The organism is Lentibacillus sp. (genome assembly GCF_035301675.1).
Classification (GTDB): Bacteria; Bacillota; Bacilli; order Bacillales; family Amphibacillaceae; genus Lentibacillus.
In genome coordinates, this window is record NZ_DATGTT010000013.1 from 1 (window position 1) to 103,157 (window position 103,157).

The window sequence follows — 103,157 nt, forward strand, 5'->3', positions numbered from 1 at the left end:
CAAAACATCAGCCCGAAAATCAAAACATCAGCCCGAAAATCAAAACATCAGCCCGAAAATCAAAACATCAGCCCGAAAATCAAAACATCAGCCCGAAAATCAAAACATCAGCCCGAAAACCAAAACATCAGCCCGAAAACCAAAACATCAGCCCCGCTCCGGTTGCCTTATAACAGTAAAGGCTTTTACCACCAAATCAAAGGTGATCATCCAAGTAATTTAATTTTAATATTACATGTATAATTCTCCCAGTAATTGTGATATACTTTGTTCGATGAGATTCGACAATGAGGGGGATGGCTGTATGCTGCAAACAAACAATAACGCGCAAGGAAAAAAGGAGAATATTATCCCCTATATTCCCGATGGTGATTTTTATTTTTCGAAAGGTGCCGAAGCGTTTGATAAACATAAATATGATATTGCCATAAAATGGCTGCGCAAGGCAATTGAGGCGGCCCCGGAAAATCCGTTGTACCAATGTCAGATGTCGATTGTTTATACTGAGATTGGTGCTTATCATGCTGCAAATCAATTGCTGCATGAAGTGCTGCAGTATACAGCCGGTCAATACACCGACTGTTATTATTTGCTTGCAAACAATTATGCGCACTTGGGTTTGCTGAATGACGCTAAAAAATATGCTGAAATATATCTGGATAAGCAGAAAAATGGTGATTTCTGCGAAGATGCAGAACATTTACTGAATTTAATGCATAGTGATAAAGAAGATGGTGCTGAGTGGGAATTTGAGGAAGAAGACGAACTGATCGTCTATCAGGAAGCGGCATTCCGTCATTTGCAATGCAAGGAATGGGGGAATGCGATCAAGCTGCTTGAAGAAATGATGGCATTATTTCCGGAACATAAAGCGATTAAGCACGATTATACATATGCCTTATTTTTTTCCGGGTCTACTGAAGAAGCAATCAGTATGGAGCTGGATTTGTTGGAAGAGCAGCCTGATACTTTGCCTTTACGCAGTCACATTAACCTGGCAATGTTTTATCATGAAACAGGATGGATAAAGGAATATAAAAGGTACATCAAGGCATTACTAAATGTATACCCGATTCATGAACAACAGAAATTGCGTATAGCTGTGACACTGGCGGCGACAGGTGATTATGAGCAGGCGTATGGCCGGTTTTGCAACCTTGCCAAACAACAGGTGAAAAATCACTTAGCCTATTATAAATGGTACAGCATTGCGGCTTATAAACTTGGCAGACCTTCCAAAGCTCTTGCATTGTGGGAAGAAGGATGCAAAAACCATCCGTCTCTTGCAAATGAAGAAGGGCCCTGGAAAGTGAAGCGACGGCAGTCTAAAGAACTCTGAGCATAAAGTTAGACTATTTCAGGGACATTTATTACGATAAACATGGTTTGAAGATAATAGTGAGGAAAGGGCTGATTACATGGCCGAAGAACGTATGTATGATGTTATTATTGCTGGTGCAGGCCCTGCTGGCATGACTGCGGCGGTCTATGCATCCCGCGCAAATCTTGATACTTTGATGATTGAACGTGGTATTCCGGGCGGTCAGGTAGCCAATACTGAAGATGTAGAAAACTATCCTGGTTATGAATACATTTCAGGTCCGGATTTATCCAATAAAATGTTTGAACATGCAAAAAAGTTTGGCGCTGAATATGCCTATGGTGACATTCAGAGTGTAGAGGATCATGGCGACTATAAAACAGTATTTGCCGGAAAAAAACAATATAATACACGTGTGCTGATTATCACCACCGGTGCCCAGTACAAGAAACTTGGCGTACCAGGTGAAGAAGAGCTGGGCGGACGAGGCGTTTCGTATTGCGCCGTATGTGATGGTGCTTTCTTTAAAGAGAAAAACCTTATTGTTGTCGGCGGCGGGGACTCTGCCGTTGAAGAAGGCATGTATCTGACACGTTTTGCCGATAAAGTCACGATTGTTCATCGCCGTGATAAACTGCGTGCACAGAAAATACTGCAGGATCGCGCTTTTGATAATGATAAAGTTGATTTTATCTGGAATACTGAAGCGAGAACCATCAATGGTCCCGATGGCAAAGTGAGCGCAGTTTCGTTATATAACAATAAAACAGGCGAGGAGTACGAATACCCGATTGATGGTGTGTTTATCTATATCGGCATGCTGCCACTGAACGAACCATTCAAATCACTTGGTATAACAAACGATGAAGGCTATATTCCAACAAACGAAAATATGGAAACGTCAATTCCGGGCATTTTTGCAGCGGGAGATATTCGTGAAAAATCATTGCGACAAATTGTGACAGCGACTGGAGATGGCAGTATTGCTGCTGAAACAGCTCAAAAATATATTGAGGATCTTCATGAGGAAATGAAAGCGGCGAACTCCTGAGACGAATCATGTAAAATTCTGCTTCAAAAAAGTCATTACTTCTTAAATCTGCTGTAACATGCATGAAACATTTATGGGGTATAATATAATTAACTAATTGACCCCCTTTTAATAATAAATTAGTTTTTTGCAGGTGATCTATTCACCTGCATTTTTTTTGGCTTTGGAAAGAATTTCTGGACGATGCTTGTCCATTAATGTCGAACAACCGTCAATCTGAATGGTTGTTGGCAGTATTGCATTCAGTGTATAATAGAAGCAGAGTGATTGTTTTTTAAAAGGTTGTTCAAAAATACGGTAAAATGGCACTTCATATTTCTTCGTTAGCCCTTTTTATCCTCCTTTTTGAACACGCCCTTTAAGGGAATGCTGTTTCAGATAAGATTATTGCCATCAACCCGCAGATGACATATATTTCTGCAGTAAATCAGTTTCGGCTGCATTTATACTCCATAAAACAGCCAAAGAGAAAGAAGTGAAGCATGAATGCAGCGCGTAACCAATTGCATATTATTAAATGAAGATAAAGTATTATTGCTGAAAAAGCCGCGCCGGGGCTGGTACGCAATGCCCGGCGGCAAGATGGAACAAGGAGAAACGATTAAAGAGTCTGCGGTGCGTGAATATCGGGAAGAAACAGAGTTGGAACTGATTGATCCGGCGCTGGGCGGTGTTTTTACATTCCTGATTTACAACGGGAAAACAATCGTGCAGGAATGGATGATGTTCACATTCTTCTGCCGTTCATTTACCGGAACATTAGCCAGTTACTGCCGGGAAGGCGAACTGGAATGGGTCACATATGATGCTATAAACGCTTTGCCAATGGCAGAGGGAGACAGGAAAATTTTCGAGCACGTACTGGCTTCCGATAGAACGCTATACGGATCATTTTCATATACCGAAGACTATGATCTGATTAATTATCGTCTGGACCCATCAAGTCCCTGAAGAGGAGAAATGTATCGTGCCAAACAATGAACAGGAAACAAAACTGGTAATTATTACCGGAATGTCAGGGGCAGGCAAAACAGGCGCCGTTCAAAGTTTTGAAGATCTTGGCTATTACTGTGTCGATAACTTGCCGCCTGCATTACTGCCAAAATTTTTGGAGCTTATGAAGGATTCACACAACAATATTAAAAATGTGGCGCTGGTAATGGATTTACGCGGAAGGGAATTCTTTGATTCGTTATTTGAAGCGCTGGATCTATTAGGCGAGGAAGACTGGCTTAATGAACACATCCTCTTCCTTGATGCCAAAGATGAAGCATTGGTTACAAGGTATAAAGAAACAAGGCGTACACATCCGTTGGCTGCGGAAGGGCTCCCGCTGAACGGCATTCGTCAGGAGCGAAAAATCCTTGATGAACTAAGAGGAAGAGCGCAGCGGATTATTGATACGACTAATTTGAAGCCGAGGGAATTAAGAGAAAAAATCCTGAAAGCTTATACGGAAGATCAGCAGGATATCTTTTCAGTCCAAATGGTGTCGTTCGGATATAAATACGGCATCCCAATAGATGCCGATCTGCTGTTTGATGTCCGTTTTTTGCCGAATCCACATTATGTATCGCATATGCAGCCGCTGACCGGCCTTAATTCAGAAGTCTCGTCATATGTTTTCAAATGGTCTGACACACAAAAGTTTAATGAAAAAGTACTTGACTTATTGCAGTTCATGCTGCCTCAATATAAAAAAGAAGGCAAATCACAGCTGGTTATAGGAATTGGATGTACCGGCGGCCAGCACCGATCGGTAGCTATTGCTGAATATTTCGCAAAACAGCTTTCAACGCAATATATTACACATGTCAGCCATCGCGATATTGATAAAAGAAAGGGTCATTAATATGGACAGCAGGAAACAACCGAGCGTTGTAGTCATTGGCGGGGGTACCGGTATGCCTGTGCTCTTACGGGGACTGAAAGATTTGCCGATTGACCTGACCGCACTGGTGACAGTAGCAGATGACGGCGGCAGCACAGGCCGACTGAGAAATGAAATGGCGATTCCGGCGCCGGGGGATATACGAAATGTGATTGCAGCCCTGTCGGATGCCGAGCCGATGCTGCTGGAATTATTCCAACACCGGTTTACAATGGGCAACGGTCTGTCCGGTCATTCAATGGGAAACCTGCTACTTGCTGCTATGACATCGGTTACCGGAACCTTTTTTACCGGTATACAGGAAATTTCCCGTGTACTGAACGTCAAAGGCGAAATTTATCCCATATCGAATGACAGCATGTCCCTGCATGCGGAGATGGAAGACGGCACAATTGTGTCAGGTGAATCCAATATTCCGCTTGCAAACAAAAGAATCGAAAAAGTTTATTTAAGCCCGCAGCCGGTACAGCCGCTTCCGGATGCCGTTAATGCGATTAAAAATGCAGATTTGGTTGTGGTTGCACCCGGGAGTCTATATACAAGTATATTGCCTAATATGATTATCCCTCAAATTGATGTGGCTTTAAGCAATACAAACGCCAACGTGGTCTATGTCTGTAATGTGATGACTCAAGCCGGGGAGACAACGGGGTATACCGCTGCAGATCACGTGCAGGCAATCCGCAGCCACATCGGCGGAAATTGTATTGATTCGGTTGTCGTACATAACGAACCAATCAGTAAACACGTCCGACAGGTATATGCAGAAGAAAAAGCGGCACCGGTTATTTACGATACAGAGCGATTACTTGAAATGGGTCTGCAGATTATCGAAGGTGATATCATCGATTCATCACAAACGACATTGCGTCATGATACCAAAAAAATAGCGAAACTGCTCTATTCGCTGATCGATCAAGCGGTATAGACTGCATCTGACGGCTGGACAGGGAGGTGTTAGAAGTGTCATTTGCATCGGAAATAAAAAAAGAATTGACAGGTATTGAATTGGATTCTTGCTGTAATTATGCTGAATTGGCAGCGCTGATCCGGATGAATGGTGTTGTCAGTGTGTCCGGAAATAAATATACGCTGGATGTCCAGACGGAAAACGCCGCAATCGCCCGCCGTATATACACATTAATTAAATCACAGTATGATTTTTCAATTGAATTGCTTGTCAGGAAGAAAATGAAACTGAAAAAAAATAATGTGTACATTGTCCGGATAAAAGAGGATGTACAGGATTTACTTGCTGATTTAGGTATAGTCCGGAATACGAGTACCTTCATAAAAACGATACCCGAGCAATATTACGCTAAAGATTGCTGTAAACGGTCGTATTTAAGAGGTGCTTTTCTGGCAGGCGGTTCAATCAACAATCCTGAGACATCATCATATCATTTGGAGATTTTCAATTCATATCAGCCACACAATGATTCCTTGTGTGAACTGCTGAACGAATTTGATCTCAGGGCGAGAAACCTGGAACGTAAAACAGGATATATCACCTACTTGAAGGAGGCCGAAAAAATAACCGATTTTCTAAGTATTATTGGGGCGCATAATGCTGTCTTCAAGTTTGAGGATGTCAGGATTGTCCGGGATATGCGCAATTCAGTCAACCGGCTTGTCAATTGTGAAACAGCCAACTTGAACAAAACGATTGGTGCTGCATTTCGCCAGATTGAAAACATCAAACTGATTGAAGAAACGGTCGGTTTGGAGGCATTGCCCGAAAAATTGCGTGAAGTTGCCGCATTGCGTGTACAGCATCAGGATATCTCGCTGAAAGAATTGGGTGAGCTGGTTTCGGGCGGAAAAATTTCCAAGTCCGGTATAAATCATCGATTGAAAAAGATAGACGAGTTCGCCGAAAAACTGCATGAAGACGGATTAATCCCGCAAAGTGAATAATCATTCATTTTTTTCCTTTTGTATGATATACTATTCATATTAAAATGACAATTGCATTATAGTACGTGTTCAAAAAGGACGATAGCAAGGACCGAGAAGTTCGAAGTGGAGAAACAGGCCAACGAAGAAATTCGATGTGCTATTTTTACCGGACTTTTTGAACAACCTCTTATAGCTGTTTTCGCAAAAATCGCTGCTTTTACCGTTATGAAACAGCATTTTTCAGCAAAACAGCGTCCAATAGCAGCAGACATCTAAAACCTGCTGCTGTTTTCACAAATATTTTGAAAACGGTTTCAGTAAAGGCTGATACGGGAGGATGAGATTTTTGGTTGAGAAATCGGTAGAAGTTAAGCTTGAGACGGGATTACAGTCACGGCCGGCAGCACAGTTTGTTCAGGAAGCAAACCGTTATTCGGCGCATTTGTTTCTTGAGAAAGACGGAAAGCGGGTGAATGCCAAAAGTATTATGGGTTTGATGAGTCTGGCCGTTTTACCTGGTGAGACAATCAAAATGATTGCAGACGGTGAAGATGAGGAAATAGCCCTTAATGATTTAATCGAATTTGTTTCGAAATAGAAGTTCTATCAGAGGGATAGCTCTTGTTTACCGTAAACACTTATATTGCAATGTCTGGATATGATTTCTTCAGAATATCAATTTATCCAAAGCTATTAAAAAGGCTGCACCATATTCGATGCAGCCTTTTGTGTGTAATTAATATTTACTTCTTGTCTGAATTTCTTTCCAGAATCTTGTCAATCAGACCGTATTCTACTGATTTTTCCGCTGACATGAAGTTGTCACGATCAGTGTCCCGTTCCACAACTTCCATTGGTTGACCAGTACGCTCGGAAAGGATTCGGTTCATTTTTTCGCGCATTTCAATAATGCGGCGTGCATGAATTTCAATATCCGATGCCTGACCTTGTGTGCCGCCCAATGGCTGGTGAATCATAACCTCACTGTTTGGCAGGGCATAGCGTTTGCCTTTTTCACCGGCTGCCAGCAGAAATGCACCCATTGAAGCTGCCATGCCGGTGCAGATAGTTGAAACGTCTGATTTAATGAACTGCATTGTGTCATAAATAGCCATTCCGGCTGTAATACTGCCGCCCGGCGAGTTAATATACAATGAAATATCCTTGTCCGGATCTTCCGCTTCCAGGAAAAGCAGTTGTGCAACAATTGAGTTGGCTACGTTATCGTCGACTCCACTTCCAAGCATAATAATTCTGTCTTTCAGTAAGCGTGAATAAATATCATATGCGCGTTCTCCACGATTAGTCTGTTCAATGACTGTCGGTATTAAATTCATGTATTGTTCCTCCTTCTTTCAGTTCGAATTCTTCCACTTAGTGGATATCTTTATCATAACTAATAGGTCAAAAAAGGTCAAACAAAAATCATTGCATAATAATGAAAAACCCTTTAAACATCGTTCCCTCCAGACGGAAAAATAAACCTTGTGCTACAAAAGTTTATACTTATTTTTGGGACGCCCCTGTTTACCATATTGTGAGATGATCTCAACTTCTCCTTTACCTTCCAAATAGTTTAAGTAGCGGTGAACAGTCTGATATGATATCGGCAGTTCTTCTTGTAATTCCTGAATTGATGATGGTTCAGACTGTCTTAATAAGGAGTCTTTAATTGACCTTAGAGTTGAATAGCTGATTCCTTTTTCAACAAATACATCCTCATTATTTCCGGTTAATTTAGCAATCTTTAAGTTTATCCGAATCCTTGAAATCAAATCCGGTGCCTTGATCGGTTTTAGAGCAAAGTCATTAGCTCCAGCCCGCAGAAAGACGTCGGCAATTTCCTGCCGTCCATCTACCGTCAAAATGATAATTGGTGCCCGGTTGTTTCGCTTTCGAAGTTCTTTTGTTGTTTTAAGCCCATCCCAATCAGGCATGTGGTAGTCAAGTAAAATTAGATCCGGGATGACGCTTTCACTTTGTTCAACCGCAGCTTTTCCCGTAGATATTTCGATGCTGTTCCATCCGGCATAATCACATATCTCCTTCAACGTGAAACGGATATCCTCATTATCATCAACGATTAATATGGTGATACTCATTCGTTCTTTCACCTGCTTCCTGTATTGGTAGCGTAATATTCATTTGTGTATATTTGCCAGGAACACTGTTTACAGTTATATTTCCCTGGTGATTTTCGATGACGCGTTTAACAAACGAAAGACCGATACCGGATGAATCCTTTGTACTGAAGCCAGGCTGCCAAATATCCTTTAGATGCTCCGTCTTTATCCCCGGACCGTTATCCTCGACGCAAAACAAAATCCCCTCATCTATCTTTTTGACATTGATATGGATAAATCCTTTTTTTTCGGCAAATGAACTGATGGCATTTTCTAAAATATTTGATATGGCACGTGAAAAACGGATCTTATTAACATGAATAGGCGGCAGATTTTCGTCAATATCGATTTTCAATTTTATAAGCTGATTATCAATGTTAAGATGGCTCGTTACATATTCGATTAATTCTTTGACTGTCAGTTCTTGTTTATTATTTTCATAAAGTATTTCGGAAATCATATCATTTATCTTTTTAAGTGAATTGTCCACTCGTGCAAAATAAGTTCGTAGTGTTCCGTTTTCAGATTGCAATTTCATACCAATTAAAGATACAAGGCCTTCAACGGTAACAAGGGGAGTTTTCAGGTCATGTACCAGCATACTGATTTCTTCGTAAACTTTTGATTCCGTAAGTGCCGTCCGGGTTTCTTTCAACTCTTGCTCCTGTAAATGATATTTCTTCAAGGTATCGAGTTGTCTGTTCAGAAGATGGATCAAAATTGTAAAAATAATGGCGATCGTAAGAAAAACAATAAAGAATATGGATGAAATCGTATTCAATAGACTATTTCCGGTTAAAAACTGATCCGCCATTTTAATGCTCGCAGCCAGATCATTTGTCCCAAAGCCAAATGCCGTAAACGCCGGGATTAGATACAGCCATTGAATCGCCAGCAAAACTAAAAATAATATGATGGAGAAGATAATGTAATAATGCTTTTGTTTGGGGATGTATAATTGAAGCAAAATAATAATCCCAGCTGCAAAAAAGTGTCCGGTGTATGAAAAATGTTCCTGATAGAACAAATTGTAGAATAACAAAAATGAAAAAAGAATTGTTAGAAGACTAATTGAAAACATCACCGAGTCCGTTTGTTTTGTAAGTGTATTTGCTAAAATCGCCGAGCCGAAATAAATGAAGAAAAATGTTAAAAGGTATTTGGCAATATATACAAATGTTGTAATTAAGAGCAAACCACTATCGCTCTGAATTATACTGTTATAAATATTGTCGTTAATGAAAATAGACCAGTTATCATAAAGAATCGGCAGCAGAAATCCATAGACTGCCAATAAAAAGCCAATACATCCAAATATCAGATATTCTCTTACGTTGACCATTGAATCAGCCTTTCTCACCGGAATACAGAATTAAAGGGGGTTTGCAGGTCTTCTAATTTGCTCACAAGTGTTACCGGGATGGAGTGTTTACGGATTAAGCTGACATAGTCTGCTTCGTTTTTCATATTATGTAATCCAATAAAGTAATCGGCAGATGGGGCGATTTGTTCAAACAGCTTCCAAGTTCGTGTGTTGTTTCGATACCTGCCGGAGATATTCACCAAAATGATAGGCAACTCGGTCGCCTGAGCCTCGGCAATTAATTCTGTCATTCTGCTCAATTCTTCCGGAAAAGAACGTCCGGTTTGTGATAAACCATTGGTGCTGAATCCGAGCATAATGACAACACTGTTATAGTCATAAAGATCTGTACCGAGGGCTCTTGGCCGGTAGTCTGCTTCAAGGTTAAGATTCTCGGCTATACTTAGCAGAACACTGCTTTCGGCAGCCTGTCCGGCTGATGTAATCAATACCTTCTCATCCGCAATCGGAGCAGGGAGATTTGGATACATGTTGATGTACGTAGACTGTGATGTTCCAAGTGATTTAACTGAAAATAGAATAGCAATGGAAAAACAAATTATGACGGGAATAAATTTTTTGATCATCTGAATCTCTCCAATATAAAAAAGGCAAAGCATCTGCTTTACCTATTATATACTTTATTCACAATTTTTCAATTACTCCTTCATTTTAGGATCCAAAGCATCACGCAAGCCATCACCAAAGAGGTTGAATCCAATAACAACAAAAAATATAGCTAAACCCGGAAAGGTTATAACCCATGGCGCGTTTTGCAATGCCGCACGCCCATCACTTAACATGGCTCCCCATTCTGGAGTAGGAGGTTGTGCTCCGAGTCCAAGAAAGCTCAGTCCGGCAGCGTCCAATATAGCGGTGCCGACACTGAGTGTCGCCTGAACGATAATAGGAGCGGTGCAGTTAGGCAGCACATGTTGCATGAGCGTTCTTCCGTGCTTGGCACCGATAGCCCTTGCAGCTTCGATATACTCTGTTTCTTTTACAGATAAAACAGCTGAACGGATGATCCGCGCGAACTGAGGAATGCCGATGATTCCAACCGCTATCATTGCGTTTCTTAGACTCGGACCAAGTACGGCAACTAATGCAATAGCCAGCAAGATACTGGGGAATGCTAATAGAATATCGATAAAACGCATGATAATCTGATCAACCCATCTTCCAAAATAACCGGCAACCGCCCCTAATAAAACACCAATTATCATGGAAATTCCAACTGCAATGACGCCAATTTGAATAGATATCCGCGTACCATAAATTATTCTGCTGAAAATATCACGGCCAAGGGCGTCTGTCCCCAGCCAATGTTCTGAAGATGGTTTCTGGTATTGATTAAGAATTGATTGTTCTGTAGGACTATGTGTTGCAATTAAAGGAGCGAATATAGCAGTAACGATCAGAATGAAAATAATACAAAATCCGATTAACGATGTTTTGCTTTTTAATAAGTGAAGCAGTGATTCCACCCACAAATTTCTTGGTTTGGCGGTTTTGGCATCTTTTGTTTCCGATAAATCCGGATTTGTTATAGGATTTGGCTGAAGTGACAAAGGTGAACATCCTTTCGTTTGATAATAGGAACTATTAATTTTTCGAACTACTCATAACGAATTCTGGGATCGAAGTATTTATATAGAAGGTCAGTTATCAAATTAACGAAAACAAATATAATGGCTATAACAAGTATCGTGCTTTGAACTACCGGATAATCACGACCGAGAACCGATAAATAAACGTACCGTCCTACTCCGGGCCAGGAGAATATCGATTCTGTCAATACAGCCCCTCCAAGCAAAAAGCCAAATTGAAGTCCAATAACCGTCAAAACGGGAAGAAAGGCATTCTTTAATGCATGCCGGAAAATGATGATCCGTTTTTTTAACCCTTTTGCATCAGCAGTTTGGATATAATCCTGATGCATCACTTCAAGCATGCTTGAACGCGTCATACGAGCAATGATTGCCATCGGGATAGTTCCAAGTGCTATACCCGGCATTAGCAAGTGAAAGAATGAATCTTTAAATGCAGCCCAATTCCACGTTAAAATACTGTCAAGCAAATAAAAATTTGTTATCGTTTCGAGCTCTATACTTGATGATAATCTGCCGGATGGCGGCAACAGCTGGAGCTGAACAGAAAAAAGCAAAATCATCATGAGTCCAAGCCAAAAAATCGGCATCGAAACACCGAATAAAGCTCCTGTCATACTGATATTATCAAACCAGGAATATTGCTTGACCGCTGCAATGACCCCGGCAGTTATTCCCACAGCTATCGCTAAAATCATGGCAAAAATCGTCAGCTCAATCGTTGCAGGTAATTTTTGTAATAATTCGTACGCAATCGATTCGTTTGATTGGATCGATTCTCCTAAATCACCTTGAACTATTTTTCCGATGAAATTTCCATATTGAACAATGTAAGGGTCATTCAATCCCAATTCTTCACGCAACAGTTCAAGCTGGGTTTCGGTTGCTTTGGTTCCAAGCATACTTTTAGCTGGATCTCCCGGGATTAAATGTATCAGGGAAAAAGTTAAAATTGAGACGCCAATGAGCACAGGGATGGTCAATAGTATTCTCTTAAAAATATATTTTAGCATTTTGGAATTCCTCCATTAATCTGGAATTAACTCCAGAAGCCAGGATTGGCAATCTGGAGTATTTATTCCAGTTGGAAAATTAAGATTTTTATTATTGGAATGTCTGTTATTTTTTGAGATCCAACAAATTAAATGGTTCAGTACCAGTCGGATGTGGTACATAATCTTTTACGTTTTTGCTCGCAGCGATTGGCGGTGTTGTATGGGCAATTGGAAACCAAGGTGCATCCTCGTGAATAATTTCTTGTGCTTCCATATAATATTCAATACGTTTTTCCTGGTCCATTTCCGTTTGGGCCGCTTTTAATAAGTCGTGAACTTCATCACTCTTATACATGGCAACGTTGCCTGCTGAAGCATTCGCGTTATCTTTATCCAGCAGGACATAAAGGAAATTGTCCGGGTCACCATTGTCACCGGTCCACCCAAGAAATTTCATGTCGTAGCTTGTATCTTCACCGGACGTATGAGTGTCCCAGTCGTTAACAACAACCTCGACGTTGATATTTACTTCTTTTAACATTTCCTGTATAGCTTGAGCAGTTATTTTTGGTTGCGGCATATAAGGTCTCGGATTGGCAAATGTGTGCAGGTTGATATCAAAACCATCTGCATACCCCGCTTCTGCGAGTAGTTTTTTAGCTTCTTCCACATCATATCCATAATCTTCAATATTATCGTTATACCCCCATAAAGATGGAGGAAGTGGATTTTTAGCCGGTTTTCCGATTCCATCATACAGACTCATTAGCTCCTCTTTGTCAATAGCTAAATTAATAGCCTGACGGACCAGCTTTTCGGACATTGGCCCTTCTTTACTAGTATTAAAAGCCATATAACTGACGTTCATAGATGGTCTACGGATGACCTGAAGATTTTCATCATCTTCCGCAGTTTGAATATCCTGTGGATTCAAACCTTTCATCAGGTCAATTGACCCAGCCTGCAGTTCAAGAAATCTTGCTCCATTATCAGGGATTGTCCGGAAAATCACTTCGTCTATTTTAGCAACTTCTCCAAAATAGTCTTCGTTTTTAGAAAGTGTAATTTTGTCATCCGGAATCCATTCTTCAAATACAAACGGTCCGGTGCCAACGGGGTTTTTAAAAAAATCTTCACCGTGTTTTTCGATAGCCTCAGGACTTGCAATTCCGAATGGCGGCATCGCTAATGTCTGCAGGAATGGGGCGTTCGGTTCTGATAATGTGAACTGAACCTCGTAGTCACCAGTTGCTTCTACATTTTCGATAATACCTCCCATATCTTCATCAGTAGACCCAAACATGTATGCATAGTAAGAAAAATCACCAGAGGTAGTCCAGCGCTCAAAATTATAAACGACATCCTCTGCATTGAAATCAGTACCATCATGGAACTTAACATCATCCCTTAGTGTAAATGTCCAAACTAAACCATCATCACTGACATTCCATTCGGTTGCCAGTGCCGGTTTCACTTCAGTACTATCCGTTTTGTATCTGACTAAAGGATCGAAAATTTGATTGGTGACATAGATGGACTCACCATCAGTAACTTTTGATGGATCAAGTTGAAGGGAATCATTACCGCGCCCGAAGACAAGGGTCTTTTTACCGTCTTGTGCTTCGGCTTCATCCGAACCCTCATCACCGGATGAATCTTCAGATTGACTATCGCCGGTTGAACCGGTGCCTGCATCGTCTGTACAAGCGGCCATAATAAATACAACAGCAAAAAATAATGTAAACAATAACACGTAATGGCGCTTCTTCAAGTCAAGTCCCCCTTTGTAAATTTGTAGTTTTGGAATCACTCTTAAGTATTTGCTTTATCCAACCACCTCCTTAGCGAAATGACATGCTGCCATTTGGCCGCTTGCTGATACCTGTCTTAATGCAGGTTTTTCGGTACGGCATATCTCCTCAGCTAGCGGACATCTCGTATGGAATTTACAGCCTTGTGGTGGATTCGCTGGTGAAGGCAGATCACCTTGTAAGATAATACGCTGTTTTTCGTGGTGCGGATCTGCTTCAGGCACCGCTGATAAAAGTGCTTGTGTATATGGGTGTTTCGCATCCTGATAGACGTCATGAACATCGCCGATTTCAACAAGTTCTCCCAGGTACATCACTGCTACACGATCACTGATGTGATGGACAACACTTAAGTCATGGGCGATAAAAATATATGTAAGGTCAAATTCCTGCTGCAATTCTTCCATCAAATTAATGACTTGTGCCTGAATGGAAACATCCAATGCAGAAACAGGTTCGTCACAAATGACCAGTTCGGGATCCAATGCGAGTGCTCTTGCAATACCGATCCGCTGCCGCTGTCCGCCGCTGAATTCATGCGGGTAGCGATGTTTATGATAGCTTTGCAGTCCTACAACGTCCAGGAGCCTTTCCAACCTTTTGCCTCTTTCTTCTTTGAGAACATTAAATATTTTCATCGGTTCCATAATTGTCTGTTCAATTGTTTTTCGCGGATTTAGCGATGCGTATGGGTCCTGGAAAATAATTTGCATTTCTTTTCTGAGCTTTCGCATCTCTTCTCCCCGAAAATGTGTGATATCTTTACCTTTGAATAGAATCTCCCCATCAGAAGCTTCCAGCAATTTTAATATGACCCTTCCTGCAGTTGATTTCCCGCAGCCGCTTTCACCAACCAATCCAAGTGTTTCGCCTTTTTTAACTGAAAAAGAAATACCATCGACTGCTTTTAACACAGGCTTTTCTTTTGAGAACAGCTGGTTATTTTTTAATGGAAAATGTTTTTTTATATTGTTTACTTCTAATAAAGTACTCATGTTTCCACCGCCTTTGTTGGGTAGTTTTCATAAAGCAGGCAGCGGACTTGGTGGTTTTCGCCAACCTTCAGCAATTCAGGATCGTTTGTTAAACATGATTCCATCACATGTTTGCATCTCGGAGCAAAGCTGCATCCATCAGGCAGATCACGTAAATCCGGCGGTACTCCGTCGATAGCCTCCAATTTTTGTTTGTTAGACGTTATTTTCGGTATTGAATTCATGAGACCTTGCGTATATGGATGTTTTCCATTATCAAATAGATTATTGGCATCTGAGAATTCAGCTGGTTTCCCAGCATACATCACCATAACGCGGTCGCATACTTCGGCAACTACGCCTAAGTCGTGCGTTATCATGATAATAGCCATATCAAGTTCCCGCTGCATGCGCTTCAATAACTCAAGAATTTGTGCCTGTATGGTTACATCGAGTGCAGTTGTCGGTTCATCCGCGATCAGAAGTGATGGATTACAGGATAGCGCCATTGCAATCATGACACGCTGACGCATTCCGCCGCTGAATTCATGCGGAAAGCTTTTCAGTCGTTTTTGCGGTTCCGGAATGCCGACTAAATCAAGCAATTCGAGGGTGCGTTCTTTTGCCTCTTTTTTAGATGTATTCTCATGTGCCAGGATGGTTTCCATCATTTGTTTTTCAATCGTGAAGACAGGGTTTAATGATGTCATCGGATCCTGGAATATCATACCTATTTCTTTGCCGCGGATCTTTCGCATCTGTTTTGGTGATTTATGGAGCAGATTTTCACCTTTGAAATGAATTTTGCCATCTGCAATCTTGCCGGGAGGGGAGGGGACCAGTCCCAAAATAGACATTGCCGTCATACTTTTGCCTGATCCCGATTCGCCTACAATACCAAGCGTTTCCCCCGGACTTATTTCAAAATCCACACCGTCCACTGCTTTGACGGTTCCGGACTTTGTGAAAAAATGCGTATGTAAATCGCTGACTTCAAGGAGTGAATCAGCTTTTTTCATGGACAGCCTCCTAAGTTATGATAAATTATTTGATTGTTTTGAATTAACATATATTATACAACCTAAATAAAGGATTTTGATGTTTTTCTCTTTTTTCTCAAAAAAATAAATATTGAAAATAAAAAGAGGGATGAAGAAAAGGCTTGTTTAAATCAAAAGATGACGTTATAATATTTATTGTGTCTGAATCAATTACCATCATATGCGCTCGTAGCTCAGTCGGATAGAGCACTGGTTTCCGGTACCAGGAGTCGGGGGTTCAAGTCCTCCCGGGCGCGTTTTACATGAAAAAGCAAGTGAGAGCAGATTTGTTCTCACTTGCTTTTTTATTTCCCCAAATGTTGGATGCCTGCCAGGAAAGAAACTGAAATCACAGTATTGTTTCACAAATTCAAGACTCCCGCTCCGGCTTTTTCTTATCAGGAAACATCAGGCTGAATACAATTCCGAAAAATGCTGCGATGAAAAAGGTGGAGAACCTTGATGTAATGATGCTGTCAAGTGGTGTGCTGATCCATAATACAGTAAAGACAAATCCGGAAATGATGGTCGCGATAACCCCGGAGCTCGAATAGCGTTTCCAGAAAAATGTCATGAGGATGGCCGGTGACAGGGTGCATCCGACACCTGCCCACGCCCAGCTGACGATTAAATAAACCAGTGATTCGGATGTCAGAGCGATGATCATACCAACAATTCCGGATATGAGAATTGTGATCCGGGACACCCGCAAGAGCTGACTATCGGTTAATCGCATGCCAAGTGCTTTATGAATAATGTCTTCACTGACGGAGCTTGTGAGAACCATTAATTGCGAATTGGCTGTTGTAATAATTGCAGCCAGGATTCCTGCGAGTAACAGTCCTGCTATCCATGGCGGCATTAAATCAAGAATCATATGCGGAAGGATCGTTTCTACATCTGAAAATGTGCCCTGACTGTACATGGCAATAGCTGCAAGGCCAATCAGAAACGCGCCGGTATAGGCCAAAATTGTCCAGACAATCGCTACGTTTCTAGCTTGTTTTGCTTCTTTCTTATCTTTCAGTGCCATGAAACGTGCGGTCAGTTGTGGCTGGCCGCCAAGATAACCGAAAAACCAGGAAAAATTATTGAAAAATAATACCCCGAGGGCAAACCCGGTCGCCCCGCCAAACCAGGAATTGAACGAATCACCGGCAGTTACCAGTGATTGGCTGATGGAAAGGTCGTTCGTGAAAACATAGATCAATGCAACAATCGGCAGAATACAAAGCGTAATCAGCATCATGATACTTTGCAGCATATCAGTCCAGACGACGGAAATGAACCCGCCAAAAAAAGCAATGCCCAGAACGACAATCGTTGCCAGTACAATGCCAACTGTCTCATTCATGTTAAATGAGGTAAAAAATAACTTGCCGGCACCTGCCAATTGTGCACCAACATAAAACATGAAGAAGCCGGCAATCAAAATACTGGCAACCCAGCGGATAAGATTGGCTTTTTCGCCGTAATTAACGGCCAGATAATCCGGCAATGTCAACACACCGTGTTTATCAGTCTCATCCATGAATTTTCTTGCCAGAAACAGCCACGCAAAAATGATACCGACGGCAATTCCGAGTGCGACCCAAATCCCGGACAACCCGGTTGTGAATACAAATCCGGTGAATCCCAAAAGCAGCCATGCCGACTCGCCTGTGGCCCGTTCTGAGAATGCAAGCGCCCACCCCGGCAATTTTTTTCCGCCAAGGAGAAATATCGAATGACTCATCCTCGTCCGGCTTGTATAAAAGCCGATTGCGATCATTACAATGAAATATAAAATAAACTCAATAATGATGATATTACTCATTTATGGCCTCCTATTTTGCTCTTTGCCCTTCATTATTCGGCTATGATAGGAAGCGGTTTTGCTATGTCGGAAAAAAATGCATGTTCATCATTCCACCCCCTTGTATGATGTTTATGAACGGGTGTCAGACAAACATGCATTGTTTTTCGAACTCTATAAAGCTATAGCCATAAGCTCAGTGCCAATAACAGACCAAATGCCCAATGATGCCATGCTGCCCATTTCATGCCACTCACTTTCTCAGCCCGTGTGGCATTTTTCCGTAAAGACCAACGCAAACGGGAAGCAAAAGGCAATGATAGCAGGACAATGATGGCTGAGGGTGGTAAAATGCCTATTGCTGCCAGAAAGAGAACAATCACATATGTCAAACACAGCAGAACAGTTAGCAAATTGATAGCCCGATTGCGTTCGAGAATCATTGCAAGTGTTGTGCGGAATGTATGATCTTTCTCAATGTCTCGTATATTGTTTGTCAGAATCATAGACGCAATTAAAAAAGCAAACGGCAAGGAGACAGCAGCAATTGTGAAGTCAAGCATATACCCTTGAACGACATAGCTTAATATCGTGACAACCGGACCAAGAAATATGAAGGCCACTGTTTCGCCCAAACCGATTGAACATAATGGCCGCGGACCGGCAGAATAGAGATAGCCGAAAATAATCCCGGCAATTCCCACAGGTATAATCCAGAGTGTGCTTTGCACCGCCAACCAGATGCCAATAGCAATTGCTGCACATATCATCATAATAGCAAGATATGGAACGGTTTGATGAGCAGGGCCCTTTGCATCAGAAACATCGACAGTCCATTTTTCCTTGTCCTGCCCATGCAGAAAATCATAATAATCATTAAACAGATTCGCAGCGGTTTGTATTAAGAGTGCTGCTGTAAGCATAGCAAGAAAAATGTCAAAACGGACTCCGCCATGTATGGAGGCCATTCCGGTGCCGGCCAGAATCGGGGTAATTGTTCCGGTCAGCGTCATCAGGCGCAGTAATTGGATCCATGTTGCCCGATAATAATAGGTTTCGTGACTATTGTTGACTGTGGACTGCAGCATAACAGTTCATCCCCTTTATTAAAATAAAACCATTAAAACAATAAGTGCCATAAAACCGGCAGCCTCGACTGATTCCAAAAGTGCTGCGTTTACGAGAGCTTTAAATAATGGTTTTTTATTACCAGTGTCAGCTTGCTCCCACAGTTCAGCATTTGATAAAACCTTAGTGAATCGTTTGAACCCGACAAACACACCCCACAACAGTGTGGATGTTCCAATCGTCAGGGCAGCAATCCAAATATTCCCGTACCGTGTTGCAATGACATCATGCCATTGGCTGATTGGGCCGAACACCGTGCCGAGCAGTATCCCTGTGGCGATGACGCCGGCGCCTGCTCCGGTCAAAAATTTGTGGGACCATTGCATCAATGCCTGCAATAATTGCCGCTGCTGAATGAAAGTCATTTTCCTGACTGCGGGGTACACCCCCCATCCTATAAACAAAATACCGCCTGCCCAAATAATTGCCAGCAAAATATGCACAACCAACATTGCCTGACGCAGTTCCCATGGCATGATTGATCACCAGCTTTGTTTAGTTGATTCCATTGTATACCTGGGGGACGTCAAGTGATGTGACAAATATCACATCATTTCAGCTGTGCTTGTTTTCTGAACGTGAGTTTTTGTCTGTTTTGTGGCAAAATGGAACCAGAGAGGATAAAGGGGGAGGGTTTAGATGCGGCCGGCAATTGTCCAGGAGCAAAAATTACAGCTTAAGATGAATCAGTCGCTTATTCAGGCGATTCAATTGCTGCAGTTTTCCGGGATGGAAATTATTGACTACATCCGGGAACTCTCCAAAGAGAACCCTTTAATCGAGGAAGTGAATTTTGACTATGAGATAAGCAGTTTTAAACAAGCCAGTCCGAGTGAAGCATCAATTGGAGAAATCAATCAGGCCGAGCTGACAATGCATGAACAGCTCAAAAGTCAGATCTATTCAATTAATGTACCGGATTGCTTACGGAAAACGGTTCTTTTCGGGATAGATTCACTGAATGAAGATGGATATTTGGATATCGATTTGGAATCCTGGGCAGCGCAGTGTGACAAAACGATTGACCAAGTTGAAGAGGCGCTGCGGTGCATTCAAATGCTGGATCCCAAAGGAATAGGCGCACGCAGCCTCCAGGAGTGTATTTTGCTGCAGATGCCTGGTGATGATGTGTTTTTGCAAGAGCTCCTAGCTGATCATTTGGACTGGGTTGCCGAAGAAAACATCTCTGAAATCAGTGATCATTTCCATCTGTCTAATGAAGCAGCAGAGACATTGATTAAACAGATCCAGTCATGCCATCCGAAGCCGGGCCAGCTTTTGTCGACGAAAAAGACAGAGTATGTTATTCCGGAAGCCTATATTTATGAGGAAGAGGGCAACTGGAAGATTTCGTTTTACAAATGGCATTCACCGACAATCGAAATCAATGAATCCTATAAAAATCTTCAAGTGGATGAAAAGCAGGCAGCCGATTTTTTGAAAGAAAAATCCAATCAGGTCAACTGGCTGAAACAAGCCATCCAATTCCGCGGGAACACACTTGAACGAGTGATCGAAAAAATTGTTGAGCACCAGCGCATGTATTTTGAACATGGTCCTTTTATGCTGCAGCCGTTAACATTAAAAGAACTGGCTTCAGAACTGGATATGCATATTTCCACAGTCAGCAGAGCGATCACAAATAAATACGTACAGACAAAACAAGGGATTATTCCGCTGAAATTCTTTCTCCAGCCAGGTATCAAGCAGAAAGATGGTCAGCAGACCGCTTCGTACGTTATCAAGCAATTAATCGCGGAACTGATTAAAAATGAAAACAAAAAAAAGCCGCTATCTGACCAGGCTATCAAAGACCGGCTGCAGAAGGAATTCGGGATTACGGCTGCACGCCGGACAGTCATGAAATACCGGGAACAGCTGGGCATTCCTTCGTCAACAAAACGAAGGGGAAAGTGAATCTTCATTCAGTGGGGCGCTTTTTCTCCACTGAATGTTCGTTGAATCGAATCGGACATTTAAGGACAGTTAACCGGCGTTTTTTGCCGGATTACTAATGAGGAGTGGAACGTATGCAGCAAATCATCCTTTACACAAAAGAAAATTGTCCTTTGTGTGATCATGCATTTGCGATGCTCGAACTATTGCAGCATGATTACTCGTTTGAAATAGAACTAAGGGATATATACACAAACGATAAGTGGCTGGAACAATACCAGCTGCAGATTCCTGTGGTCCAATTCAGGGCGGCAACGCTTAATTGTGAACAAATCAGTTATGAAGCGCTGGAACAGGCACTGCTCGAATCCGTCAACTAGCATTACCGGTTAGAGAACATTTTATTTGTATAAAAAAATAGATATGATAAAATATAATTGTAACGGAAATTCAAGCGCATATTTTTTTGCCTGCGGCGGGACACAATATTACTGATCGGGACAATTTATGTCCACCCAAGGAGTTTTTTCATGCACGAATTGATTGAGATGCAGAAAAAATTATACCCCGATTTATTGGAAGTTATGCAGGAACGGTATATGCTCCTGCAAAACATTGAGCTTTTGCAGCCGATCGGCAGGCGTGCACTGGCTGAAAATACTAATCTCACTGAACGGCATGTCCGCGGTGAAGTAGATCTTCTTTCCAGTCAAAATTTGATCAATATGTCATCAAAAGGAATGCAATTGACAAAAGAGGGAAAATTAGTCATTGATCAATTAGCAGCCTTTATACATGATGTTATGGGTATGGACGTTTTGGAAAGACAGCTGAAGGAAACATTACAACTGGATGATATTATGATTGTCCCTGGTAATAGCGATGAGCATGATGGGGTAAAACAAGAAATGGGAAAAGCCTGTGTGTCAATTTTAAAAAAGCACTTGTCTTCCGAACAGACAGTAGCTGTTACGGGTGGTACTACCATGGCTGCAGTTGCTGATATGATGAGCCCTTTTAAGGATAAGAGAGATTGCCTGTTTGTCCCGGCCAGAGGCGGCATCGGCGAAAAAGAAGAAGGACAGGCTAACACAATTGCGGCCAAGATGGCAAGGCAGGCAAGAGGCAGCTACCGGCTCTTATATGTTCCGGATCCTTTAAGTGAGACATCGTACAGAACGATGATAAAAGAACCTGCCGTGATTGAAGTGTTAAAGCTTATTCAAGGATCTTCATTCGTTCTGCATGGAATAGGCGATGCCATCACCATGGCACAGAGGCGCAAAACATCAACCGATATTATTCAGAAGCTTCGGGAAGAAAAAGCTGTCAGTGAAGCATTCGGTTACTATTTTGATGGTGATGGCAATATCGTTCACAAAGTAAGGACGATTGGCCTTCAGATGGATGACATGACAGAAAATAGTCAAACAGTGGTTACCGTGGCAGGCGGCAAATCAAAGGCAAAAGCTATTGCATCGTATTTTAAACAGGGAAAAAGCGACCTGTTGATTACCGATGAAGCTGCAGCTGAAGCGATTTTAGGGGATAAAACTTCCCTTTAAAATAGTGAAGACCAATAATCATTAGGAGGAATTATAAATGGCAATTAAAATGGGAATTAACGGTTTTGGACGCATTGGCCGCAATGTCTTTCGCCAGGCAATGAAAAATGATGATGTTGAGGTTGTTGCCGTCAATGACTTAACGGATGCAAACATGCTTGCACACTTGCTGCAGTATGATTCCGTTCACGGCACATTGGATGAAGAGGTTACGGTTAACGGCTCCAACATTGTTGTAGGCGGCAAGGAAATTAAAGTGCTCTCGGAACGTGACCCGGAAAATCTTGGCTGGGATGAGCTCGGCGTTGAAATTGTCATTGAGTCAACAGGCCGTTTCACACAGCGTGATGATGCGAAGAAACACCTCGATGGCGGTGCGAAGAAAGTGATCATTTCAGCTCCGGCCAAAGAGGAGGACCTGACAATGGTTATGGGTGTAAACGAAACGGATTATGATCCTAAGGAGCACCACGTTGTTTCCAACGCGTCGTGCACAACAAATTCGATTGCACCGCTTGCGAAAGTATTGCATGACAAATTCGGTGTTAAGCGCGGCTTGATGACAACGGTCCACTCTTATACGAATGACCAGCAGATTCTGGATTTGCCACATAAAGACTACCGCCGTGCTCGTGCAGCAGCACAAAATATCATTCCGACAACAACCGGTGCTGCTAAAGTTGTCGGCAAAGTCGTCCCTGATTTAGACGGCAAACTAAACGGTAATGCAGTCCGTGTACCGACACCGGACGGTTCATTGATCGATTTGGTTGCTGAACTGGATAAAAATGTAACCAGGGAAGAAGTGAATGATGTATTTAAAGCTGCTGCCGAAGAAGAAGGATTGAAAGGCATTGTCGGCTACACTGAAGCACCGCTTGTTTCCAGTGATATTGTCGGGACCACTTATTCGTCACTGTTTGATGCGCAATCAACCATGGTGATGGAAGATAACATGGTAAAAGTTGTATCATGGTATGATAATGAAATGGGCTATTCTGCACGGTGTGTTGATCTGGCAGCCTATATTGGTAAACAAGGATTTTAAGATGAACTTTAAGGGGGAGGGACTATATCCTCCTCCTTTTTTTCAGTGTATAATGGGGCAGAGAAATATTTTAAAATATACATACTTGCTAAGCAGGAGGTTTTGACATGAACAAAAAAACGCTGCATGATCTTGATGTAAAAGACAAAAATGTGTTTTGCCGCGTTGATTTCAATGTTCCAATGAACGATGGCATCGTTACAGACGATACACGGATCAGGGCTGCCCTCCCGACTATTGAACATCTTTCACAGAATGGGGCTACTGTCATTTTGGCAAGTCATCTCGGCCGGCCTAAAGGTGAAGTGGTTGATAATTTGCGTCTTGATCCGGTCGCGGAACGCTTGAGTGAGCTGCTCGGAAAAGAAGTGGTTAAAACTGATGCCGTTTACGGGAAAGAAGTAAATGAGGCACTCTCACAGGTCAGCGATGGCGATATCGTATTAATTGAAAATGTCCGGTTCGAACCCGGTGAAGAAAAGAATGATCCTGAATTGGTACAAGCCTTTGCGGCTATGGCTGACCTGTATGTTAACGATGCATTTGGAGCAGCACACCGGGCGCATGCATCGACAACAGGTGTTGCGGAAAAACTTCCTGCTGCAGCCGGCTTTTTAATGGAGAAGGAAATTGATGTGCTCGGCAAAGCGCTGGAAAATCCTGACCGGCCTTTCACAGCCATCATTGGCGGTGCAAAGGTCAAAGATAAAATCAATGTGATTGATCATTTGCTGGACAAAGTCGATAACCTGATTATAGGCGGCGGCCTTGCTTATACATTTGTCAAAGCGCAGGGCCATGAGATTGGCAAGTCATTGCTCGAAGAAGATAAAATTGATCTGGCAAAAGAATTCATGCAAAAAGCACAGGATAAAGGTGTTCAGTTTGTGATGCCGGAGGATGCCGTAGTAGCAGATGATTTTTCAGAATATGCCAACACGAAAATAGTTGATATCACAGAAATCCCTGCCGATTGGGAAGCCCTCGACATCGGGGTGAAAACACGCGAAAAGTATGGACAAATCGTTAAAGATTCCAGATTGGTTGTTTGGAACGGTCCTATGGGTGTATTTGAATATAACGCTTTCGCTGGCGGAACACGGTCTGTCGCGGAAAGTCTGGCCAATACAGAAGGTTACACGGTTATCGGCGGGGGTGATTCCGCTGCAGCAGTCGAAAAATTTGGTTTTGCCGATGATATGGATCACGTTTCAACCGGCGGCGGGGCATCGCTGGAATTTATGGAAGGGAAAGTTCTGCCCGGTGTGAAAGCACTTGACGATAAATAATATTGGAGAGGTGATACAATGCGTAACAAAGTGATAGCTGGAAATTGGAAAATGAATAAGGTTCTATCCGAAGCCGATCAGTTTGCTGATTCTGTGACAGGAAAGCTGCCGAAAGATGATAACGTGGAAGCGATTGTCTGTGCGCCGTTCCCATTTTTATCGTCCCTCGTGGAGAAAGCAAAAGGAAGCAGCTTAAAAATCGGCGCACAAAACATGCATTTTGAAGACAGCGGCGCGTTTACCGGGGAAGTTAGTCCGGAAATGCTGAAGGATCTGGGTATCACACACGTCGTAATTGGCCACTCTGAACGCCGTGAACACTTTGCCGAAAGCGATGAGTCGGTCAATAAAAAGGTGCACGCTGCATTCAATCATGATTTAATCCCGATTGTTTGTGTCGGGGAAACGCTCGAACAGCGTGAAGCAAACGAAACGATGAGCCACATTGAAAATCAGGTGCGGACAGGTCTGATGCGGTTGACTGATGAACAAATTGGATCGGCTATTATTGCCTATGAGCCTATTTGGGCAATCGGTACTGGCAAAACGGCCTCAAGTTCGGATGCCGATCAAGTTTGTTCACTTATCCGCAGTGTCGTTAAAAACATGACGTCAGAAAATGTAGCTGAACAGGTAATCATTCAATACGGCGGCAGTGTCAAGCCGGCAAGTATTGATGAACTTCTGGAACAGCCTGATATTGACGGAGCGCTTGTTGGTGGTGCCAGTCTCGATCCAGAATCTTTCCTGCAGCTTGTGGAGGCAGGTGCGAAATGAGTGATAATAAATTAGCAGCACTCATCATTCTGGATGGATTTGCCATCCGGGATGAAGAAATGGGCAATGCTGTCAAACAGGCGAATACCCCAAATTTTGATCGTTACTGGAATCACTTTGCCCATAATCAGTTAACAGCGTCCGGTGAAGCGGTCGGCTTGCCTGAAGGTCAAATGGGCAATTCGGAAGTGGGGCACCTCAATATTGGTGCCGGACGCATTGTCTACCAGAGCCTGACCAGAGTAAACCTGTCCATCAAGGAAGGCGATTTCTTTGAGAAAGAAGCGTTCTTAAAGTCCATTAAGCATGCCAAAGATAACGATAAGGCACTGCATATATTCGGGCTGCTGTCTGACGGCGGCGTCCACAGTCATATCAGTCATCTTTTTGCACTGCTGAAACTCGCAAAAGACAATAATCTTGAAAAAGTTTATGTGCACGCATTTCTGGATGGACGTGATGTCGGACCGCAAACTGCAAAGAAGTACATTGCACAAACCGAAGACAAAATGAAGGAATATGGCGTTGGACAGTTTGCTACGATTTCAGGACGCTATTATTCGATGGATCGTGACAAACGCTGGGAACGTGTGAAAAAAGCATACGATGCCATGGTTTATGGCGAAGGACCGTCATATCGGAATCCGTATGACATAATTGACGACTCCTATGAAAATGGCATTTATGATGAGTTTGTGATACCGTCTGTTTTGACGGACGACAACGATGAACCGGTCGGTAAAGTGGAAGATGAGGATTCCATCATCTTTTGCAATTTCCGTCCTGACCGGGCGATTCAGATTTCCCGGACATTTGCAAATGATGATTTTCAGGACTTTGACCGCGGCGAACATCCGCCGAAAAACCTCGATTTTGTCATGCTCACAGAATTCAGTGAATCAATCGACGGCTATGTAGCCTATAAGCCGGTCAATCTGGATAATACAGTCGGTGAAGTCTTATCGCAGAATGACATGAATCAGCTGCGAATTGCTGAAACGGAAAAATATCCGCACGTTACATTTTTCATGAGCGGCGGACGTGAAAATGAATTTCCGGGCGAAAAGCGTGTGCTGATTGATTCGCCAAAAGTGGCAACATATGATCTGAAACCGGAAATGAGCGTATATGAAGTGACCGGTTCGCTATTGGAAGAGCTGGATGCCAAAACGCATGATGCGATCATCCTGAATTTCGCCAACCCGGACATGGTCGGGCACTCCGGAAAACTGGACGCGACAATTCAAGCGATTGAAGCAGTTGATGAATGCTTGGGCCAAGTCGTGGATAAAATTCTGGAGCTTGGCGGAAACGCAATTATTACGGCTGATCACGGTAATTCTGACGAGGTTATTACATTGGAAGGTGACCCAATGACAGCCCACACGAAGAATCCTGTTCCGGTCATTGTCACAAAAGAGGACGCAGAACTTCGTGATGGCGGTGTTTTAGCGGATCTCTCACCGACATTATTGGACTTATTGGATGTAGACAAGCCGGACGAAATGACCGGTGAATCATTAATAAAGAATTAAAGGAGTGGTTGGATGCCATACATTACAGACGTTTATGCCCGTGAGGTACTTGATTCCCGCGGCAATCCGACAGTAGAGGTGGAAGTATTTACCGAATCAGGTGCATTTGGTGCAGCACTGGTGCCGAGTGGAGCCTCAACCGGTGAATATGAAGCCGTTGAATTACGCGACGGTGACAACAATCGTTACCTCGGAAAGGGCGTGGAAAAAGCGGTTGAAAATGTCAATGATGTCATCGCACCGGAATTAATAGGTGTTGACGCCACACGACAGAACATTATCGATCAGATTATGCTGGAACTCGATGGCACTGAAAACAAAGGGAAACTGGGAGCTAATGCGATTCTTGGCGTCTCGATGGCAGTCGCACATGCTGCATCCAGTTATTTGGAGCTGCCGTTATATAACTATCTCGGCGGCTTTAACGCCAAAAAACTTCCAGCACCCATGATGAACATTCTCAATGGCGGTGAGCATGCAGACAATAATGTGGATATTCAGGAATTCATGATTATGCCTGTCGCGGCGCCAACGTTTAAAGAGGCACTGCGTACAGGCGCGGAAATTTTCCATTCCCTGAAAAAAGTGCTCAAGTCTAAAGGCTATAATACTGGCGTCGGTGATGAAGGCGGATTTGCGCCGAATCTAGATTCCAATGAAGAAGCACTCGGAACGATTGTCGAAGCCATTGAGACTGCCGGCTATAAACCGGGCGAAGAAGTTATGCTGGCAATGGATGTTGCTTCCTCTGAATTTTATGAGGATGGCAAGTACCATCTGAAAGGGGAAGGGGTCACCCGTACGGCGTCAGAAATGGTCGACTGGTATGAAGATCTGGTCAATAAATATCCGATTATCTCAATTGAAGATGGACTTGATGAAAACGACTGGGAAGGACATAAACTGCTGACAGAGCGAATTGGCGATCGTGTTCAGCTCGTTGGTGATGATCTGTTTGTGACGAATACGGGCAAACTTTCACGCGGCATTGAAGAAGGCGTCGGCAACTCAATTCTTGTCAAAGTAAACCAGATCGGTACCTTGACTGAAACATTCGAAGCGATTGAAATGGCTAAGCAATCAGGATATACGGCTGTCATTTCACATCGTTCAGGTGAGACGGAAGATGCGACGATAGCTGATATTTCCGTTGCCGCAAATGCCGGTCAGATTAAGACAGGTGCACCATCCCGCACCGACCGTGTTGCCAAGTACAATCAGCTCTTGCGTATTGAAGATGAACTGGCAGGCATGGGCGAATATGCCGGTTTAGATGGATTTTATAATTTGAAAAAATAATGAAATGCTGACGACCAGATAGAAAGATGGCGATCCAAAAGGAGAGCCATCTTTTCTTTTTGCGATGTAGCTTTAAGCGCCAGTTGGTGCGTAGTCTGCCGCTGCGGAAATATACGCCGCTGTTATTATGTTTTAAAATCTAATATTTTTTGCCTAATTAAATTTCTTCTGTGAATATTAATTGGAGTAAAGAACAGTCGACTCCTGCGGGAAAGCGGTCAGCTTCTCGAGTCCCTTTTACCATTTGTATCAACGTGAAAAGTCTTCGAGGTGACCTCTCGAATCCCTTTTGCTGCTTGAATCATCATGAAAAGTCTTCGATCTGGTTTCTCGACTCCCTTTGGCACCTTTAACCGCTGTAAAATGTCTCCGAACCGGCTTTCCCACGATCTGAGCAGGAAGCGCTCCTTTCGAGGAGACTGAATTGTTGCCCTTAGGTGCGCGACACCCCAAACTGAAATCAAGATAGCACATACGCCGCAGTTTACATAAACTGTGAACATTTAAGGCAATAAAGCTTCACAAGAGCCTTTCAATAACCGCCATCAGCTTAAGCCCAATTATTGTGAGAATAGGTGAAAATTAAATTGGACAGTAATAAGAAATGATGATTTTTATGGGGGGGACCTATGACATACAGTGAGGATGAAACAGAGTGAATCAACATGTAAAACCACGAAAACCGGTCATTCTATTAAATATCGATTCATTGATGCCTGAACCGCTGGAAATGGCTGTACAAACCGGAAAGGCACCAGCTTTGAAATTTTTGATGGAAAATGGTACCTATATTTCCAATATGGTCAGTTCTTTCCCTACGATGTCAGTGACGATTGACAGCAGTCTTCTGACAGGCACTTATGCTGATCAGCACCAAATTCCCGGTTTAAACTGGTTCGATGATTCTAAAAATGAGATTATTAACTACGGAACGGGATTTAGGGAGACGAATAAGTCAGGGCTCAGAAAAACAGTCCATAACATGCTTTACCGCCTGAATAATGAACACTTGAGCAGTCATGTCCGAACGGTTTATGAAGAATTGGCAGACAAGGGAATTCAATCTGCTTCCATTAATTCCTTTGTTTATCGCGGCAACACACCGCAAAAGTTGCAGGTTCCCGGAGTGCTTCGTGGATTTACCCGTTTTAAAGATGGTCAGTGGACAGCGGAAGCCACATCGATTTTTTCCTTAGGTGTTTTTTCTAAACTGCGTAAGCGAAGTGTGGCAACACAAATCGCAGCCGGAAATTATAAATATACGGCTCGGGAGCTGCGTCATTTAATCAGCCGGAATAACCTCCCGGGCTTTACATTTTGCATCTTTCAGGATTTGGACTTCCGCATTCATTTTAAAGGACCGATGGATATAAAGGGAATCGCCAAAATTGACCGCCAAATCCAAAAAACGCTCAATTTGTACGCGAGTTGGGAAGAAGCGCTTATCCGGAATGTATGGATGGTTATGGGAGATAACGGTCATGCGCCGATGGGTTCCAGGTACCGTGACTTTGTGATTGATCTTCGCAAAAGACTGAAAAAATATCGCATCGCACGAATTCAGCATCCCATCCGAAAAAAAGATCAGATAGTACTCAGTGTGAACCAGCGCATGGCATATGTTTACATACTGGATGATACATTACCGCTCTCAACTGTTACCGGACAACTAATGAAAGATTCCCGGATTGATATTATAGCCTGGAAATCCGGAGACGGCATTCGGATCGAATCAGGCATGAGAGAAGGTACATTGCACTATAGTCCAGGCGGTGAATATTCAGACGTGTACCAGCAAACATGGCACATGAGAGGAAACCCTGAGCTTTTGGATGTAACGCTTTCAAGTGATAACAAAATTTCTTATGGTGATTATCCGGATGGATTAGCCCGTATTTACGGTGCATTGCACTCTCAGCCGGGACGTTTTGTCGTCGTTAATGCAAAACCCGGGTGTGAATTCAAAGCGCAATCGACACCATTTCATCTTGGCGGTGCAGCACATGGTTCATTGCACAAGCAGGAAACGCTGGTTCCCCTGGTAATTGCAGGGACCGCCATCAAACCAAAGTATTCGCGGCTAGTCGATATGAAATCTTTTCTGCTGGACCTGCTTGAACGCTAAAAATTATAAATTTCCTCGACACGAATCTTTTTGATGCTGCTGGCAAAAACAGTGTCGGAAAGGTGCCATTAAGTTGGCATAGGACAAATACATCAATGAATAGTGTTAACTGGATAACTATTCCAAATTTGGGAGAGGATTATGTGGCACAAAAGGTGCTGGTATTTGGTGATATTGGCATTGACGATACTGTGGCCCTGATTTATGGCTATTTTGATGACACGATTGATATTGTTGGTGTTGTGGCTAATTATGGAAATATACCGAGGGAGAAGGCACTGGCAAATGTTAATTATGTAAGAGAATTGTTTGATATCGATCCATCGATAGAGGTTATTTTAGGTGCGGAGAAACCGATGACTGGTGAGAATCCAATATTTTTTCCGGAAATTCATGGAGAATACGGGCTTGGACCGATTGAGCCGCCGCTTTTGAATGATGAGAGTGTTGTTGAAAATTTCTTTGAAGTTGTTGAAATTATTAAGCGGTATCGCAACCAGGAGTTGGTAATTGTAAATATCGGCAGGCTGACCTCGCTTGCCACGATGTTTATTCTGTATCCATTAGACATGGAGAATGTGCGGCACGTTTATATCATGGGCGGGGCATTCTGGGTGCCGGGGAATGCAACGGCGCTCTCGGAGGCCAATTTCTATGGTGATCCGATTGCCGCGCAGCTGGTTCTGAAGAATGCACATGATGTGACAATCATCCCGCTCAATGTTACTCAACAGGCAATTGCGACGCCACAGATGGTCGATTATATCAACAGGATGGGTCAGGCGAAGATTATAAAGCCGCTTTTGGACTATTATTATCATTATTATAAACAGCGAAATCCAAGGATACATGGCAGTCCGCTGCATGACGTTGTGACATTGATGGCAACCGTTGATAAAGATATGTTTATGTTCAGATATTTGCCGGTTGAAATTATTCAAAGTGAATACGGGGAGGAAAGAGGTCAAAGTATTGCCGATATCAGACCATATGTGGATCTCCAGGAGTCTGAAGCCAAGGATGAAAAACATCACCGCATCGCACTGGAGCTCGATTACTGGCAATTTTACAATAAATTTATGTCTATCATGACTGGGCAGGCGTTTCAGTGAATGGCATAATAGATTGAAAGAGCGTTTGTACGAGGTGATTCCAATCGATATTTTAACAGCTATCAAGGCACGCCGGTCCATTCATAATTTTAAACGTGACGAAATAGACCACGCTACATTACGGGAAATTTTCACTTACGGGTCATATGCACCGACGCATTATATGAAAGAACCATGGCAAATAAAACTGTATGAGAAGGAAGGCAAGCAGAATTTTGTTGATGCCATCATTACAAGTTATCAGCGTATTGGCATGCTGAAGGCGAGTGATGACCAAAAGACACAAAAAATGATCGTATCCATGAAGCAATTTTTATTGCAGATCCCGCATCATGCATTGATTTATTTTAGTGAGGAAGAAGATCCTGTCCGATTTGAGGAAGAATATGCAGCTGTTTGTGCATTCATTCAAAATGTCCAGCTCGCTGCATGGGAGTATGGTATCGGAATGCTCTGGACCATCACACCGTATATGCATGATAAAGGATTTGCCGAGGATATCGGATTGGATGGTGAGACCGATAAAATTGCAGCCGTCATGCAAATCGGCTATCCGGAAAAAATCCCGCGCGATAAAGGGAGAACACCGATTGAAGATAAGCTTGAGTTTATTTCGGAGTGAACATATGGATAGACAGTCAGAGGATCCGTATTGGGCGGGAGAACAGAAACATGAGCCCGAGAATAGAAAAAGCCCGGAACCTTATAAGATTCCGGGTATCAAGCCAGTTATTCGGTTTTCTCCTTGATGAACTGAACAACTTCTTCAGTAGTGCCCATCGATAAGAGCTTGTCTTTGTAAGAAGTCATTTTTTCTTTTGATAGTCCGCGTATTTGTGTGCGGGCCGGCAGAATAGATGTTGCGCTCATACTGAATTCATCAAGACCAATGCCGAGCAATGCCGGGATGGCAATCGAGTCACCGGCCATTTCACCGCACATGCCAACCCATTTATCCTCAGCGTGTGCAGCTTCGATTACCGTGCTGACAAGATTCAGAATGGCAGGATGATACGGCTGGTACAAATAAGATACGCGTTCATTCATCCGATCGGCTGCCATTGTATACTGAATCAAGTCATTTGTGCCAATGCTGAAAAAGTCGACCTCTTTAGCAAACTGTTTGGCCGTAACGGCAGTTGATGGAATTTCCACCATGATTCCAACCTCAATATCATCTGAGACGCTGGCACCTTCATCTTTCAGGTTTTGCTTTTCATCCAGAAAAATTCCTTTGGCCTGACGGAACTCTTCCAATGTCGCCACCATCGGAAACATGATTTTCAGATTTCCGTGAACACTTGCACGCAACAATGCCCTCAGCTGTGTGCGGAAGATATTTTCATTTTCCAGACAGAAGCGAATGGCCCGAAAACCTAAAAACGGGTTCAGCTCTTCCGGCAAGTCCAAATAACTTAATTCCTTATCCCCGCCGATATCAAGTGTGCGGACAACAACCGGTTTATCTCCCATTTGTTCAAGGACGGATTGATAGGCATCGTACTGCTCGTCCTCGGTTGGCAACTGGTTTTTGCCCATGTATAAAAACTCAGTGCGGTACAATCCGATGCCTTCACCGCCGTTTGCAAGAACACTTGCGACATCATCCGGTGTACCGATGTTGGCTGCGAGTTCAACCTGTTCTTTATCGGCAGTTATCGTTGGTTCGTCTTTCAGTTTAGCCCATTCTTCTTTTTGCTTTTCAAATCTCTCCTGTTTTGCTCTATAGGCAGTGAGCTCCTCGTCGGAAGGATTCACGATGACATTCCCTTCAATTCCATCAACAATGAGCATGTCACCCTGTTTAACGTTGCCGGTGATTTTTTTAGTACCGACGACAGCAGGGATTTCAAGGGATCTGGCCATAATGGCTGAATGTGAAGTTCGTCCGCCAATGTTTGTTGCAAATCCCTGAACAAACTCCCTGTTCAACTGGGCGGTGTCAGATGGGGTTAAATCATTGGCAATAACAATTACTTCTTCATCGATCAGTGCCGGGCTTGGAACGGTGACACCGAGCAGATGTGCGAGCACCCGTTTTGAGACGTCCTGGATGTCGGCCGCGCGTTCCCGCATGTATTCATTGTCCATATTTTTGAACATATCGATGAACATATTGGTTGTCTCTTCCAAAGCAGCTTCAGCCATGATATTCTCGTTTGTAATTTTATCTTTAATCGGATTAACTAGTTCCGGATCATCCAGCACGAGTAAGTGGGCAGAGAAAATTTCTGCATGTTCATCTCCCATTTCATTTCTGGTGTGCTCCCGGATTTTTTCGAGTTCTTGTTTAGCTGTTCCCAGTGCGTCCTTGAGACGTTCGACTTCTTTATTTGGATTATCAATTGATTTTTTCTCGTAGGTTAATTCCGGTGTAACCAGCTGATATGCCTTGGCAATTGCTATGCCATTTGATGCGGCAATTCCTTGAATCATAATAGTTGACCAACCCTTCGATTGAATTTTACTCCATTCTTCATTTTACACGTACATGCTTCGACAAATCAAGAATTCCTCTTTGCCAATCCAACTATCCAGTCCAATAGAAAGTGGAAAATTTCATTTCGGTTAAGCTCATTCAGTAATTCGTGCCGTCCATTATCCGCCAGCTTAGTTATAACATGATCAAGTCCTGCCTGATTGTATAAATCTGCTGTTTTCCAGATTCCTTTTGTATAGTCACCGACTGGGTCTTCAGTACCACTGATAATGAGCATTGGCAGGTCTGATCGGATGTTTCGGTTATTGTTCTGATTGTGAATGATTGACAGCCCGGTCATGAGATCTTTGAAAAATCCTGCGGTCGGAATGAAGCCGCAATAAGGATCGTCGATGTAGGATTGGATGGTCTTTTCATCACAAGTCAGCCAGTCAAAATTTGTCAATTTGTTTTTAATACGTTTGTTATAGGCAGAAAAAACAAGTTTATTCATCAATCGGGATTTTTCTTTCGCCGGTAAAACTGCAGCAATCCTCATTGCGGTTTCAGTGGTGATTCGTGAATAATAGCCTGTACCGGACAAAATCACTGCATCGATTAAATTGCTGTTTTCCTGGATATAATGCCGTGCCAGAAATGATCCCATACTATGGCCCAAAAGAAATATAGGTATGTCAGGATAGTCCTGCCTGATCTGCGTTGTCACCGCAAGCATGTCATCTGATGCTTTTTCAAATCCATCCTCATCAGCGAGATAGCCGAATAAGCCTTGTTTTTCCCCGGTTTTGCCGTGGCCGCGATGGTCATTTCCATAAACGGCGATATTGTTTTCAATCAGGAAGTTTGCAAAATGATTATATCGTCCAATATGTTCAACCATACCATGAGCGATTTGGACGATTGCTTCCGGTTTCTTTTCAGAAGCAGGTATCCATTTCTTCAGGTGAATTCCGACATTATCTGGGCGGGTTAACCACAATGTTTTTTCCATAAAGTCATCATCCATTTCTACACATGTCATTACTCTTATAATAGAATGGAATATACAAAACGTCTAAAAATAAGCAAAGGATAACTTGCGATAAAAGATAATGTTGTGCTAAAGTACATAATAGGAACAGAGCGTTTTTGACTGGGGGTGCTGGTTAACATGGAAACTGTCGTTCATATAGCATTGTTGATCGATGCCATTATTATGGTTGTTCTTATATTATTGCAATCAGGAAAAAGTGCAGGCCTGTCCGGAGCTATTTCGGGGGGAGCTGAGCAGCTTTTCGGTAAACAAAAAGCACGCGGGGCGGATTTATTTTTACACCGGGGAACAATCGTTACCGGCGTACTGTTTTTTGTTTTAGCTTTTATAAGCGGATATGTAATTCAATAATGTATGAAAGACTCTTATCGGTGTGATAAGGGTTTTTTATTTTTCAGAAGCTCAGTATTGGGGTAAGGTATACTATATGAACTTGGAATCTTAGAAGGAGATGAAACACACAATGAAAATTAAATTGCCGGAACCGTTTACGTTTGAAGCTGGCCCGCGTGCGGTATTATTATTACATGGATTCACAGGACATTCAGCAGATGTACGCATGCTGGGACGTTTTTTGGAGAAAAAAGGGTACACGAGCCATGCGCCAATTTACCGCGGCCATGGAAAAGAACCTGAGGAACTGGTAAAAGCGAGTGCTGATGAATGGTGGGAAGACGTTACAAATGCCTTCAATCATCTGAATGAACGGGGATATAATGAGATAGCGATTGCGGGGCTGTCGCTTGGCGGCGTACTGAGTCTAAAGCTTGCATACACGGAAGCGGTTAAAGGCGTCATCCCGATGTGTGCCCCAATGTTTTTTGACAATGAAGAGGAGCTGACGAAAGGCTATAAGTTTAAAGCGAAGCAATTTAAGCAGCTGGAAGGGAAAGATAACGATACGATTCAAAAGGAAGTCCAGGAACTTGTCGATAATTCACGTGATATGTTTTCCGATCTGGCCGATTTAATAACGGAGGTAAATCATAATATTGACACGATTTACACGCCGACGTTCGTTGTTCAGGCACGTCAGGATGAAATGATCAATACCGACAGTGCCACATACATTTATGAAAATGTTGAAACAGATCAGAAGGATATTAAATGGTATGAAGAGTCCGGTCACGTTATTACGATGGGTAAGGAAAAAGAACAGCTTTATGAGGATATCTACCAATTTTTGGAGTCCCTTGACTGGAGCAAATGATTATAATCAGAGAAAAACGTGAATAATAGCAGTAGAAAGAAGGTGAGAAACATGAATGAAACAATGCAGGAACGAGTACGCAATTATTTTAATGAACATAGTGAAAAGCCACTGGCAGTCCATGAGCTTGAGGAAGCATTAGAACTAGAGCAAGCTGTTGAATTTAAAGAATTGGTAAAAGCGCTGAATGAACTTGAGGAATCGGGAGAACTTGTCCGTACACGCAAAAACCGTTTCGGGCTGCCGGAAAAGATGAATCTTGTCCGGGGCCGAATTCAGATGCATGCCAAAGGATTTGCGTTTTTGATTCCGGATGATGATGCTCAGTCTGATGTGTATATCCATCATTCTGATCTCGCATCGGCTATGAATAATGATAAAGTTATGGTGCGGATCGAGAAGCAAAATGCCGATGGAAACAAACCAGAAGGAACGGTTATCCGTATTTTGGAACGAGCGACGCATCAGATTGTCGGCACGTTTGAGGACAATAAGTCATTTGGCTTTGTTGTTGCCGATGATAAGCGGATCCCGAACGATATTTTTATTCCAAAAGGCATGAATGGTGGTGCGGTGAGCGGTCACAAGGTTATTGCTCATATTACGAAATACCCGGAAGACCGCATGAGTGCTGAAGGTGAAATTGTTCATATCCTTGGACATAAAAACGACCCGGGCATTGATATCATATCCATTATTCATAAACACGGCATCAAGATAGATTTTCCCGAAGAGGTCCTAAATCAGGCAGCCAATACGCCTGATGAAATTGATCCCTCTGAAATGGAAAACCGTCGTGACTTACGCGAGAAGCAGATTGTCACGATTGACGGTGCGGATGCCAAAGATTTGGATGATGCGGTCTCCGTTAAACAATTGGAGAACGGGGATTTTCAGCTCGGCGTTTACATTGCGGACGTCAGCTACTATGTGGAGGAGAACTCTCCGATTGACGAGGAGGCGTTCGAACGTGCCACTAGTGTCTACCTGGTTGACCGGGTCATACCGATGATTCCGCATCGCTTGTCAAATGGCATCTGTTCCTTGAACCCGCAAATGGACAGGCTGACACTCGGATGCGAAATGGAGATCAATACGAAAGGCGAAGTGGTGAACCACGAAATTTTCCAGAGTGTGATCAGGACAAATGAACGCATGACGTATCATGATGTGAATAAAATCCTGACTGAACAGGATGAAGCACTCCGTGAACGATATAAGCCGCTGGTTCCAATGTTTGAAGACATGGAAAAACTGGCTAAGATATTGCGTCAGAAACGCATGGATCGCGGTGCCATTGACTTTGATTTCAAAGAAGCTGAAGTACTCGTCGATGAGACAGGCAAACCGGAAGATGTTGTTCTAAGAGAACGGTCGGTGGCCGAGCGGCTGATTGAGGAATTTATGCTGGCAGCGAACGAAACAGTTGCCGAGCATTTTCATTGGATGGATGTTCCATTCATACACCGAATTCATCAGGAACCGGATGAAAGCAAACTCCAACACTTTTTCGAATTCATCGCCGGACTTGGTTACGTCGTGAAAGGGACAGCAAATGAAATCCATCCTTCTGCCCTGCAGAAAGTGATTGAAGAAGTGAAGGGCAAACCTGAAGAAATGATTGTTTCCAAGCTGATGCTGCGTTCGATGCAGCAGGCTAAATACGATCCCGGGAGCATCGGGCACTTCGGACTGGCAACCGATTTCTATACACATTTCACATCACCAATCCGTCGTTATCCGGACTTGACGGTTCATCGTTTGATCAGAACCTATTTGATTGATAAAAAATTGGACGGAAAGACAGCCGGATACTGGAAAGAACGTATGCCGGAAATCGCCCGCCATTCTTCTGGAATGGAACGGGCGGCTGTTGATGCTGAACGGGAAACAGATGACTTGAAAAAAGCCGAGTTCATGCAGGATAAAATCGGTGAGGAGTATACAGGTGTTATCAGCTCAATTACCAATTTTGGCTTGTTTGTCGAGCTGGAAAATACGATTGAGGGACTTGTCCATGTCAGCTATCTGACTGACGATTATTATCATTACGATGACCGCCATCATGCGATGATCGGTGAACGTACAGGCAATATGTATAAGATTGGTGAAGAGGTCGATGTGCGTGTTGTTAAAGTCAATACTGATGAGCGTGTGGTAGACTTTGAGCTGGTTTCAACCAAGCAGCCAATGAAAAAAAATAAAAATAAGAAAAAGATAAAGGCGAAGAAAGCGAAAAAATAAGGCTCAGAAAACAGGGAAAAGCTAAAGTGATGCGGTTAGCCTCATCATTTTAGCTTTTTTGTTATTTAGGAAACTATAAAATTCCACGGTTTGGATAACTTTTGTTATTCTGCGGCGGGATTGCGAATTGAGAGATTTGAGGGGGTTGAGCAGCTTTCGCGCGAGGATGGTTTAAAATCGCGCAACGAGCCATGAATTTGGCGCGACGTCCACAGGAAATCGCGCAACGCGAAAAAAGTCGGTGCACCCCCTTCTATAATGTTGATTTTCGGTGGCTGCCGAAAATCGTCATACTGAAAAATTCTTCGACCTTTGATGATGTGCTATATTAATACTGACCACAATTTACTTTAATGGCCGGGGGAAGTGTCCATAAATTATTTGAAAATCATTATGTGTGAATCCAAAATATAGCAAGTAAGTCCATTGACAATTGGCATAACGGGTATTTTCTGTTAAAATAAATTTCACGGAAGCAGTAGGAGGACGCACGTATGCCAAAAGGAAATGGAAAAACAATTGCACAAAATAAAAAAGCAAGACATGATTTTTTTATAGAAGAGACGTATGAAGCCGGGCTGGTTTTACGGGGGACGGAAATTAAGTCAATTCGTGCCGGACGTATCAATTTAAAGGATTCCCACGCACGGATCGATCACCGCGGTGAAGTGCAACTTGTTAATATGCATATTGCACCATATGAGCAGGGGAACCAGTTTAATCACGATCCGACCCGCTCGCGCAAACTATTACTGCATCGGAAAGAGATTGACAAGCTTGTCGGCCAGATTCACCAGAAAGGCTATTCACTTATACCGCTTAAAGTGTATATCAAAAACGGTGTTGCCAAAGTGCTGATTGGTCTCGGAAAAGGGAAAAAGAAATATGATAAACGTGAAGACCTGAAACGGAAACAAATGAAACGGGATGCAGATCGAGCAGTTAAGGAAAGTTTGCAGTAACCACAGGGTAATTTGACTTATAATTGATCTTTGTTATAATAATAATTGTCGTAATGACAGATAAATGAATAGTGCTCGTCTATCCGAGCGTATTCTCCATCTTAATCAATGGGGACGTTACGGATTCGACAGGGATAGATTGAGCTCAGACTGCGCGTCGAGGTTACGGCTCGTAAAACGTTAATCGTCTAAATATAACTGGCGAAGAAAACAATTCACCAGCTTTAGCAGCTGCCTAAGCACTGCCTAAAGCGATCCTTCCTGCCATCGCCCGCGTGGCAGGTTCAAGGGTCTCAAATGAAGCGGGCTATTCCGTTATCCACCGTCTGAGGATGATGGCAGAACTTAATCAGACTAGCTGCCGGTAAGCCTGTTGGCAGGCTGAACGGTAAGCGAATGATAATATGTCAACTATGCGTGTAGATGTCTGAGTGGCGATATCTCTGGACGTGGGTTCGATTAGTAATTAGTCGCCTTTTGTGGTAACACAAAAGTGATAACCTGGCTTTATCGGTGAAACCTAAGCTACTTTTAAAAGTAGTATGGCGACACCGAGCGGTATGTGGAGAAATCCAACAGCCGTGTATCGACTTATAGACTGCCATTTCCGGCAGTACTAGGATGCGGAATTCTGCCATAAGGCAAATTTACATTTCGCATAACACGCCAGGGAGCCTGTTGAAAAGGAAAACAGGTTCAAGATATAGTCAGTGCCATGTCGAAAGCATGGAAGAGCACGTCCCACCGTCTCCACCAATACATATGTTGGTGGTTTTTTATTTACTATTTTTTATTAAAATCAATGTATAAACGGATGTTGCTAATGCAAGAACAGATGGCGTAAATAACCCCCCTGCTGCTCATGAAAGTATGATCAGCAGGGGGGCTTTTGTCAGGTGTCCTGGCGATCAGCCCAGTGCGACGTCCAGAATCATCATAATGGTAAACCCGAACATGACACTCATAGAGGCCAGATCTTTGTTGCCGTTTTCCTGTGAGCCTGGGATAACTTCTTCAGCTACGACGAAAATCATTGCTCCTGCTGCAAAGCTGAGTGCATATGGTAAAATCGGCTGCATAAAGATAACCGCCAACGCCCCAACGACACCAGCTATCGGTTCGACCGCTCCAGACATCTGTCCATAAAAGAAACTTTTCCTTCGCGACATTCTTTCACGCCGAAGTGGCATCGAAACGGCAAGTCCCTCGGGAAAGTTCTGAATTCCAATGCCGACTGCTAGAGCAATTGCACCACCAAGGGATGCTGCCGGTAAATCGGCGGCAATTGCTCCGAAAGCAACACCGACTGCAAGACCCTCCGGAATGTTGTGCAGCGTAATGGCTAAAACAAGCAGCGTGCTCCGTCTTTTTCTTTCCGGGTTGATTCCTTCAGCCTCTTCCATGTCTAAACCCGGATGAAGGTGCGGGAGTAATTTGTCTGCTCCCCATAAGAAAAAACCACCAAGTAAAAAGCCAATAGCAGCGGGAAGCCACACTGGTACAGGTCCTCCTTCTGCCTTTTCCAATGCTGGTGAAAGCAGTGACCAAAAACTTGCAGCAATCATAACACCACCTGCAAATCCCAGCATGCTGTCCATAAAACGCTGGTTGACCCCTTTTGTTGTAAAAACCAGCGCTGCACCCAAAGCAGTCATTCCCCACGTAAAGGTGGTAGCAATTGCAGCCTGCACGACTGGGTCAAGAGCTAAAAAGTAATCAAACATACCCGATATCTCCTTTCGTTTGATAGTCATAAGCCGTTATTGGTTAGAGTATGCTTTCACATTAATTAATTGATTGATTATACCACTTTTGTTTCATTGAGGCTTAAAAGTTTACTGAGGTAAACATTTGTTGACTATGTAAATATAATACTGCTGATTTTGCGTAATGTCAATTGTCGTGCTGATTGTCCAGTTCGTAAAAATTTAAAATTATTATTAACCCTGACAAATACACAAAACCCCGCCTGTGCTATAATTAAATGTGGCAATCTTTCTAAGCGGGTGTAAGCATGCAAAAATTCAATAGGGTCAAACCTAAGCATTTAAAAACAGACAATTCACCAAAGCATAATATCATCACAAACCGAGATGAGAATTTCAATTCTTTTTATCAGAGTTATCAGCATGTTCTGGAAGAATTGTTCTCGCATTTAAGGGAACAAAACAGTGAGTTGAGTGAATTAATCATTTTCGAAAAGGCGCGTAAACTCCTTGATCGTATGATTTTTATTTGCTTTTGTGAGGATACTGGTTTACTGCCGCATAACATGTTCCGGAGGGTTGTAGAGGGAACAATATATACGGCTGACATGAGTAGTACGAATATATGGACTCAGCTGAAAGGATTGACCCATACGATTGATCATGGAAATACTGAAATAGGTATAAATTGTTTCAACGGCGAATTGTTTAAAGAAGATACTGTTTTGGATCATTTGGTTGTACAAGATGCTATTTTCCCGTTATTTAAGAAGGTAACCTGTTATGACTTTGCGACAGATTTTGATGTCAGTTTACTTGGCTATATTTTTGAGCAATCAATTGATGATGCGGAGGCAATGAAGGCAGTCATAATGGGGGAAGATTATGATCCCCGGCAAGGAAGACGTAAAAAAGATGGCATATTTTACACCTCTCCCGATGTTATCAGATTGTTGCTTCAGGAGACCTTGCTAAAATGGATTGATGAAAGGAAAGATGAACTGGATGAATGTTTCACTGAAGATGGTACTGAGCAGCCTTTTGAATGTGATCAAAAACTGCAGAAGCATTTAGAATCGGTTAAAATTCTCGACCCGGCTGCAGGGAGTGGTGCTTTCCTGAACATGACGTATGATATGTTAATGAATGAATGGAATGAAAGCATCAAAAACTTGCCAGAAGCGGCTTCAGCAAATGCTCATCATGTAACTGCCAATCTGTTCGGTGTTGAATTGAACGAAGATAGCCTCAAGGTGGCCAAACAAACCTTATGGCTTAAATCGGCTGTTAACCGGCAAGGATGGGGGACCCCGCTTGAAAATAATTTGAAAACAGGAAATGCCATTATTAATCAGCCATTTGTTTCGGAGCAGGCATTTGATTGGCATCAGGAATTTCCGAGGGTTATGGATGACGGCGGTTTTGATGTGATTATTGGCAATCCTCCATATGTTTTTGCACGAAATGAAGGGTTCACAGAGAAGGAGAAAAATTATTTTAACAGACAATACATTCTGTCAGAGTACCAAATAAATACATATTTGTTATTCATTGAGCGCTCTTATCATTTGTTAAAAGAGGGAGGATGGCTAGGTTTTATTGTACCGAATAATCTGCTGACAATTGATTCGTGCAAAAAAATGCGCCGTTTTCTGCTGAAACATACCGGCAATTTGAAAATCATCAATATCCATAACCGCATGTTTGAAGAGGCTGACGTCGATACATGTTTGCTTATTTTCCAAAAAACCGAACCAAATACCGTTAAACTGGGCGAATTTCTTAACGGAAATCTTGAAATTGCAGCCGAAGTGGAACCGGAAGTATTACTGGATGATCAAAGCATCATCAATATTTCACTGCTGAAAAACAAACAGGTTCGCGACATCATGAATAGGATTGAAACAGGGAATCCCGTCCTAAGTTCACTCGCCACGGTGAAGTCAGGATTAGTTGCATATGAAGTCGGCAGGGGCGATCCCAAACAAACGAAAGAAATGAAAGAAAACCGGGTCTACCATAGTACTTTCCAGGTTGATGATACCTGCTGGATGTATCTCGAAGGAAGCAATGTCTGCCGTTACAAAATTGATTGGGGCGGCAGCTGGCTTCAGTATGGCCCGAACTTGGCAGCGAGACGTAACGAGGATATATTCAAGAAGCCAAGAATCCTGATAAGGCAGATTCCGTCAAAATCAAAGTATGCCATTAATGCAGTTTATACCGAAAAAGAAATGTTAAATGACCGCAATTCCAATAACATTATCGACTTCAACAAAGATCCGCTGTTTTTGCTGGGAGTGATCAATTCCAAAATCACAACGTTCTGGTTCATTCATAAATTTGATAAGTTCCAGCGAAAAACGTTCCCGCAATTTAAGGTGAAAGACCTCAAAATGTTTCCGGTTCCTGATGTATCAGAGATAGAAATGAAACAGATATCCAAAGCAGTAGCCCGTATGCTTGATCTTCAGCGTCTGAAATGTGAGGAGTTAGAACAAATCGATGAGCTGCTTCAGGAAGAACGACAGTTAAATGAACAAATTGACCGGTACGCAGCGGATGCGTTTGGTTTGAGTGGTGAAGACCTCCAGCTTATAGATACTAGTCTGGAGGAATTTCTGAATTAATATTGTTATATTAAAAAATGATTAATACCCATGGAGAGGAGTAATTATTATGGTTGCATATCCAAATGTAACTGAGACTAAGAAACTGATTAAAGAGATTGTTTCGATTCCGAGCCCGTCCGGCTACACAGAAAAAGTGATCCAATTTGTTGAACAGCATCTGAAAGAATTGCAGGTCGAAACAAAGTGGAACAATAAGGGTGGGCTGATTGCAACACTGCCAGGGAAGAACGAGGACGAACATCGTATGCTGACTGCCCATGTTGACACACTTGGTGCAATGGTCAAAGAAGTCAAAAGCAATGGGCGCCTTCGTCTTGATTTGATTGGGGGGTTCAAGTTCAACGCGATTGAAGGTGAATACTGTGATATACATACAGCTGAGGGACAAATTTTCACCGGTACAATTCTGATGCATCAGACATCCGTTCACGTTTACAAAGATGCTGGAGATGCAAAACGCAATCAGGAGAATATGGAAGTCCGGATTGATGCGAACGTTAATAACGCTGAGGATATCCATGAACTGGGCATTGAAGTGGGTGATTTTGTTTCGTTTGATCCGCGTGTTCAATTGACCGATAATGGCTTTATCAAATCACGTCATTTGGATGATAAGGCAAGTGTCGGTATTTTGCTGCAGCTGATAAAAAGGCTGAAAGACGAAAACAAGCAACTGCCGTATACAACCCATTTCCTTATTTCCAATAACGAAGAAATCGGCTATGGCGGCAATTCCAACATCACACCTGAAACGATTGAATATTTGGCCGTGGATATGGGAGCGATGGGGGATGGCCAGTCTACAGACGAATACACAGTGTCCATCTGCGCGAAGGATGCGAGCGGGCCGTACCATTACGGGTTGCGTCAAAACCTTACTGAACTGGCAAAATCGAACAAAATTGGCTATAAATTGGACATCTATCCGTATTACAATTCCGACGCATCGGCTGCCATCGGGGCCGGAAACGATATTGTGCATGGACTCGTCGGACCGGGAATTGATTCATCCCATGCCTATGAGCGGACACATGAAGCTTCGCTGAAAAATACGGAAGAACTGCTATATCATTACGTACTTTCCGATATGGTCAGTTATTGAAAAAGAGCGTGCAGTTTACCCGAAAACTGCACGCTCTTTTTAGCTTTTCAGCGTTAGTGAATTACCGAATGAAGCCGGGAAGCTGATAACAAAATTTTTAAAGCACGTAACCATAAATGCAGATGAAGTGAAACAGACTCCCGAATAAAATAAATACATGAAAAATTTCATGGAAGCCCAAATGCTTAAACGACAGGAATTTGGGTTTGAGCCAATAAATAAAGGCTCCAACTGTATAAAACACTCCACCAATCAGAAGCATTAGCATACCACCGCCGCCAATAATCGAAAAGAGAGCCGAGCTGAAGAAAATGATTATCCAGCCCATGGCAACATACAGTGCCGTTGACAGCCATCTGGGCGCATGGAACCAGACTAATTTAAAAATAACACCTGTCAAAGCCAAGGCGTTTATGACCGAAAACAGTATCCAGCCTGTCATACCCTCCAGACTGATCAGACATATTGGTGTATATGTCCCTGCAATCAACACAAAAATCATCGAGTGATCAACCCGCCGCAGAAATGCAACGACATGGTCTCTTGCGATCACCATATGATATGTCGCTGAAGCACTGTACAGCAGGATCATGCTGACTCCGAACATAATTACGGCTATTATCGCCAGCGCAGAATCTGCCGTTGCCGAAGCTTTGATGACCAGTGCAACGAGTCCTGCAAGCGACAAAATAGCCCCGAACAAATGTGTCAGACTGTTTATTGGTTCGCGGATAGAAAAGCCCATGTTAAACACCTTCACAATCATAAGTAGTTTTTAAAACTATATAACAATAATATGCGCATTTTATTAAGTAGTCAAGAATTTACTTCAGTAAATTTCTGCAGTATAATAAAAACGGACATTTAAGGTCAGCTAGCCGCCAATTTTAGCGGATTACTGGATAAAATAATAATCAATTGGAGTTTTGTTATGAAAAGCATGGAAAAATTAGCTGAGAGTCTTCGATTAAACAGCAATCTGTCTTTAGATGACATTCCGGATTTAAATTTGTACATGGATCAGGTCATTCAATTGTTTGAGCGTCAATTTGCTGATACAAAACGCAATGAGGATGAAAAAGTCCTGACAAAAACAATGATTAATAATTATGCCAAAGGGAAATTATTTTTTCCCGTTGAAAATAAAAAGTATACAAAGGAACACTTAATCCTTATCAGCATGATTTATCAGATGAAGGGTGCGCTGTCAATTAGTGATGTCAAAACGACATTAGACAAAATGAATGAAAAAGTGACGGATGATGATGCGTTTGATTTACAGGAGTTCTATGAGTGTTATCTTCAGATGGTTGAAAACAGCGCGGAAAAATTCAAAGTAGATCTTCAGGCCCATTATAATGAACTGACAAAAGAGATCCGAAAACTGGAAGACCGGGATGAAGACTACCTGGAGCAATTGCTGCTGATTGCATTGTTTACAAATATGAGCAATTATTACCGCAGAGCTGCTGAAAAAATGGTGGATGAAATCGGCAATAACGAGTAATAATTTTGAAAGAAGGAATGTTTGCATGAAACTAAGTATATTGGATCAGTCACCCATTTCAACTGGTAAAACATCGCGGAATGCATTAAATGCGTCGGTTGACCTTGCCAGGCTTGGTGATGAGCTTGGATATACGCGGTATTGGATTGCAGAGCACCATGATTTTTCCGGTCTTGCTTGCCCTAATCCCGATGTGATGCTCGGCATTATCGGGGCGCAGACAGAGCAGATCCGGATTGGTGCCGGTGCTGTTCTTTTGCCGCACTATAAGCCTTACAGAGTGGCTGAAACCTATAATCTTCTGGCAACTTTATATCCCGGAAGGATTGATTTGGGAATTGGGCGGGCCCCTGGAGGGTCGGCAGAAGCATCGATGGCACTTTCAGGTAATTTTTTGGAAAATGTCCGGCACATGCCTGAAAAACTTGATGAATTATTACAGTTTTTGCTCCATGATTTTGCGAAAAATGATATGTATGCCAAAATCAGGCCGACCCCTGTTCCTGAGATATTACCACAGCCATGGATGCTTGGGACAAGTGAGAAGAGTGCGATTGTTGCCGCTGAAAGAGGGCTGCCGTATACTTTCGGCCATTTTATGACTGATCAGGATGGACCATCAATCATCAGCACGTATACTGAAAAATTTGCCCGACAGCACCCGGGTAAAACACCTGAGAAAATGGCGGCTGTATCGGTTATCTGTGCGGAAACAACTGATGAAGCCCGGGATCTTGCCTTAAGCGGCCATCTGTGGAGCATCCAGCGTGATAAAGGCGTAGGTGATGGCAAGGTGCCAACAGTCTCGGAGGCAAAAAATTATGCTTATACGGATAAAGAAAAAGAAAGACTGCAGAAAATGATGCACAAACAGGTTGTCGGCAATCCACAAGAGGTAACACAGCAACTCGAGCAACTGCAGGCGTTATACGGTGTGGACGAATGGATGATCGTCACGATTACACATAGTTACGAAGCACGAAAAAAATCATATGAATTGATTGCAAAGGCAATGTTGGAAAGCGGCTGTTGATATTTAAACTGTATAAACATATTTTTGAGGGTATCCCGTTTATTTGCAGGGATGCCCTTTTTCTATACGTCTTAAGGCTTAGAAGAAAATATGGCGCAGGATCATTACCATGAAGCGGCTTATCCGATATGATAAATGTAAGAAAGGAGGTGGGGTAAGTGAAGAAATTTCTATTGTTTGCCGGAGGTTTACTGGCGTTTTTCATTTTGCTGGTGAATCTGGGGCCGATGATTCTTCTGGGACTGAGTATATGGCTTCTGTATCTCATTTTCAAACAGTTTCTCAAAAGTGATTCCACAGCTGGGAAAATTGGCTGGGTAATAGCTGGCTTGATTGTGGTAGGCATCGGGTTATCCAATATTTATGCAGTTATCGGTGTTGCAGCAGCATATGTACTGTACCTAATTTATACAAACTGGAAAAATGTTGATGAACCGGTTGGACCGAAGGTGAAAGATAATGACCCATTTCAAAATTTTGAACGGCAGTGGGCAGAAATCAATCGATAATATCAAAAGGAGCGATATATGATGTCGAACATATGGACACGAATTAAAGATTCTGTTTCAGCAGATCTCCACAATATGCTGGATCAAAAAGAACAGAATAATCCGATTGCATCACTTAATCAATATTTGCGTCAGAGCGAACAGGAAAAAGAAAAGGTACGAAAGCTTGTCGAGCGTCAATACAAACTAAGAGATGAGTTTACCCGGGAATATCACAAGGCGCAGGATATGGCCGACAAGCGGCTGAAACAGGCAGGTGTCGCAGAAAAAGCCGGCGAAGAAGAGATGCACGCATTTGCCGTAAAAGAACATGATGAGTATAAAGCACGTGCGGACAGGATGAAGGCTTCCCGTGAAGAAGCTGTTCAGCAGCTGGAAACCCTGGAACAAAAATATGAAGAAATGAAACACAAGTTGAAAGATATGCATCTGCGCCGGATGGAATTAATGGGACGTGAGAACGTGGCCCATGCCAATCAACAAATGAGTCAAGTTATTGAAGACACGTCGGATAAACTCTTTTCCCGTTTTGAGGAATTGGAGCAGTACATTGAAGGGCTGGAGTACAAAGTAAACAGCTCCTATTACCGAAGCACATTCGACAGTAAAATTGCCAAACTTGAAAAAGAAATGCAGGAACAGGCAAATTAATTACTCGGTACTGTAACCTGTGAAAACATGATATACTTGAACAGGCGCAGTCGTTCTGCGTCTATTCTATACTCATTCAGTGGGACGCTTTTCCCCACTGAATGTTAGTTGAACTGGAAAGGAGATCACTTCATGTTTCAGCGCTTATCAACAGATACACTTAACTGGATATTGATTGTTGGAGTGATTCTCTTTGTTATAGAAATCGCCTTTTTCCATGGCGGAATGATTGTCTCGGCACTGTTATCAGCGGCTTTTGTATATGTCGGCTGGAAAAAATTCACCCAGCTATGGGGTAAAATATTATTCTGGCTGGGGGTTGTCGGGCTTATATTTGCCATACTGAATATGCTGGCTGTCCGCTTTTTAATTTTGGTGGCGATTGTATTATTCCTCATCAATTATTCAAAGTCCAAACAAGAAGCAGAACATATACAGCCTGAACTCACCCGCGATGTTGTCAACGTTGATCCGGTTATCCAGCTGAAGCCGCTTTTCGATCATAAAATATTTGGCGATCAGCAAACCTCGGATACGTCCTATCAGTGGCGGGATATTAATATTCATGGTGCGTTTGGCGACCGGATAATTGATCTGAGCAATACCGTCCTTCCAAATGATACGTCGGTTATCTCAGTCCGGCACATGGTTGGTAATATCGTCATTTACGTTCCATATGAAGTTGAAATAAGCGTTCATCACAGCTCGGTTTTTGGGCGCGCCCATATCTTGGGAGAGTATCATTGGAAACTGATGAATCAGTCGCTTTTATATCAGACAGAGAATTATGATACAACGTTGCCCCGGGTGAAAATTGTTACGTCTTTGCTTTCCGGTGATATCGAGGTGAAGCGAATATGAGCCCAATTTTGCGTCACGTATTCACTGCGATATTATTCAGCTTGCTAATAATATTTGTGATGCTTGGTATAACGTTTGCCGCATTTCCGCTCGATGACTGGGCGCTCTTGCTGGAAAAAACTATTTACGATGTACCCTTTTTCGTATTGGTTCTTAGCATACCGGCTGTTGCCGGCGCAATCATCGGCATAACGACCGGATTGTATTGGCGGCAGCGGCTCCAGAGCGTTTCAAGACATTTGGATGAAATTGCAAAAGGGCAGAAATTGTCTGCTGATGATGAACCTTATAAAGAACTGGAAAAGATCCGGCATCATATGGAGCAAATACAGGAGAAAATACGTATACAGACTGAGAATGCGCAACGGTTAGCGACCGAAAGAGCAAAAGACCGGGAAAAGAGTCTGCAAGAAATAGTTGTCCGGGAAAGGAATCGTCTGGCAAGGGAACTGCATGATTCTGTCAGTCAGCAGCTATTTGCCGCGTCCATGATGATGTCGGCCATAAACGAGTCCAATCCTCCTGAAGATCCATCCATCAATAAGCAGCTGCAGATGGTTGAAAAAATGATTCATCAGTCTCAACTTGAAATGCGGGCATTGCTGCTTCATTTAAGACCAGTCGCTTTAAAAGGAAAATCACTGCAAGAAGGTACCAAAGAGCTGTTGGCAGAGCTTACACAGAAAGTCCCGATGGAAATTGATTCGAAGTTGGAAGAATTTGCGATTGATAAGGGTGTTGAAGATCAATTATTCAGGATAGTACAGGAATCTGTTTCAAATACATTCCGCCACGCCAAGGCATCATCCCTGAATGTGATGCTGATCAATCGGGATGAAACGATTATATTGCGCATCATTGATGACGGTGTTGGATTTGATACCGAGAATGTAAGAACCAGCTCATACGGACTGCAAAATATGCGTGAGCGGGCTTCCGAAATTGGCGGTACGTTTAAAGTCGTCAGCCTTCCAAACGAAGGTACACAAACGGAAGTGAAAGTACCTGCATTGAGAAAAGAGGGTGAAAATTTTGATTAGCGTATTGTTTGCCGATGATCATGAGATGGTCCGAATTGGCGTATCAGCTTATTTATCTGCTCAACCCGATATCAATGTGACTGCTGAGGCTGATGATGGGGGAGAAGCTGTGCGGCTTGCCCTGGAGTTAAGACCTGATATTATTTTGATGGACCTGGTTATGAAAGACATGGACGGGATTGAGGCGACAAAGCAGATTATTGAACAGTGGCCTGAAGCAAAAATTATCGTTGTGACAAGTTTCCTTGATGATGAAAAGGTTTATCCTGCCCTGGAAGCAGGTGCGGTAAGCTATATGCTAAAAACATCTAAGGCGGGCGAAATCGCAAAAGCGATCAGAAAAACATATGAAGGCCAATCGATTCTTGAACCGGAAGTAACCGGCAAGATTATGAACCGTATGCGGGAAAAGCCCGATGATAATCTGCACGATCAGTTAACCGACAGGGAAATGGAGATACTGCTGCTTGTTGCGCAGGGGAAAGCAAACCAGGAAATAGCAGATGAGCTATTCATCGCATTAAAAACAGTTAAAGTCCATATCAGCAATATATTGGGGAAACTTGAAGTGCAGGACCGGACACAGGCTGTTATCTATGCATTTAAACATGATTTAGTATAGTATCTCGTGTAAAAATGGCTGAGACATATTTAAAAGTCCAACTCTAAAGACGATCAATACAATGCATGAGCGGAAATATATGAAGTATCCAGCGGGAGCAAAGGCATAGGTGAGATCCCGGGTGGCTCACCAGCCGCCCGCGAAAAGCACAGTATATTTCCGGAGTGGGTTAAATCCATCAACCGTAATTTCTAGTTAGTTCGGATTATTCTTTGATTCAATATTTTTGTCCCAGCCTCTTTCAAAATACTTTTCCACCAGGTTATAAATGGATAGAAGTTCATATAAGACTTTCAGTTCCGGCGGTAAGGCGGCTGGATGCTGTTTTTTCGCAGTTGTAATGACTTCTGTGTCATCCCAGAATATTTCAGTCAATCGGTTAAACTGTTCACGGTGTTTATTGCGATCATATGCATCAGGGCGTTTGAGCGATTGTGCCAGTGCTGTTACAGCATTCATGATATCCGTCCGTTCTTCCGGAGGCCATTCGGCCGTATCAAATAATGTATAGACCAGATTCTCAATATGATAGTTGATTAATCGTAATTGGACAAGCTGTTTTTGATCTTGCCTAAATTGTGTTTGTTCACTTCCGACAAGCGGATGGTATTTGGACTCTTCCTCTTGAAACCGAATCAGCTGCTCTGTCTGGCGGATCATTTTATCCAGCCGTTCTGTCAGCTCTTGTTCAACGACAATGATTTGATGCTGGTCATCGAGAATATCTTGAAAGACTCTTTCGACGGCAATCCCGGACCGGAATGCTATCGTCTCCAATCTTTTGGTAATCTCTTTTGTGTACTCCGGCGGCAACATGAACATATTGACCACGGTTGATACCACCAGTCCTGTAGTAGTTGTTCCAAGCCGAATGAAAAATGACATGAGTACATTCGTATGAATTACTTCGACCATCGCAACAGAGGTTAACGTTGCCACGAGAAGCCCCGCATGCAGTTTTAACCGGAAGCATGTTGCAATCGTAAAGACAGCTGCCAATGTGTAGGTGAGCGGTGAGTTACCAAATAATGATATGAAAAGGACTGCGTATGCTGATCCAATAGCTGAAGCCGGAAACCGTATGATTCCTTTTTTGATGGAATCCGACACCGTTGGCTCAATGGTTACGATAGCAGTAATGACGGCAAAAACAGGCGGCCACTCCAATAGAATACAAATCCATGCTGTAATAAATATGGCAATGCCAGTTTTGACGACACGGCTTCCTGCCAATCGAAAATACTTCATCAATTTCATCTCCAAATCACTTTTCTCTCAGGTTCCTATTTTTCCAATAAAACCGTTTAATTGCAACTTTTTTTAAAAAAGTAAAAAAAGGGGTTGCATTTTTAAACTTAAGCCAATAAACTGTATTATAACAAATAAATAATAACCAAAACTGTTATATAAAAGAAAGGGAGGGAGACATAATGAGGGTTCCAACTTGTCCGGAATGTGGTGAACAGATCGATAAGCATAGCTATACCTTGGAATGTGATTATTGTTTGTCTAAAAGTGAGGAGTAAATTTTTTTACCGATGTTGTTATATAACAAAATAATATAATTTTAATTGTTTTATAACAACATCCCTGTTAATTAACGAAAGTGAGTCAGCAGTGTCAAGTGATAGAGGTTTGAACACAATATATAAAGGGAGAGACAGTTGATGGATCAAAATACACGAATCGAAAAAATCAGGAATGAATGGGAAAATGATTTGCGGTGGGTTGGAGTTGAACGCCCATATACGGCAGAGGACGTTGACCGGCTTAAAGGGTCAATTGATATTGAACATACACTTGCCAAAAAGGGTGCAAAAAAATTATGGGACCTGGTTAATAACAAAGATTACGTGAACGCGTTGGGAGCTTTGACAGGCAATCAAGCGGTGCAACAGGTGAAAGCCGGCTTGCAGGCAATCTATTTGAGTGGCTGGCAGGTCGCGGCTGATGCGAATCTGGCCGGTCAGATGTATCCCGATCAAAGCCTGTATCCGGCCAACAGTGTTCCGAATGTAGTTAAGCGGATTAACCAGTCATTGCAGCGCGCCGATCAAATTCATCACGCGGAAGGAGACGATTCCGTAGACTGGTTTGCTCCGATTGTTGCGGATGCTGAGGCCGGATTTGGTGGTCAGTTGAACGTATTTGAATTAATGAAGGCCATGATCGAATCCGGCGCATCAGCAGTACATTTTGAGGATCAGCTGTCTTCGGAAAAGAAATGCGGTCACCTTGGCGGTAAAGTGTTGCTGCCGACACAGACGGCGGTGCGGAATTTGATTTCAGCACGGCTTGCTGCTGATGTTATGGGGACAGCAACACTCATCATCGCCCGGACTGATGCAAATGCCGCTGATATGATCACAAGTGATCTGGATCCATATGATGAGCCATTTATAACAGAAGAACGTACGACAGAAGGGTTTTTCCGCACGAAAGCAGGTATTGATCAGGCGATTGCCCGCGGTCTTGCATATGCGCCATATGCGGATATGATCTGGTGTGAGACATCTGAACCGAACTTGCAGGAGGCACAGAAATTTGCGGATGCCATTCATGAAAAATACCCGAATAAGCTGCTTGCTTACAATTGTTCGCCATCATTTAACTGGAAACACAAACTGTCAGATAAGGAAATTGCCAATTTTCAACATGAGCTGGGCAATATGGGATATAAATTCCAGTTTGTAACATTGGCCGGTTTCCACGCCCTGAACCACAGTATGTTTGATCTGGCGAGAAAATATAAAGAATCGGGCATGGCAGCTTATTCGGAATTGCAGCAGGCGGAATTCGCCAATGAAACATTCGGTTACAGTGCCACGCGCCATCAGCGGGAAGTCGGAACAGGTTATTTTGATGAGGTTGCACAGGTGATTTCAGGAGGAACATCGTCAACCGGGGCTCTAAAGGGGTCAACAGAAGCAGAGCAATTTGTCAGATAAAAGTATAATATGAATCTATTAGAGATCCATCTTTTTACAAAAGGTGGGTCTTTTCGTTTATAAAAATACCTTTGTAACATAATTGTAATAAATAAATTGGTTGCCTTGAAACATAGCGTCTGCAGTTGGCGGTGTTAAGCGAGGGTTAAAAGGGGTTTGGTAATGGCGAATTCTGTAATCCATTTATTTTCTACATAAAAACCCTGTCGTATAGACGTTTATTACGTCTGATTTTGTTTGAAATACAATTGTAATCTCTCTATAACATGCATGTTATTTTTTACTGATATAATTCAAATTACCTAATACTATTATATACATAATAGAAAAATATTTTACCGCAAGGGCGCACTTCTTTGAATGATTACATAAATGACTGTTTGCGGTTGTGAAAGCAGGGGGAATAGAAATTGAAACAAGCAATTGGAACAGTAGTCACTGCTGGTGCGGTGTTGTTTGGCAGTGTGTTTTTGGGTGATTCTGTGCATGCCGAAACATTAAAGGATGTGAAGGAAGAGCGTTCGAACGTCCAGGATAATTTGTCAGAAGCAGAGTCTAAAATTGCAGACGTTATGATAGAATTGGAAGATTTAAATGAAAAAATAAAATCAGTCAATGAAGCTTTGGATAAAAATGAACAAAAAATGGAAAATACCAAACATAAAATAACAACAACCGAAGAAGAAGTGGAAGAAATAGAAGATAAAGTCGCGAAAATTGAGGGAAAAATAGAAGAACGGAAAGGGATTTTGAAAGAGCGGATTGTATCGCTGCAAAAAAATGGCGGAGACATCAGCTATCTGGAAGTTGTTTTCGGCTCCAAAAGTTTTGGCGATATGATCAGCCGAGTTTCTGCAGTGTCCAAGATTGCTGAATCTGACGAAAAACTGATGGAGCAGCAGGAAGAAGACAAAGCTGAATTGCAGGAGAAAAAAGATGCTAAACAGGAAAAACTGTCCGGTCTTCAGGACATGAAGGTAGAATTGGAAGGCATGAAGCAGACAATCACTGCACAAAAAGAGCAAAATGAAAAAGATAAGAAAAAGTTGAGAAAGAAAGAAAAGAATTTGAAAGAAATGAAGGCTGGACTGGAAGACAAAGACAGCAGTCTTGCTTCCATTGAACAGGAGATTAAACAACGCAACCGCAACAACGATTCCAACGATTCAGGATCCGATAATTCCGGCAGCGGTTCGAATGCAGTTGCATCCAGTTCATCATCCGGATCATCTGAGTCATCCGAATCACCTTCATCTTCATCGTCCTCTTCAGATGATGGCGATGTGAAACAGCTGAGCAAATCAACAAGTTCCGGAAGCGGAAGCTATAACTCCGCCATTCAGGCAGGTCATACACAGACTGGAACACCATATGTGACAGCCGGTAAAGGCCCTGGTGGTTTTGATTGCTCCGGATTTGTATCATGGTCATTTGGACAGGCCGGTGTTTCAATCCCTTCCAGTACAGCAGCGCTGCAGAGCGTTGGGTCACAGGTTTCATATAGCAGCGCACAGCCTGGAGACCTTGTATTCTTTAACACATACAAGACAAATGGTCATGTTGGAATTTATCTTGGCAACGGAAAATTCCTCGGAGCCCAAAACAGTACCGGGGTTGCAGTCGCTGATATGACAAGTGGTTACTGGAAAGACAAATTCGCTGGACACGTCCGCCGTGTTCAATAACACAAGTTCTTAAAGATCTGCCTTTTCAGGCGGGTCTTTTTTTAGGTGAAAATATCATATTTCTTCCCAAAAGTAGTAAAAAAGACCTGAATTGCAAATGATGGTACTAATATAGTTAGAAAAGCGCCGGCAAAAAATGTATAATTATGACTATAACTTTGCAATACGGGTTATACCAAAGGAAATTCAAAATATTCACCGGTGATGAGTTGTTTAAAGTGGATTAGAGGATGTCTTATTTGTTAAACCATTCATGATCACTTTCATCACCTGTGAAAAGAAAGGAATTGTTATGGAGAAACATACATATAAAAACCCGGTATTTTTTGTATCAGCTATCATTGTTACATTATTAGTTCTTGCAGGGGCAATTTATACCGACGCATTTAAAAATGTAGCCAATACCTTGTTCAATTTTACCACCTTTAATTTCGGTTGGTTTTACCTGATGGCAGTATTCATTTTTGTACTGTTTCTGGTGGTGCTGTCGATCACAAAATACGGAAAACTGCGGCTTGGACCAAAGGGGTCACGGCCTGAATACCCGTTCTTCACATGGATAGGCATGCTGTTTTCAGCAGGATTTGGCGCCGGCTTGGTATTTTGGGGTGTGGCAGAACCGATGAGCCACTTTTTTGAGACACCTTTTTCAGATGTTGAGGCCCAGACAGAAGAAGGGGCCCGGGTTGCAATGGGCTATGCCTTCTTTCATTGGGGTGTAAGTCAATGGTCTGTTTTTGCTGTTGTGGGTTTGATCATTGCTTTTCTGCAGTTCAAAAAAGAAAAGAAAGGTCTGATTTCAACAGCAATAGCACCTGTTGTCGGGAGAAACAAGGCTTTAGGCGGAACGATTGACACTCTTGCTGTCATTGCAACTGTCATGGGAGTTGCAACATCACTGGGTCTGGGAATTTCCCAAATGAACGGCGGTTTAAAAAGTGTTTTCGGTCTGCCGAATTCCATTTGGATTCAAATGGCTATTGCAGGTGTCATGCTGTTGACCTACCTGCTTTCCTCAAGCACAGGTCTGAACAGAGGAATTAAATGGCTGAGTAATTTGAATCTGGGCTTATGTCTGCTTTTACTCGCGTTTGTCTTTCTGGCGGGTCCGACCGTATTCATTCTGGATACGTTCGTGTTGGGTTTAGGCGACTATTTAACCAATTTTGTGCACTATAGTTTGCGTTTGACACCTTATTCGGGTGAGACATGGGTTACTGAGTGGACGGTATTCTATTGGGCCTGGTCAACTGCCTGGTCACCTTTTGTTGGTGCCTTCGTTGCCCGTGTATCAAGAGGGAGAACGATTCGCGAATTCGTATTTGGTGTGCTGGTAGTCCCGCCAGCCATTGCTTGCTTGTGGATTGCTGCATTTGGCGGAACGGCTATTTACAGTGACCTTTTCAATGGAACACAAATTGCTGAAGCAGTAAATGCGGATATGACGGTTGCACTCTTCCAGTCATTCGGCGGTTTGCCGATGCCCAACATTTTATCTCTGTTGGCTATTTTCCTGATTTTCACGTTTTTGGTAACATCAGCGGACTCGGCTACTTATATATTGGGAAGTATGACATCCAAAGGCAGCTTGAATCCAGCATTAATAGTGAAAATCATTTGGGGCGTCCTTATTACAGCTATTGCTGTGGTTCTGTTGTTTGCAGGCGGTTTAAATGCATTGCAGACCGCATCACTTACATCTGCACTGCCATTTACCGTTATTTTACTGCTGATTGTTGTGGCGTTTATCAGAATGGTTAAAAAAGAAACAGTGCCGAAAAACGATGAATGATAACGAGTAACTTTAATCAGTGGGGGCATCATTATTCCCCGCTGATTTTTAGTTTTGCCCTGTGAATGATCTGGTGATGAAAAAAGTCGTCAGACCAATCATTCCTACCATCAATCCGGAATAAATAAGTGTCGTTTCCTGAATAATAAGCCAGCCAAATAAAACAACGACACTGTCAATGATTAATATGATGATGCCCACGTTGAGCGAAATGACTTTGGCAAGTATTAATGCCAGCAGGTCGATACCCCCGGCGCTGGCTTTTGTCAGCAGCATCATGCCTATTCCGGCTCCAAGCAAAAAACCGCCGGTGATAGAACTTATCAAAATTGGAGGGGTATGCAAAGCAGACAATGAGTGAAAATAATCAATGAAAAATGACGAAACCAATGCACCATGCACGCCGTTGTAAAAATAGGAGCGAAATTGGAACCAGGCATATATGTACAGAGGCAGGCTGACAAGAATAATCGTCAACCCCGGTTTCAGACCGAGAGTGTATTTGGCGATCAGACCCAAGCCGATGATGCCGCCGTCAACCAGATGATTTGGTATGATAAAATAATTGACACCAATGGCAATGAAAATACTCCCGATCAGGACGGCTGCTATTTTTTTCAGCAAACATATCACACACCATTTAACTTGTCCTGAAAATTAAACTTATAGAGGATGTTTAAAAAGTCCGGTAACAATGACACATTGAAATTTTCGCTGGCTTGATTCTCCGATGCTCGAAACTGTGCTGCCTCGAATTTCCCGGTCCTTGTTATCCTCCTTTTTGAACACGTACTTATACTACGATATGTGCGGCTTGTTTAATTTATCCATAGGAATGTTTTGGAAAGGGGAAAATTGCTTGTGATTATTGCAATTATCATTTTACTGTTTGTTTCATTTTTCTTTTCAGGGAGTGAAACGGCATTAACTGCGACCAATAAGATGAAACTTCAGGCAAAGGCCGACACTGATGATAAAAAGGCACAAAAACTACTGGATTTAATTTCGAGGCCAAGTGAGTTTATCACAACTATTTTAATTGGAAATAATATCGCAAATATACTGCTTCCCACACTTGTAACAGCTCTTGCGATACAATACGGTTTTAATGTCGGACTTGCATCTGCCATTTTAACCGTTATCATCATTATCTTTTCTGAAGTTATTCCGAAATCGGTAGCAGCTGCGTTTCCCAATCGGATTTCAATGAGTATTTCGCCGGTCATCCGTTTTTTCGTTGTCGTATTCAAGCCGGTAACAATCGTGCTTAACTGGCTGACAGAAGCTATCACCAGTGCACTTGCGAAGGGGCAGCCAACTGCTGATGTCTCAGTTTCCAAGGCTGAACTTCGCAGTATGGTGGAAATAGCTGACTCAGAAGGAACATTCAACGAGGCGGAATCCAATCGCATTAAAGGGGTTCTTGATTTTTACAATCTTGATGTCAAAGATGCCCTGAAAACACCGCGGGTTGATATAACAGCGCTGCCATCTACTGCTTCGTTTGAAGAGGTTCGAAATATTGCCATTCAAAACCCATTCACACGCTATCCGGTCTATGATGGGGACATAGATGATATTGTTGCAGTTTTCCATTCGAAATACTTAATCTCCTGGTCGATAAAGCCTGAAAGACCATTAGAAGAATTCAGTTATTCAGATCCATTGATTGTGTTTGCATTCCAGTCGATTGAATGGGTATTCCGGAAAATGACGAAAGAAAAGAAACATATGGCGATTGTGCTTGATGAGTATGGCGGAACTGAAGGCATTCTGACACATGAAGACGCTATTGAGGCAATGATTGGACTGGAAATAGAAGATGAAATGGATCTTGAAAATGAAACAATCGTTGAAAAACTGACAGAAAATGAAATCATCTGTGACGGAAAAATTACACTGCACAGACTTAATTCACTTTTTGATACAGACATTCCAGAGGAGGAGGATGTTCTCGCTGGGTATTTGTTTAAAGAGTTTAACGCATTTCCTGAAGAAGGGGAAGTTATCGAGCGGAATCAACTGACGATAAAAGTGCTGGAAGTCGAAGGAAGAATGATCAGGAAGGTTCAGATCAATAAATGATACCGGGGATATTTCGGGTGGTACCGGTGCCATGAAAATTGACTGTAACAGAAGGGTTCGTATATACTGTTATCTAATAAAAGGTTTTCTAGGGTTCCGCAGCAGATGCTGGTCTGGTCCGAGAGAAAACGCACGGAATGTGTACACGGCGGGAAAAAAGCCCGGGAGGATATCTGAGTGCCGGATATCTTCCCGGGCTTTTCGCTTTAATTGCAAACCGGGATTTTGAGGTGATGAACATGAATAAGAGCTGGAATATTTTATTTTTAGCCGGGTTGTTTGAAATCGGCTGGGTCGTTGGACTGAAACATGCGAATAGTGTCTTGACATGGATCCTGACGGGGATTGCCATTTATCTAAGTATGCATCTACTGGTACTTGCTTCCCAAAAGCTTCCGGTCGGAACAGCATATGCCGTCTTTGCCGGAATAGGCGCGACAGGAACGGTTATTCTTGAAATAGCGGTGTTTGGTGAGCCATTCCGATTAATAAAAATTATCCTCATTTTAATACTGCTGGGCGGAGTGATCGGGCTGAAACTGGTAACAGATGAAGAGGCAGGTGAGCGGGGATCATGAGCTGGTTATATTTATTTATAGCAGGATTCGGGGAAGTATTGGGTGTCTTAGGGATCAATAAAGTGAATCAAGGGAAAAGTCTTTTCGCTTTTACATGGCTGATTGGCGGCTTTTTATTCAGCTTTGTATTTTTAACGCTGGCCATGGAAGAGCTGCCCATGGGAACGGCATATGCCATATGGACCGGGATAGGCACAGCCGGGAGTGCGATAGCCGGTATGATTTTTTATAACGAGTCAACAGATTGGCGCCGAATCATATTCATCAGTATGATTATCGCAGCAGCTGTTGGTCTGAAGCTGATCACCTGAGATGTTTAGCATACTGGATATACGGATAAAGATTATTAGGAAATCGTAATAATAATTAAGGGAGTGCCGATATCCAATGGATTTACGTCAACAGATTAAACAGCTGGAAAACATTAAAAAAGAACAAGATAATAAAGTGCTGACAATGTATCTGAACACAGACCCTTCTGATCCTGAGCAGCAGGCGGGTGAGTGGAAAATACATTTGAAAAATGGCCTGAGGAATTTTGAAAGTTATTTAGAAGAAGATAATAACAAAGAAGAACTGAAAAACTTTCAGCTTGTTAAACAAAAGGTCGAAAAATTTGTCCACGGCAATGAACAGCATTTTCGCAAAGGTATTATCTTATTTGCTTCCGCTGATGAGGAAGTATGGTTTGCAGACCGCTTCCAAATGCCTGTGAAAACTGAGTTTTTCTGGGAAGAAGAACCAGTACTCGGACAATTGAAAGAACTGCTTGAAACATATCCAAAGTCAGGTATTATCCTTGTGCAGAAAAATGAAGTCAAATTGATTGAAGCCCACTTGAATGAAATTTTGGACACTGAGTACTATGAGCTTGATATTAATACCGAAAAATGGCGTCAGTTTTCCGGACCGCACCAGGCACAAGCGTCAATGGGTTCTGGTGGCAAAAGTCTGCAGCAGGATAAGTTTAATGCCCGCTACGAGGCGAATAAACAGCGCTGGTATAAAAATATTGCCCCTAAACTGGAAAAGAAAGCCAAAGACCAGGGATGGGAGAATATTTATGTCATTGGTGAACCGGATGACGCTTCCGAGCTTGAAAATGAATTAAACAAACCGGTTACGGAACTGGTACAGAAAAACCTGCTGGATCATGAAGAGTCAAAAGTGCTGGAAGAAATTTTCGGCTGATCATAAATAGGAGAAGCCTTCCGCTAATTCTAAATAGTTCACTTTCGATGGAGAAAATGGTATTCTAAATATTTATGTTAAAATTTTCTTGTTGCAATTTAAAAAAGAGCGATTTGTAATCAATGCAGTTTATCAATATATAGATATTAGGCTTACATGGGAAATAGAGCCATTAGAACAGAACTCGTTCTAATGGCTGTTTATCTTATCTAAATCCTGTATTCTCCCGCCTCTATATTGACATGGTGCCGATAGCTAATTACGATGAAGAGATCTTGTCCTTGAATTGATTAAGCTTTTCGGTTGTTTCATCAATCAGCTGTTTCACCTTATTATTATCCGGTTTTTCTTTCTGTGCTTCGCTGATGAGTGGATATAGGCTCTTTTCAATATTTTCATAAGCACCAGGATTTCGTTCTTCTACGTTTTTTTCAATGGGCTCCCAGTTTTCTGACAGGGTTTTCCCTTTACTATTAAGTTTTTCGGTATCATCGGGTGAGGATTCAGCGGTATCCTTCAATTCCTGAAGGGAAGTCAACACCTCTTCAATCCCTTTGTCCAAAGAGGATGAATTGTCTTTTTCCTTATTTTTAGAGGCTTTTTCTGACTCTTGTTTAGTTTCTTCATTTTGCTTAGTTTCCTCATTTGATGACTCGCCATCATTGCCCGATCCACAGGCAGATACCATCACAGCAGCGATTACGAACACGGACAGTAACAATAAGTTTGATTTTTTCATCTTAACACCTCCACTATTTATTAGTTTGTCCCATTTTAACAACGAATAAATCTTAAATGAAATAAATATTAATAATAGTCATAATAAGAGTTTTCGATAAGGGAATCTATGGTTATTAAATATCGCGCACGTTGCATGTATTATTCCTAATGTATTTCGTTCACCTAATGTTTTTAGGCTGAAGAGCATCACTTAGCCCATATAAAAATCGCACTATCAAAATAGCATAATATTTAAGGAATTGGTTTATCAAATCTCGATAAGCCAATTTTTTAAAATAGGGAAAGAAAACAGAAGTTTTATTCAACTTAAGGAGCGCCTATCTGGAATAAGAGGCGCCCTTTCCCTGTTATCAATATTAAGAAAGGCAGCATTAAAAAAAGGAAAGTTGAATTGTTTGTCGAACTCTTAATTAAGAAGTATTCTTACGAGGAGCTGATATCTGTATGAATAGAATTAATCTCATTACTTTAGGTGTTAGAGATATTGGAAAATCACTTAAATTCTACCGCGACATCGGTTTTGAAGCGTCGGTCACAGGAGATGAGGAAAAACCCATTATTGTGTTCTTTAAAAATGAAGGATCAAAGTTAGAGTTATTTCCAATTGAGGAATTGGCAAAGGATATCAATGAAGATAATCCTCCCGAGTTATCAAAAGGGGGGTTCTCAGGTATTACTCTCGCTTATAATGCGAAGTCTGAAACTGAGGTTGATTCTATTCTTCAATCAGTTAAAAAGGTCGGTGCCGAGGTTGTCAAGGAGCCGAAAAAATTATCATGGGGAGGGTATGGAGGATATTTCATCGACCCTGATGGTTATTATTGGGAGGTTGCTTACGGCTCAAACTGGGAATTCGATGACTCAAACATGTTGATCATTTAAGATTAGATTTGAAAAAACTATATTTATCCAATCGGTAATGGATGGCACTCGTTTAACAACGAATATCGGCCTTCAATTAAAGAGAGCCTATCCGAAATAAGAATAGACGTCCCAACTAACGGAAATAAGACCGTTTACGGAATGTCGATGTAACAAATAAAAACAGTACAAGGAGGATTAATTATGATAAATGATTCGGATTTGAAGCATCTGCGACGTTGCATTGAACTAGCAAGGGCTGCTCTGGAGAATGGTGACGAGCCATTTGGTTCAGTTCTAGTCTCAGCCAACGGAGAAGTGCTTGCGGAAGACCATAATCACGTTGCAGGTGGTGATCATACCCAACATCCGGAATTTGCTTTGGCGCGCTGGGCAGCCGGGAATATGACATCTCAAGAAAGAGGCAAGGCGACAGTATATACTTCGGGCGAACATTGCCCTATGTGCGCTGCAGCCCACGGCTGGGTTGGTTTGGGTCGAATCGTTTATGTAAGTTCGTCCGATCAGCTGGTACAATGGTTGAGTGAAATGGGGATTAATGCATCGCGATCGCGCGTTCGTAATCTCCCGATCCAAGATGTTATTCGTGATACCACAATAGACGGCCCTGTACCTGAACTCGCGGAGCAAGTTCGCCAACTTCATCGCCAGTTTTATGCGAGAAGACGTTAGGCATATCACGCTCTTGGTATATACAACTTACAAATGAGAAAGAGAATACAGTGCGGGAAAAGTAAGACCTAAAGCAGCGCCCTGGCAAGAGGGAGTGGCAGGGCATACCCCCCTCCCTGGTAAGTCTCCCAAGAAGACTAATCAAGACTGCCATAAATTAATGTTTTTAAAGAGTAAATTAGTGTGTGATCAATCTGTTAACAACGGCCAAAAACATTGCTATTTTACAAGAAAATCAGATTGATATTTTGAGATTTCTTCACGGTAAGTGGCACTACTTCCGCTAATTCGGCAGCTTTTTTTTAAGCTTCTTGACAAACCGGGCATATACCGTAAATTTCGAATTTGTGGTCTTCGATTGCATAATTGTCAAGTGCCCGATGCACCTCATCCATTGGGCAGACTTCTATTTCCTTGGTTTTTCCGCAATCCTTGCAGATAAAGTGATGGTGATGATGGTGTGAACAGCTGATGCGGAAGTGTTTTTCACCGTTTAATTCAGTCGTTTCCATGAGACCGATGTTATCAAACAAATGCAGGTTGCGGTACACCGTATCAAAACTGATTCCTTTATATGCAGGTTCCAGATGGTTAATCAAATCCTTCGCTGTCCGGTATCCGTCAGCCTCAGCAAAAAATCTTAGCATTGCTTTTCGTTTGGCCGTTGTTTTATAGCCCTGTCTTTTTATTTCCTTAATAGCTTCATTCAGTTCCATCGATTGCCCTCCTAAATGAAAATCGTTTAATCCCAATCGCCAGCAGCAGGATAATGATGGATACAACGACTATGGTGCCGCCGGGAGGGATGCTGAAATAATAGCCTGTTATTAATCCGGTGATAACAGCTAATTCACCGAATACAATTGAAAATACAATCATCTGCTTAAACCCGCGGGCAAGCCGCATACTTGCTGCTACCGGCAGAGTCATTAATGCCGACACCAGTAGAACACCGACAATGCGGATGGATGCGGCAATGACAAGTGCGGTCAGGATGATAAACAATAAATGAATCCGTTTTGCATGAATTCCTGATGCAATGGCATGCTCTTCATCGAATGATAAAGTGACCAATTCCCGGTAGAACAGACGAATCACCAGGATGATTACAACGGACACCCCTAGGATGGAATAAAAATCTGTCTCACTGACGGCGGAAACGGAGCCAAATAAATAGTTGAACAGATCCGTATTGAATCCATTAGCAAGTGCGATGAAAATAACACTCATGCCGACACCGCCCGATAGAATGATCGGTATGGCCAGCTCCTGATACGCCTTATAGACACCGCGCAATTTTTCGATCAAGATGGACCCAAGCACTGAAAAGCCCATCCCGCTGTATATCGGTGTTATCGTCAGAGCAAATTTCTTATCCATAAAAAGCCCAAACGCAATACCGGCCAGTGTCACATGTGAGAGTGCATCAGCGATCAGTGATAGGCGGCGGACCACAACGAACGTGCCAAGAAGTGGTGCGATGATTCCGATTAAAAGTCCAGTTAAAAATGTATGCCGTAAAAAATCATATTCCAAAAAATCTGCGAGCATAATCAATTCCTCCAACGTTAATGGTCATGCGCCACAATGTTGACGGGATGACCGTAAAACTGTGATAAGTCTTTATTTGTCAGTGTTTTGTATTCACCGGGATCCCCGTGAAAATGCAGTGTTTTATTCAGGCAAACGATGTCTGTCGCATGCTCTGTCATCGTCCCGGTATCATGTGTGACAAGCAGCAGTGTAATATTGTGTTCGTCGTTCAAATGGTGCAGCAGGTCGTAAAATTTACGGACATTTTCCTGGTCTACCCCAACGGTCGGCTCATCAAGAATCAAAAGTTCAGGATCACTGACAAGTGACCGTGCGATAAAGACACGCTGCTGCTGTCCGCCCGACAAATTTCCAACGTTTTCATAAGCGTAATCGCTCATGCCTACCTGATCGATTGTCTGAAGAACTTTATGTTTATGTTTTACCGTAAATAATTTTAAATAGCCAATTTTGGCGGTCAGTCCCATTGAGACAACTTCATAGACTGTAGCGGGGAACCCTTTATTAAATGAGTTGGCTTTTTGGGAAACGAACCCGATTTTGCTCCAGTCTTTAAACTTTTCGATAGGCCGGCCGAAAAGACGAATGTTTCCGTTATCAGGCTTTATCAGACCAAGGATAAGCTTTATCAGTGTTGTCTTGCCCCCGCCATTTGGGCCGAGCACACCCATGAAAACGCCCCTTGGAATTTCAAAATTGATCTCGTTCAGGACATTCTTCCGTTCGTATGCATAATTGATGTTTTTCATTGATACAACTGGCTCTTCCATTGCTCTGTCTCCTCCTACTCAGTTGCCTGGTCAAGCACTTCAAGATTGTGGTTCATTAATGATAAATAATCTTCGCCGTTCTCGATATCAGCATCTGTTAGAACGGCAAGATTATGAATGGATAAGCTTTTGGCGCCGATTTGGTTCTGTATAATTTCAGAAACGTGATCAGATGTGTTTTGTTCAAAGAGAATATAATCCATATTATATTTCCGTGCCTGATCAATGATTTTCGTCAGATCCTTCTGTGACGGTTCTTCGCTTGATGATAAGCCGCTGATGGCAATTTGTTTAATCCCATAGCGCTCTTCCCAATACCCGTAAGCAGCATGTGACACGAGGATTTTTTTGCTTTTTTTCGTCTCGAGCGTTTTCCGGAACTGTTCATCCAATGTCAGCAAGTCATCTTTCAGCGCATTGAAATTTTCGGTGTACTGTCCTGATTTTTTCGGATTTAAGTCAATAAGCCTGTCTTTAATGGTGTCGGCCATGTCGATCATCCGCACCGGATCCAGCCAAATGTGCGGATTATGGTCATGATGATGCCCCGCTTGATCATGTGTGTCATTGTCACTTGGTTCATCATGAAATAATTTTTCGTCCTCACCTAATTCGATTAAAGCGATATCCTGTGAGTCGAGAGCCTGAGCAGCGGTTTCTGCAAATCCTTCCATGCCGGCGCCAAGGTATATGAACGCATCACCTTCTGCAATGGATGTCATCTCCCTGGATGATGGTTCATACGTATGTGCATCAACGCCGGGGGGATAAACAGATTCGGTCTCAATCGATTGATTGCCGATCCGCTCAACTGCATATTGAATGGGATAAAGAGAAGTGTAAATTTTTAAATCGGTATTGCTGTTCTTCTCCGATTCAGACGGGGTACAGCCCGCTGCGAAAATTCCTGTTAATAATATGAATATAATGACTTGGTACAGTTTCATCATGTGATTCCTTTCCTAAAGAGTAAGTAAATATTATCGTAATCATTACGATTTGTAAATAGGAATGATTACGATTCATGTTAAAACGTTTATGATGAGCTTTTGAAGTTACTTGATATCTGCAAAAGAGCGGAATTATCTACAGAAGAGAGAAATTATCTGCAGAACAGCAAAATTACCTCCAGAAGAAAGGAGATATCAACATAAAAGCAAAACAGTGCCGGAAAAAGAAATCGGCGGGGCGCCGATTTCTGTTGGAGATAATTAGAATTTCTGACCGTAATACTTATCGAGGGTGAATCCGCGGCCCAGTACTTCCGAGGCACTGATAAACACAACAAATGATGTCGGTTCTTCATCCTGCATCATTCTTTTCAGCTTTACCGCTTCTTGTTGTTCAGCAACACAGAGAATCATGGTTCTGTCCTGGTTGGAATAGCCGCCGATGGTCCGGACTTTTGTCAATCCGCGGTCGATCTGCTCACTGATCAAACCATGGATTTTCTCCTCGTTTTCTGTAATGATCATGATCAGTTTAGATGCTGATGTACGCAGCTGAACGATATCAATGGTTCTGCTTGTGATATATATGCAGATGAGTGCAAATAAGGTTAGTTCCAGATTGAATACAATGATAGAAGAAGTCACAACCAGACCGTCAACAATCAACTGGGAGTATCCGCTTGATAGGCCGGTGAATTTTTTGACAACCTGCGCAATAGCTGCTGTTCCGCCGGTTGAGCCGCGTCCTTTGTATACTGTTCCAAGACCAATCCCCAGGATGATGCCGCCATAAATGGCACCCAGAACAGGGTTGGACACTGTATAAGGAAAATCAGCAGTAAGATATATTATGAATGGCACCCAAAAAGTTCCGAGCAGCGTCTTCCAACTGAAATCTTTACCCAGGGCAATCCAGCCGATAATAAAAATGGGAAGATTTATTAAAAGTTGGGTGAGGGCGGGGCTTAAGGCATATAATTCATACAAGATGGTACTGACACCTGAAATTCCGCCTGCTGCCAGTTTGGAGGGCAAAAGGAACAGATTATAGGAAAGAGCGACTAATGAAGCACCGATAATAATTTGAACATATTCTGTTATAAAATTTTTGTTCATAATCATGCAAATCCTTTCTTAAGCAAAGAATTCGGCAACCTTACTGAAAATCCAAATTCAGCTTTCCAGTTTATCAAAACCCTTATCATTTTAACGCAGTTTACCGGTTCATTAAAGCCTTTCTTTATTGATCCCGAATGCAACAAAAATAGTAACCCGCCGAAGAACGGCGGCTAACTTCCCCTAAATGCCGGATTCGGTTCAACTAATCATTCAGTGGAGAAAATCGCTCCACTGAATGAAGTTTCACTTTTCCCCGCATATAATGGTCAGTAATCCGCCGAAGAACGGCGGCTAACTTCCCTTAAATGCCCGATTCGGTTCAACTAATCATTCAATGGAGAAAATCGCTCCACTGAATGAAGTTTCACTTTATTGAAAAAATATGCTTATTTTTATTGCTAAATATCAGACTATATCTTATACTGATTAATAGATGGATAGGCGACTATCTTTTATTTTTCAGCTAAAAATGAATGAGTATTCATTCAAATGATGATAGGGGGAAAAAACATGAAGCGAACGATCAAGCGTGCCGCGGTATTGGGTTCCGGAGTAATGGGGTCCGGCATTGCTGCACACTTGGCAAACGTCGGCATCTCAACTATGATGCTGGATGTCGTACCACGTGAACTGACCAAAAATGAAGAAAAGAAAGGCTTATCGCTTGAAGATCGTGCTGTACGGAACCGTATGGCTGCCGACAGTAAAAAAGCTTTATTAAAACAAAATCCATCACCAATTACCTCGAAGAATAGTCTTGATTCAATCGAGGTCGGCAATATGGAAGATGACATTGAAAAGTTAGCAGACGTTGACTGGATCATCGAAGTTGTTGTTGAAAATCTGGAAATCAAGCAAAAAGTTTTTGCAAACGTTGACAGCTACCGAAAAGAAGGAGCCATTGTCAGTTCCAATACATCCGGGATTTCAGTGGAGGCGATGGCTGAGGGGCGTTCAGAGGATTTTCGCAAACATTTCCTCGGAACACACTTCTTCAACCCGCCGCGTTACTTGAAGTTATTGGAAGTTATCCCGACGGAGGCTACAGATCCGGAAGTACTGTCTTTCATGAAAACATTTGGCGAAGATGTGCTCGGCAAAGGCGTTGTCGAAGCAAAAGATACACCGAACTTTATTGCCAACCGGATCGGAACATATGGGTTGCTTGTAACCGTACAGGAAATGCTGAAAGGCGGTTACAGTATCGGTGAAGTCGATTCTGTCACCGGACCGATGATCGGCCGTCCGAAGAGTGCCACTTTCCGTACGCTGGACGTCGTCGGATTGGATACGTTCATTCATGTCGCCAACAACGTGCATGATCAGGTTGAAGGTGCTGAAAAAGACGTGTTCAAAGTACCGGGCTTTATGCAAAAAATGCAGGAAAAAGGCTGGCTTGGCGCAAAAAGCGGTCAAGGATTTTTCCTGAAGAAAAAAGGAAAAGATGGCAGCACCATATACGAATTGAACCCTGAAACATTTGAATATGAAGACCGCAAAAAATTGAAAACGAATGCAACTGAGATGGCGAAACAGGAGAAAGGTCCGAGCCGAAAATTGAAAGCGCTTGTTTCAGCTGAAGGCGACAAGGCTGGAGATTTGGTCTGGTCCGTGTTAAAACCTGTGCTCATTTATTCAGCTGAACTTACAGGTGAGATTGCAGATGATATTGTTTCCATTGACCAGGCGATGAAATGGGGATTCGGCTGGGAAATCGGTCCGTTTGAAACATGGGATGCCATCGGTCTGCGCACATCCGTCGAGCGCATGCAACAAGAAGGTTCGGATGTTCCCGAATGGGTACTGAACATGCTGGAATCCGGAAAAGAATCCTTCTATCAAACTGAGAATGGCAATGTGTATTATTACGATAACGGTGAATACAAACACCAGCACTTTAATCCGAAAGAAATTAATCTTAAACGATTGAAAGATGAAAAAAGGGTTATTAAAAAGAACTCCGGTGCCAGTTTAATAGATTTGGGGGACGGTGTTGCCGGACTGGAATTCCATAGCCAGGGCAATGCCATCGGTTTGGATATCATTAAAATGATTAATGATTCGATTGAAGAAGTGGATAAAAATTATGAAGGGCTGGTCATCGGAAACCAAGGCAAAAACTTCAGTGTCGGTGCTCATCTTGGCATGATGCTGATGGCGGCACAGGATGATGACTTCTTTGAGCTGGATATGGTTATTCGTCAGTTCCAGAACACAGCGATGAATATTAAATATTCGGAAAAGCCGATTGTAACCGCCCCATTCAATATGACGGTAGGCGGCGGTGCTGAACTTTCCCTGCCGGCTGCATCTATCCAGGCGTCAGCTGAAACATACATGGGTCTGGTTGAATTCGGCGTCGGACTGATTCCGGGAGGCGGCGGAACGAAAGAACTTTATCTGAAAGAGCTCCGCAATCTGCCTAAGGGTGTAGATTTCGATCTGACCAAAGTTGCAAATGATGTTTTTGAAAAAGTAGCCATGGCTAAAGTGTCCACCTCAGCTGAGGAAGCACGAGAAAATGGATTTTTGGACAACAGCGATGACATTAGCGTGAATTCGGACCACTTGCTGTATGATGCAAAAGAAAAAGTGTTGGCTCTTGCTAAAGCAGGTTATCAGCCGCCAAAACGCGAGAAAATCCCGGTTGTCGGTGACGCAGGATATGCCGCTATGCTGCTCGGGGCAAAATCACTTCAGTTCAGCGGATATGCCTCAGACCATGATGTGAAAATTGCCGAAAAATTAGCATATGTATTATCAGGCGGACGGATTAAAGAAGGAACGCTGATTGATGAACAAATGATGCTCGACATGGAACGTGAAGCATTCCTGAGTCTGATCAGTGAACCGCTGACTCAGCAGCGTATGCAGCACATGCTTTTAAAAGGAAAACCATTGCGAAACTAATTTGAAGAGGGGGAGAAAACGTGAGAGAAGCAGTAATTGTTGCAGGTGCAAGAACCCCTGTAGGTAAGGCGAATAAAGGGACACTAGCCAACACAAGGCCGGATGACCTTGCAGCATTAACGATCAAAGAAACTTTGAAACGGGCAGGAGATTACGACGGAAACATTGATGATGTAATTATTGGCTGCGCGATGCCGGAAGCCGAGCAAGGAATGAATATGGCACGCAACATCGCAGGTCTTGCCGGCCTCAGAAATGATGTGCCGGGTATCACGATTAACCGCTATTGCTCATCTGGACTGCAAAGCATCGCCTATGGAGCAGAACGTATTATGGTCGGCGCAAGTGACGCGATCATCGCGGGCGGAGCAGAGTCCATGAGCCTGATTCCGATGGGCGGCCACGTCATCAAGCCGAATACGAAACTTGTTCAGGACGCACCGGGATACTATATGCAAATGGGACACACAGCGGAAGAAGTGGCGAAACGCTTTGGCATTTCGCGTGATGAGCAGGATGAATTTGCCGTCCGCAGTCATCAGCGCGCAGCAAAAGCACTTGAGGAAGGCAAATTCAACGATGAAATTGTCCCCGTCGAAGTGACAGAACGTGTCATAGGGGAAAGGAACAAAGTTGAAGAGAAAACATCAACGTTTGAAATGGATGAAGGTGTACGTGCGGGAACAACAAAAGAAATTCTTGGCAATTTGAACCCGGCATTTTCCGCAACCGGCTCCGTGACCGCAGGCAACTCCTCGCAAATGAGTGACGGGGCAGGTACTGTTCTTGTGATGGATCGGGAAAAGGCTGACTCAGAAGGGTTAAAGCCGCTTGCTAAATTCCATTCGTTTGCTGTAGCAGGTGTTGAACCGGAAATCATGGGAGTCGGCCCTGTTGAAGCTGTACCGAAAGCCTTGAAAATTGCCGGACTGGATTTATCTGACATCGGTCTGATTGAGCTGAACGAGGCATTTGCCTCACAATCAGTCCGTGTCATCCAGGCGCTTGATTTGGACCCGGAGATTGTCAACGTTAACGGCGGAGCGATCGCACTCGGTCACCCACTTGGAATGACAGGCACAAAGCTGACACTCAGTCTTATTCATGAGATGAAACGCCGCAATGTACAATATGGTGTTGTCACCATGTGTATCGGCGGCGGTATGGGGGCAGCAGGCGTATTTGAATTACTGTAGGTTATTATGTCATCTGAGGAGCCGCTGAAGTGTGTTTAAAAGAAAAACGCTAAAGTTTGTCGCAAATTCGCTAAAGTTCACAGAAAAAATGATGAAGTTCACAATTCAGCGGCAGCAGCGGCAAGTTGGCTCAGGTGCCCAAAATTTAGCGGCCTTATCTTTATTAATTCCAACATGGAAAGGAACGATTGATATGAGTGAAACAACGGAAAAACTATTCAAAGGCGGCGGGTTTTTAACAGAAGACCTGCATGCTGAAGATGTGATTACCCCTGAGGATTTTACTGAAGAACACAAGATGATCGGTAAAACAACGGATGATTACATTGATGGTGAAGTTTTACCCAAGATTGATAACTTGGAAAATCATGAATTTGAATATTCTGTTGACCTGCTTAAAAAAGCGGGTGAACTCGGCCTGCTTGGAGCAGACATTCCGGAAGCTTATGGCGGGCTGGATCTGGATAAAATCAGTTCAGCCATCATCACTGAAAAATTTGCCCGTGCCGGGGGCTTTTCAATAACTCACGGTGGGCATGTCGGCATCGGAACGCTGCCAATCGTATTTTTTGGCAATGAGGAACAAAAAGAAAAATATTTGCCAAAATTGGCTACCGGTGAGATGATTGCCGCCTATGCGCTGACCGAGCCAAGTGCGGGGTCTGATGCCTTGAGCGGAAAAACAACAGCAACGCTCAATGAAGCAGGAACCCATTATATTTTGAACGGTGAAAAGCAATGGATTACCAACTCTGCTTTTGCGGATGTATTCGTTGTTTATGCGCAGGTCGATGGTGATAAATTCACAGCATTCATCGTTGAGTGCGACTTCCCCGGTGTTTCCACAGGACCTGAGGAAAAGAAAATGGGCATTAAGAGCTCCTCAACCCGGACACTGATTTTGGAAGATGCTGAAGTACCGGTTGAGAATCTGCTTGGTGACAAAGGCAAGGGCCATAAAATTGCTTTCAACATTCTGAACGTCGGCCGTTATAAACTTGCCATGGGCGGTGTCGGTGGTTCCAAGCGCGGAATCGAAGTGGCAACTAAATATGTTAATGAACGTAAACAGTTTAATACACCAATCTCCAGCTTTTCACTGACTCAGGAAAAACTGGCAACATTGGCAGTCAGAACATACGCCAATGAGAGTGCTGTTTATCGCACAGTAGGGTTATTTGAACAACGGATGGGATCACTGACAGACGAACAACTGAAAGACGGCAGGGAAGTGGCAAACGCTATCGCTGAATATCAAATTGAATGTTCCTTGAATAAATTCTCGGCGACAGAATGTTTGGATCACGTCGCTGATGAAGCCGTTCAACTGCATGGCGGGTATGGTTTTATGGAAGAGTATGAAGTGGCAAGAATGTACCGTGACTCACGGATCAACCGGATCTTTGAAGGAACGAATGAAATCAACCGTCTGATTGTGCCTGGCACGCTGATGAAAAAAGCAATGAAAGGTGAACTGCCACTTCTTCAGGAAGCACAAAAATTGCAGGAAGAACTCATGATGATGATGCCTGAAGAAATCGGCGATAATGCGCTGGAACAGGAAAAATATCTGCTGAAGAATGCCAAGAAAATGGTGCTGCTCGGCGCCGGCCTTGCTGCACAAAAATATCAGCAGAAGCTGGAACATGAGCAGGAAATTCTGGTTAACCTGGCTGACATGGTCAACGAGATTTACAATATGGAATCAGCCATTCTGCGTACTGAAAAAGCAATCAACAAAGATGGCGAAGATAAACACAAACAGAAGCTTCTTTACACACAAGTATATGTGCAGGAAGCCTTCAACCGAGTTGAAGCAGACGCAAAAGAATCACTGATTGCTGTTGAGGAAGGCGACAACCTGAGAATGATGCTGTCATCCCTGCGTAAGCTGACGCGTCACACGCCAACAAACGTGATTGCGAAAAAACGTGAGATTGCCGCGAAGATCATTGAAGAAGAAAAATACGTTGTCTGATTGAAAACAACGGAACACTGCCCCCGGCAGAATAGGCTGCGGGGCAGTATTTGTTTATAAAAGAAAAATCCCGAAATTCATGCGGAAATGCCCGAAGTTCACAAGAGAATACCCGAAGTTCACAATTAACCTGCCTGAAGTTCACAACTAACTTGCTCGAAGTTCACAACATTAAGGCTGAAATGTTCAAAATTATATGATATTATATCGCAAAAATAATAATTCCGGTCGCCTGCCTGCATTAAATTTGCTATAATGAATTTAATCTATTATATAGCAGGGGGGAAGAAGCATATGGCATTAACATTTTACTGGTACCCGAAATGCGGCACATGTCAAAAAGCGAAAAAGTGGCTTGATGCGCATGACATCGATTATACGAGCATACATATTGTAGAAGAACCTCCGACAAAAGAACAGCTGCTGGACTTAATTTCCAAAAGTGGCATGCCACCAAAGAAGTTTTTTAATACAAGTGGAAAAAAATACCGCGAGCAAAATATGAAAGAAAAAATTAAGGATGCAAGTACTGAGGAAATGGCGGAGTGGCTGGCTTCAGATGGCATGCTGATCAAACGGCCGATCGTTATGGATGGAGAGAAAGTGACGTTGGGATTTAAAGAAGATACATTCACTGAAACCTGGCTTTAAGGGGTTGTTCAAAAAGTCCGGTAACAATGACACATCGAATTTTTCGTTGGTTTGTTTTTCGCGGCTCATGTATTTAAACGCATACATTCCGCTCCTTGGAAAAGAAGAACACTTTTCCTGTGTGCGAGGCAGCTCAGTGAAGCTTACCTTGTGCTCAAAACTGCGCTGCCTCGAACTTCTCGGTCCTTGTTATCCTCCTTTTTGAACACACATTTTTAAAATAGACAGAAATACTAGAAAAATACACGGCTGCCTAGTATAGTTAGGGTGACAGCTACAATGATTTATGGAGGGATACTGATGAACTTACCGAAAGACTTGTTTTATACAGAAGATCATGAGTGGGTGAAAAAAGAAGACGGGAAAGTTCGGATTGGCATTACTGACTTTGCTCAGGATGAGCTTGGAGACATTGTTTTTGTCGAACTGCCTGAAGAAGGTGATGAACTTGAGGCGGATGAGCCATTCGGCAGTGTTGAGTCCGTTAAGACAGTTTCAGAATTGTACGCTCCGCTCAGCGGGAAAATTGTCGAAGTTAACGAGGAGCTTGAAGACAGCCCGGAATTCGTTAATGAATCACCATATGACAAAGCTTGGATGGTAGTTGTGGAGCCGTCAAATGAGTCTGATGTCGATCAGTTATTATCTGCTGAGCAATATGAAGAAGCCGTTAACAAAGAATAATAACAATTGATGATGAAAAAGCTGACTCACTCTTTAATGAGAAAGTCGGCTTTTTTAATAGTTAATGGATTCCAATCATATAATATCTATACCCCTATCATGATGTTTCCTTAAGGAGTGCAATATGGATGACAGAGTATGCCGAAAAAGTTATCATTGTGGAAGGGTTGACCGATAAGAAGCAAATCAAAAAGGTGATTGCTGAGGATGCAGAAATCATCTGTACAAACGGAACACTTGGCGTGGAAAAGTTTGATGAGCTTCTCGAAGACTATGACCTCGACAATCGGGATGTTTATATTTTGGTTGATGAGGACAGTCCGGGCATCAGACTTCGCAATCAGCTGTCACGTGAGCTTCCGCATGCCGAGCATATTTATGTCAGCAGTGATTATCGCGAAGTGGCGACAACACCTGAAAATATATTGGCTACTGAGCTGGCAGGGAAGCGATTCGAGGTTAATCCGATTTTTCTGATTTAGGGTGATTTTTTTGCAGCAGGTAACTGATGACGTATTGCAGCAAGAACATTATTTATTATATATTTATACACCATTTTGCGGGACTTGTGCGCTTGCAAGATCCATGGCCGAAAAAATAGAATCGGTTCATCAGCAGGATATTTTTTATGAAATGAATGCGTCACTCAATCCCGAGTTTATGCAGGATTATATGATTGAAAGTGTCCCTTGCCTGCTGATCAAGGAAGACGGGGGAATTAAGGATAAAGTATATGCGTTCAAGTCGATTGCCAACATATACAACTATTTGATGGAATACAGGCCGGAGCTGTTTGCTAAAAATTAATTTTGTTGGCATCTCGAGTAAGGCATGCTTGTTTTGAAAATCGATTAAAAATGAATACGGATTTTCTCTTATCCAGAGCGGTGGAGGGGCTGGCCCTATGAAACCGCGGCAACCTCAAATTTCAGTTATTTGAAAGGTGCTAATTCTTGCGAAGCGTATGCTTTGGCAGATAAGGGAACGTGAAGATGATGTGTGCATACGTCTTTCTGTTCTCTTACAGAAAGGCGTTTTTCTTTTTTAAAAAGATTGGTGGCGTTGTATTCTGATTTTGACAAAGCAGCATTTAAAGAATTGATAACAACCAGCGGTACTGGCAAAAGTTCGTTTGTGCGCCTTTTGAACTGGAAGAACGCACTCATTCTGGAAGGCGATGAGTCCCCATACGTGAATGTAGTAGCAGCGAAAAAAGAAAATAAGGATAACGAAGCCATCAACACATTAGTGGATGTGCTGCACTCTGATGAAATTCAAAACTTTATCAAAGAAGAGTTTAATGGCGCTGTGGTACCGGTTGAGGGCAAATCGGAGTGAAGTTTCACTTAAGGGAATCTACAGCATTTGGAAGTAAATTGCTCTATGCTTAAATGCAACATAGCTTAATCGTTTCAGTTATAATATATCTCATTTTTGCCGTCCACAGGCGTTTATATGCGAATTGTCGAGGTATTGAGGATATGATATTCTTAATACTGTAATCAAACGAAAGGATGGTTCACTATTAATAGTGGAATAAGAATGCATTATACTCCAGAAATGGAAAGAGCAATGCAGCAGTCGCACAAAATGGGCTATGTCGAATATGAAAGGAATCTGGAAAACCGAATAGCCGTTGAAAAAAGGCGACAGAATGAATATGAGAAATGTAAACACATGATAGCTGAAATTGACAGTCACATTCATACTTGATAAAAAACATCCGGCACTCATAAACAGGGTGCCGGATTTTAATGTTTTATATGTTTTGGCTTTGTGGTCGCCTGTTTTACTGAGCCAGCAATGCGCCTGCTCGTATTTCGGTACTCACGCTCATAGTTCTAAGCTCCCGCCCATGTTTACATACTCCGGAACATGTTAGTGATTTTCCGTCCATATTTCTCTTTTCGGGCACAAGCTTCCCGACCTTGAACAACCTCTTGAAAAAATTTCATAAAAAACAGCAATAATAACAGGGAATGTGATGATTGAAGTCGAATATGTATATAAACGAAGTCTTCAGGGAGGTACATATTTTGAAATTATTAAGCTACAGAATTAAAGGTAGCCCAGGATCATCAAGAATGGGCTTTATGCATGGAGAAAAAATTGTCGATCTTCAGGAAGCCTGGAAAAGATTGCAGCGTGACAACAGCGATAATGATGCGGCGGATGCCGCGAACAGGCTTTTCCCCGCTGAGCCGGCGCAATTTTACTCAGCTGGTTTGTCAGTCATCGAACAAGCAAAAGAGGTACAGACCTACGCAAGAACGAATCATATGGATGATATCTGCTTCAACCGCGACGGCGTCTATCTGTCCACACCAGTTCCGTCACCATCTAAAATCATATGTGTCGGCAAAAATTATGCGGCACATGCAGCGGAGATGGACAGTGATGTACCGGACTATCCGGTAATATTTGCCAAATTTGCAAATGCGCTGATCGGCCCCGAGGATGCGATTGAAAAGCCGGTGTTCGTTAATAAGCTTGACTATGAGGCTGAGCTGACGGCAGTCATCGGGAAAGAAGCGTCACATGTGAAACGTGAGGAAGCTCTTGATTACATTGCCGGCTATACAATCGGCAATGATATTTCGGCCCGTGACCTGCAGAAGCGGACACCACAGTGGCTGCAGGGTAAGACATTGGACCGTTCAACACCTGTCGGCCCATGGGTTGTGACAGCCGATGAGGTGGGTGATGTCGGCAATTCATCGGTTTATTCTTATGTAAATGGGGAGGAGCGACAATCAGCAACGACGGAAAAACTCATCTTTGATATTCCCCATCTAATCGAATTCATTTCGTCCCTAATCACACTTAAACCCGGTGACTTGATTATGACAGGGACACCGGATGGGGTTGGTATGGGGATGGAACCGCCCCAATTTTTAAATGATAAAGACACCATAGGGGTGGAAATTGACAAAATCGGGTGGATGGAAAATCGTGTGAGTGAAGTTAAGCCCGGGTTTAGTCGGCCTTCCTTGAACTTCTGGAATCGCTGTTGACTTATCGCCCCGAGCCTTTGTTCTTCCTGGCCAGCTTTTCCCAATCTTTTATTCCAGGTGGTTGTTCCAGCCAATTGTGTTTGATCATGATATCAGTTCCACTTTTTGCAAGGCGGGTAACTTCCAGCGAAAAGTATTAACGCCTCAGTTATGTTTTCATCCATATTAAGCATCGCTAAGCTCCAGACCAAGTATGAGTAAAATGTTTACGGGAAGGGATATAGAGGATCGAATATTCTGATATCAGGAATACGCTGGCGTATTCCCGGTATCAGAGAAGCTTAATCCTTTGTTTCTATGGTTCAAACAACAAAGGAACTCTCACCTTTGACAGAATAGATTCGCCAAAAATCAAACAAAAGGTGGAGTTCCTATGTATGATCATACCAATAATACGACCAATTTAAAAGCTATAGAACAATCGCTGTTTCAGTACCTTCAGGGCTACTTTCATGAGATCCTTTTAAAGGTTTTAGAGGATATGGATGTTTGGCTGATGGAAAGCCGGATCATCAACGTTATAAGTATGAGGAAAAACAAGCGGCTTCCATGGATACCGTATTCGGCTCGGTAAGGGTGAAGAGGCGAAAGCAGGAAAAGGGTTTCGAGACGGATTGGATGCGCCCGATGGGCTCAGCCGAATCCAACATGAACTTCTTTTCCCGGCGCCTGAAGAAAATGGGTTACAGCTGGTCTGAGAATGGTCTTGAAGCTATGACCACAGCCATTATTCACCGATTTGATGGCACGCTGGGAGAGGAGCTTGATTTAACATCATCAACTGAACATCAGGACGACAGTTCTCAGGAAGAAACGGTTTCGCTTAAACGATTACTGAAACAAAAGACAAGACAGTCTGTGGGAGCTATTATGGGCAGCATGCCTGTACTGTGGGGTAAGGAGCCAGGCAGTAATACAGCACAGGCGTTGCGTGGGTTAGCTGGGTTCCAGTCCCCATAAAAGCAGGATATGAAGCTCAGGAGCCAACAAGGCGTTGTATAGGTTTAGAAAACTGTTTCATATCATGTGTTAGAGCCAAAAATAGATTTATACGGGCCGCGGGTAAGATAACAACCGTCTTTACATCAACAACCAAAAACAAAATACAAAGGTCGAGAGAAACTTCCCGCAAAAACTTGACTCACTCCCGGACCAAAAAATAGTTTTATATATAACCGATTTATGTTATTTTAGTAATCAGTCTCGATAGAAAACGGTTACATCATAAGGAGTGAGAGAATACCTTGAGGATAATTATTTGAACAGGGTTTGTCCATTAAACACTTACAAAAATCAATAAAGTTTATGCGCTAAAACATTAAATAAAATAATAACAACAACTGGGAGAGAAAACATCATGGAAATTATTAAAGGAACACTCTTACTACTTATTGTACTGGCTTTATTTACGATTTTTAACCATAAAGCACCCAGAGGGATGGAGGCAATGGGCGCATTAGCAAGTGCAGCTATTGCCACTTTTTTAGTTGAAGCCTTTCAACGTTATGTAGGTGGGGACTTATTAAATATTGAGTTTTTAGGTGAAGTAGGAGATGCGGCCGGCGGTATGGGCGGCGTTGCTGCGGCAGCTCTTGTTGCGATTGCAATGGGTGTTTCGCCCGTGTATGCTTTAATGCTTGGTGTGTCCTGTGCCGGTTTAGGACTCATACCGGGATTTATTGCAGGTTACTTAATGTCATTTATCGTCAGGAAAATTGAAACCAAAGTGCCTGATGGCCTTGATTTAATTGTTACAATTATTGTTGCAGCCCCGCTGGCCCGTATATTGGCTGTTTGTGCTGATCCACTGGTCGATCTTACACTGCTTAATATCGGTGGAATTATTACACAAACAACCGATGCAAATCCTATCGTGATGGGGATTATTTTAGGTGGTGTGATTACTGTCGTAGCTACAGCACCTTTAAGTTCCATGGCATTGACTGCCATGCTGGGATTAACGGGCACACCTATGGCAATTGGTGCGTTAGCCGTATTTGGTTCGTCCTTTCTGAACTTTGTCTTTTTCCATCGTATGAAATTCGGAAATCGAAAAACAACCATTTCAGTTGCGATTGAACCATTATCGCAAGTCGATATTATTTCTGCTAATCCGATTCCTATTTATGTCACCAATTTTCTTGGCGGTGCAACATCAGGCATTTTTATTGCATTGTCAGGAATGGTGAATGGAGCAACAGGGACGGCCACGCCAATTGCCGGATTTGCAGTCATGTATGGGTTTAATGATCCTGTCACGGTAACGATTGTTGCATGTCTATGTGCAGGCTTTAGTATTTTATGGGGATTCATTGGATCGTATATTTTTAAAAACTATAACATTCGCCAGGTTGATGAGCTCACCGAAATAAGTAAGGAAGCAACAACAGCTTAAGCAAACAATAGGCGAAAGTTAAGTTATTTTCTTCAGGGGAGGAGTTTTTACATGTTTCGATCAGTTGCGGAATTAGTGGAAACGGCAGAAAATGAAAATATCTTAATCTCAGAAGTCATGATACGACAGGAGATGGATATCAAAGAAAAAACAAGAGAAGAAATTTATGCAGATATGGAAAATAATTTAGATACAATGGAAAAAGCGGTGGAGGACAGTCTTGAAGGTGTCCAGTCTGTTACAGGGTTAACCGGCGGGGATGCTGTTCTTGTTCAAGAATATATGAAAGAGAAGACGCCGCTTTCAGGCAATTTGCTAATGGATGCGGTCAGTAAAGCAATGGGGACAAATGAAGTCAATGCTGCGATGGGCACAATTTGCGCAACCCCGACAGCAGGAAGCGCTGGTTGCGTGCCAGGTACATTGTTTGCTGTTAAGAATCAGTTGAATCCGACACGTGATCAGATGATCCGTTATTTATTTACAGCGGGGGCATTCGGATTTGTTGTGGCGAACAATTCATTTATTTCCGGTGCAGCAGGCGGCTGTCAGGCGGAAGTAGGCTCTGCTGGGGCCATGGCATCTGCAGCTATTGTGGAAATGGCAGGAGGGACGCCGCAGCAATCAGCAGAAGCTTTTGCAATGACACTGAAAAACATGCTTGGACTCGTGTGTGATCCAGTTGCAGGGCTTGTCGAAGTTCCATGTGTCAAACGTAATGCCGGCGGGTCTTCACTTGCAATTGTTTCAGCGGACATGGCATTAGCCGGCGTAACAAGCACCATCCCGTGTGACGAGGTGATCGGCGCTATGTACAGAATTGGCAAACAGATGCCATCAAGTCTGCGTGAGACAGGTGAGGGCGGACTTGCGGATACACCGACCGGCCGTCTGCTGAAAGATAAAATATTCGGTTCATCGACTGCGTCAGGCGAATGGGTCAGTCAAAAAGCTGACTGACGAAGAGAAGCAGTGTCGTTATTGATTAAAATAAAATAGTATATTTAAATGGATGCAATTCCGAATTTTGGTTTGCATCCTTTATTTTTTATGAAAAAAGTGTTGCATTAATATAAATTATAATGCATAATAATACATAACATTTTATACATTATCAGCGAAGCGTTTTACGTAGAGGGAGGTACAGTATGCCTAAACTACAGCATATCCGGAAGGTTCTGGTGATTGGATCAGGTCCCATCACCATCGGCCAGGCAGCTGAATTCGATTATTCCGGAACACAGGCTTGCCTGGCGCTGAAAGAAGAAGGCGTTGAAGTCGTTCTTGTTAATAATAACCCGGCAACAATAATGACAGACTACACAATGGCCGAACATGTATATTTGGAACCTTTGACGACGGATTCGCTTACCGCGATTATCCAAAAAGAACAGCCGGATGGAATATTGCCGACACTCGGCGGACAGACAGGTTTGAATCTGGCAGTGACATTATATGAAGCAGGTGTATTGGAGCAATATAAAGTGGAATTGCTCGGTACCTCTTTAGAAGCTATCCGAAAAGGCGAAGATCGCGATATCTTTAAATCGACCATGAAAACAATTGAAGAACCTGTTCCCGAAAGTTTATCGGTTCGTTCAGTTGATGACGCAGTCCGTTTTGCACAGACAGCCGGTTTTCCGATTATTATCAGACCGGCTTATACATTGGGCGGTGCCGGTGGGGGAATCGTCGAAACAAAACACGAGCTTAAGTCGGTTGTTCAGCATGGTCTCGATTTGAGTCCTGTTGGGCAGGTGCTTGTCGAGCAAAGCATTAAAGGCTGGAAAGAAATTGAGTTTGAAGTGATAAGGGACGCAAACAATGATTGTGTGATTGTCTGTGATATGGAAAATATTGATCCGGCCGGTATTCATACAGGTGACAGTATAGTTGTTGCGCCGTCCCAGACATTGACTGAAGGACAGCTTCAAATGCTCCGGAACGTTTCATTTAAGGTGATCCGGGAACTTGGCGTTGTTGGCGGCTGCAATATTCAATTTGCTCTGAATCCGGACAGCGACGAGTACGTTATTATCGAGGTCAACCCAAGGGTCAGCCGCTCAAGCGCACTCGCGTCAAAGGCAACCGGCTATCCGATTGCCAGGATTGCAGCCAAGATTGCTATGGGGTGGCATCTCAATGAACTGCAAAACCCGTTGACCGGCAATACATACGCGGGATTTGAACCGGCGCTCGATTACATCGCAGTGAAAATACCGCGCTGGCCATTCGATAAATTCAGGACTGCTGACAGAACACTCGGAACGCAAATGAAAGCAACGGGTGAAGTGATGGCATTGTCCGGAAGCTTTCCGGCTGCGTTGAATAAAGCCATCCGGTCGCTTGATACCGGAATCAATCATTTTCCGTTTCTTTCCGATTGGACGGCAGAAGAAATCGAAAATGCGCTGGTGTACGCAACAGACGAACGCTTATTTGTGACCGCAGAAGCGATACGAAGAGGTTATTCGCTTGATGACATTCAAAGCCTGACAGGCATCAATCACTTTTTCCTGAACGAGATATCAGCTGTGATTGATATGGAGAAACAGCTCGGGGAAAAAAGCTGGGATACTATCAGCCGGGAGGAATGGATGAAAGCTAAAACAATGGGGTTTTCCGATCATATTCTGGCTTCGCTTTTCGACAAAGCCCGAGATACAGTGCAGGAATTCTCCCTTAAAATGGCACCTTCCTATAAAACGATTGATACAGGCGCAGTAAAAGCTTCAGCGGATACAGGTTATTTTTACAGTACATGGGACGAAGTGAATGAGGCAATGCCATTGAAAGGTCAAAAGGTTGTCGTTTTGGGCGCTGGTCCGATCAGGGTCGGCCAGGGAATTGAATTTGATTACTGTTCGGTGCATGCAACGATGTCATTGCAGGATCAGGGCATCAATGCCACTGTGATAAACAATAACCCCGAAACGGTCAGTACGGATTACAACATGGTTGATCATCTTTACTTTGAGCCGCTGACCGCCGAAGATGTTTTAGCCATTGTTCAGAATGAAAAAGCCGATGGCGTTGTGGTGCAATTTGGCGGGCAGACAGCGATTAACCTTGCGGAGGAATTACACAAGAACGGTGTCCATGTCTACGGTACGTCACTGCCGGCAATCAACGCAACAGAGGACCGGGATAAGTTCTATCAGCTGCTGCAAAAGCTTGAAATATCTCACATTCCGGGGCAAACAGTTTCAGGGGTGACAGAAGCTGTCGAGTCAGCAGCGGACATAGGCTATCCGGTTCTGGTGCGGCCATCTTACGTGATCGGTGGAAGCGGAATGGTTATTTTACACAGTGAACCGGAATTGATGACATACCTGAACGGTCTTAAAGCAGAAGCGTCAGAATCGGATATTTTTCCGTTGTTGATTGATCGTTTTATTCCGGGCAAAGAATTTGAGATAGATGCTGTTTGCGACGGGAATGACATTCTGATACCCGGTGTATTTCAGCATATTGAACGGGCAGGGGCTCATTCAGGAGACAGTATCGCAGTCTTTCCCGGACCGGATCTTTCAAAATTGCAAAAGCAGCAGATTGAATCATATACAAAATCAATATCGGCGGAATTGAATTTACAGGGAATTGTCAATATTCAATTCGTTCTCAGTGAAAACGGCAGGGAATTGTATGTATTGGAAGTTAACCCGAGGGCATCACGAACGGCGCCGATTGCGAGCAAAGTAACAGGCATACCGCTGATTGATCTGGCAGTGCGTGTGCAGACAGGCAAGCCGCTCAAAGAACAGGCATGGGAGCTTGGTTTGCATGAGGATATACCATATTATGCAGTGAAAATGCCGGTCTTTTCTTCATCTAAATTATCGGGGGTTGATCCTTACCTGGGACCGGAAATGCAGTCAACCGGCGAAGCCATCGGACTGGGGACCACCATTGGTCAGGCAATGGCAAAAGCTTGCGGTTGGACGGAAGACAGCCTGTTGGACACAACGACAGACAAACCTGTTTATTTATCGCTCGGTTCAACTGATAATTTAACCGGACAGCTCCTGTCACTTCTTGCGGACTTGCCGGTAAAAATCGCTGCCGATCCGGAAACGGCAGCTTGCCTCAGCAAAAAAGGAATCCGCATTGACCGTGTTGCGGATATCGAGGAAGCCAGTTCCATTTGTTCAGAAAATGGATTTTCGCTCGTTTGTGATACACAAAAATCATTTACGGAGGATGAACATACCCGGCTCAGAATAGCTGCCCTGGCGGTTAATACGACATGTCTCACGTCGGCTGAAACATTGTTTGCTTATCTGTATGCCGCAGATCAGCCGCGGGAGGCCCCTGTTCCGGTGAATGATTATTTGAATAACAGCCGTGAGCTGAATCGGCGGAAGGAGCGTGCTATGTAAATGAAAACAGAAGCTGACCCCGTATTTGCCGGCAACGAGCTGAGAGGCCGCAAATTTTTAAAACTTACCGATTTAAGCAAACATGAATTGGGCTATTTGCTCGAGCTGGCTGGCGAACTGAAGCAGAAACACAAATCAGGGATGCATGAGGAATCATTGAAAGGAAAAACGCTTGGCATGCTGTTTGAAAAACCATCAACAAGAACACGCGTCTCTTTTGAAACAGGCATCTTCCAGCTCGGTGGTGCAGGGATTTTCCTGAATTCAGACAATCTGCAATTGGGAAGAGGGGAAACAATGGCAGATACAGCCAAAGTTCTCTCCGGATATGTTGATGGCATGATGATTCGGACATTTTCCCACAATGTGCTTGAGGAATTCGCTGAAAACGCGGAGATCCCGGTAATCAATGGGCTGACAGATATGTATCATCCATGCCAGGTGCTTGCCGATTTGCAGACAATACTGGAGGAAAAAGGCAGGCTGAAAGGTGTGAAACTCGCTTATATCGGAGACGGCAACAATATGTCACATTCCCTGATGACCGGGGCAGCTATGACAGGGATGGATATCAGCATTGCCGCCCCTGACGATTATCTGCCGTACACTTCGGTTGTTCAGGAAGCTTTGACAAGCGCCGGACAGACCGGGGGGCGTGTGGAAGTTACTTCAGACCCGCAGGAAGCCGCAAAGCAGGCTGATGTCATATATACTGATGTATGGGCAAGCATGGGCCAGGAGGGTGAACAAGGAAACCGTAAACAAGTGTTTTCTGATTTTCAGGTGGACGCTAAGCTCTGGTCGCTGGCAAATAACGATGCCATCTTTATGCACTGTCTGCCGGCACACCGGGGTGAAGAAGTGACAGCGGATGTCATTGACGGAAAACAATCAGTCGTCTTTCAGCAAGCAGAAAACAGAATGCACGTCCAGAAAGCACTGATGACAGCATTAATGGGCTGACTTTTATAAAATGATACAGAGATATACATTTTTAAAGGTTGTAGCTTCTGAGAAATTTTCGAGGGACTGAGCGGACCGAATACACGCAGACTCCCGGGGGAGCAAAGGCGGACTAAGTAACAACAGTCTATGTTATTACAAAATCACACAAGGAGAGGATACCATGAGTAAAGAAAAGGTCGTTTTGGCATATTCCGGAGGACTTGATACTTCAGTTGCGGTTAAATGGCTGCAGGATAAATATAACTATGATGTCATCGCGGCGGCAATCGACGTCGGCGAAGGAAAAGATCTCGAATTTGTCAAACAGAAAGCGCTCGATGTCGGTGCAGTGAAATCATATGTGATTGATGCCAAATCACTATTTGCTAATGAGTATGTATTGCCGGCTTTGCAGGCCAATTTACTATATGAAGGAAAATACCCGCTCATTTCTGCATTATCCAGACCGCTGATTGCAAAATTGCTCGTTGATATTGCTGAAAAAGAAGGAGCTTCAGCAGTCGCACATGGATGTACCGGAAAAGGCAATGATCAGGTACGGTTTGACGTCGCGTTTGCTGGACTGAACCCAAATCTCGATGTTGTCGCACCAGTACGTGAGTGGTCGATGTCCAGAGAAGAAGAGATAGCATATGCTGAAGAGCACAACATCCCTGTTCCTGTCGGTGTGGACAGTCCGTACAGCATCGATGAAAATTTATGGGGCCGCAGCAACGAATGCGGTATTCTGGAGGACCCGTGGGCAGAACCGCCGAAAGATGCCTATGATCTGACAGCTGATCCAACTGAGGCGCCGGATGAGCCTGAAGTTGTCGAAGTGTCGTTTGAACAGGGCAAACCAGTCTCACTGAACGGCAAAAAGCATGAGTTGCATGAACTGATTATGTCGCTGAATGAGATCGCAGGCAAGCACGGGGTCGGACGGATCGATCATGTGGAAAATCGTCTGGTCGGCATTAAATCAAGAGAAATTTACGAAGCTCCGGCGGCAGCTGTGCTGCTCACAGCACATCAGGAACTGGAATCATTGACATTGACACGCGAAACATCCCGCTTCAAACCGGGTGTTGAGCAAAAATTTGCTCAAACAGTATATGATGGTCTGTGGTATTCACCTCTGACCGATGCGCTTAAAGCGTTTGTAAAAGAAACCCAGCAATATGTATCCGGCACTGTCAAAATGAAACTGTATAAAGGACACGTCCATACGGTTGGCCGTAAGTCAGAACAGTCCCTATATGACTTTAATCTGGCAACCTATAACGCAGATGACGCATTCGACCATGAAGCTGCCAATGGATTCATTAAGCTGTGGGGACTCCCGACAAAAGTTCATTCTTCGGTCAACGCATCACATCAAGATGAAAAATCACCGGCCGATATCATGATGGATACCGCTGAAAAGGAAACGCAGAACCAATGAAACTGTGGGGCGGGCGATTTACAAAACCAACGAATCAGTTAGTGGATGAATACGCATCGTCCATTCATTTTGATAAAAAACTGGCAAAACATGATATTACAGGAAGTCTTGCACATGTCAGGATGCTCAAAAAATGCGGCATCGTACCGGAGAATGATGCAGATAAGATAGTGGAGGGACTGCAATCTGTTGCCGTTAAAATTGAAAATGGCGAAGCGGAGTTAAGTGATGAGCATGAAGATATCCATATGAATGTCGAGAAATTGCTGATTGACGAAATCGGTCCTGTCGGCGGGAAGCTTCATACGGGAAGAAGCCGGAACGATCAGGTGGCACTCGATATGCGCCTGTACTTGCGCGAAGTTGTTCTGGAGCTGTTTCAGTTGCTCACAGATGTCCAACAATCACTGCTTAAGCAGGCTGAAGCCAACCTGGATACAATATTGCCCGGTTACACGCATTTACAGCGGGCACAGCCTGTTCTGTTTGCCCATCATATGCTGGCATATCTGTTTATGTTTCAGCGCGATGCAGAACGGCTTGCCGATAGTTTGAAACGGATCAATAAGTTGCCGCTTGGCGCCGGAGCACTCGCGGGTACAACCTTCCCGATCGACCGTGAATATGTTGCCGAAGAACTTCAATTTGACGGCATTTGCGAGAACAGTCTGGATGCTGTCAGTGACCGGGATTTCGTGGTCGAATTTCTGTCACATGCTTCCATCATCACCATGCACCTGTCACGGTTGTGTGAGGAAATGGTGCAGTGGTCAAGTGCCGAGTTTAACTTTATTGAACTCGATGATGCCTTTAGCACAGGAAGCAGTATGATGCCGCAGAAGAAAAACCCGGATGTGGCAGAGCTTGTACGCGGAAAGACCGGCCGGGTATACGGCAATCTGACCGGAATGCTTACAACATTAAAAGGGCTGCCGCTCGCGTATAACAAAGATATGCAGGAAGACAAAGAAGGGATGTTTGATTCGGCCGAAACATTGTGGGGAGCTCTTGCATTGTTTGCACCAATGATAGAAACAATGCACGTCAAAAAAACTGAGATGTATGATGCGGTCAGACAGGATTATTCCAATGCCACTGATTTGGCGGACTATCTGACCGGTAAGGGGATGACTTTCAGGGAATCCCATGAGGCGGTCGGGAATATCGTGCTGCATTGCCTTAATCAAAATAAGTACTTGCTTGATCTGTCGATCGATGAATTTCGCTCTTTTTCAGCTGTGATTGAAGCGGATATTTTTGAAGCCCTCAGTCCCGAAGCCGTCGTGAATGCCCGTCAGGCACCCGGCGGAACGGCGAAACAAAGCGTGAAAAGGCAGCTTGAAAAAGCAGCGGGACTGCTGAAGGAAAATGATGATTGGGTTGACACAAATTCAAACAAATTAGCAAAGGGAATGTCCGGGTAAAACCGGGCATTTTTGCTATCCGTTATATTTAACAAGGGTATGTACGTGTATTATAATGGGAATTATGACAGTTGCGGATGATTGTACACTATTCCTAAAACGATAGCCTGTATGAGTTGATAATACATTCGAAATGATTTAAGATGATAATGAGAATAAATTGAGAATGGATAGTAACATATTCAATTCCAATAATAGCATAATAACAGTAATTGGAGGTTATCGATATGGCAGGCTCAACACTAGAGATTAAAAATCTTCATGTTGAAATTGAAGGTAATGAGATATTAAAGGGTGTCAACCTTACGATAAAAGGTGGCGAATTCCACGCGGTAATGGGACCAAACGGAACCGGTAAATCAACACTTGCCTCTGCAATCATGGGTCACCCAAGCTTTGACATCACCGAAGGCAGTGTTTTGCTTGATGGTGAAGAGGTTTTGGAGATGGAAGTGGATGAACGTGCAAAAGCCGGTCTTTTCCTCGGTATGCAGTATCCGAGCGAAATCAGTGGTGTCACAACATCCGATTTTCTGCGCTCTTCCATTAACGCACGCCGTGAAGAAGGCGATGAAATTTCACTGATGAAATTTATCAAAGAAATGGATGAAGTTCTGGATTACCTGGATATCGACAAAAATATGGCTCAGCGTTATCTGAACGAAGGTTTCTCAGGCGGTGAGAAAAAACGTAATGAGATTCTTCAATTGATGCTGCTGAAACCGGAGATAGCCATTTTGGATGAGATTGACTCCGGACTTGACATTGATGCGTTAAAAGTTGTTTCAAAAGGAATCAACAAATTACGTGATGATCAATTCGGCTGCCTGATCATTACACACTATCAGCGCCTGCTTAACTATATCACACCGGATAAAGTACACGTCATGATGCAAGGCCGTATTGTGAAATCCGGCGGACCTGAACTGGCTCAGCGTCTTGAATCTGAAGGTTATGACTGGATTAAACAAGAGCTTGGTATTGAAGACGAAAACGTCGGGCAAGAAGTTTAAAAGCTAGGAGGGGTAATATGACTGTAGAAACAAAACTGCCTTACGATAAAGACTATATCACCCAGTTTTCACAGGATAACAACGAACCGGACTGGATGCGCGATTTACGCCTTCAAGCTTTAGAACAAGCTGATTCGCTGGAAATGCCACAGCCTGACAAGACGAACATCACCAAGTGGAATTTCAGCAATTTCAAACATGATGCAGCTAAAGGCGAAAAAATTGCATCGCTGGATAAGTTGCCTGAAGATATACAGGATTTTCTTGATCAGAAAAATACACAGGAAAATCTACTGATACAACGTAATCATACAGTTGCTTATGCGTCATTAAGCAAAAAGCTTGAAGAAAAAGGTGTCATTTTCACCGATATCTTTACAGCACTCATAGATCATGAGGAGCTGGTTAAGCGTTATTATATGAAAGACGCAGTATCCGTTGATGAACACCGGCTTACCGCACTCCATGCCGCGCTGATGAATGGCGGTGCGTTTGTCTATGTTCCAAAAAATGTCCAGCTGGAAGAACCGCTGCAGGTTATTTTCTGGCAGGAAGATCCGGAAGCTGCCATGTTCAACCATGTGCTGGTTGTAGCGGATGATAACAGCTCATTGACATATGTGGAGAACTATTTCTCACAGAACCATGAAGAAGAAACGGTAGCCAACATCGTGACCGAAGTGATTGCCAATAATAATGCACAAATCTCCTTTGGTGGTGTTGATAACTTTGCAGCAGGCACAACTTCTTACATTAACCGTCGCGGTGTCACATACCGTGATGCAAGAATCGAATGGGCGCTGGGACAAATGAACGACGGCAATACAGTCTCTGAAAATGTGACCCATCTGGTGGGTGAAAATTCAGGTTCCAATGCCAAAACGGTTTCAGTTGGCCGCGGCAAACAATCCCAAAACTTCACGTCAAAAATTGTTCATTTTGGCAAATTTACCGAGGGCCATATTCTGCAGCACGGTGTCATGAGAGATAAAGCACGCTCAATTTTCAATGGCGTCGGCAAAATTGAGCATGGCGGATCAAAATCGAATGCTGTGCAGGAATCACGTGTCTTGATGTTAAGTAAAGACGCACGCGGGGATGCCAACCCGATTCTTCTGATCGATGAGGATGATGTTGAAGCAGGACACGCCGCATCAGTCGGACGTGTTGATCCGCTCCAGCTGTATTATCTGATGAGCCGTGGAATCAGCCGTCATGAAGCTGAACGTCTGGTTATTCACGGATTCCTTGCACCGGTTGTCAACCAGCTTCCGATTGAATCCGTCAAAACGCAGTTGAGGCAGGTTATTGAAAGGAAGGTATACTGATGGATGTGAACGCCATACGGGAGCAGTTTCCGATTTTACATCAGGAAGTGAACGGGCATCCCTTGGTATATCTCGACTCATCTGCAACTTCACAAAAACCGCTTCCTGTAATTGAAGCTGTTGATGCTTATTACAGAGAAGACAACTCCAATGTGCATCGCGGTGTTCATACATTGGGAACGAGGGCTACAGAGAAATATGAAGGCGCCCGCGAAAAGGTACGGAAATTCATTCATGCGAAAAGCACGGCCGAGGTTATTTTCACACGCGGCACGACAACTTCGATTAATACAGTTGCCTACAGTTATGCGCGTGCCAACCTGAGAGAAGGGGACGAGATTGTGATGACACCGATGGAACATCACAGCAACTTGATTCCCTGGCAGCAGGCGGCCAAAGCAACAGGGGCAACATTGAAATATGTATCATTGCAAAATGACGGTACGGTTTCACTGGATGATATCCGTGAAACGGTAACCGGGAATACGAAAATTGTTGCCATCACGCACGTATCGAACGTACTCGGAACAATCAACCCGATTAAGGAGATAGCCGGGATCGCGCACCAAAACGGTGCAGTAATTGTTGTCGACGGCGCACAGGGAGCTCCTCATATGAACGTTGATGTTCAGGATATGGATTGTGATTTTTACGCCTTTTCCGGTCATAAAATGGGTGCTCCAACCGGCATCGGGGTATTGTACGGTAAACAAAGTCTGCTTGAAGACATGGAACCGTTCGAATTCGGCGGCGAAATGATCGATTTTGTTACCCTTTATGACGCCACATGGAAAGAGCTCCCATGGAAGTTTGAAGGTGGAACACCGATCATTGCAGGCGCTGTCGGACTGGGTGCGGCCATTGACTTCTTGAATGAAGTCGGGATGGATAACATTACAGCACACGAACAGAAATTGGCCGACTATACAATGGAAAGACTAGGCACAATAGATGGTATCAGCATTTACGGTCCGGAAGAGCGCGCAGCACTTGTAACTTTTAACATGGAGGATGTTCATCCGCATGACACTGCGACCGTACTTGATGCACAAGGTATCGCAGTTCGCGCCGGTCATCATTGTGCACAGCCTTTGATGAAATGGCTGGATGTAACCGCAACAGCACGGGCGAGCTTCTACCTATATAACACGGAAGAAGATGTAGACCGTCTAGTTGATGGACTCTTGAAAACGAAGGAGTATTTTGGCGATGTCTTTTAACAACCTTGATACACTGTACAGACAGGTCATCATGGATCATTATAAAAATCCGAGAAACAAGGGCTCTGTTGATGGAGACGCGCTGGCCGTAGATATGAATAATCCGACATGCGGTGACCGGATCCAGCTGCAATTACAGGTAGAAGATGGAGTTGTACAGGATGCCAAATTTACTGGCGAAGGATGCTCCATCAGCATGTCATCCGCATCGATGATGACCCAGGCAGTCAAAGGAAAAAAGCTTGATGACGCATTGAACATGTCGAAAGCTTTTTCTGATATGATGCTTGGCGAGGATGTGGATACAGAGGGACTGGATATGGGAGATGTCGAAGCATTGCAGGGCGTTTCCCAATTTCCGGCGCGAATCAAATGTGCAACCCTTGCTTGGAAGGCAATGGAAAAAGGTGTTCAGGAATAGCAGGCGGACATTTTGGGACAAATGGTAGGAAGAACACTTTAAAGGAGGTATATTCATGGCAAAGCAAATGCCAGAATTAGAAGAGTACAAATATGGCTTTCATGATAAAGACGTTTCGGTTTTTCGCTCCGGAAAAGGGTTGACACGTGAAATAGTTGAAGAAATTTCAAAAATGAAGGAAGAGCCACAATGGATGCTTGACTATCGCCTGAAAGCACTCGAGCAATTTTATAAAAAACCAATGCCACAGTGGGGCGGCGACTTGTCTGAGCTTGACTTTGACGAGATTGTTTACTATGTTAAGCCATCCGAGAAAACAGAGAGAACATGGGATGAAGTCCCTGATGAAATTAAACAGACATTTGATAAATTGGGTATCCCGGAAGCCGAGCAAAAATACTTGGCCGGTGTATCCGCACAGTATGAATCAGAAGTTGTCTATCACAATCTGAAGGAAGACCTTGAAGAACTAGGCATCATTTTCAAGGATACGGACAGTGCTCTCAAAGAAAATGAAGAGCTATTCAGAAAATATTTTGGTAAAGTTATCCCGCCATCCGATAATAAATTTGCAGCATTGAATTCAGCAGTATGGTCCGGCGGTTCATTCATCTATGTTCCAAAGGGTGTCGAAGCAAAAACACCGCTTCAGGCATACTTCCGGATTAACTCGGAAAACATGGGACAGTTTGAACGTACGCTGATCATTGCGGACGAAGGATCTTCCGTCCACTATGTGGAAGGCTGTACAGCTCCGGTTTATTCAACCAACTCACTGCACAGTGCGGTTGTTGAGATTTTCGTTCATAAGGATGCTTACTGCCGTTATACAACAATCCAAAACTGGGCCAACAATGTGTATAACTTGGTTACCAAGCGTGCAACAGCTGGTGAAAATGCAACGATGGAATGGATTGACGGCAACCTCGGCTCGAAATTGACGATGAAGTATCCTTCTATTCTGTTAAGAGGTGAAGGTGCACGCGGCAATACATTGTCCATTGCGATTGCAGGTAAAGGACAGCATCAGGACGCAGGTGCGAAAATGCATCACCTGGCACCAAACACGTCATCAACGATTGTGTCCAAATCAATCTCCAAACAGGGCGGCAAGGTAACCTACCGCGGAATTGTTGACTTCGGACGCAAAGCTGCCGGTGCCCGTTCGAATATTGAATGTGATACGTTAATCATGGATAATGAATCGACATCCGATACCATTCCATATAACGAAATCAGCAATGACAATATTTCATTGGAGCACGAAGCCAAAGTCTCCAAAGTTTCCGAAGAACAGCTCTTCTATCTTATGAGCAGAGGTCTCGGTGAAGAGGAAGCAACGGAAATGATTGTCATGGGCTTCATTGAGCCATTCACTAAAGAACTTCCAATGGAATACGCAGTAGAAATGAACCGTCTGATCAAGATGGAGATGGAAGGTTCAATCGGCTAAGTGGAAATATGAAAGACAGAGAGCTCGCTTCGGCGGGCTCTTTTCATGTATCTTTCACTTCTATAATCGAGTGGAGAGCTGGAAAAGGGGCATCAAAAAGTGAAAATATTGTTTTTTATGCCCTTTTTTTCAATTTCAGTTCGATTATAATGGTAAGAAAGGGATTTAAATATAAATACAGCCTGATTCGTGCTAGTATAGAGACAGACGATTTTGTTGGAAGTGATGTTGTTGATTTATATTATTTGTATTCTGATTGCATTTTCAGCCGCGTTTATCGGAAGCCTTGTCGGTCTTGGCGGCGGTGTTGTCTTAATTCCGAGTATGTTATTTTTGCATTATTATACGGATGCATTTGCTTGGGCCACTCCACACGTGATTGTCGGAATCTCGCTGATTACAATGGTTTTCACAGCGTTTTCGTCAGCTGCTGCTTATTATCGGAATAACCGGGTAAACATTAGAATCGGGCTGTTGTTTTTAACCGGCAGTATTCCAGGGGGTATAATCGGATCATGGCTGAATCAGTTTATTAATACTGAACATTTTTCGTTGTATTTTGGACTCTTGATGATTATAGTGTCCTTTTTATTTTTGATGAAACGGAAAAAACCGCCAAAAGATAAATCTGTCAAGCAAAAGTTTCCGTTTCTGTACCTATTTCCGATATCGTTAATAATTGGTCTCATATCCGGCTTATTCGGTATTGGCGGCGGTTCAATCATTGTTCCGTCCATGGTGCTTCTTTTGGGATTTTCGGTTCATGCAGCTGCAGCTACTTCGATGTTTGTCATTTTTTTCATCAGTATTATTAGTGCAGGTACACACATTGCATTGGGCCATGTCGTCTGGGAATATGTTATCTTTTTCATTATTGGCGCCTGGATTGGCGGAACTTTGGGGGCCAAGGTCAATCAGCTGCTCCAAAGCAATATACTTGAATGGATATTACGGCTGCTGCTTATCATTATCGGTATCAGGCTGATTATTGAAGGTTTGTTATAAGATATGTTCAACAACTTCTATAAGGAGTATATGACATGCAGGAAAAGCTTTACTTTTACTATACAAATGATTTACACAGTAATTTTGACAATTGGCCGCAAGTTGCCGGGTATTTAAAGGGGGCAAAAGAAGAACGCCTCGCGGAGAGCAGTGCATGCTGGCTGATAGATATCGGCGACCACGTTGACCGGGTGCATCCGATTGCCGAAGCATTTATGGGCAAAGCTAATGTGGAACTGATGAATGATGTCGGCTATGATTTGGCCACAATCGGCAATAATGAAGGCATTACGATGGCACATGAAGATCTCCACCATTTATATGATGATGCTGAATTTCAGGTGGCTTGTGCTAATCTGCACAGCATGACAAGTACTGATCCCGGCTGGCTGAACTCTACAGTACATATTCAGTCCGACAGCGGCATAAAAATTGGTGTTATCGGTCTGACAGCCCCGTTTAATGCATTTTATGAACTGCTTGACTGGCATATATCCGCACCATTTCAGACTCTGGAAAAACATGTGAGCAGTCTGAAAGAAACTGCAGATATCATTGTTTTAATGTCACATTTGGGAATCAGCGAAGACCAGGAAATTGCCCGCCGCTTTGACGATATTGATGTGATTATTGGCGGACACACACATCATATGTTGCGGTCAGGCGAGACGATCAATAATACGATCATCACAGCCGCAGGAAAACATTGCGCATTTGCCGGAGAAGTCGTGCTGACATGGGATCATGATCAAAAACGCCTTATTGATAAAACAGCCGTTGTCCATGATGTGACAGAACTCCCGCGTGACCTGACAACAGAGCAAACCCTGAATGATTTGACAAATAAGGCGAACAGCCTGCTTGAACAGACGGTTATCAAGCTGGAACAGCCAATCGATGTGAAATGGTTTCAGCATACGGAGATCATGCAGAAATTGACCGAGACAGTTAAAGAATGGACGCATGCGGATGTGGCTATGCTGAATGCCGGCTTACTGCTTGACCAGATTCCGGCCGGAGAGGTGACGCATAAAGATATCCATCGCATTTGTCCGCATCCGATTAATCCATGTATGGTGGAACTGACAGGTGCTGAATTGACGGAGGCCATCCGGGGATCGCTGACAAGAGACTTCACAGAATTGAAGCTAAAAGGATTCGGGTTTCGGGGAGAGATTCTCGGCAAAATGATTTACGCCGGCATAGATGTTGAGACAGTACTAAGGGAAGATGGAAGTGAATATGTGGAAAGAATCCTGCACAATGGCGAGCCGTTGGATTCGGAGCGTTTATATAAAGTGTCGACGGCTGACACCTTTACTTTTGGACGCCTGCTTCCCGAGATTGCCAAAGCAGAGGAAAAGCACTATTTTCTCCCGGAATTTCTCAGGGATCTGCTGACAGATACATTGCGTCATAAATGGTCCGCTGACTAGGTTTGTGTCATGATGCCGCCTTCCTGCATATCATATTGTGTATATGGCGAGGGAGGCATTGATGATTATGATGACAGTGAACCCATTGGAAGTGGAAGGAATGCATTTTACTGCGGTAACAGTGGAGCTGCCTAAAACAAATCTGCTGGTCATCTCCAATGAGGTGGGTTACATTATGTGCGGCGCACTGGATGTTGATCTCTTAAATGATGTTCTCAAAGACAGAAACGTGATTGCCGGACGTGCAACAGGTGTCAAAACAATCGATGAGCTTTTGCATGCACCACTACAAAAAGTGACCGATGCATCCAAAGTATACGGGTGGGAGTCGGGTATGACAGGCAAAGATGCTTTGTTAAAAATAGCATAATTGGATTCTAAGCCCCCTAAAACAAGCATATGCTGTTTTAAGGGGGTTTCTTATGTTAAGGAAACGCATGGCATTCCGCGGAAGAAAAATATCCAAATCACCGCCTCCAATGAAAAATATTGTTGCGATTACATTGATTGTTTTTGTGTTAATGACATTTCTCAGTATCCTGGTTATTGATAAAGGAATCAGACCGACGCTCATGGATATTGCCGAAACGAAAACGACTGAATTTGCGACACGCGGAATCAATACGGCTGTAAGGTTTGCTGAAAATTACAGTTATGATGATTTGCTGAATATTACATATGACAACGAGGGCAAAGTGGCAACATACAACTGGAACTCGTCAGTTGTAAGTGAAATCAATCGGGTAGCAACTGACCGGGTTGAAGAGTATTTTCGATATATGAATTCGGGTGAACCGCCTGATTATGAAAATTCGCTGTTTGAACCGGAGGAATTTGAGGATACAACTGAGAATCTGCCGGAAAAAGACCCGACAGTTGTGGAAGTTCCGCTAGGTCAGGCAACCGGCAACACGATTCTGGCCAATCTTGGACCAAGAATTCCAGTTAATTTTGAAATTGTCGGAAATGTCCGCACCAATATTGTCCGGGAAGAAGAACCGCTCGGAATAAACGGGTCGTGGGTGTCGTTATATGTAGAGGTGGAAGCGGATGTACAAATCGTCATCCCATTCTCAACAGAAACCACCACTGTCTCAACTGAAATCTATATCGACGGCGGGGCTCTTATGGGTGATGTACCGGACTTTTATGGGGGCGGTGACAGTGATAGTCCTTCAATTTCCGTACCTAAAGACTCCATTACAAAAGAGAAAGAAGAATAACATATTTTTTTAAATTGGAAGAAGGTGTTAAAATAAATTTTCAACAATAATTTTGACATAGTCATAAAGTACCGTTATAATTAATGCATAAATATCTGAAAAAAACAAATAATGTAAAGATTACTCTGGATTCTGATTATTAAGGATCATAGAGAATCAATGAAGGGGTGGTATCAATATGGAAAATCGTTCTCAATGGGGGACAAGATCAGGTTTTATTTTAGCTGCAGTAGGCTCAGCGGTCGGTCTGGGCAATATATGGCGTTTCCCGGCAACTGCGTTTGAAAATGGCGGGGGAGCATTTATGGTTCCGTACCTGATTGCGCTGCTGACTGCAGGTATTCCGATTTTGATTATGGAATTCACCATGGGACACAGGTATCGGGGATCTTCGCCGCTTACATTCAAACGGATGAATAAAAAAACTGAATGGGTTGGCTGGTGGGGCGTGCTGGTTGCTTTCGTCATCTCAACCTACTACTCGGTCATTATTGCCTGGGCAATTTCATATTCGATTTTTTCATTTAATTTGAACTGGGGATCGGACACAGAAGGATTTTTGTTCAGCAATTATTTGGAGACAGCGGCACCTGGTGAATTTGGCGGCTTTGTTCCAAGTGTACTTATACCATTAATTATTGTTTGGCTGATTGTTTTGGGTGTTCTATACCGGGGTGTTAAAAAAGGTATCGAAATGGCGAATCGGATATTTATTCCGACGCTGGTAGTTGTCTTTCTTATTATCGTTATCCGGGCAGTAACTCTTCCTGGAGCTTTTGAAGGTTTGAACACTTTCTTTACACCTGATTTTGGGGCACTTGCCAATCCGGATGTCTGGGTTGCAGCTTATGGGCAAATATTCTTCAGTATGTCCATAGCATTTGCAATTATGATAACCTACTCGAGTTATCTGCCAAAGAAATCGGATATTACCAATAACGCATTTATTGTCGGGTTCGGTAATTCCAGCTTTGAACTGTTGTGTGGTATCGGTGTCTTCTCGGTTCTTGGATTTATGGCAGTAAATCAGGGAGTCGCGGTGGAAGATGTGGTGACCGGCGGTGTTGGGCTTGCATTTGTGGTATTCCCGCAAATCATTAATCAATTCCCGGCATTGAATGAATTATTCGGGTTCTTATTTTTCGCATCACTCGTTTTGGCCGGTCTGTCATCACTCATATCGATCATTGAAACATATGTAGCAGGATTATCCGACAAATTGAACACTTCCCGTCAAAAAGCTGTTCTGTTTGGCGGCGGATTTGCTGCTCTCGTATCATTGGTTTTTGCAACGCGGGGCGGCTTGAACTTTCTGGATGCAGCGGACTATTTCATCAACCAGTTCGGTGTTGCTGCACTTGGTCTGGTCGAAGTTATCGTCATCGCTTGGTTCCTGCGCAAGCTGAATGAATTAAAGGATCATGCGAACGAAATCTCCGACATGAAGATCAGATCCTGGTGGAATGTCAGTCTGATGCTTATCACGCCGATTGTTCTTGGTTACAATATGATCATTTTGCTCAGAGACAATCTCCTGCAGCGATTTGAAACGGAAACCGGCAACTACGGAAACTATCCGGACACCTTTATCATGTACAGCGGCTGGTTTGTTGCCGGCGGCGCGTTAGTAGTCGGCATCATCCTGGCCTTCATTAAATGGAAAGGGTCTAAAAACGATGGGCATGAATCACAAAATTCCTGGGAGGCGAAATAAATGACCGGTGGAGCGATTACATTCATGATTATCTCCATGTTGATTATATGGGGAGGATTGGCAGCAAGTATTACGAACGCTGTGAAAAAAAGTGCTAATCGAAAGTAATGAAGATACAAAGCAAACGAGCTTTTGCCACTAACGGCAGAGGCTCGTTTACTTTCGGTTAAACTGGTTTGCGCTGATAACGTATTTCAATGGTCAGTCAGACATCCGTTCCCATTTCCGCAGATAAGGGTATGGATCGAATGACCATTCACTGTGTCCGTCATCCTGATATAAACCATAATGCAGATGCGGCGGGAATTTTCCGGATGTGCCGGGCGGTCCGTAGCCAGTAGAACCGACTTTGCCGAGAAGATCACCTGGTTCGACAACTTGACCAACTTTAATATCATCATTATAGCCGCTCATGTGGGCGTAGTAATGGTAGACATTATTGATATCGCGAATGCCGAGCCGCCACCCGCCATACAAGTTCCAGCCTTTCATTTCAATAACACCGTATGTTGTGGATTTGACCGGTGTGCCGTAATCTGCAAAAATATCCGATCCCTCATGTATTCTGACGCCTCCAAAACCGCGGCGGTCGCCCCAGTTATTGTTATAGCTGTAATTATAGTTCGTATCGACAGGGAAATCCCGGTCTGTCAGCTTTATCCGGTTATACTTTTTGAAAACTTTAGCCGTATTCATGATCGTCTGAACGGTCAAATCGCGTTGATAATAATTCCAAAGGGCAATTTTCACTTCATCATGGGAAGGACCATATTCCAGCAAAATGTTTGCCATCGTGTACAGCACATCTTCCGGGTTGTCCGGATTGGCTTTATTATCTCCGTTGCCATCCCTGCCTTTTCCCTGAAAAAATTGAATGATGCTTTCCTTTTCAATCATCGAACTGTTCCCGAGACCATACCACAGTTCATCAGGGATAGAGATGGATACGAGCTGATCGTCCTTATCTTCTTCAGTGCTGTTCCGTTCATACTGATCAATCGCAGCAATATAATACCAGGGGACTTGCGTGACAGTCTCTGTTTTTTTGTATAAAACCATTCGTTTTTCATGCAGATCCTGTTCCTCTTCTTCTGCATGAACGGGATTCAGAACGGCAGTGAGAAAAAATAAAGCTGCCAGCAGGAAGGTCATTTTCCTCAGCATTGAGCACACCTCCTTCGTAAAAGGACTGAACTGACAAAAACTCATCAGTTAGTCCTATGCTCGGCTATTCTTCTTTTCCCTGTGGAGATTTTTTCATTTGTTCAATAATCTGATTAATCGTATTGTCATAGTTATTATCTTTGATGCTGGAATTGTGCAGGCTTTGAATATCGTTTATCAACGAAGCCCTATCTGAAACGTAAACATCAAAATAACCCGGCAGAATCGAGACAGCTGTTTTATTGGCAATGTCCGCTGCTTTCTCTGAGTCCAAATCATCTTCTTTATCGTATGCAATGAGCGCTTTATCATCGGTGACAAGTGTCGCAGCTTCAGCAAAACCGTCATTCCGCAAAATGATTCGTGTAATCATATTAGCAAGGCTGGTCCGGTCGATATTGATGCTATGCTGTTCTTCAGTTTCATTTTCAACTTGCTCTTTTGTATAACGTACATACCCAAGCTTATTGTCACCGGATGGGTTGGACGGTGTCGTTTCCTGCTCCGGGTCAAGTTCCTCGACAATCTGATCGCGCTCTTCAGCCTGCCGGCGTTCATCATCCGCTGCATTATCCGTACCGCCGCAACCTGCAAGTATGATAGCTGTCAGCAATAAAAATGGGAAAATTAATTGTCTGTTCATGACTTGCCTCCTATTACCCAAATAATCTTTCCATCTTAGTTTGCTGTATCCGGTAATTTTCATACAGCAAATTTTTGTCGAAAATATTGGTTGAATAGTGCCGGGTTATGATAAACTGAGGTTACGCAAATGGGGTGAGTTTTGTGATTGAGTTACAGGGAAAGACATATGAAATCATTGAAAACGAAAAAGACGGTTTTCATGAAGAACATTTAAAAGAACGCTTTTCCGATATTTTGTCCAAATATGATTTTATTGTCGGTGATTGGGGCTATGAGCAGCTGCGGCTCAAAGGCTTCTATGATGACCAGAACCCCAAAGCCGGCTTTGATACAAAAATAAGCACGCTGGATGACTATCTTTACGAGTATTGCAATTTCGGCTGTGCGTATTTCCTTTTGAAAAAAGTGGATAAATAAGAGCAGCAGCCCATTTGGCTGCTGCTCTTATTTATCGTCCGGATCTTCCTCACCCGGTTCATCATGGATCGGGTGGGCACCGGGGGTTTGTCTAGGCAGATCGTCATGAAGTTCCTTATTCGCATAAACAAACGCACTTTCCCGTTTCTGCCCTTCTTTCCACGGTGTCGATTTACTGCCCTCCAATTCATCATCGTTTATTTCCGATCCGAACGGCCCTTCGGGAAATTCTTCAGGAATCAGGTTTTGCTGATTCCGGACATTCGAAAAATCGCTGTACTGTTTTTTACGCTTTTTAGTCATCCACCTCATCCTTTCATATCATTAATTTATCTCATAATTGCAGTATTATTATGTCAATATAACCCAAAATTTTGACTGATATAAGACGAATGGCAATTATTACTAAAAATTATTCTTGTATATAACTTCTTGAAATTTGTTTAATGCCCTTTGTATTTAAGCAGTTGGTTTAGTATTATTTGTTATAGTCGATGGTTTAGTGGAGGAGTGGTATTCTTAAACTAGATAAAATTAAATGAAATGACCAGAAAGTTATATTTAAAATCGAAAGGGAGAGAGATTATGCGTATGAGAATGTTTAAATTAGTGCTTTGTGTTGTGATTGGCCTTATACTGATCGCTGGCTGTTCACAGAATGAGGCATCAGATCAGGATAATAAAGACGAAAATGAGCAATCAGAAGAACAAAAAAATAATGAGTCAACAGATGGCGACAATAATGAAGCTGATGATGATACGGAAGAAAATCAATCACCTGCTGAAGATCAACTAGTAGATCGTTTCAAAAGTAACGTTAAAACAAACATCATTTAACCTTGTAATAAATCTAATCCATATCGCCAACGAAAGGGAACTGGATTTTCATTGACTTCCTGCAAGTACAGTTCGATACGCTCTTTCAGTTCTT

Annotated in this window: 98 protein-coding genes, 1 tRNA gene, 1 other RNA gene and 2 riboswitches; of the genes, 73 read left to right on the forward strand and 27 right to left on the reverse strand. The window is 43.1% G+C overall.

Annotated features, from left to right (window positions below; genetic code table 11):
- Positions 1-304 precede the first annotated feature (304 nt).
- The 8 genes from VK097_RS02315 (at position 305) to VK097_RS02350 (ending at position 6,760) form a co-directional block, all read left to right on the forward strand.
- On the forward strand, positions 305-1,339 hold the full coding sequence (locus VK097_RS02315) for a tetratricopeptide repeat protein (protein ID WP_324210184.1): 1,035 nt from the start codon (positions 305-307) through the stop codon (positions 1,337-1,339).
- A gap of 79 nt (positions 1,340-1,418) precedes the next feature.
- Positions 1,419-2,372 carry a thioredoxin-disulfide reductase gene (gene trxB, locus VK097_RS02320; RefSeq protein WP_324210185.1) on the forward strand — a complete coding sequence of 318 codons (954 nt, stop codon included), beginning with the start codon at positions 1,419-1,421 and terminating at the stop codon, positions 2,370-2,372.
- 486 nt (positions 2,373-2,858) lie between these two features.
- Entirely contained in the window at positions 2,859-3,323 is a 465-nt protein-coding gene (locus VK097_RS02325; protein ID WP_324210186.1) for an 8-oxo-dGTP diphosphatase, read from the forward strand.
- Positions 3,324-3,339: 16 nt separating this feature from the next.
- On the forward strand, positions 3,340-4,224 hold the full coding sequence (gene rapZ / locus VK097_RS02330) for an RNase adapter RapZ (RefSeq protein WP_324210187.1): 885 nt from the start codon (positions 3,340-3,342) through the stop codon (positions 4,222-4,224).
- Position 4,225: 1 nt separating this feature from the next.
- Positions 4,226-5,191, forward strand: coding sequence for a gluconeogenesis factor YvcK family protein (locus VK097_RS02335; protein WP_324210188.1), 966 nt, complete (start codon positions 4,226-4,228; stop codon positions 5,189-5,191).
- A 35-nt stretch (positions 5,192-5,226) separates the two neighbouring features.
- The gene (gene whiA / locus VK097_RS02340; RefSeq protein ID WP_324210189.1) at positions 5,227-6,180 is read left to right on the forward strand and encodes a DNA-binding protein WhiA; all 954 of its coding nucleotides are present in this window, start codon (positions 5,227-5,229) and stop codon (positions 6,178-6,180) included.
- Between the two features lie 105 nt (positions 6,181-6,285).
- Positions 6,286-6,438, forward strand: coding sequence for a hypothetical protein (locus VK097_RS02345; RefSeq protein ID WP_324210190.1), 153 nt, complete (start codon positions 6,286-6,288; stop codon positions 6,436-6,438).
- 70 nt (positions 6,439-6,508) lie between these two features.
- Entirely contained in the window at positions 6,509-6,760 is a 252-nt protein-coding gene (locus VK097_RS02350; protein WP_324210191.1) for an HPr family phosphocarrier protein, read from the forward strand.
- Between the two features lie 145 nt (positions 6,761-6,905).
- On the opposite strand, the gene clpP is transcribed toward VK097_RS02350, so the two are convergent.
- The 9 genes from clpP to VK097_RS02395 all read right to left on the reverse strand — a co-directional run bounded on the left by clpP (position 6,906) and on the right by VK097_RS02395 (position 16,057).
- Positions 6,906-7,499 carry an ATP-dependent Clp endopeptidase proteolytic subunit ClpP gene (gene clpP, locus VK097_RS02355; RefSeq protein ID WP_324210192.1) on the reverse strand — a complete coding sequence of 198 codons (594 nt, stop codon included), beginning with the start codon at positions 7,497-7,499 and terminating at the stop codon, positions 6,906-6,908.
- A 153-nt stretch (positions 7,500-7,652) separates the two neighbouring features.
- A complete protein-coding gene (locus VK097_RS02360; protein ID WP_324210193.1) occupies positions 7,653-8,264 on the reverse strand; it encodes a response regulator in 612 nt (203 codons plus the stop codon).
- Positions 8,239-9,627, reverse strand: a complete 1,389-nt coding sequence (locus VK097_RS02365; RefSeq protein ID WP_324210194.1) for a HAMP domain-containing sensor histidine kinase — start codon at positions 9,625-9,627, stop codon at positions 8,239-8,241. The genes VK097_RS02360 and VK097_RS02365 overlap by 26 nt, the downstream gene beginning before the upstream one ends.
- A gap of 14 nt (positions 9,628-9,641) precedes the next feature.
- Positions 9,642-10,235 carry a DUF6305 family protein gene (locus tag VK097_RS02370; protein WP_324210195.1) on the reverse strand — a complete coding sequence of 198 codons (594 nt, stop codon included), beginning with the start codon at positions 10,233-10,235 and terminating at the stop codon, positions 9,642-9,644.
- 72 nt (positions 10,236-10,307) lie between these two features.
- Positions 10,308-11,219: a nickel transporter permease gene (nikC, locus tag VK097_RS02375; RefSeq protein WP_414672144.1), complete on the reverse strand. Its 912-nt coding sequence runs from the start codon at positions 11,217-11,219 to the stop codon at positions 10,308-10,310.
- Between the two features lie 47 nt (positions 11,220-11,266).
- Complete coding sequence (locus VK097_RS02380) at positions 11,267-12,271, reverse strand: ABC transporter permease (protein ID WP_324210196.1); 1,005 nt, start codon at positions 12,269-12,271, stop codon at positions 11,267-11,269.
- Between the two features lie 106 nt (positions 12,272-12,377).
- Positions 12,378-14,024, reverse strand: a complete 1,647-nt coding sequence (locus tag VK097_RS02385) for an ABC transporter substrate-binding protein (RefSeq protein ID WP_324210197.1) — start codon at positions 14,022-14,024, stop codon at positions 12,378-12,380.
- A 54-nt stretch (positions 14,025-14,078) separates the two neighbouring features.
- Positions 14,079-15,059 carry an ABC transporter ATP-binding protein gene (locus VK097_RS02390; protein ID WP_324210198.1) on the reverse strand — a complete coding sequence of 327 codons (981 nt, stop codon included), beginning with the start codon at positions 15,057-15,059 and terminating at the stop codon, positions 14,079-14,081.
- On the reverse strand, positions 15,056-16,057 hold the full coding sequence (locus VK097_RS02395) for an ABC transporter ATP-binding protein (RefSeq protein WP_324210199.1): 1,002 nt from the start codon (positions 16,055-16,057) through the stop codon (positions 15,056-15,058). The genes VK097_RS02390 and VK097_RS02395 overlap by 4 nt, the downstream gene beginning before the upstream one ends.
- 204 nt (positions 16,058-16,261) lie before the next feature.
- Here VK097_RS02395 and VK097_RS02400 point away from each other — a divergent pair.
- Positions 16,262-16,335 (forward strand) — tRNA-Arg (locus VK097_RS02400).
- A gap of 113 nt (positions 16,336-16,448) precedes the next feature.
- Here the strand turns inward: VK097_RS02400 and VK097_RS02405 are convergent.
- From VK097_RS02405 to VK097_RS02415, 3 genes are all read right to left on the reverse strand, one after another.
- The gene (locus VK097_RS02405; RefSeq protein WP_324210200.1) at positions 16,449-17,894 is read right to left on the reverse strand and encodes a sodium/proline symporter; all 1,446 of its coding nucleotides are present in this window, start codon (positions 17,892-17,894) and stop codon (positions 16,449-16,451) included.
- Between the two features lie 161 nt (positions 17,895-18,055).
- A complete protein-coding gene (locus tag VK097_RS02410) occupies positions 18,056-18,961 on the reverse strand; it encodes a prenyltransferase (protein WP_324210201.1) in 906 nt (301 codons plus the stop codon).
- 18 nt (positions 18,962-18,979) lie between these two features.
- The gene (locus VK097_RS02415) at positions 18,980-19,477 is read right to left on the reverse strand and encodes a hypothetical protein (RefSeq protein WP_324210202.1); all 498 of its coding nucleotides are present in this window, start codon (positions 19,475-19,477) and stop codon (positions 18,980-18,982) included.
- Between the two features lie 163 nt (positions 19,478-19,640).
- Between VK097_RS02415 and rpoN the strand changes: the two genes are divergently transcribed.
- From rpoN to VK097_RS02470, 11 genes are all read left to right on the forward strand, one after another.
- Positions 19,641-20,918 (forward strand): RNA polymerase factor sigma-54, encoded by a 1,278-nt coding sequence (gene rpoN, locus VK097_RS02420; RefSeq protein WP_324210203.1) that lies wholly within the window; start codon positions 19,641-19,643, stop codon positions 20,916-20,918.
- 113 nt (positions 20,919-21,031) lie between these two features.
- On the forward strand, positions 21,032-21,277 hold the full coding sequence (locus VK097_RS02425; RefSeq protein ID WP_324210204.1) for a glutaredoxin family protein: 246 nt from the start codon (positions 21,032-21,034) through the stop codon (positions 21,275-21,277).
- A 150-nt stretch (positions 21,278-21,427) separates the two neighbouring features.
- The gene (locus VK097_RS02430) at positions 21,428-22,462 is read left to right on the forward strand and encodes a sugar-binding transcriptional regulator (RefSeq protein WP_324210205.1); all 1,035 of its coding nucleotides are present in this window, start codon (positions 21,428-21,430) and stop codon (positions 22,460-22,462) included.
- Positions 22,463-22,499: 37 nt separating this feature from the next.
- Positions 22,500-23,510, forward strand: coding sequence for a type I glyceraldehyde-3-phosphate dehydrogenase (gap, locus tag VK097_RS02435; RefSeq protein ID WP_324210206.1), 1,011 nt, complete (start codon positions 22,500-22,502; stop codon positions 23,508-23,510).
- Between the two features lie 107 nt (positions 23,511-23,617).
- Positions 23,618-24,799, forward strand: a complete 1,182-nt coding sequence (locus VK097_RS02440; RefSeq protein WP_324210207.1) for a phosphoglycerate kinase — start codon at positions 23,618-23,620, stop codon at positions 24,797-24,799.
- Positions 24,800-24,817: 18 nt separating this feature from the next.
- The gene (gene tpiA, locus VK097_RS02445; protein ID WP_324210208.1) at positions 24,818-25,576 is read left to right on the forward strand and encodes a triose-phosphate isomerase; all 759 of its coding nucleotides are present in this window, start codon (positions 24,818-24,820) and stop codon (positions 25,574-25,576) included.
- Entirely contained in the window at positions 25,573-27,111 is a 1,539-nt protein-coding gene (gene gpmI / locus VK097_RS02450; RefSeq protein WP_324210209.1) for a 2,3-bisphosphoglycerate-independent phosphoglycerate mutase, read from the forward strand. The genes tpiA and gpmI overlap by 4 nt, the downstream gene beginning before the upstream one ends.
- A 12-nt stretch (positions 27,112-27,123) precedes the next feature.
- Positions 27,124-28,410, forward strand: coding sequence for a phosphopyruvate hydratase (gene eno / locus VK097_RS02455; RefSeq protein ID WP_324210210.1), 1,287 nt, complete (start codon positions 27,124-27,126; stop codon positions 28,408-28,410).
- Positions 28,411-29,065: 655 nt separating this feature from the next.
- Positions 29,066-30,535, forward strand: a complete 1,470-nt coding sequence (locus tag VK097_RS02460; RefSeq protein WP_324210211.1) for an alkaline phosphatase family protein — start codon at positions 29,066-29,068, stop codon at positions 30,533-30,535.
- A gap of 143 nt (positions 30,536-30,678) precedes the next feature.
- A complete protein-coding gene (locus VK097_RS02465) occupies positions 30,679-31,647 on the forward strand; it encodes a nucleoside hydrolase (protein WP_324210212.1) in 969 nt (322 codons plus the stop codon).
- Positions 31,648-31,660: 13 nt separating this feature from the next.
- Positions 31,661-32,269, forward strand: a complete 609-nt coding sequence (locus tag VK097_RS02470; RefSeq protein WP_324210213.1) for a nitroreductase family protein — start codon at positions 31,661-31,663, stop codon at positions 32,267-32,269.
- Positions 32,270-32,376: 107 nt separating this feature from the next.
- Here VK097_RS02470 and ptsP read toward each other — a convergent pair whose 3' ends face one another.
- On the reverse strand, positions 32,377-34,083 hold the full coding sequence (ptsP, locus tag VK097_RS02475; RefSeq protein ID WP_324210214.1) for a phosphoenolpyruvate--protein phosphotransferase: 1,707 nt from the start codon (positions 34,081-34,083) through the stop codon (positions 32,377-32,379).
- A gap of 68 nt (positions 34,084-34,151) precedes the next feature.
- Positions 34,152-35,078 carry an alpha/beta hydrolase gene (locus VK097_RS02480; RefSeq protein WP_324210215.1) on the reverse strand — a complete coding sequence of 309 codons (927 nt, stop codon included), beginning with the start codon at positions 35,076-35,078 and terminating at the stop codon, positions 34,152-34,154.
- A gap of 159 nt (positions 35,079-35,237) precedes the next feature.
- Between VK097_RS02480 and secG the strand changes: the two genes are divergently transcribed.
- The 5 genes from secG to ssrA all read left to right on the forward strand — a co-directional run bounded on the left by secG (position 35,238) and on the right by ssrA (position 39,998).
- Positions 35,238-35,471 carry a preprotein translocase subunit SecG gene (gene secG, locus VK097_RS02485; RefSeq protein WP_324210216.1) on the forward strand — a complete coding sequence of 78 codons (234 nt, stop codon included), beginning with the start codon at positions 35,238-35,240 and terminating at the stop codon, positions 35,469-35,471.
- A 112-nt stretch (positions 35,472-35,583) separates the two neighbouring features.
- Positions 35,584-36,330: an alpha/beta hydrolase gene (locus VK097_RS02490; RefSeq protein WP_324210217.1), complete on the forward strand. Its 747-nt coding sequence runs from the start codon at positions 35,584-35,586 to the stop codon at positions 36,328-36,330.
- Positions 36,331-36,381: 51 nt separating this feature from the next.
- Positions 36,382-38,574, forward strand: a complete 2,193-nt coding sequence (gene rnr / locus VK097_RS02495) for a ribonuclease R (RefSeq protein ID WP_324210218.1) — start codon at positions 36,382-36,384, stop codon at positions 38,572-38,574.
- Positions 38,575-39,068: 494 nt separating this feature from the next.
- The gene (smpB, locus tag VK097_RS02500; protein WP_324210219.1) at positions 39,069-39,536 is read left to right on the forward strand and encodes an SsrA-binding protein SmpB; all 468 of its coding nucleotides are present in this window, start codon (positions 39,069-39,071) and stop codon (positions 39,534-39,536) included.
- A gap of 118 nt (positions 39,537-39,654) precedes the next feature.
- Positions 39,655-39,998, forward strand: a transfer-messenger RNA (tmRNA) gene (gene ssrA / locus VK097_RS02505).
- 446 nt (positions 39,999-40,444) lie between these two features.
- On the opposite strand, the gene VK097_RS02510 is transcribed toward ssrA, so the two are convergent.
- Positions 40,445-41,260 (reverse strand): ZIP family metal transporter, encoded by an 816-nt coding sequence (locus VK097_RS02510; protein ID WP_324210220.1) that lies wholly within the window; start codon positions 41,258-41,260, stop codon positions 40,445-40,447.
- Positions 41,261-41,550: 290 nt separating this feature from the next.
- Here VK097_RS02510 and VK097_RS02515 point away from each other — a divergent pair, with 290 nt between their 5' ends.
- Both VK097_RS02515 and VK097_RS02520 read left to right on the forward strand, forming a co-directional pair.
- Positions 41,551-43,872, forward strand: coding sequence for an Eco57I restriction-modification methylase domain-containing protein (locus tag VK097_RS02515; RefSeq protein WP_324210221.1), 2,322 nt, complete (start codon positions 41,551-41,553; stop codon positions 43,870-43,872).
- A gap of 49 nt (positions 43,873-43,921) precedes the next feature.
- Positions 43,922-44,977, forward strand: a complete 1,056-nt coding sequence (locus VK097_RS02520; protein WP_324210222.1) for a M42 family metallopeptidase — start codon at positions 43,922-43,924, stop codon at positions 44,975-44,977.
- Between the two features lie 97 nt (positions 44,978-45,074).
- Here the strand turns inward: VK097_RS02520 and trhA are convergent, their stop codons facing one another.
- Entirely contained in the window at positions 45,075-45,722 is a 648-nt protein-coding gene (trhA, locus tag VK097_RS02525) for a PAQR family membrane homeostasis protein TrhA (protein ID WP_324210223.1), read from the reverse strand.
- Between the two features lie 186 nt (positions 45,723-45,908).
- Here trhA and VK097_RS02530 point away from each other — a divergent pair, with 186 nt between their 5' ends.
- The 7 genes from VK097_RS02530 (at position 45,909) to VK097_RS02560 (ending at position 51,200) form a co-directional block, all read left to right on the forward strand.
- Positions 45,909-46,484 carry a DUF1836 domain-containing protein gene (locus VK097_RS02530; RefSeq protein ID WP_324210224.1) on the forward strand — a complete coding sequence of 192 codons (576 nt, stop codon included), beginning with the start codon at positions 45,909-45,911 and terminating at the stop codon, positions 46,482-46,484.
- Between the two features lie 25 nt (positions 46,485-46,509).
- Positions 46,510-47,517, forward strand: a complete 1,008-nt coding sequence (locus VK097_RS02535) for an LLM class flavin-dependent oxidoreductase (protein ID WP_324210225.1) — start codon at positions 46,510-46,512, stop codon at positions 47,515-47,517.
- A gap of 158 nt (positions 47,518-47,675) precedes the next feature.
- Complete coding sequence (locus tag VK097_RS02540) at positions 47,676-48,026, forward strand: lmo0954 family membrane protein (RefSeq protein WP_324210226.1); 351 nt, start codon at positions 47,676-47,678, stop codon at positions 48,024-48,026.
- A gap of 21 nt (positions 48,027-48,047) precedes the next feature.
- Positions 48,048-48,677, forward strand: coding sequence for a PspA/IM30 family protein (locus VK097_RS02545; RefSeq protein WP_324210227.1), 630 nt, complete (start codon positions 48,048-48,050; stop codon positions 48,675-48,677).
- 132 nt (positions 48,678-48,809) lie between these two features.
- Positions 48,810-49,538 (forward strand): cell wall-active antibiotics response protein LiaF, encoded by a 729-nt coding sequence (liaF, locus tag VK097_RS02550; RefSeq protein ID WP_324210228.1) that lies wholly within the window; start codon positions 48,810-48,812, stop codon positions 49,536-49,538.
- Positions 49,535-50,578, forward strand: coding sequence for a sensor histidine kinase (locus tag VK097_RS02555; RefSeq protein ID WP_324210229.1), 1,044 nt, complete (start codon positions 49,535-49,537; stop codon positions 50,576-50,578). Before liaF ends, VK097_RS02555 begins: the two co-directional genes overlap by 4 nt.
- On the forward strand, positions 50,571-51,200 hold the full coding sequence (locus VK097_RS02560; protein WP_324210230.1) for a response regulator transcription factor: 630 nt from the start codon (positions 50,571-50,573) through the stop codon (positions 51,198-51,200). Before VK097_RS02555 ends, VK097_RS02560 begins: the two co-directional genes overlap by 8 nt.
- A gap of 195 nt (positions 51,201-51,395) precedes the next feature.
- Here the strand turns inward: VK097_RS02560 and VK097_RS02565 are convergent, their stop codons facing one another.
- The gene (locus VK097_RS02565) at positions 51,396-52,448 is read right to left on the reverse strand and encodes an aromatic acid exporter family protein (protein ID WP_324210231.1); all 1,053 of its coding nucleotides are present in this window, start codon (positions 52,446-52,448) and stop codon (positions 51,396-51,398) included.
- A 419-nt stretch (positions 52,449-52,867) separates the two neighbouring features.
- On the opposite strand from VK097_RS02565, the gene aceA reads away from it, so the two are divergent.
- The 3 genes from aceA to VK097_RS02580 all read left to right on the forward strand — a co-directional run bounded on the left by aceA (position 52,868) and on the right by VK097_RS02580 (position 57,625).
- The gene (aceA, locus tag VK097_RS02570; protein WP_324210232.1) at positions 52,868-54,148 is read left to right on the forward strand and encodes an isocitrate lyase; all 1,281 of its coding nucleotides are present in this window, start codon (positions 52,868-52,870) and stop codon (positions 54,146-54,148) included.
- A gap of 410 nt (positions 54,149-54,558) precedes the next feature.
- Complete coding sequence (locus VK097_RS02575) at positions 54,559-55,833, forward strand: C40 family peptidase (RefSeq protein ID WP_324210233.1); 1,275 nt, start codon at positions 54,559-54,561, stop codon at positions 55,831-55,833.
- Positions 55,834-56,125: 292 nt separating this feature from the next.
- The gene (locus tag VK097_RS02580) at positions 56,126-57,625 is read left to right on the forward strand and encodes a BCCT family transporter (RefSeq protein ID WP_324210234.1); all 1,500 of its coding nucleotides are present in this window, start codon (positions 56,126-56,128) and stop codon (positions 57,623-57,625) included.
- Between the two features lie 48 nt (positions 57,626-57,673).
- On the opposite strand, the gene VK097_RS02585 is transcribed toward VK097_RS02580, so the two are convergent.
- Entirely contained in the window at positions 57,674-58,249 is a 576-nt protein-coding gene (locus VK097_RS02585; RefSeq protein WP_414672145.1) for a YitT family protein, read from the reverse strand.
- Between the two features lie 237 nt (positions 58,250-58,486).
- Between VK097_RS02585 and VK097_RS02590 the strand changes: the two genes are divergently transcribed.
- The 4 genes from VK097_RS02590 to VK097_RS02605 all read left to right on the forward strand — a co-directional run bounded on the left by VK097_RS02590 (position 58,487) and on the right by VK097_RS02605 (position 61,479).
- Complete coding sequence (locus VK097_RS02590; protein WP_324210236.1) at positions 58,487-59,710, forward strand: hemolysin family protein; 1,224 nt, start codon at positions 58,487-58,489, stop codon at positions 59,708-59,710.
- Positions 59,711-59,787: 77 nt separating this feature from the next.
- A riboswitch (guanidine-I (ykkC/yxkD leader) is annotated at positions 59,788-59,880 on the forward strand.
- Positions 59,881-59,949: 69 nt separating this feature from the next.
- Positions 59,950-60,288, forward strand: a complete 339-nt coding sequence (locus VK097_RS02595; RefSeq protein WP_324210237.1) for a DMT family transporter — start codon at positions 59,950-59,952, stop codon at positions 60,286-60,288.
- Positions 60,285-60,599, forward strand: a complete 315-nt coding sequence (locus VK097_RS02600) for a DMT family transporter (protein ID WP_324210238.1) — start codon at positions 60,285-60,287, stop codon at positions 60,597-60,599. The genes VK097_RS02595 and VK097_RS02600 overlap by 4 nt, the downstream gene beginning before the upstream one ends.
- A 76-nt stretch (positions 60,600-60,675) precedes the next feature.
- On the forward strand, positions 60,676-61,479 hold the full coding sequence (locus VK097_RS02605) for a VLRF1 family aeRF1-type release factor (RefSeq protein ID WP_324210239.1): 804 nt from the start codon (positions 60,676-60,678) through the stop codon (positions 61,477-61,479).
- Between the two features lie 259 nt (positions 61,480-61,738).
- On the opposite strand, the gene VK097_RS02610 is transcribed toward VK097_RS02605, so the two are convergent.
- Positions 61,739-62,260, reverse strand: a complete 522-nt coding sequence (locus VK097_RS02610; RefSeq protein ID WP_324210240.1) for a hypothetical protein — start codon at positions 62,258-62,260, stop codon at positions 61,739-61,741.
- 404 nt (positions 62,261-62,664) lie between these two features.
- Here VK097_RS02610 and VK097_RS02615 point away from each other — a divergent pair, with 404 nt between their 5' ends.
- Positions 62,665-63,102 (forward strand): VOC family protein, encoded by a 438-nt coding sequence (locus VK097_RS02615; protein WP_324210241.1) that lies wholly within the window; start codon positions 62,665-62,667, stop codon positions 63,100-63,102.
- 183 nt (positions 63,103-63,285) lie between these two features.
- The gene (locus VK097_RS02620) at positions 63,286-63,774 is read left to right on the forward strand and encodes a nucleoside deaminase (RefSeq protein WP_324210242.1); all 489 of its coding nucleotides are present in this window, start codon (positions 63,286-63,288) and stop codon (positions 63,772-63,774) included.
- A 302-nt stretch (positions 63,775-64,076) separates the two neighbouring features.
- Here the strand turns inward: VK097_RS02620 and VK097_RS02625 are convergent, their stop codons facing one another.
- The 5 genes from VK097_RS02625 to VK097_RS02645 form a co-directional block, all read right to left on the reverse strand.
- Positions 64,077-64,490, reverse strand: a complete 414-nt coding sequence (locus tag VK097_RS02625) for a Fur family transcriptional regulator (RefSeq protein ID WP_324210243.1) — start codon at positions 64,488-64,490, stop codon at positions 64,077-64,079.
- The gene (locus VK097_RS02630; protein ID WP_324210244.1) at positions 64,477-65,325 is read right to left on the reverse strand and encodes a metal ABC transporter permease; all 849 of its coding nucleotides are present in this window, start codon (positions 65,323-65,325) and stop codon (positions 64,477-64,479) included. The genes VK097_RS02625 and VK097_RS02630 overlap by 14 nt, the downstream gene beginning before the upstream one ends.
- A gap of 17 nt (positions 65,326-65,342) precedes the next feature.
- On the reverse strand, positions 65,343-66,098 hold the full coding sequence (locus VK097_RS02635; protein WP_324210245.1) for a metal ABC transporter ATP-binding protein: 756 nt from the start codon (positions 66,096-66,098) through the stop codon (positions 65,343-65,345).
- 14 nt (positions 66,099-66,112) lie between these two features.
- Entirely contained in the window at positions 66,113-67,045 is a 933-nt protein-coding gene (locus VK097_RS02640) for a metal ABC transporter solute-binding protein, Zn/Mn family (RefSeq protein ID WP_324210246.1), read from the reverse strand.
- 264 nt (positions 67,046-67,309) lie between these two features.
- Complete coding sequence (locus tag VK097_RS02645) at positions 67,310-68,164, reverse strand: YitT family protein (RefSeq protein ID WP_324210247.1); 855 nt, start codon at positions 68,162-68,164, stop codon at positions 67,310-67,312.
- Between the two features lie 513 nt (positions 68,165-68,677).
- Between VK097_RS02645 and VK097_RS02650 the strand changes: the two genes are divergently transcribed.
- From VK097_RS02650 to VK097_RS02780, 28 genes are all read left to right on the forward strand, one after another.
- Positions 68,678-71,077, forward strand: a complete 2,400-nt coding sequence (locus tag VK097_RS02650; RefSeq protein ID WP_324210248.1) for a 3-hydroxyacyl-CoA dehydrogenase/enoyl-CoA hydratase family protein — start codon at positions 68,678-68,680, stop codon at positions 71,075-71,077.
- Between the two features lie 20 nt (positions 71,078-71,097).
- The gene (locus tag VK097_RS02655; RefSeq protein WP_324210249.1) at positions 71,098-72,273 is read left to right on the forward strand and encodes an acetyl-CoA C-acetyltransferase; all 1,176 of its coding nucleotides are present in this window, start codon (positions 71,098-71,100) and stop codon (positions 72,271-72,273) included.
- A gap of 193 nt (positions 72,274-72,466) precedes the next feature.
- A complete protein-coding gene (locus VK097_RS02660) occupies positions 72,467-74,251 on the forward strand; it encodes an acyl-CoA dehydrogenase FadE (RefSeq protein WP_324210279.1) in 1,785 nt (594 codons plus the stop codon).
- Between the two features lie 294 nt (positions 74,252-74,545).
- On the forward strand, positions 74,546-74,902 hold the full coding sequence (locus VK097_RS02665; RefSeq protein WP_324210250.1) for an arsenate reductase family protein: 357 nt from the start codon (positions 74,546-74,548) through the stop codon (positions 74,900-74,902).
- 300 nt (positions 74,903-75,202) lie between these two features.
- Positions 75,203-75,586: a glycine cleavage system protein GcvH gene (gene gcvH / locus VK097_RS02670; RefSeq protein WP_324210251.1), complete on the forward strand. Its 384-nt coding sequence runs from the start codon at positions 75,203-75,205 to the stop codon at positions 75,584-75,586.
- Positions 75,587-75,714: 128 nt separating this feature from the next.
- Positions 75,715-76,068 carry a toprim domain-containing protein gene (locus tag VK097_RS02675; protein ID WP_324210252.1) on the forward strand — a complete coding sequence of 118 codons (354 nt, stop codon included), beginning with the start codon at positions 75,715-75,717 and terminating at the stop codon, positions 76,066-76,068.
- Positions 76,069-76,078: 10 nt separating this feature from the next.
- On the forward strand, positions 76,079-76,393 hold the full coding sequence (locus VK097_RS02680; RefSeq protein WP_414672146.1) for a thioredoxin family protein: 315 nt from the start codon (positions 76,079-76,081) through the stop codon (positions 76,391-76,393).
- Positions 76,394-76,458: 65 nt separating this feature from the next.
- A riboswitch (SAM riboswitch) is annotated at positions 76,459-76,569 on the forward strand.
- 79 nt (positions 76,570-76,648) lie between these two features.
- Entirely contained in the window at positions 76,649-76,924 is a 276-nt protein-coding gene (locus VK097_RS02685; RefSeq protein WP_324210254.1) for a MetQ/NlpA family ABC transporter substrate-binding protein, read from the forward strand.
- Positions 76,925-77,176: 252 nt separating this feature from the next.
- A complete protein-coding gene (locus VK097_RS15520; protein ID WP_491712956.1) occupies positions 77,177-77,299 on the forward strand; it encodes a YuzK family famiily protein in 123 nt (40 codons plus the stop codon).
- 371 nt (positions 77,300-77,670) lie between these two features.
- On the forward strand, positions 77,671-78,600 hold the full coding sequence (locus tag VK097_RS02690; RefSeq protein ID WP_324210255.1) for a fumarylacetoacetate hydrolase family protein: 930 nt from the start codon (positions 77,671-77,673) through the stop codon (positions 78,598-78,600).
- A gap of 489 nt (positions 78,601-79,089) precedes the next feature.
- Positions 79,090-79,560, forward strand: a complete 471-nt coding sequence (locus VK097_RS02695; protein WP_324210256.1) for a UPF0236 family transposase-like protein — start codon at positions 79,090-79,092, stop codon at positions 79,558-79,560.
- A 397-nt stretch (positions 79,561-79,957) separates the two neighbouring features.
- Complete coding sequence (locus VK097_RS02700) at positions 79,958-80,995, forward strand: PTS sugar transporter subunit IIC (RefSeq protein ID WP_324210257.1); 1,038 nt, start codon at positions 79,958-79,960, stop codon at positions 80,993-80,995.
- Positions 80,996-81,046: 51 nt separating this feature from the next.
- Complete coding sequence (gene sdaAA / locus VK097_RS02705) at positions 81,047-81,955, forward strand: L-serine ammonia-lyase, iron-sulfur-dependent, subunit alpha (protein WP_324210258.1); 909 nt, start codon at positions 81,047-81,049, stop codon at positions 81,953-81,955.
- Positions 81,956-82,143: 188 nt separating this feature from the next.
- Complete coding sequence (gene carB, locus VK097_RS02710; RefSeq protein WP_324210259.1) at positions 82,144-85,374, forward strand: carbamoyl-phosphate synthase (glutamine-hydrolyzing) large subunit; 3,231 nt, start codon at positions 82,144-82,146, stop codon at positions 85,372-85,374.
- Positions 85,375-86,337 carry an ornithine carbamoyltransferase gene (argF, locus tag VK097_RS02715; RefSeq protein ID WP_324210260.1) on the forward strand — a complete coding sequence of 321 codons (963 nt, stop codon included), beginning with the start codon at positions 85,375-85,377 and terminating at the stop codon, positions 86,335-86,337.
- A gap of 163 nt (positions 86,338-86,500) precedes the next feature.
- Entirely contained in the window at positions 86,501-87,763 is a 1,263-nt protein-coding gene (locus tag VK097_RS02720; RefSeq protein WP_324210261.1) for an argininosuccinate synthase, read from the forward strand.
- Positions 87,760-89,187 (forward strand): argininosuccinate lyase, encoded by a 1,428-nt coding sequence (gene argH, locus VK097_RS02725; protein WP_324210262.1) that lies wholly within the window; start codon positions 87,760-87,762, stop codon positions 89,185-89,187. Before VK097_RS02720 ends, argH begins: the two co-directional genes overlap by 4 nt.
- A gap of 227 nt (positions 89,188-89,414) precedes the next feature.
- Positions 89,415-90,200 (forward strand): Fe-S cluster assembly ATPase SufC, encoded by a 786-nt coding sequence (gene sufC / locus VK097_RS02730; RefSeq protein ID WP_324210263.1) that lies wholly within the window; start codon positions 89,415-89,417, stop codon positions 90,198-90,200.
- A gap of 17 nt (positions 90,201-90,217) precedes the next feature.
- A complete protein-coding gene (sufD, locus tag VK097_RS02735; RefSeq protein WP_324210264.1) occupies positions 90,218-91,528 on the forward strand; it encodes a Fe-S cluster assembly protein SufD in 1,311 nt (436 codons plus the stop codon).
- Positions 91,528-92,748: a cysteine desulfurase gene (locus VK097_RS02740; RefSeq protein WP_324210265.1), complete on the forward strand. Its 1,221-nt coding sequence runs from the start codon at positions 91,528-91,530 to the stop codon at positions 92,746-92,748. Before sufD ends, VK097_RS02740 begins: the two co-directional genes overlap by 1 nt.
- On the forward strand, positions 92,738-93,169 hold the full coding sequence (sufU, locus tag VK097_RS02745) for a Fe-S cluster assembly sulfur transfer protein SufU (protein WP_324210266.1): 432 nt from the start codon (positions 92,738-92,740) through the stop codon (positions 93,167-93,169). The genes VK097_RS02740 and sufU overlap by 11 nt, the downstream gene beginning before the upstream one ends.
- Positions 93,170-93,224: 55 nt before the next feature.
- Entirely contained in the window at positions 93,225-94,622 is a 1,398-nt protein-coding gene (sufB, locus tag VK097_RS02750) for a Fe-S cluster assembly protein SufB (protein ID WP_324210267.1), read from the forward strand.
- A 225-nt stretch (positions 94,623-94,847) separates the two neighbouring features.
- Positions 94,848-95,627, forward strand: coding sequence for a sulfite exporter TauE/SafE family protein (locus VK097_RS02755; protein ID WP_324210280.1), 780 nt, complete (start codon positions 94,848-94,850; stop codon positions 95,625-95,627).
- 35 nt (positions 95,628-95,662) lie between these two features.
- Positions 95,663-97,063: a bifunctional metallophosphatase/5'-nucleotidase gene (locus VK097_RS02760; protein ID WP_324210268.1), complete on the forward strand. Its 1,401-nt coding sequence runs from the start codon at positions 95,663-95,665 to the stop codon at positions 97,061-97,063.
- A gap of 67 nt (positions 97,064-97,130) precedes the next feature.
- Entirely contained in the window at positions 97,131-97,433 is a 303-nt protein-coding gene (locus tag VK097_RS02765) for a YunC family protein (RefSeq protein WP_324210269.1), read from the forward strand.
- A 52-nt stretch (positions 97,434-97,485) separates the two neighbouring features.
- Positions 97,486-98,286 (forward strand): sporulation protein YunB, encoded by an 801-nt coding sequence (gene yunB / locus VK097_RS02770; protein WP_324210270.1) that lies wholly within the window; start codon positions 97,486-97,488, stop codon positions 98,284-98,286.
- Positions 98,287-98,464: 178 nt separating this feature from the next.
- Positions 98,465-100,000, forward strand: coding sequence for a sodium-dependent transporter (locus VK097_RS02775; protein ID WP_324210271.1), 1,536 nt, complete (start codon positions 98,465-98,467; stop codon positions 99,998-100,000).
- Positions 100,001-100,108, forward strand: a complete 108-nt coding sequence (locus tag VK097_RS02780) for a MetS family NSS transporter small subunit (protein ID WP_324210272.1) — start codon at positions 100,001-100,003, stop codon at positions 100,106-100,108.
- A gap of 93 nt (positions 100,109-100,201) precedes the next feature.
- Here VK097_RS02780 and VK097_RS02785 read toward each other — a convergent pair whose 3' ends face one another.
- Positions 100,202-101,164 (reverse strand): M23 family metallopeptidase, encoded by a 963-nt coding sequence (locus tag VK097_RS02785; RefSeq protein ID WP_324210273.1) that lies wholly within the window; start codon positions 101,162-101,164, stop codon positions 100,202-100,204.
- A 64-nt stretch (positions 101,165-101,228) separates the two neighbouring features.
- Positions 101,229-101,807: a YhcN/YlaJ family sporulation lipoprotein gene (locus VK097_RS02790; RefSeq protein ID WP_324210274.1), complete on the reverse strand. Its 579-nt coding sequence runs from the start codon at positions 101,805-101,807 to the stop codon at positions 101,229-101,231.
- 143 nt (positions 101,808-101,950) lie between these two features.
- Here VK097_RS02790 and VK097_RS02795 point away from each other — a divergent pair, with 143 nt between their 5' ends.
- Positions 101,951-102,226, forward strand: a complete 276-nt coding sequence (locus VK097_RS02795) for a YutD family protein (RefSeq protein WP_324210275.1) — start codon at positions 101,951-101,953, stop codon at positions 102,224-102,226.
- A 27-nt stretch (positions 102,227-102,253) separates the two neighbouring features.
- On the opposite strand, the gene VK097_RS02800 is transcribed toward VK097_RS02795, so the two are convergent.
- On the reverse strand, positions 102,254-102,529 hold the full coding sequence (locus tag VK097_RS02800) for a hypothetical protein (RefSeq protein ID WP_324210276.1): 276 nt from the start codon (positions 102,527-102,529) through the stop codon (positions 102,254-102,256).
- A 282-nt stretch (positions 102,530-102,811) separates the two neighbouring features.
- On the opposite strand from VK097_RS02800, the gene VK097_RS02805 reads away from it, so the two are divergent.
- Positions 102,812-103,063, forward strand: a complete 252-nt coding sequence (locus VK097_RS02805; RefSeq protein WP_324210277.1) for a hypothetical protein — start codon at positions 102,812-102,814, stop codon at positions 103,061-103,063.
- Positions 103,064-103,157: the final 94 nt, after the last annotated feature.

What these genes read in the sequence shown, in the direction of transcription:
- VK097_RS02645 (WP_324210247.1), bottom strand. Translation starts at nt 68,164, where the DNA reads ATGAACAAAAATTTTATAACAGAATATGTTCAAATTATTATCGGTGCT.
- VK097_RS02790 (WP_324210274.1), bottom strand. Translation starts at nt 101,807, where the DNA reads ATGAACAGACAATTAATTTTCCCATTTTTATTGCTGACAGCTATCATA.
- VK097_RS02660 (WP_324210279.1), top strand. Translation starts at nt 72,467, where the DNA reads ATGAGTGAAACAACGGAAAAACTATTCAAAGGCGGCGGGTTTTTAACA.
- VK097_RS02565 (WP_324210231.1), bottom strand. Translation starts at nt 52,448, where the DNA reads ATGAAGTATTTTCGATTGGCAGGAAGCCGTGTCGTCAAAACTGGCATT.
- VK097_RS02370 (WP_324210195.1), bottom strand. Translation starts at nt 10,235, where the DNA reads ATGATCAAAAAATTTATTCCCGTCATAATTTGTTTTTCCATTGCTATT.
- VK097_RS02405 (WP_324210200.1), bottom strand. Translation starts at nt 17,894, where the DNA reads ATGAGTAATATCATCATTATTGAGTTTATTTTATATTTCATTGTAATG.
- VK097_RS02325 (WP_324210186.1), top strand. Translation starts at nt 2,859, where the DNA reads ATGCAGCGCGTAACCAATTGCATATTATTAAATGAAGATAAAGTATTA.
- trhA (WP_324210223.1), bottom strand. Translation starts at nt 45,722, where the DNA reads ATGGGCTTTTCTATCCGCGAACCAATAAACAGTCTGACACATTTGTTC.
- VK097_RS02415 (WP_324210202.1), bottom strand. Translation starts at nt 19,477, where the DNA reads ATGCCATGGGAACTGCGTCAGGCAATGTTGGTTGTGCATATTTTGCTG.
- VK097_RS02335 (WP_324210188.1), top strand. Translation starts at nt 4,226, where the DNA reads ATGGACAGCAGGAAACAACCGAGCGTTGTAGTCATTGGCGGGGGTACC.
- carB (WP_324210259.1), top strand. Translation starts at nt 82,144, where the DNA reads ATGCCTAAACTACAGCATATCCGGAAGGTTCTGGTGATTGGATCAGGT.
- VK097_RS02430 (WP_324210205.1), top strand. Translation starts at nt 21,428, where the DNA reads ATGCACGAATTGATTGAGATGCAGAAAAAATTATACCCCGATTTATTG.
- VK097_RS02700 (WP_324210257.1), top strand. Translation starts at nt 79,958, where the DNA reads ATGGAAATTATTAAAGGAACACTCTTACTACTTATTGTACTGGCTTTA.
- gcvH (WP_324210251.1), top strand. Translation starts at nt 75,203, where the DNA reads ATGAACTTACCGAAAGACTTGTTTTATACAGAAGATCATGAGTGGGTG.
- VK097_RS02595 (WP_324210237.1), top strand. Translation starts at nt 59,950, where the DNA reads ATGAATAAGAGCTGGAATATTTTATTTTTAGCCGGGTTGTTTGAAATC.
- VK097_RS02510 (WP_324210220.1), bottom strand. Translation starts at nt 41,260, where the DNA reads ATGTTTGATTACTTTTTAGCTCTTGACCCAGTCGTGCAGGCTGCAATT.
- VK097_RS02545 (WP_324210227.1), top strand. Translation starts at nt 48,048, where the DNA reads ATGTCGAACATATGGACACGAATTAAAGATTCTGTTTCAGCAGATCTC.
- sdaAA (WP_324210258.1), top strand. Translation starts at nt 81,047, where the DNA reads ATGTTTCGATCAGTTGCGGAATTAGTGGAAACGGCAGAAAATGAAAAT.
- VK097_RS02640 (WP_324210246.1), bottom strand. Translation starts at nt 67,045, where the DNA reads ATGAAACTGTACCAAGTCATTATATTCATATTATTAACAGGAATTTTC.
- VK097_RS02380 (WP_324210196.1), bottom strand. Translation starts at nt 12,271, where the DNA reads ATGCTAAAATATATTTTTAAGAGAATACTATTGACCATCCCTGTGCTC.
- sufB (WP_324210267.1), top strand. Translation starts at nt 93,225, where the DNA reads ATGGCAAAGCAAATGCCAGAATTAGAAGAGTACAAATATGGCTTTCAT.
- VK097_RS02620 (WP_324210242.1), top strand. Translation starts at nt 63,286, where the DNA reads ATGATAAATGATTCGGATTTGAAGCATCTGCGACGTTGCATTGAACTA.
- VK097_RS15520 (WP_491712956.1), top strand. Translation starts at nt 77,177, where the DNA reads ATGGGCTATGTCGAATATGAAAGGAATCTGGAAAACCGAATAGCCGTT.
- VK097_RS02690 (WP_324210255.1), top strand. Translation starts at nt 77,671, where the DNA reads ATGGGCTTTATGCATGGAGAAAAAATTGTCGATCTTCAGGAAGCCTGG.
- VK097_RS02515 (WP_324210221.1), top strand. Translation starts at nt 41,551, where the DNA reads ATGCAAAAATTCAATAGGGTCAAACCTAAGCATTTAAAAACAGACAAT.
- secG (WP_324210216.1), top strand. Translation starts at nt 35,238, where the DNA reads ATGGAAACTGTCGTTCATATAGCATTGTTGATCGATGCCATTATTATG.
- VK097_RS02440 (WP_324210207.1), top strand. Translation starts at nt 23,618, where the DNA reads ATGAACAAAAAAACGCTGCATGATCTTGATGTAAAAGACAAAAATGTG.
- VK097_RS02530 (WP_324210224.1), top strand. Translation starts at nt 45,909, where the DNA reads ATGAAAAGCATGGAAAAATTAGCTGAGAGTCTTCGATTAAACAGCAAT.
- sufU (WP_324210266.1), top strand. Translation starts at nt 92,738, where the DNA reads ATGTCTTTTAACAACCTTGATACACTGTACAGACAGGTCATCATGGAT.
- VK097_RS02360 (WP_324210193.1), bottom strand. Translation starts at nt 8,264, where the DNA reads ATGAGTATCACCATATTAATCGTTGATGATAATGAGGATATCCGTTTC.
- VK097_RS02765 (WP_324210269.1), top strand. Translation starts at nt 97,131, where the DNA reads ATGATGACAGTGAACCCATTGGAAGTGGAAGGAATGCATTTTACTGCG.
- sufC (WP_324210263.1), top strand. Translation starts at nt 89,415, where the DNA reads ATGGCAGGCTCAACACTAGAGATTAAAAATCTTCATGTTGAAATTGAA.
- VK097_RS02410 (WP_324210201.1), bottom strand. Translation starts at nt 18,961, where the DNA reads ATGCTGCAGTCCACAGTCAACAATAGTCACGAAACCTATTATTATCGG.
- VK097_RS02490 (WP_324210217.1), top strand. Translation starts at nt 35,584, where the DNA reads ATGAAAATTAAATTGCCGGAACCGTTTACGTTTGAAGCTGGCCCGCGT.
- VK097_RS02665 (WP_324210250.1), top strand. Translation starts at nt 74,546, where the DNA reads ATGGCATTAACATTTTACTGGTACCCGAAATGCGGCACATGTCAAAAA.
- VK097_RS02365 (WP_324210194.1), bottom strand. Translation starts at nt 9,627, where the DNA reads ATGGTCAACGTAAGAGAATATCTGATATTTGGATGTATTGGCTTTTTA.
- VK097_RS02630 (WP_324210244.1), bottom strand. Translation starts at nt 65,325, where the DNA reads ATGCTCGCAGATTTTTTGGAATATGATTTTTTACGGCATACATTTTTA.
- sufD (WP_324210264.1), top strand. Translation starts at nt 90,218, where the DNA reads ATGACTGTAGAAACAAAACTGCCTTACGATAAAGACTATATCACCCAG.
- VK097_RS02625 (WP_324210243.1), bottom strand. Translation starts at nt 64,490, where the DNA reads ATGGAACTGAATGAAGCTATTAAGGAAATAAAAAGACAGGGCTATAAA.
- smpB (WP_324210219.1), top strand. Translation starts at nt 39,069, where the DNA reads ATGCCAAAAGGAAATGGAAAAACAATTGCACAAAATAAAAAAGCAAGA.
- VK097_RS02780 (WP_324210272.1), top strand. Translation starts at nt 100,001, where the DNA reads ATGACCGGTGGAGCGATTACATTCATGATTATCTCCATGTTGATTATA.
- VK097_RS02580 (WP_324210234.1), top strand. Translation starts at nt 56,126, where the DNA reads ATGGAGAAACATACATATAAAAACCCGGTATTTTTTGTATCAGCTATC.
- VK097_RS02425 (WP_324210204.1), top strand. Translation starts at nt 21,032, where the DNA reads ATGCAGCAAATCATCCTTTACACAAAAGAAAATTGTCCTTTGTGTGAT.
- VK097_RS02390 (WP_324210198.1), bottom strand. Translation starts at nt 15,059, where the DNA reads ATGAGTACTTTATTAGAAGTAAACAATATAAAAAAACATTTTCCATTA.
- liaF (WP_324210228.1), top strand. Translation starts at nt 48,810, where the DNA reads ATGTTTCAGCGCTTATCAACAGATACACTTAACTGGATATTGATTGTT.
- VK097_RS02600 (WP_324210238.1), top strand. Translation starts at nt 60,285, where the DNA reads ATGAGCTGGTTATATTTATTTATAGCAGGATTCGGGGAAGTATTGGGT.
- yunB (WP_324210270.1), top strand. Translation starts at nt 97,486, where the DNA reads ATGTTAAGGAAACGCATGGCATTCCGCGGAAGAAAAATATCCAAATCA.
- VK097_RS02555 (WP_324210229.1), top strand. Translation starts at nt 49,535, where the DNA reads ATGAGCCCAATTTTGCGTCACGTATTCACTGCGATATTATTCAGCTTG.
- VK097_RS02775 (WP_324210271.1), top strand. Translation starts at nt 98,465, where the DNA reads ATGGAAAATCGTTCTCAATGGGGGACAAGATCAGGTTTTATTTTAGCT.
- gpmI (WP_324210209.1), top strand. Translation starts at nt 25,573, where the DNA reads ATGAGTGATAATAAATTAGCAGCACTCATCATTCTGGATGGATTTGCC.
- VK097_RS02650 (WP_324210248.1), top strand. Translation starts at nt 68,678, where the DNA reads ATGAAGCGAACGATCAAGCGTGCCGCGGTATTGGGTTCCGGAGTAATG.
- VK097_RS02785 (WP_324210273.1), bottom strand. Translation starts at nt 101,164, where the DNA reads ATGCTGAGGAAAATGACCTTCCTGCTGGCAGCTTTATTTTTTCTCACT.
- clpP (WP_324210192.1), bottom strand. Translation starts at nt 7,499, where the DNA reads ATGAATTTAATACCGACAGTCATTGAACAGACTAATCGTGGAGAACGC.
- VK097_RS02755 (WP_324210280.1), top strand. Translation starts at nt 94,848, where the DNA reads ATGTTGTTGATTTATATTATTTGTATTCTGATTGCATTTTCAGCCGCG.
- aceA (WP_324210232.1), top strand. Translation starts at nt 52,868, where the DNA reads ATGGATCAAAATACACGAATCGAAAAAATCAGGAATGAATGGGAAAAT.
- eno (WP_324210210.1), top strand. Translation starts at nt 27,124, where the DNA reads ATGCCATACATTACAGACGTTTATGCCCGTGAGGTACTTGATTCCCGC.
- ptsP (WP_324210214.1), bottom strand. Translation starts at nt 34,083, where the DNA reads ATGATTCAAGGAATTGCCGCATCAAATGGCATAGCAATTGCCAAGGCA.
- VK097_RS02480 (WP_324210215.1), bottom strand. Translation starts at nt 35,078, where the DNA reads ATGGAAAAAACATTGTGGTTAACCCGCCCAGATAATGTCGGAATTCAC.
- trxB (WP_324210185.1), top strand. Translation starts at nt 1,419, where the DNA reads ATGGCCGAAGAACGTATGTATGATGTTATTATTGCTGGTGCAGGCCCT.
- VK097_RS02720 (WP_324210261.1), top strand. Translation starts at nt 86,501, where the DNA reads ATGAGTAAAGAAAAGGTCGTTTTGGCATATTCCGGAGGACTTGATACT.
- VK097_RS02520 (WP_324210222.1), top strand. Translation starts at nt 43,922, where the DNA reads ATGGTTGCATATCCAAATGTAACTGAGACTAAGAAACTGATTAAAGAG.
- VK097_RS02805 (WP_324210277.1), top strand. Translation starts at nt 102,812, where the DNA reads ATGCGTATGAGAATGTTTAAATTAGTGCTTTGTGTTGTGATTGGCCTT.
- argH (WP_324210262.1), top strand. Translation starts at nt 87,760, where the DNA reads ATGAAACTGTGGGGCGGGCGATTTACAAAACCAACGAATCAGTTAGTG.
- VK097_RS02605 (WP_324210239.1), top strand. Translation starts at nt 60,676, where the DNA reads ATGGATTTACGTCAACAGATTAAACAGCTGGAAAACATTAAAAAAGAA.
- VK097_RS02395 (WP_324210199.1), bottom strand. Translation starts at nt 16,057, where the DNA reads ATGAAAAAAGCTGATTCACTCCTTGAAGTCAGCGATTTACATACGCAT.
- gap (WP_324210206.1), top strand. Translation starts at nt 22,500, where the DNA reads ATGGCAATTAAAATGGGAATTAACGGTTTTGGACGCATTGGCCGCAAT.
- argF (WP_324210260.1), top strand. Translation starts at nt 85,375, where the DNA reads ATGAAAACAGAAGCTGACCCCGTATTTGCCGGCAACGAGCTGAGAGGC.
- VK097_RS02315 (WP_324210184.1), top strand. Translation starts at nt 305, where the DNA reads ATGCTGCAAACAAACAATAACGCGCAAGGAAAAAAGGAGAATATTATC.
- rnr (WP_324210218.1), top strand. Translation starts at nt 36,382, where the DNA reads ATGAATGAAACAATGCAGGAACGAGTACGCAATTATTTTAATGAACAT.
- rpoN (WP_324210203.1), top strand. Translation starts at nt 19,641, where the DNA reads ATGCGGCCGGCAATTGTCCAGGAGCAAAAATTACAGCTTAAGATGAAT.
- VK097_RS02615 (WP_324210241.1), top strand. Translation starts at nt 62,665, where the DNA reads ATGAATAGAATTAATCTCATTACTTTAGGTGTTAGAGATATTGGAAAA.
- tpiA (WP_324210208.1), top strand. Translation starts at nt 24,818, where the DNA reads ATGCGTAACAAAGTGATAGCTGGAAATTGGAAAATGAATAAGGTTCTA.
- VK097_RS02760 (WP_324210268.1), top strand. Translation starts at nt 95,663, where the DNA reads ATGCAGGAAAAGCTTTACTTTTACTATACAAATGATTTACACAGTAAT.
- VK097_RS02535 (WP_324210225.1), top strand. Translation starts at nt 46,510, where the DNA reads ATGAAACTAAGTATATTGGATCAGTCACCCATTTCAACTGGTAAAACA.
- VK097_RS02800 (WP_324210276.1), bottom strand. Translation starts at nt 102,529, where the DNA reads ATGACTAAAAAGCGTAAAAAACAGTACAGCGATTTTTCGAATGTCCGG.
- VK097_RS02675 (WP_324210252.1), top strand. Translation starts at nt 75,715, where the DNA reads ATGACAGAGTATGCCGAAAAAGTTATCATTGTGGAAGGGTTGACCGAT.
- VK097_RS02740 (WP_324210265.1), top strand. Translation starts at nt 91,528, where the DNA reads ATGGATGTGAACGCCATACGGGAGCAGTTTCCGATTTTACATCAGGAA.
- VK097_RS02635 (WP_324210245.1), bottom strand. Translation starts at nt 66,098, where the DNA reads ATGGAAGAGCCAGTTGTATCAATGAAAAACATCAATTATGCATACGAA.